A 110,877-nucleotide genomic window follows, 5' to 3' on the forward strand; every position below is an offset into this window, starting at 1 on the left:
GCGCAGTTGCTCTACCTGCCGCCCTACAGCCCCGATCTGAACCCGATCGAACTCGCCTTCAGCAAGCTCAAGCGCCTGCTCCGATCCGCCGCCGCCAGGACCGTCGCCGCTCTTTGGGACACCATCGGCAGCCTCCTCGACCGCTTCAGCACCGCCGAGTGCACCGCCTACTTCCGCCACTGCGGCTATGCACAGTCAGAGCAATAGCGGGCTAGACCGCGGAAACTGGTGGAGCCAATGGGAGTCGAACCCCTGACCTCGTGAATGCGGTTCAGACGCGCTCACGCTTCGCGGTGAGAAACCCGCGCATTATCTGAGTCGGGTTTCGCGTTCTCTGCGTTACGGACCATCTCTCCAACAACGGCCGCGTCACACGTCGAGGTTTGCCACCTTCAGTGCGTTCTCCACGATGAAGTCGCGGCGCGGCTCCACCACGTCGCCCATCAGCGTGGAGAACACCTGCTCGGCATCCTCGATGTCCTCCACGCGCACGCGCAGCAGCGTGCGGGCCGCTGGGTCGAGCGTGGTCTTCCAGAGCTGGTCGGGATTCATCTCGCCCAGCCCCTTGAAGCGCTGGATGGTGAGGCCCTTGCGGCCCTGCGCGATGATGCGGTCCCACACCGCCAGCGGGCCGTGCATCGCCGCCTCGTTCGCGTCGAAGGCCAGCATCGCCGGCCCGGCGCCGTAATCGGCAGCCAGCACCTCGCGCCGCTCGTCCAGCCAGCGCGCCTCGGCGCTCTTCAGCGCGGCGGGGTCGAGCGCGTGGCGCTCCGTCACGCCGCGCACCACGCGATACAGCGAAAGCCCGTTGCCATCCGCCGTCGCCTTCCAGCCGCGCTCGCTGACCGGCGCCAGCACGTCGAGCCGCTGCGCCAGCACCGCCGCGCCGGTCAGCGCGCGGTCGGCATCGAGCGTCAGCGCGCCGGCCACCGCCGCCTGCTCCACGATCGTCGCCGGCACCTGGGTGGCGAGGCGGCGGATGCGCGACTGCACCTGGCGCAGCTTCTCCACCTGCTCGCGCAGCTCATCGCCGCGCAGCTCGTCGCCGCTGGCGTAGCGCAGCCGCGCGCCGGACAGCGCCTTCTCCAGCAGGAAATCCTCGAGCGCGCGGTCGTCCTTCAGGTAGCGCTCGTCATTGCCGCGCTTGGCGCGGTAGAGCGGCGGCTGCGCGATGAAGAGATGCCCGCGGCTGATCAGCTCGTGCATCTGGCGGAAGAAGAAGGTGAGCAGCAGCGTGCGGATGTGGCTGCCGTCCACGTCGGCGTCGGTCATGATGACGATGCGGTGGTAGCGCAGCTTGCCGGCGTCGAAGCCGCCCTTCTCCGATGGCCCGGGGCCGATGCCGGTGCCGAGTGCCGTGATCAGCGTGCCGACCTCCGCACTCGACAGCATCTTGTCCATCCGTGCGCGCTCGACGTTCAGGATCTTGCCCTTGAGCGGCAGGATCGCCTGGAAGCGCCGGTCGCGGCCCTGCTTGGCGGAACCGCCGGCGCTGTCACCCTCGACGAGGAAGATCTCGCTCTTCGCCGGGTCCTTCTCCTGGCAATCGGCCAGCTTGCCGGGCAGGGTGGAGATGTCGAGCGCGTTCTTGCGCCCCACCTTCTCGCGCGCCAGCTGTGCCGCCTTGCGCGCGGCCGCCGCGAGCACGACCTGCTCGATGACCTGCTTGGCTTCCTTGGGATGCGTCTCGAACCAGTGGGAGAGCGCGTCGGCGACGGCCATCTGCACCACCGGCTGCACCTCGGAGGAGACCAGCTTGTCCTTGGTCTGCGAGCTGAACTTGGGGTCCGGCACCTTCACCGAGAGCACGGCGGTCAGGCCTTCGCGCATGTCGTCGCCGACGAGCTCGACCTTCTCCTTCTTCGCCAGGTCCTCGGCGTATTTCGCCACCACGCGGGTCAGCGCCTGGCGGAAGCCGGCCTGGTGGGTGCCGCCGTCGCGCTGCGGGATGTTGTTGGTGAAGCACAGCGCCAGCTCATGCGGGCTGTCGTTCCACCACATCGCCAGCTCCACGCGGATGCCGTCATTCTCCTTGCTGACGGCGGAGATCGGCGGCTTGAAAATCGGCTGCTTGGACCGGTCGAGCCATTCCACGAAGGCGACCAGGCCGCCCTTGAAGCAGAATGCCGTCTCCACCGCCGGCACGTGCCGGTCGTCCTTCAGCGTGATCGCCAGGCCGCTGTTGAGGAAGGCCAGCTCCCGCAGCCGGCGTTCCAGCACGGTGTAGTCGTATTCGACCTTCGTGAAGGTGCCGCTGGACGGCTTATAGGTCACCTCGGTGCCGTTGCGGTGCTCCGACGGGCCGACCACCTTCAGCGGCTGCACCGTCTCGCCATGCTCGAAGCGGATGAAGTGCTCGCGCCCGTCGCGCCAGATGCGGACCTCCATCCACTCCGACAGCGCGTTCACCACCGCGGCGCCGACGCCGTGCAGGCCGCCCGAGACCTTGTAGGAGTTCTGGTTGAACTTGCCGCCGGCATGCAGGCGGGTCAGCACCACCTCGGCGGCGGAGACGCCTTCCTCGTGGTGGATGTCCACCGGGATGCCGCGCCCGTCATCGGTGACGGTGACGGAGCCGTCGCCGTTCAGCACCACGTCGCAGCGCGTGGCGTAGCCGGCCTGGGCCTCGTCCACGGCGTTGTCGATGATCTCGAAGGCCATGTGGTGCAGGCCGGAGCCGTCATCGGTGTCGCCGATATACATGCCCGGCCGCTTGCGCACGGCTTCGAGACCCCGCAGCACGGTGATGGAGGCGCTATCATACGCCTCGGGCCCTTCGGAATTCGGCGTCGGGGGTGTGGCGCGCGCGGCGGCGTCGGACATGCCGGCGGAGGCTCCTTCGGTGATGCATCTGAACCCTTGCAATATAGGGATTCAGCCGGGGTTCGGCACGAGAAAATCCGGCAACGGAACAAGTCCGCCGGGCGTCGCCCGGAACCCTTCGGCCGACCCTTGCAGGGGCGCGAAGATATCGGGGTCGGTGCCGGTCAGGAAGACCTGCGCGGGCAGGGCCGCCAGCGCTGCATAGAGCGCCTCCCGCCGGGCGCGGTCCAGATGCGCGGCCACCTCGTCCAGCAGCAGCAGGGGCGCGAAGCCCCGGGCGGCGCCGATCAGCGTGGCATGCGCCAGCACCACCGAGACCAGCAGCGCCTTCTGCTCCCCGGTGGAGCACAGCTCGGCCGGCAGCTGCTTCGGCAGGTGGGCCATGCCGAGATCGGCCCGGTGCGCCCCCACTGCCGCGCCACCGGCGGCGGCATCGCGGCCGCGCTGGGCGGCCAGCTCCTCCCGCAGGCGGTCCTCCACGGCCAGTGCCGGCGCTTCCTCCAGCGCGGCGGCGATGGGGTCGAGCAGGTCCAGCCTGGCGGCGGGGAAGGCGCCGGTGGCGGTGCCGGCCTCCAGCAGGCGATTGAGCCGCACCACCAGCGCCCGGCGGGCGGCGGCGGCGGCGACCGAATGGCGCGCCATCGCATCCTCGAGCGCCGCCAGCCAGCCGGCATCGCGGCGGCCCTCGGCCAGCAGGCGGTTGCGGCCGGACATGGCGGTTTCATGGGCCGCGACCTCCCGCGCATGGCCGGGTTCCAGCGCCCAGACCAGGCGGTCAAGGAAGCGGCGGCGGCCGGAGGCCCCCTCCTGGAACAGCCGGTCCATCTGCGGGGTCAGCCAGACCGCGGCGGCACGGTCGGCGAGCTCGGCCGAGGATTTCAGCGGCTCGTCATCCAGCCGCCACTTGCGGCGCGCGTCGCTGCCTTCCTCGCCGACGGTGCCGGTGGCGATGTCGGCGCTGCCATGCGGCCCCTCGAAGCGGCCCCAGGCGGCCCAGGGGCGGCTGTCCGCGGCGGTCCGCCGGCCGATCTCGCCGGCCTTCGCCCCGCGCAGGCCGCGGCCGGGGCCGAGCAGGCTGATCGCCTCCAGCAGGTTGGTCTTGCCGACGCCGTTCTCGCCGCCGATCGCGACGATGCGGCCGGCGAAGCGCGCATCGAAGGCCGGGTAGGAGCGGAAATCGGTGAGCCGCAGGCGGGTGAGCCGCAGCGGGGGCGGGGCGGGTCCGGTCAGGTGAGGTCGTCCAGGCCGATCACCTGGACCCCCGGCGAGGCGAGCAGCCGCAGCCGCCGGTCGGCGGTGACGAGCGGCAGGCCGAGCGTCGCGGCCAGTTCGAGGTAGAGGCAGTCATAGGCCGGATGATCGAGCGTTACGGCACGCTGCAGCGCGGCCGGCAGGAGCCCGGCGGAGGGCACGACCTCGAAGGGCAGGCGCAGCAGCGTCGCGCAGGCCAGCTCCGCCTGCGGCGCCTCCAGGATGCCGCGCCGCACCGCCTTCCACAGGATATTGCCGCATTCGGCCCAGATCAGGTCCGGCGCCAGCAGGCGCAGCCCGCGCAGGCGGCGGGCGGCGTCGGACCCCGGCTCGGCCACCACCATCTTGATGGCGACCGAGGCATCGAGGACAAAACCGTGCGTCGTCACCGCTCCTCGCGCGATTCGCGTTGCAGTTCCTCGGCCGTTGCCGCGCCCGGCGGTCGGTTTGCCGTCATCGCGAGAGAGATGTCGGCGAGGCGCCCGAACTCTGCCCAGCGATCCGCCTGGTGCGTGGCGCTGAGGCCGGCACGAATCAGCTCGCGCAGCTCTGCCTCCATGGACCGACCATTGGCCGCTGCCCGGGCCTTCAGCCGCGCGATGACATCCTCGTCCACGTTGCGCACCAGAAGCTGCGCCATGGCGGCGTATCCCACTCTGCTATCAATGATAGCATTGTGGGCGAACAGATGACGAACGTCAAGCCGCGCGGTCGTGCTCCAGCGCCCGCTGCAGGCGATGCGCCGCATTCGCCGGCTGCACCCGCCCGCTGGCGATCATCCCGACCAGCGCGGCCCCGGCCGCCAGCGCGCCGAGGGTGGCAGCGGGGTGCATCCGCGCGGCGGTGTAGAGGCTGCTGCCGAACTGGTGACCCTGGTCGCCATGGCGGCTGCCGTCCTCGCCCGGCTGGTGCAGGTTCTTCGGCGTGTCGCGCGGCGGACGTCCGGCTTGGCGCGCGGTCTTGAAGAAGGACCAGGCGAAGAGCCGGTCCGCCAGCGAGGGCACCACCCGCGAGGCGGCGATCATCGCCCGCCCGACGCCGCCGACGACGAGGTTGCGCGTCGGGTGCTCGGCCGCGTGCAGGATGGCGTCAGCCACCACCTCCGGCGCATAGACCGGCGGCGGCACCTGGCTCGCCTCGTCCATGTAGTTCCGCGCATGCTCGCCGAAGGGCGTGTCGATGCCGGAGGGCTGGATCAGCGTCACCGAGACCGGCGCCCCCTCGTGCAGCAGTTCGAGCCGCAGGCTGTCGGTGAAGCCCTTCACCGCGTGCTTGGTCGCGGTATAGGCGCCGAGCATCGGCGAGGGCATCTCGGAAGCGATGGAGCCCATGTTGATCAGCGCGCCGCCATGCCGCTTCAGCGCCTGCAGGGCAACGCGGGAGCCGTACACCACGCCCCAGTAGTTGGTGCGGAACAGCCGCTCATGGTCCTCGTCGCTGAGCTCCTCGAGCTTCGCATAGACGCCGATGCCGGCATTGTTCACCCAGGTGTCGAAGCGGCCGAAATGCCGCTCGGCCTCGGCACCGACCCGGATCATGTCCTCCTTGTCGCCGACATCGGCGACGACGTAGTCCGCGCGCCCGCCGCGGGCGAGGATGCCGTCGCGGATCTCCCGCAGCGCATCCTCGTTGCGCGCCACCAGCACCACCTTCGCGCCGCGCGCGGCGGCGCGGCAGGCGGTGGTGAGGCCGATGCCGGAGGTGGCGCCGGTGATGACGATGGTCTGCTCGGCGAGCGGCTTGAGCTTCACGGACATGGCTGGGTCTCCCGGTCAGGCGCGATGGCGCCTTGTTGGCAAGGCAACCGCACCCGCCGCCCGGGGTTCCGCCAGGCGCGCGGCGCCCGCGGGGCCGCTGCGCTCGACACGTCACCGACCCCGAACCTAGACTGGATCCAGTCTGAAGAGGGGGAACGGTGCCATGGCGGATGGATCGATGTCGCGGCGGGGACTCGGCCGGTTGGCCGCGACGGCGCTGGCCGGCATGGCGTTGCCGGCCATTGCGCAGGAGGCTTGGCCCGCGCGGCCGGTGCGGGTGGTGGTTCCCTTCGCGGCGGGCGGCGGCGCGGACCTCGTCGCGCGCGCGGTCTCGCAACGGCTGACCGCGCAGGTCGGGCAGCAATTCGTGGTGGACAACCGCGGCGGCGGGGCGGGGAACATCGGCACCGATGTCGTGGCGAAGTCGCCGCCGGATGGCTACACGCTGCTGATCACCGGGCCGAGCCACGTCATCAACGCGCATCTGTTCAGCCGGCTTTCCTTCGATCCGCGACGGGATTTCACGCCGGTCTCGCTGCTGACCTCGGCGCCCTATGTGCTGGTCGCCAACCCGGAGCTGCCGGCCCGCAACCTGCAGGAGTTGCTGGCGCTGGCGCGCGCCCGGCCCGGTGCGCTGTCCTACGGCTCGGCCGGGAATGGCACGGCGGGGCACCTAGCGATGGAGCTGATCAAGGCGGCGGCGGGCATCGACATGGTGCATGTGCCCTATCGCGGCAGCCCGCCCCTGCTGACCGACCTGATGGCCGGGCGCGTCGCGGTCGGCTTCGACAACGTGCTGTCCTCCGCCCCCGGCATCGAGGCCGGAAGGCTGCGCGCGCTGGCGGTGAGCGGCGATCGCCGCGCCCCGGCGCTGCCGCAGGTGCCGACCGTCGCGGAATCGGGGCTGCCCGGCTTCGACGTGAAGGTCTGGCAGGGCGCGCTGTTCCCCGCCGGGGTGGACGCGGCGATCGTCAACCGGCTGGCGGGCGAGATGCGGACGGCGATGCAGGCGCCCGAGCTGCAGGCACGGCTGCGCGAGCTCGGCGTGGAGGCGATCGGCAGCGACGCGGCGGCGTTCGCGGCCTTCCTGGAAGCCGATGACCGCCGCTGGGGCGAGGGCGTCAGGCGCTCGGGGGCAAGGGTGGATTGACGCCGGGGCCGGCGCGTCAGCCGCGGCCTGTCTTCACCGCCACGTCCTCGAAGGTGACCTCGACCGGGCGGGTGAAGCGGTTGCCGTTGATCCGGTCATGCCGTGCGTAGGGCGGCGGCTCGATCCGGACCTTGAGCGTGTAGTTGCCGTCGCCGGGCACCTGCCAGTTGCGGCCGTAATGGTGCAGCCAGGGATGCCAGAGGAAGGGCTGGCGGTGGGTGCCGACCTGCTGCCCGTCCGGGGCGAGCAGCGTGGCGATGACCTCGAGGCCCGGCAGGAAGCGGCCATCGGCCGCATCGCAAACCGCGACCTCGAGATGCAGGTTCTCCGCCTCGGGCTCCTGCCAGTGCAGCTCCCCGTCGCGCGGGACCCACAGGCCCTCGGCCTTCTCGACGGCGTAGGAGACGAGGTAGTCGTCGGCCGGGCGGACCGCGCCGTCATCGGCGATGTCGCGGATCATGCGGTGCAATGCGCTCTGCATCGCCTCGCCCTGGCGGCGGCCGTATTCGAGGGAGGCCGGCTTCGCCTCGTCGCTCGGGCGCAGCCCCGTTGCGTTCTTGTCCATGCTCGTCTCCCGCCGGCGTTGCGCTGATTGCGCCCGGAACGAGAGGCGCAACGATCAGAACGAGGCGGCGGGAGCGCGGGTTGCGCGGCGGGCGGTCACACCCGCATCGGCATCAGCACGTAGAGCGCCTCCGGCTTGGCGCTGTCCGTCACGATGGTCGGCGCCGAGCCGTCCGAAAAACGGAACTCCACCTGGTCGGCGATCTGGTCGGTGATGTCGTTCAGGTAGCGGGCCTGAAAGCCGATCTCGAGCGGGCTCGATTCGTAGCTCACCGCCTCGCCGTCCAGCTCCTCCTGCGCCTGGCCCAGCTCGGGGCTGGCGGCGGAGAGCAGCAGGTGGTTGCGGTCCACGCTGAGCTTCACCGGCCGCGACCGCTCGCTGCTGATGCCGGCGACGCGCGCCACCGCCTCGGCGAAGTCCTTCTTCGAGACCTTCAGCACCTTGTCGTTGCCGCGCGGGATCACCCGCTCGTATTCCGGGAAGGTGCCGTCGATCAGCTTGGAGGTCAGCTGCACCGAGCCCAGCGTGAAGCGGATCTTGGTGTCGGAGAGCGCCACCGCGATCTCGTCCTGCACCTCCTCGGCCAGCTTGCGCAGCTCGTTCACCGTCTTGCGGGGGATGATCACGCCCGGCATGCCATCGGCGCCGGGCGGCAGCTGCTCCTCGACGCGGGCGAGGCGGTGGCCGTCGGTGGCGACGGCGCGCAGCACCTTCGCACCGGAAGCCTCGGTGGCGTGCAGGTAGATGCCGTTGAGATAGTAGCGCGTCTCCTCGGTGCTGATCGCGAATCGGGTGCGGTCGATCAGCTCGCGCAGCTGCCCCGCCGGCAGGGCGAATTTGTGCGGCAGCTTGCCCTCCGTCATGGAGGGGAAGTCGTCCACCGGCAGCACGGCGAGCTTGGCGTCGAAGCGGCCGGCGCGGAGCGTCAACTGCGCGTCGCCGCCGGGATGGTCGAGCTCCAGCTTCGCCGTCTCCGGCAGCTTGCGGACGATCTCGTAGAGCGTCGCGGCCGGCGCGGTGGTGCGGCCCTGGCGCTGGACGGTGACGCCCGGCACCTCCTCCACCACCGCGATCTCCATGTCGGTGGCGGTGAGCTTGAGGCCGCCTTCGCGCGCTTCCAGCAGCACATTGGCCAGGATGGGGATGGTGTTGCGCCGTTCCACCACGCTTTGCACGTGGGCGAGCGCCTTGAGCAGAACTGCCCTGTCCACAGAGAACTTCATGGCACTCGAATCCCGACGTCTTGCGGCGGCCCTGCCGCGGCGGGGTGCCGCGTTCCGGGCCGCCAAGGCCCCGTGCCGCCCGGAGGCGGGGGCGGCACCTTACCAGCCGCGAGTCGCGAGTTGAAGGCGGTGGGTAAGGGGTTTCGGAGGGGGGCGTCGGTCGCGCCCCCACCCCGGCCAGCCTTCGGTCGTCACCGCGCCGCCGTGGCCCCCCCCTTTGCGGGGGCGGGTTGGTGCAACGGCGCGACCGTCCGCCCGATCAGAGCGCCCGCATGGGCTCCGCCGTCTCCATCCGCATCCCGAAGCGCGCGATGGTGCCCCAGGCGCGGTCGTATTGCGGCGGGCCCTTGATCGCATCCACCCGGCCGAGCGCCGCCGCCGCGCGCATCGGCCAATAGGGGTCCCGCAGCACGGCGCGGGCCAGCAGCACCATGTCCGCCTTGCCCTCCGACACGATCGCCTGGGCCTGCTCCGGCTCGGTGATCAGGCCGACGGCGGCCACCGCCACACCTGCGCCCTCGCGCACCGCCACCGCGCCCGGCACCTGGTAGCCCGGGCCGAGCGGGATCTTCTGGCGCGCGGGATCGATGCCGCCGGAGGAGACATCCAGCAGGTCGATCCCCAGCGCTTTCACCCGGCGGGCGAGCTCCACCGTCTCCTCCGTGGTCCAGCCGCCCTCCGCCCAGTCGGTGTGGGAGACGCGCAGCGCCAGCGGCATCTCCTCCGGCACCACCTCGCGGACGGCGCGCACCACCTCCAGCGTCAGGCGGGTGCGGCCGTCGAAATCGCCGCCCCAGCAGTCGTTGCGGCGGTTGGACAGCGGCGAGAGGAATTGGTGCAGCAGGTAGCCATGCGCGCCATGCAGCTCGATCAGCCGGTAGCCGGCGGCGACCGCCCGGCGGGCGGAGGCGGCGAACTGCCCGGGCAGCGCGGCGATCTCCTCATCGGTCATCGGGCGCGGGGCGGCGAAATCGCCCATCGGGACGTCCGAGGCCGAGACGGTCTGCCAGCCCGGCTCGGCCGCGCGTTCCGCCCATTGCGCGGTGCGGCTGCCCTTGCGGCCGGCATGGCCGAGCTGGATCGCCGGCACCGCGCCGGCATGGGCGATCGCCGCCGCCAGCCGCTTGTGGCCGGGAAGCTGCGCATCCTCCCACAGGCCGAGGTCGCCCGGGGTGATGCGGCCGTCGCGCGTCACCGCGGTCGCTTCCGTCATCACCAGCGCGGCGCCGCCGATGGCGCGGCTCAGCAGATGCGCCAGGTGCCAGTCGGTCGGCTTGCCGTCGTCACCGCAGCAATACATGCACATCGGCGAGATGCCGATGCGGTTGGCGAGCGTCACGCCGCGCAGCGTCAGCGGGGAGAAAAGATCGGTCATCGCAGGTTCCAGGACACAGGTTGCAAGGCAGGGGGACTCCAGGGGGGCAGCCGGCCGAGCCGGCTTTCCATGACGAGGACGATCGGCGCCTGGCCCGGCGGCGCCGGTTGCAGGCGGCCATCGGGCAGGGCGGGGAAGCGGGTCAGCGTGACGGCATCGCCGACATTGCCGCCGACCGCCTCCACCGCGCCAGCCGGCGCCGCCACCACGATGTCGCAATGCATCGGCCGGATCGAGCCCCCCTCCGCCAGCCTTTCGCGCCAGTGGCGAAGGGGGGCGGCGCTGCGGTCGCGGCAGATGAGGTCGCCGGGGCGGGGCGGGTGCTCCTCCGGCGCGCGCGGCAGGAAGGGGGCGGTGGCGGGAAAGCGGCGCGCGGCGGCGATCAGCCCGTCGAGATACAGCGCATGGGTGGCGCTCGGCGGGAACTCGGCGGCGTCCACCCCGGCGCTGCGGAACACCCAGGAGATGAAGGCGGCCGACCAGGCCGGTTCCGCCCAGAGCGCCGGTCCGGCGGCGGCCTGGCCGGCCAGCGCCGTGGCGTAGCGGCGGCGGTTCGCGCGAATCGCGGCCTCCTCCTGCGGCACAGCCTGCCAATAGGCCAGAACGCGCGGGAAATTGGCGGGCTCGGTCTCGGGGCTGCCGGAGGGCGCGGGGGCGAAGGCCTCCTGCACCACGCCGCCCCAGTCGCGCCATTCCGCCAGCGCGAGGCGGATCACCCGCTCCGCCGCGGCCGGCGGATAGGGCAGCGGCGGCTCGGGCGGTGCGGCGCAGGCAGCCAGCCACGCCAGCAGCAGCAGCGGCAGCCGCTTCATACCATCGGCCAACTTCGTTGGCCGATGGTATGAGCTTCCTTGTGCCCTCAGGCGCCGGGCGCCGGCTCCGCCGGCTTGGCTTCGCGGCACTTGCCGCGGGCCGCATTCGCGGCCTCGGCATCGGTCGACGACCGCCGCCGCCAGCATCATGCGTCCACGCGTTCCGGCGCCCGGATGGCCAGGGCAAGCCGGTCGGGGGCGAGCAGGGCGAGCGTGACCAGCACCTGCGGCGCCGTTGCCGGGCCGCGCTGCGGCGCCACCACCAGCTGCCCGTCGCGCGAACGGACCATCGGGCGCAGCAGGTTCACCGCGCGGCGGTGCAGCGCCTGGGCCTGGGCGAGCGTCGCCTCGGGCAGGACGACGCCCTGCCCGCCGGCCAGCACCACCGCGCCCGACGCGCGCGCGACCAGCGCGAGCGCTTCCACGCTCGCCGTTGGCAGCCCGTCTTCCGCCGCGAGGGGCGCGAGCCGGCCGGGCAGGGCGGCGGCGGCGCGGCCGCCATCGGGCCAGGTCGCCGCGCGGGCACTGGCCAGCAGCGCCACCGCCTGCGCGGCCGCCGGGCCGGTACCGGCCGGCAGCCGCGCAGCCAGTCGTTCGAGCAGCCGCGCCATCAGCGCCGGCGCCTCGGCATCGCCGGCCCGGCGCAGCGTATCGGCGCCGAGCAGGCCCCAGGCGAGTTCCTCCGGGTCCTCGGCCGCCGCCACGCGCACGGCCTGGCGGGCGGCGAAGGCGGTCAGCGCGGCGCGGCGCGGCGCCGGCAAGGCATCCGGCGAACCATCGAACAGCAGCGCGGTTGCCACCGCGTGGAGCGCCGCGCCGGAGGGCGGCGCCGGGTCGAGGTCGAGCCCCGCCGGCTCGGCCGCCATCATCGCGGCGACCCGCGCCACCTCGCCGCCGGCCGTGAGCAGGCGGTCCTCCCGCACCACCATCGCCCCGCCCGCTTCGAGGTCCACGGGGCCGTGGCGCAGCAGCAGCCAATGCACCGCGCCGGGGCGCCGCGCCTCGGCGGTGACCGAGGCCACGCCCCCCGGCGCCAGCGGGCGCAGGTGCAGCACCGGCCCGCCAGCCGGCCAGCCGGCGCGGCCGAGCGCCAGGTGCGAGACCGGAATGCCCTCCGCCCAGCGCGCCGTGCCGGGGGCGGCGGGCGGCGCGGGCTCCCGCCAGGCGGCGCCCTTGCGCAGCCGCGCGGCGTTGGCGCCGAGCCCACTTTCGTCCAGTGCGTCGAGCGCGGTGGTCAGGCGCAACCCGCGCAGCCGGCGGGCGGCGGTGAAGCGGACGGTGACGCGCAGCACCGGGCTGTCCGGGCGGAGCTCGTAGGCCACCTCCAGCCGGCCTGCCGCCACCTGGCGCGGCGCGAGCAGCCCGGCGGCGCCGCGGATGGTGCCGGCATGGCGTAGCACGACGCGGTTGCCCTGCCGCTCAACGGCGCAGTCGGTGATCGCCTCCTCCACATCGGCGCAGCTGCGGCGGCGGCCGATGCGGAACTCCACCAGGTTGCCGCTGTGCAGCAGCACCGGCCCGCCCGGCGCGCGCGGCGCCTGGTGCAGCTCGCCGCGCGAGAGGTCGCCGGTGAGGCGGAAGAAGGGGGTGAGGATGTCGAAGTCGCGCGGATCGTCGCGCCGGACCTCGATCCGCCCGCCCACCGCCCGGCGGCAGGCGGGCTCTGCGTCGGCCATCGCCATGACGAAGTCGAGCAGCGTATCGGAGAGCTGGCCATGCGCCTCCCGCAGGCCCGGCAGCAGCAGCAATTCGGCGGCGGCGGCATTGGCGGCCAGCGGGAACAGCGCGCTGCCCTTCGCCTCGCCCAGCGCGCGGAAGCGCTGCCCCCCGAGCGACACCTCGCCCACCAGCGCGTCGGCGAGCGGCGCGACCAGCCGGTCGCGGTCGGCGTCCTGCAGGAGGTTGCGCATGGCCGGCACCATAGGTGCGGACGCCAGGGCCGGGAAGGCGGTTGGGTATGGGGCGCTGCCGCGGCTATAGAGGCGGCATGGGCACGAACCCCGAGGGCGCGGATGGCGGCCGCCTGTTCTTCCGCTCCGAGGTCTTCTCCGGCCGCGACCCGGCCCGCCGCCGCGCCCCGACCGGGCGAAGCGTGCGGGAAGCGGCGCGCGAGATCCCGGTACATGCGATCTGCGACGTGCTGGTGGTGGGCGGCGGCCCGGCCGGGTGGGCGGCGGCGGTGGCCGCGGCGCGGCTCGGCGCGCGGACCCTCCTGCTGGAGCGGCACAATCATCTGGGCGGGCTGTCCACCGGCGGCCTGGTGGTCTGGATCGACCGCATGACGGGCTGGGACGGCGCGCTGCTGATCCGCGGCCTGGCCGAGGAGCTGCTCGACCGCCTGCCGAAGGACGCGCTCGCCGGCCCGCCGCGCGAAGCCTGGGGCTCCCGCGAGGCCGCGACCGCCGCCTGGTGGGCGCTGCGGACCGCGGCCTTCCACGGCATCGTCACCCACTCGCCCTCCGCCTGCCCCGAGCACCTGAAGGCCGCCAGCCTGGAGATGGCGGCCGAGGCCGGCGTTGACCTGGTCTTCCACGCCTGGGGCGCCGAGCCGGTGATCGAGGCGGGCGCCGTGACCGGCGCGATCTTCGAGAGCAAGCAGGGCCGCCGCGCCGTGCTGGCGAAGGTCACGGTGGACGCCACCGGCGATGGCGACCTCTACGCCCGCGCCGGCGCGGCCTTCGCGGACGACATCGATGCCCGCGACATCCACCACTGCATGAACACCTCCTGGGTGTTCGGCGGCGTGGACATGCCGCGCTACCTCGCCTGGCGGGCCGAGAAGCCCGAGGAGTTCAGCGAGTTCATGCGCCGCGGCAAGGAGGCGGTCGGCTTCTTCGACAAGGCTTTTGCGAGTTGGCGAGACGACGTGGCGCTGTTCATGGGGCCGCGGCTGGCGGGCTATTCGGCGGTGATGGTGGACGACCTCAGCGAGGTGGAGGTGACCAGCCACCGACTGATGTTCCGCCACCTGGAGCGCTACCGCGCCGAATGCCCGGGCTTCGCCGGCGCCTTCCCGATGCTCTCCGCGCCGCAACTCGGCGTGCGGCATACGCGGCGGCTGGGAGGCGTGGAGCCGGTGACCCGCGACTGGTGGGACGGCCGGGTCTCGCCGAACGAGATCGGCGTCTCGCCGAGCCTGGCGCCGAAATTCGCGCCGGTCTCGGTGCCCTATGGCGCGATCGTGCCGGTGGCGCTGGAGGGGCTGCTGGCGCCGGGCCGGCACCTGGCCTGCGACACCACCAGCCACTCCTTCCTGCGCGAGATCCCGCAGTGCTGGCTGACCGGGCAGGCCGCCGGCGTGGCGGCGGCGTTGGCGGCTGATCGCGGCGTCATGCCGCGCGCGGTGCCGGTGGGCGAGATCCAGGCGGCGCTGTGCCGGCAGGGTGCGCTGCTCCGCGACGCGGCCGCAGCCGGGGCGAGCGCGGCCGCCGAATAGGCCCTGTGGTACGCGCGCAACAGCGCGGCGGACCGACCATAGGTTGCAGAGCCTTCACTTTAGGGTCACGGCGTCGTGAGGTACGACCTGTCAGATTGTATTCCGTCAAGGCGGTGCCTCGACGTTTTCTCCCGGCGGTTCCGCGCATCCTGCGCGGGCCAGACTTGCCCCGGTACCGCGAGGTACCGGGGCCTTTTTTGCCGGAGCCCCGCTTCACAGGATGAAGTCGGACGCGCTCAGCGTGTGCGTGCCGGCCAGACGGATCTCCATGTCCGTGCCCTGCCAGCCATCCGTCTCCACCATGATCAGCGTCTCGCCGGTCTGGTGCTTGTAGGTCACCGTGCCGTAGTCGCCCCGGTAGTCGCTCTCGCCGAGGAAGGTGAACGCGTTGTTCCCGCTGCGCCCTGAGATGGCGTCGATCCGGCTCAGGTCGATCTTGTCCACGCCCGGCGTGAAGTCGGTGATCAGGTCGGCGGTGCTGTGCTGGTACGAGCCCGGGCTGTCCTCCACCGAGACGTAGCGGAAGATGTCGGCGCTGTAGCCGCCGGTCAGCGTGTCGCGGAGGTCGCCGCCCTGCAGCGTGTCCTGGCCCGCGCCGCCATTCAGCGAGTCGAAGCCCTGGTGGCCCATCAGCAGGTCGTGGCCGCTGCCGCCGACCAGCGTGTCATAGCCCCAGCCGCCATAGAGGTCGTCGTCGCCGGCGTTGCCGTAGATCTCGTCGCCGCCGAGATTGCCGAAGATCGTGTCGTTGCCGTCCTCGCCCTTCACGATGTCGGTCCAGTCGCCGCCATAGATCAGGTCGTCGCCGTCCCCGGCGAGGAGGTGCCAGTTCGCGCCGTCGGGCAGCCGGATGTTGTCGCTCCAGGGTGTGCCGAAGACGGTCCAGGCGACGAAAGAGAGGGACATGGCGGGCTCCTGCCGATCCGGGGGCCGCAGCGGTGCGGCGATGCCCGGATGATGGCGGAGGCCAGGCGGCGATCCCTGTTCCCGGCGTGACAGGCCGTGCGCCGGTGCGGGCAGTCAGCAACCCGAGGCACCGGAAACTCCGCCGCGGGCGGGCGGAGGCTCAGGCGCGCCCGGCTGCGTCGCGCGCAGGCGCGCCCGGCTGCGTCGCGCGTAGGCGCGCCTCGCCGCGTCGCGCGTCAGACCCGCCCCGCGGCCTTGTCCGCCTCGTAGCGCGCCTTGGTCTCGGTATTGGCGGGATAGAGGCCGGGCAGCGCCAGGCCCTTGCCGACCTCCTGCATGATCCAGCCTTCCAGCCGCTCCTGCTCCACCGCCGCCTCGGTCACCGCCTCCAGCAGCGCGGCCGGGATGACCACCGCGCCGTCGCCATCGGCCACCACGATGTCGCCCGGCACCACCGTCACGCCGCCGCAGCCGATCGTCTCCTGCCAGCCGACGAAGTTCAGCGCGGCGACCGAGGCCGGCGCCACATAGCCCTGGCAGAACACCGGCAGGCCGGTGCCGATCACGCCCTGGCCGTCGCGCACCATGCCGTCCGTCACCAGCCCGGCGACGCCCTTCACCTTCATCCGCGCGCAGAGGATGTCGCCGAAGATGCCGGAGGAGGTGCTGGCCATCGCATCGGCCACTGCGACGCAGCCCTCGGGCATGTCCTCGATCGCGGCGCGGGTGGAACGCGGCGAGGACCAGCTCTCGACCGTCGCCAGGTCCTCGCGCGTCGGCGTGAAGCGGAGCGTGAAGGCCGGGCCGACGATGCGGGTGAAGTTGCCCGGCACGATCGGCCGCGCCCCGGCGATGTAGCAGAAGCGCACGCCCTTCTTGAGCAGCACCGTCGTCAGCGTGGCCGTGGTGACGCCCATCAGGGCGTCCTTGATCGCAGGGGTCATGGCGTGCGCTCCCTCGCGCCGGGGTCAGGAAGAGGTCGCTTGAAAGGCCGCCGGACCGCTGACGTCAACCCGTGCGCGCGACAGGGCGCGGCCAAACCCCTGCCTCCCGCGGGCGTTTCCACCTTATCAAGGAGGACCAGCGCCATGCAGGATGAGAACCGGAAGGACGCACCGGGCGGCGCGGAGGACGCACTGCGGCCGCAGCGCCCGGGCGGCGAGCCGAAGACCGCCGGGGAGACCGACCAGCGCCCCGATCCCACAAATGCCATCCCGCAGGGGGGAGGGCCGCAGGGCGGCGGCCGCGAGACCAATCCGGGCGGCGTCGCCGCCAGCGAGGCCTCGCGCAGCCGCGACGACCGGGCGGCGGGGACGGTGGACGACCCGATCGCCAGCGGCGATGGCTTCGGCAGCAACGACTTCCAGACCGGCGACCGCAACGAGCTGGCCAGCCAGCGCGGCGGGCCGGTGGATGTCTCGCGCGACCGCCCCAAGCGGCGATAGAGCCGGCACGCCAGCTCGTCCGCGGTGCCGGGCGTGAGGGCAGGCGCGAGTAGCGTCACCGGCCAGCGGGCGAAGCCCGCAGAACTGCGGCGGCGGCATGGCGATGGCGTCGCAGGCCGCTACGGCAGCCCGTCGACCGACGAAGCCCGTCGTGCGGTCGCATGCCAATGAGCCGGCGCGCGGCTGCCGGGCGCTGTCCAGGGAGCATTCGGGCAAAGGAGGAGCGAAGCAATGGCGATCCGGACCCTCTTCATGGCTGCTGCCATCGCCGCTGGCGGAGCGTTGCTCGCAGCCGGCCCGGCGACTGCGCAGACAGGCGACCGTTCTGCGGACCGGGGCCAGTTCGGCTGGTACGAGGATCGCGATTGGACGACGCGAGCGCCGTTCATGCGCGGCTACGAGCAGGGCCGCATGGACGAGCGACGCAGGCGGCTTGAGGGCCTCGGCCACCGCCAGTTCGGCTGGTACGAGGATCGTGACTGGACGACGCGGGCGCCGTTCCGGCGCGGCCGTGAGCAGGATCGCAATGTCGGGGGACGTGACGGCGGCGGTGGGCCGGATCTCGGGTACTACCCCGGCGACCTCGGGTATTTCGACCGCGGCGATGGCCCCGGCTTTCGCCATCCTCGTCTGTGGGACGGGCGCAATCTTCGCTGAACGAGCGGGCTGCAGCGACCCTGTCGGGAAAAGAATTGGGGCCGGCGCTTGCGCGACGGCCCCAAACCCAGGCGCATCAGTGACTCAATGCGCCGAAACTGGTGGAGCCAAGGGGAGTCGAACCCCTGACCTCTTGAATGCCATTCAAGCGCTCTCCCAACTGAGCTATGGCCCCGCAGTGCTTGGGAGGCGCGCCGTATAGCCCTCGGCCCGGCGCGGCGCAAGGGTCCCTCCCTGCCCCTTCCATGCGGCGCGACGCCTCAATAGGGTGCGCCCCGACACGAACCAGGCGGAGACGCGAGGCGCCATGCGCAAGGTCCACAAGGACGCCACCGAAGCCCTCGCCGGGCTGCTGAAGAACGGCATGAGCATCATGTCCGGCGGCTTCGGCATCTGCGGGATCCCCAGCCTGCTGATCGAGGCGATCCGCGAAAGCGGGGTGAAGGACCTGACCGTGATCTCCAACAACGCCGGCATCGACGGCGTCGGCCTCGGCATCCTGCTGGAGACAAGGCAGATCCGGAAGATGATCAGCTCCTACGTCGGGGAGAACGCGACCTTCGCGAAGCAGTACCTGGCCGGCGAGCTGGAGATCGAGTTCAACCCGCAGGGCACGCTGGCCGAGCGCATCCGCTCCGGCGGCGCCGGCATCCCGGCCTTCTACACCAAGACCGGCGTCGGCACGCAGATCGCCGAAGGCAAGCCGACCGCGGAGTTCGACGGCGAGACCTATGTGATGGAGCGCACGCTGTTCGCCGACCTCGCCATCGTCCACGCCTACATGGGCGACCACGAGGGCAATCTCGTCTATCGGAAGACGGCGCGGAACTTCAACCCGATCATGGCCAGCGCCGCGCGCGTGACGGTGGCGCAGGTGGAACACCTGGTGCGCCCCGGCGAGCTCGACGCCGACCACATCCACACGCCCGGCATCTTCGTGAAGCGCCTGATCGCCTGCCCGCCCGGCTACGAGAAGCGCATCGAGAACCGCACCGTCACGAAGCACCCCGCCGCCGCCGCGGGCCCCGCGACGAAGCCCATCTGAGGAGGCGCAGACCATGCCCTGGACCCGCGACGAAATGGCCGCCCGCGCCGCCCGCGAATTGCAGGACGGCTTCTACGTCAACCTCGGCATCGGCATCCCGACGCTGGTGGCCAACCACGTGCCGCCCGGCATGACGGTGCAGCTGCAATCCGAGAACGGCATGCTCGGCCTCGGCCCCTTCCCGTACGAGGGCGAGGAGGACCCGGACCTGATCAATGCCGGCAAGCAGACCATCACCCAGCTGCCCACCAGCAGCTTCTTCGACAGCGCGCAGAGCTTCGGGATGATCCGCGGCGGGCATATCGACCTGTCCATCCTCGGCGCGCTGCAGGTGGCGCAGAATGGCGACCTGGCGAACTGGATGATCCCCGGGAAGATGGTGAAGGGGATGGGCGGCGCGATGGACTTGGTCGCCGGCGTGAAGAAGGTGATCGTGCTCATGGAGCATTGCGCACCGGGCGACAAGCCGAAGCTGCTGAAGGCGTGCAACCTGCCGCTGACCGGCCGCGGCGTGGTGGATGTGGTGATCACCGACCTCGGCGTCTTCGCCATCGACAAGAAGGGCGATGGCGGGATGCGGCTGGTGGAGCTTGCCCGCGGCGTGACCGAGGCCGAGATCCGCGCCAAGACCGAGGCCGAGTACAAGGTCGCCGTGCCGGCCTGACGGCTGGGCCGGCGGCGTCCGCCACCGCCGGCCGGCCACGCAGAAGTTTCGACCTCGTCGCCGGACGCGTAGTAGCATTCCGCCCGCGCGCGTTGCGGCGAGGTGGCTGATGCGGCCGAGAGTTGAACGATCCGGCTCTGCCTGCGGCGGATTGCGGCGTTGCCGGCTTCACGGCCGCCACGGCCGCCACGGCCGCCACGGCCGCCACGGACGATGCGGCGGCAGGCCGGCGGCCTGACCGCGCCGATGACGCCCGACGCCGGGATCAGGGCCGAGCGGGTGGCCGCAACGATCCGGCAGATCCCGCTGGCGGTCGCGGTGACGCTCGTCAATGCCGGGCTGATGGCGGGCCTCCTGCACGCCGTCGCGCCCGATCCCCGGATCTTCGCCTGGGTCGCGGCGACGCTGGCGGTTGCGGCACTGCGGCTGGGCGTCTGGCGGGCCTGGCGCCGGGCATCGCCACCGCCGGCACAGGCGGGGCGCTGGGGTGCAGCCGTCGCCTGGACGGCCGGCGCAGCAGGACTCGTCTGGGGCGGCGGCGCCGCCTGGCTCTGGCCGGACTCCGAGGCGCTGCAGCTGTTCTGGGTGTTCGTGATCGGCGGCATGAGCGCGGGCGCCGTGGCGCTGAACCATGCCTGGCTGCCGGCCGCGCTCGGCTTCATCCTGCCGGCCGGCCTTCCCATCGTGGCGTGGATGGCGATGGAAGGCCACGCGCGGGGTCTGGTCGGCGCGGCGATGATCCTCGTCTTCCTCGCCGCGCTCGGGTTGAGTGCCCGCCGTTCCAGCCGCCACTTCGCCGAGACCGTGGGCCTGCGCATCGACCTGGCGCGCCAGACGCGGGAGCTGGAGGCGGCAAGGGCGCGGCTCGCCGCCGAGATCGCCGAGCACCGCGCCACCGAGGAGAGCCTCCGCCACGCGCAGAAGCTGGAGGCGGTGGGCCAGCTGGCCGGCGGCATCGCGCATGATTTCAACAACATCCTGCAGGCCGTCTCGGGCGGCGCGGCGCTGATCCACCGGCGCGCCGGCGATGCCACGGCGGTCACGCGGCTGGCCGGGATGGTGGCGGATGCGGCGCGCCGGGGGGAATCGGTCACACGGCGGTTGCTGGCCTTCGCGCATCGCGGCGAGCTGCGGGCCGAGCCGCTGGACCCCGGCGAGCTGCTCCGCGGGCTGCGGGAGGTGCTGGCCGCCACCCTGCCGCCCGCCCTGCGGATCGAGGTGATGGCGCCGCCCGGCCTGCCGCCCGTGCTGGCCGATCGCGGCCAGCTGGAGACGACGCTGGTCAACCTCGCCGTGAACGCCCGCGACGCCATGCCGGGGGGCGGCATCCTGACGCTGTCGGCCACGGTCGAGGAGGTGCCGCCCGGCGGCGGGCCGGCCGGCCTGGCGGCTGGCGCCTATGTGCGGCTGCTGGTGGCGGATACCGGCACCGGCATGGACGCGCAGACGCTGGCCCGCGCGACCGAGCCGTTCTTCACCACCAAGCCGCAGGGCCGGGGCACCGGCCTCGGCCTCGCGATGGCGCGCAGCCTGGCCGAGGGCTCCGGCGGCGCGCTGGCGATCGAGAGCGCGCCGGGGGAGGGCACCCGGGTCACGATGCGGCTGCCGGTCGCCGGCGACGGCATGGCCCGCGGTCCGCCGGCGCCGGCGCGGGCGGCGGCGCCCGACCCCGCGGGCGGCGCGCCACGCGCAATCCTGCTGCTGGTGGATGACGAGCCGGCGGTGCGCGAGGTGCTGGCGCAGGAGCTGGAGGAGGAAGGCTACGAGGTGGCGAAGGCCGCCGACGGTGCGGCGGCGCTGGCGCTGCTGGACCGCGGCGCATGCTGCGAGGTGATCGTCACCGACCTCGCGATGCCGGGCATGGACGGCGTGGCGGTGATCCGCGAGGCACGGCGGCGGCTGCCGGGCCTGCCGGCCATTCTGCTGACCGGCTATGCCGGGGAGGCCGCGGAGCAGGCGATGGCCAGCAGCCTGGCCGGCAGCGGCGCCTTCGTCCTGCTGCGCAAGCCGGTGAGCGGCAGCCGGCTGGCCGAGCAGGCGGCCGCGCTGCTGGCCGCGCGACCTGCCATCGGCCAACTTCGTTGACCGATGGCGTGAGTGCTTGTTGGCCCTCAGACGCCGGGCGGAAACCTCCGGTTTCCTTGGCTTCGCCGCACTTGCGGCGGGCCGCATTCGCGGCCTCGGCATCGGTCTGAGACCGACGCCGCCAATATCAGGCCGCCGCGGGGCCGTTCAGCGGAGCGCCAGCACCACCAGCATGACGCTGCCCAGCGCGATGCGGTACCAGCCGAAGGGGGTGAAGCCGATGCGCGCGATCACCGACATCAGCCACCGCACCACCACCAGCGCGACGATGAAGGACACCACGAAGCCGACGCCGATCTGCGTCAGGCTGGAGAGATCGAGGTCGCGGCGCGCCTTCCACAGCGCATAGACCGTGGCGGCGAACATCGTCGGGATGGCGAGGATGAAGGAGAACTCGGCCGCCGTGCGCCGCTCCACGCCCACCAGCAGCGCGGTGATGATGGTGGCGCCGGAGCGCGAGGTGCCCGGGACCATCGCCAGCACCTGGCCGAAGCCGATCAGCAGCGCGGCGAGCGGGCCGATCTCCGGCACCGAGCGGATCGTCGGGCGCGGCCGCCAGCGCTCGATCGCGATGATCGCGACGCCGCCGGCGATCAGTGCGAAGCAGACCACATAGGGGTTCATCAGCATGGCCTGCACGGCGCCGTAGAAGGTGGCGCCGATCACCATCGCCGGCAGGAAGGCGAGCAGGATGTTCACCGCGTAGAAGCGCTCCGGCCCCGGGCGCCAGGCCTTCAGCGCGAGCTCGAGCAGCGTGCGCCAGAACACCACCACCACGGCGAGCACCGCGCCGAGCTGGATGGCGATCTTGAAGGTGACGCTGGCCGGTCCCTCGAAGCCGATCAGCACGCCGAGCAGGACCAGATGGCCCGTCGAGGAGATCGGCAGGAATTCCGTTGCGCCCTCCACGATGCCCATGAGCACGGCGGAGAGCAGGGCGTGGGCATCCATGGTCGGGCGTCGCTCCGGAAGGCGCCGCTGCTTACCCGGCTCCGGCGCGGATGACCACGCGGGTTGGCATGAAGAGCGGGAAAGGCGGCAGCCGCCGGGGGCGGTTCCCCCTCCTTCCGAACGTGCGGAGGAGGGGGAGGAGAGGTCAGCGCACCGTCTGGGCGGCGGTAAAGGCGAAGTTGTCGAAGCTGTTCTCCGACACGCGGAACCACTGGTAGGCGTCGGTGCGGAACCGCAGGTAGCTCTCCATGATCTTCCGGAACTTGGGGTTCTGGCCCATCAGCTCGGCGTTCAGCTCCTCGTTCGCCTTCCAGGCGGCCTCCAGCACCGGGCGCGGCCAGAAGCGCAGCTGCGCGCCGGCGGCGACCAGGCGGCGCAGCGCGGCCGGGTTCGCGGCATCGTAACGCGCCACCATCTCGGCATCGGCCTCGCCGCACGCGACCTCGAGGGCGGCCTTGTAGCTGTCGGGCAGGGCGGCGTGGGCGCGCTGGTTGGACATGAAGTGCAGTCGCGCGCCCGGCTCCCAGAAGCCCGGCGCGTAGTAGTAGCGGGCGACGCGCACGTAGTTGGCACGCAGATCGTCATGCGGGCCGACGAACTCGGCCGCGTCGATCACGCCGCGCTCCAGCGAGGGATAGATGTCGGCCGGCGCGATCAGCGTCGGCGACGCGCCGAGGCGGGTGAAGAGCTGGCCGGCGAGGCCGGTGATGCGGAACTTGAGGCCGCGCAACTGGTCCACCGAGGTGATCTCGTTGCGGAACCAGCCGCCCATCTGCGCGCCGGTGTCGCCGGCGGTGTGGGCGACGATGTTGTATTCGCGGAAGAACTCGTCGGCCAGCTCGTTGCCGCCGCCGAACTTGAACCAGGAGGTGAGCTGGCGGGTGGTCAGGCCGAAGGTCATCGCGGTGAAGGGCGCGAAGCCGACATCCTTGCCGATGAAGTAGTAGGAGGCGGTGTGGCCGGCCTCGATGGTGCCGGCCTGCACCGCGTCCAGCACCTGCAGGCCGCCGACGATCTCGCCGGCCGGGAAGGCCTGGATGCGGAACTTGCCGTCGGTCAGCTGCGCGACGCGCGCCGAGATGCGCTCCAGCGTGCCGAACAGGATGTCGAACACCCGGGGGAAGGAGGATTGCACGCGCCAGCGCACCTCCGGCAGGGCCTGGGCGAGGGCGGGGGTGGCGAGGGCGACCGGCGCGGTGGCGGCGGCGCCCATCAGGGCACGGCGGTTCATGTTGCGGAGTCCTCCCGGAACGACGTGGCTGCCACATCTACGGCAAGCGCCGGCAGGCGAAAAGACGGCTGTCAACCCTCCAGCGGCACCAGCGCGTCGGTCTGCGCCAGCAGGTGATGCAGGAAGGCCTGGTTCATCGCATGACTCGGGCGCCACGCCGTCACCTTCGCCAGCAGCGGCGCACCGAGCAGGGCGAGGTCGCCGAGCAGGTCGAGGGCGCGGTGGCGCACCGGCTCGGCCGGCAGCCGCGCGCCCCCCAGGATGCGCCCGCCGATCAGCGGCGCGGTGTTGGCGAACCCGGCGCCGCGCAGCGCCGGCCTTCGCGTCAGCCGCGCCAGCAGCGCGGCCGGCAGCGCCCAGCGCAAGCGGCCGAAGCTGCGCGCGGCGGCGAGTTCCGCGAGGAAGACCTCGCCGGCCGGCGCACCTGCCCAGTGCAGCCTGCCCCAGCCGGCAAGGTCGAGCGACACGTCGAAGTGCGGCGTTTCCGCCGGCTCGGCGCGGATAAGGCGGCCGTCGCGCGACAACTCCACCGGCCGGCGCAGCGCCAGGCGGCGGCGCGGCGCGTCGCCTTCGGCAACGCCGGCGGCGAGGATCAGCCGGCACCAGGGCAGCGCGCTGCCATCGAGGATCGGCACCTCCTCGCCTTCGAGCTCGGCGATCGCATCGTCCACGCCGAGGGCGGCGAGGGCGGCGAGCAGGTGTTCGGGCGTGCGCAGCAGGGCGCCGCCCGGCAGTTGCAGCGCGCTGCAGAAGGGGGCGATGCGCGCGGCGCGATGATCGGCCGCCACTTCGGCGCCGCCTGGCGTGCGGAATAGGATGCCGGTGCCGGGCGGTGCCGGGCGCAGCACCAGCCGCGCCGGCGTGCCGGTGACCAGCCCGATGCCGGCGGCGGGCGCGGTCGGGGTGGCGAGGGTGGCGCGGCGGGCCGGGTCGCGGGGCGGCACCGGCGGCAGCGCCCCCATCAGGGCTTCACGAAGCGCGCGGCGAAGAAGCCGTCCAGCCCGCCGCGTTCGGCCCACATGTCGGGCCGCGTGCGCAGCGTGCCGCGCGGGGTGAGCGCCGCGTCCAGGCCGGGCAGCTCCTCGGCGCGGATCGGGTCGGGACGCAGGCCGAGCGCGGCGGCGCGGGCGAGATGCGCCTCGCCCTCCTCCGGCTGCAGCGAGCAGGTGGCGAGCACCAGCCGCCCGCCGGGGCGCAGCAGCGTCGCCGCCTGCGACAGCAGCCGGGCCTGCGCCTCGGCCATCTGCGGCACGTCGGCGGCGCGCTTGAGGTGGGGGATGTCGGGATGGCGGCGGATGATGCCGGTCGCGGTGCAGGGCGCATCGAGCAGCACGGCATCGAAGCTCTCGCCGGGCGCCCAGGCGGCGGCATCGGCCTGCACCGTTTCGGCCTCGAGCTTCAGCCGGGCCAGGTTCTCCCGCAGGCGGCCGAGGCGGCGCGGATCGCGCTCCACCGCCACCACCTGCGCGCCGGCGGCGGCGAGCTGCGCGGTCTTGCCGCCCGGCGCGGCGCAGAGATCGGCGATGCGCTCGCCTTGCCGGGCGCCGAGCAGCCGCGCGGGCAGGGCGGCGGCGGCGTCCTGCACCCAGAAGGCGCCCTCGGCGAAGCCGGGCAGGTCGGCCACGCGGGTGCCTTCGGGCAGGCGGGCGGTGCCGGTGGGCAGGATCTCCGCGCCCTCCGGCGGCGCGGCGCCGGGGGCGAGGGTGAGGTCGAGCGGCACCGGGCGCTGGTGCGCACGGGCGATGTCGCGCACGGCCTCGCCATAGGCCGCGTGCCAGGCACTCCAGAGCCAGGGCGGCGTGTCCAGCCGCTCGGAATCCAGCGCCGCCAGCGCGGCCTGGCCTTCGGTGGCCACCTTGCGCAGCACGGCGTTGACCAGGCCGGCGAAGGGGCGCGGCACCACGGCGACGGTGGCGGCGACGGCGGCATGGGCGGGGGTGCCGAGCAGCAGCAGCTCCGCCGCGCCCGCACGCAGCGCGGCGCGCACCACCGGCGGCGGCTCCCGGTGCAGGAAGGGCTCCAGCACGGCGTCCAGGCTGCCGGCGCGGCGCAGCACGGCGGCGGCGATGCGGTGCGCCGCGGCGCGGTCGCGCGGGGCGAGCTGGGCGGGGAGGGCGTCCAGCGCCTCCTCCAGCGGCCGTCGGCGCTGCATCACGGCTTCGAGCAGCGCCAGCGCCGCGCTGCGGGCGGGGGCGCCGGCGGCCGGCGCGGCGGCGGGCCGGGCTTGTCGTCTCGGCTGTTCGGGCATGTAGCGGGGTTTATGGTCCCCCCGGCGGGGGCGTGCTAGGGGCGCCGCGATGCAGCGCGCCCGCGAGTTCCTGGACAGGCTGCCGGAGACGCGGCGCCCGCATCTCTGGCTCGTCCTGCTGTGCCTGGCGCTCTGGCTGCCGGGATTCCGCAGCATCCCCGCCGGCGACCGCGACGAAAGCCGCTTCGCCCAGGCCAGCCGGCAGATGGTCGAGAGCGGCAACTATGTCCGCATCCAGCTCGGCGAGGTGGAGCGCAACAAGAAGCCGGCCGGCATCCACTGGGCGCAGGCCGCCTCGGTCCATGCGCTGGAGACGCTCGGCATCCATTCGGAGGCGCGCGACCGCATCTGGGCCTATCGGCTGCCGTCGCTGGCGGGCGCGATCCTGGCGGTGCTGGCGACCTTCCAGTTCGGCCGTGCATTGGTGGGCCGGCGCGCGGCCTTCCTCGGCGCGGCGCTGCTCGCCTCCTGCTTCGTGCTGGCGATGGAGACGCATATCGCCAAGACCGATGCCGCGCTGCTCGGCACGGTGACGATCGCGATGGGGCTCATGGGGCGGGCCTATCTCAACCCGGCGGCCTTCGGCGCGGGCCAGGCGGCCGGGTTCTGGCTGGTGCTCGGCGCCTCGGTGCTGCTGAAGGGGCCGGTGGGGCCGGCGGTGCCGCTGCTGGCGGGGATCACGCTGGCGGTCGCGGACAAGGCCTGGCGCAACCGCGCCGGCTGGCTGCGCGCGCTGCGGCCGGGCTGGGGCATTCCGCTGATGGCGCTGGCCGCCGCACCCTGGTTCGTCGCGGTGACCATCGCCACCGAGGGGCGCTTCCTGGCCGAGGCGGTCGGCGGCGACATGCTGAGCAAGGTCGGCGGCGCCGACGAGAACCATTGGGGGCCGCCGGGCTACTACGTCGCGACCTTCGGCGTCGCTGCCTTCCCCGCCGCCTTACTGGTGCTGCGCGCACTGCCGCAGGCCTGGGCGGAGCGGCTGCAGCCCTCCACCCGCTTCCTGCTGGCCTGGGCGGTGCCGATCTGGCTGCTGTTCGAGGCGGTGACGACCAAGCTGCCGCACTACACCCTGCCGGCCTTCCCGGCGCTGATGCTGCTGGCGGCGCATTGGGCGATGGACCCGCTGCGGCAGGAGCCGCCGCGCTGGCTGCGCTGGCTTTCGGTGTTCGGGCTGGTCGCCGCGGCGGCGGGGCTGGCGGCGGCGGCGGCGCTGCTGCCCTTCCTGGCCGATGGGCGGATCTCGCCGGTGGCGACGCTCGGCGTGCCGGTGGCGGCGGCGCTGGTGGTGTTCGTGCTGCGGGCGCTGCGCGAGGGGGCGCCGGCGCGCGCGGGGCTGCTGGCGGTGGCGCTGGCGGTGCCGCTGAACTGGGTGGTGCTGGAGGGTGTGCTGCCGCGCCTGGTCTCGCCCTGGATCTCGCCGCGGCTGGCGGAGCTGGTGCGGCAGACGCAGCCGGGCCTGCCGGATGAGCGGTTCGGCGTGGTGGGCTATCACGAGCCGTCGCTGCAGTTCGCGATGGGCGGCGGCATAAGGCTGCTGACCGATGGCCCCGCCGCGGCGGCCTTCCTGGCCGCGGCGCCGGGGCGGCTGGCGGCGGTGGACGACCGGCAGGAAGCGGCGTTCCGGGCGGCGGCGGCGGAGCGCGGGCTGGTGCTCCGCGAGCATGGCACGGTCACCGGCTTCAACTATTCCCGCGGCCGCCGTGTCGCGATCAGCCTTTACGGAGTGGACGGATGAACGCTTCGGCGCCGAAGACCAGCAGGCGGCCTGCGCCTTTGCGCAGGCCGAGCGGCCGAATGGCCGCGGCGCCAGGTGGCGCGCAGCCAAGGCCGCGGAGCGGGCGCGTCACGCCGCAGGCGTGCCTTCGGCACGACGCGCTTGAGGGCACCGAAACATGATCGAGTGGGTGACGGACATCGTCGCCGCGGGCGGCTGGCCCGGCGTGATGGCGCTGATGTTCCTGGAGAACCTGTTCCCGCCGATCCCCTCGGAGGTGATCATGCCGCTGGCCGGCTTCGCCGCCGCGCGCGGGCAGATGAACTTCACGCTGGCGATCCTGGCGGGCGTGGCGGGCACGCTGCTCGGCAACGCCTTCTGGTACGAGCTTGCGCGCGCCATCGGCTCGGCGCGCATCCGGCCGCTCTTCGCGCGCTACGGGCGCTGGTTCGCGGTGGACGCGGATGATTTCGACAAGGCCGAGCGGACGCTGCGCAAATACGGCCCGGTGGCGCTGTTCTTCGGCCGGCTGCTGCCGGCGATCCGCACGCTGATCTCGATCCCGGCGGGGCTCGCGCATATCCCGCGCCCTGTCTTCTATCTCTGGACCGGGCTCGGCAGCGCGGTGTGGATCCTGTCCCTCGCCAGCGCCGGCTACTGGATGGAGGACCATTACGACCAGGTCGAGGGCTGGCTGGAGCCGCTCTCCTACGTCGTGGTCGGCGGCATCCTCGCCACCTATTTCTGGCACATCTGGTCGACGCGGGTGCGCAGGCGGGGCTGAGATGCGGCGCTTCTACGGCTGGGCCACGCCCAATTCGCACCGCGTCGCGATCATGCTGGAGGAGCTCGGCCTGCCCTACGAGGTGCGGCCGGTGAACATCCGTGCGCGCGAGCAGTTCGCGCCGGAGGTCCTCGCGCTCAACCCCTATGGCAAGGTGCCGATCCTGGTGGAGGACGATGCGCCGCCTCTGTTCGAGAGCGGCGCGATCCTGCTGCACCTGGCCGAGACGCATCGCCGCTTCCTGCCGGACGCCGGCCCGGCGCGCGCCGAGACGCTGGCCTGGCTGATGCTGGCGCTGACCTCGCTCGGCCCCTTCACCGGCCAGGCGCATCACTGGACGGAGCTCGCGCCCGAGAAGCCGGAGGCGGCGCGGCGGCACAGCATCGGGCTGGTGGAGCGCGTGTACCGCCTGCTCGATGCGCGGTTGGAAGGGCGGGATGTCCTCGCCGGCGATGCCTATTCGGTTGCCGACATCGCCGCCTATCCCTGGGTCGCGAAGCATGGCTGGGCGGAGATGCGGCTGGAGGAGTTCCCCAACCTCGCCCGCTGGTTCGCCGCCATTGGCGCGCGGCCGGCGGTGATGCGCGGCATGCGCGTGCCGGAAGGCGCGAGGCTGGAATAGGCCGCGTCGCGATCGCGCGAACGCGACCGGAGGACGCCACCAGGGCGTTGCGGCGCCCTGCCCGAGAGGCGCACAGTCCCGGCAACCCATCATGTCCAGCAGTCCCTTTGGAACGGAGGACGGCATGAGTGACGATGCGGTTGCGACCCTGAGGACGATGCTGCGTGGAGAGGTCATCGGCCGGCGCGACCCCGGCTATGACGAGGCGCGCGCGCTCTACAACGGCATGTTCGACAAGCGCCCGCTGGCCGTGGCGCGATGCGCCGACGTCGCCGACGTCATCGCCGCGGTGAACCACGCCCGCGAGGCCGGGCTCGACATCGCGGTGCGCGGCGGCGGCCACAACGGGGCGGGCCTCGGCAGCGTGGACGACGGGCTGGTGATCGACCTGTCCCGCATGCGCGGGCTGCGCGTGGACCCGCAGGCGCGCACCGCGCGCGTGGAGGCCGGCTGCACGCAGGGCGACGTGGACCACGCCACCCACGCCTTCGGCCTCGCCGTGCCGGCCGGCATCATCTCCACCACCGGGATCGCCGGGCTGACGCTGAGCGGCGGGCATGGCTATCTCTCGCGCAAATACGGGCTGACCATCGACAACCTGCTCGAGGCCGATGTCGTGCTCGCCGATGGCCGGATGGTCGTCGCCAGCCCGGAGCGGAACGAGGACCTGTTCTGGGCGCTGCGCGGCGGCGGCGGCAATTTCGGCGTCGTCACCAGCTTCCTCTTCCGCCTGCATCCGGTGAGCACCGTCTTTGCCGGCCCGATCGCCTGGGACCAGGCGCATGCGCGCGAGGTGATGCGCGCCTACCGCGACGCCCTGCCGAAGATGCCGGAGGAGCTCGGCGTCTTCCTCGGGCTGAAGACGGTGCCCTCCACGGCGCCCTTCCCGGAGCCGCTCTGGGGCAAGCGCATCTGCCTGCTGATGTGCTGCTACGCCGGCGAGGAGAGCGAGGGCCGCAAGGCGATGCAGCCGCTGCTGGAGCAACTGCCGGAGCCCTGGTTCAACTGGATGGGCGCCATGCCCTATCCCGCGCTGCAGGCCATGTTCGACCCGCTGATGCCGAAAGGAATGCAGTGGTACTGGCGCGGCGATTTCGTGCGCTCGCTCTCCGACGAGGCGATCGAGGCGCATCTCGACAGTGCGGCGCGCACGCCGAGCGAGCTGTCGCTGATGCATCTCTATCCGATCGACGGCGCGGTGCAGCGCGTAGCGAACGACGCGACGGCCTGGAACTGCCGCGACGCGACCTGGTCCATGGTGATCGCGGGGATCGACCCGAACCCGCAGATGGCGGGGCAGGTCACGCGCTGGGCGAAGTCCTACTGGGATGCCGTGCACCCCTTCGACCTCGACGGCGCCTATACCAACTTCATGATGGAGGACGAAGGCGAGGCACGCGTCAGGGCCGCCTTCGGGGAGAACTACGGGCGGCTCGCCGAGGTGAAGAAGCGCTACGACCCGGCGAACCTTTTCCACGTGAACCACAACATCCGCCCCGCGGCCTGAGACGCCGCCGAGCAGGGCGCGCCCGTCAACAGCGACGACGGGCGCGCGGCGGGCGCCGCCGGCAGCAGCCCCGGGACGGCGCCGCGGCGGGCGAGGGCAATGGCTGCCATCCTCGTGGCTCCTTGCAGGCTGCGTGGCCCCTTGCCGCTTCGCCGGCACGGCGCGGGCGGTTACGGCACCCGCCACGGACGGGCCGGCCCCGCCTCATTTGCTGCTCCCGAAATGGTTTCTTGAGATACGGCGCAGAATTGCTCACATTGTCTGGAGCGCACCGAACAAGGTGCGGTTTGGCTAGTGACGGAGCTGTGCAGAATGCCGGTGAAATCTCGCAAATCGACCCTGCTGGTGCAGGGCGCCGCCAGCGAGGAGGTGAACGGGGCGCCAGTGGCCCTCCCCGATTTCTACTGCGTGCCGGCGGGGGACATCCTGGTGGGCCTCGGCTACGGCGTGCTGGCCAACGACACCGACCCGGACGGCGACCTGCTGCGGCCGCTGCTCGTCTCCGGCACGTCGAACGGGGCGCTCGACCTCGATCTGCTCGGCGGCTTCTCCTACGCGCCCGACAGGGGCTTCGCGGGAGTGGACAGCTTCGTCTACCAGGCCTTCGACGGCGAGCTGGCCTCTGCGCCGGTGACCGTGGAAATCGAGGTGCAGCGGCTCGAGGTGGTCGGCACGCAGGGCTACGACAGGCTCATCGGCACGGCGCATGCCGAGCTGTTCCGCCCGCTCGGCGGGGTGGTCGACACGCTGCGGCTCGGCGGCGGGATGGACATCATCGCCTTGGGCGACGAAACCGCGAACGGGCGGCGCGAGATCACGCGCATCCTCGATTTCGGGGCGGACGACATGCTGGACCTCGGCGGCGCCTCGATCGTCGCCTGGCGCGACACCGGCTCCTGGCTGGTGCTGCGGCTGGATGGCGATGGCGACATCGTCAGGCTGAAGGGCTTGGACTACGCCGACCTGATCCTGGCCTGACGGCGCCGCGCCTCCAGGCGGCGAACCTTCCTGCGCCGCCTGGCGGCGACCCTCCCGCGCCGTCAGGCGGCGACCTTGTAGCCTTCCTCCTCGACCGCCGCGGCGACCTCGGCGCGCGGCAGGGTGGTGTCGGCGCGCACCAGGCCCTCGGCCAGCACGACCTCGACCTTCGCGGCGGGGTCCTTGGCGCGGATCGCCTCGGTCACCGCCTTCACGCAATGGCCGCAGGTCATGCCCGCAACCTTCAGTTCCATCGTCATGCCGTCTTCCCTTCAAGCTCGGTGAGGATCGGGCAGTCTGGCCGATCGTCACCCGCGCAATGCTGCGCCAGATGCCGCAGGCTGCTCGCCATGGCGTTGAGCGACGCGGCCTTCGCCTCCAGCGCCTCGACATGGCCGAGGGCGAGGTGCTTCACCTCGGCGCTCGCCCGCGTGCGGTCGCGCCAGAGCGCGAGCAGCCTGCGGATGTCCTCGAGCGGGAAGGCCAGGTCGCGAGCATGGCGGATGAAGCGCAGCACGGCCACGTCCTGCGCGCCATAGCTGCGATAGCCGTTGGCACGGCGTTCCGCCTCGATCAGCCCGATCGCTTCGTAGTGCCGGATCATCTTCGCCGAGACGCCGGAACGCGCGGCCGCTTCGCCGATGGTCATGCCGCGTCCCGTCGGATGCGATCCTGGCCTGCGGTGCTCGCCCGCTACCGTGGGCTCCGCGCTCCGCCCATCGCATGCTTCGGCCGCCACCGCGCCAGCAGCAGCGCGTTCCCCACCACGCAGACCGACGACATCGCCATGGCCGCCCCCGCCAGCATCGGCGAGAGAAAGCCGAGCGCCGCCAGGGGCAGCCCCAGCAGGTTGTAAGCGAATGCCCATGCCAGATTTCCCTTCACCTTGCCGTAGGTCCGCCGGGTGACGTCGAGCGCCGCCGGCACCAGGCCCGGATCGCCGCGCATCAGCGTCACGCCCGAAGCGGCGATCGCCACATCCGTGCCGGTGCCCATGGCGATGCCGAGATCGGCCGCCGCCAGCGCCGGCGCGTCGTTCACCCCGTCGCCCACCATGGCGACGCGGGCCCCTTCCTGCTTCCACGCCGCGACCTGCGCAGCCTTGTCCGCCGGCAGGATCTCGGCGGCGACCCGCGTGATGCCGAGCCGCGCCGCGGCGGCCTTCGCCGCGGGAGCGATGTCGCCGGAGAGCATCGCGACCTCGACACCCATCGCGCGCAGCGCCGCCACGGCTTCCGCCGCGCGCGGCTTCTCCGAATCCTCGAAGGCGAGACCGGCGAGGACGCGATGCGCCGTCACGTCCACCAGCCAGGCGAGCGTGCGGCCCTGCCCCGCCTCGGCCTCCGCCAGCGCGGCGAGCGGGCCGGGCTCGGCGCCGGATTCCGCCAGCAGGCGCGGGCTGCCGAGGGCCAGGCGACGACCGCCGACGCTGCCCTCGACGCCGCGGCCGGGCAGGGCGCGGAAATTCTCCACCGCGGCCGGCGCGGCGCCATGGGCCGAGAGCACCGCCCTGGCCAGCGGATGCTCGCTGCCGGCCTGCAGCGCGGCGGCGAGCGCCAGCGCCTCGGCGGCGTCCATGCCCTCGGCCGGGTGCAGCGCGGCCAGCCGCGGGCGGCCTTCGGTCAGCGTGCCGGTCTTGTCGAAGGCGACCAGGTCCACCGACTTGGCGCGCTCGATCGCCTCGGCGTCGCGGATCAGGATGCCGGCGCGCGCGGCCGCACCGGTGCCGGCCATGATGGCGGCGGGCGTGGCGAGGCCGAGCGCGCAGGGGCAGGCGATGACCAGCACGGCGACGGCATGCAGGACAGCCTCCTCGACGCCCACGCCGGCGAGCAGCCAGCCGAACAGCGTGAGCGCGGCGAGCCCGACCACCACGGGGACGAAGACGGCGCTGACGCGGTCCACCAGCTTCTGCACCGGCGCGCGGCTGGCCTGCGCGGCGGAGACCAGCGCGGCCACGCGGGCCAGCGTGGTGTCGCCGCCGACCGCGGTGGCGCGCAGCACGAGCCGCCCGTCCAGCACCACCGTGCCGGTCGAGACCTTGGCGCCGGGTGCCTTCTCGACCGGGCGGGATTCGCCGGTCAGCGCGCTTTCGTCCACGCCGGCCTCGCCGGTCTCGACCTCGCCATCCACCGGGATGCGCTCGCCGGGGCGGATGGCGACGCGGTCGCCGACCACCAGCGCGGCGGCGGGAATCTCATGCTCGGTGCCGTCGGCATCCAGGCGATGCGCGTTGCGCGGGCGCAGCGCCAGCAGCGCACGGATGGCGGCACCCGTGCCGCGCTTGGCGCGCGCCTCGAGCCATTTGCCGAGCAGCACGAAGAACAGCACGACAACGGCCGCTTCGAAGTAGAGGCCGTGCGGGTGGTGCGTGCCTTGCCGCCACATCACCCAGAGCGAGAGCAGGAAGGCGGACCCGGTGCCCATCGAGACCAGCAGGTCCATGTTGCCGGTGCCGTCGCGCAGCGCCGCCCAGCCGGCGCGGGCGAAGCGCGGGTAGAACCAGGCGAACATCGCCGCGGCCAGCGCCAGCTGCACCCAGGCGCCGGGCATCCAGTCCAGCCCGAAGGGCATGCCGAGCATGCCGACGAGGAAGGGCGCGGTCAGCGCGCCGGCCAGCGCCAGCTCCCGCCCCTGGCGGGCGAGGCGGCGGTTGGCGGCCTCCTCCTCGGCTTCCGCGTCGTCGGGGATGGCGGCGAGGCGGTAGCCCGCCTTGGCCAGCGCCGCGGCCAGCGCGGCATCCTCCACGCCGGCGAGCATGCGCAGCGTGGCGCGCTCGGCGGCCAGGTTGACGTTCACCGAGAGCACGCCGGGCACCTTGGCCAGCGCGCGCTCCACCCGCCCAGCGCAGGAGGCGCAGGTCATGCCCTCGATGCCGATGCTGCGTTCCGTCTCCGGCACGGCGTAGCCGGCGGCGCGGATGGCGGCGGCGAGCTCGGCCGGCGTCGCGGTGCCGGTGACGTCGGCGCGCTCGGAGGCGAGGTTCACATGCGCCTCCGCCACGCCGGGCAGCTTGCGCAGCGCACGCTCGACGCGGCCGACGCAGGAGGCGCAGGTCATCCCCTCCACGGGCAGGGAGAGGTGGGGCGCGGTGGCGAGCGGTGCCTCGGGCATCGCGGTGGGGTTCGGTTCCATGTCCGGCAATATCGGGTTTCCCACAATGGGAAGGTCAACGCCCGATCCTGCGGCCTGATGCAACCCTGCCCTGCCCGGAAGGCGTGCACCTTGATCTGGCGCAGGTTCGCGAACGGAAGGTGGCCCCGTTGACGCGGCGAAGCGGGCCCGCGACATCACGGCCATGCGAGCCACCCTGCTGCCCTCCCTGGCCCTGCTCCTCGGCCTGGCCCTGCCGCTGGCCGCCCAGACGCCGGCGCCGCCGGACGGGCCGGTGCGGATCGTCAACCGCACGGGGGCGCCGGCGACGGCGCTGCATGCGGTGCGCAGCGGGCGGACGGATTGGGGCTCGAACCTGCTGAACCGCGGGCCGCTGCCCTCCGGCTCGGCGTTCAACATGCGGGTGAACCCCGAAGCGGGTTGCCGCTTCGACATCCGTCTTGTGCTGGGCGACGGGCGGGAGAGCATCGCACGCGATCGCGACATCTGCGCCGAGCCGCGGGTGGAACTCGCCACCGCCGCCGCCCCGGCGCCGGCCGCGCCGGCGGTGGCGCAGGCACGGCCAAACCCGAATGCACGGCGGGTCTCCTCCGGGACCGGCTTCGTGGTGGCGCCGGACCGGGTGCTGACCAACCAGCATGTGGTGGCCGGCTGCGACCGGATCATCGCCCGCACGCCGGATGGCCGCTGGCTGGCGGCGGTGCCGCCGGCGCGGGTGGATGCGGCGCTGGACCTCGCGGTGCTGAGCATCCCGGGCAATCCGGGCCCCGTGCTGCCGTTCCGCACCGCGCCGGCGGTGCGGCGCGGCGAGAGCGTGGTGGCCTATGGCTTCCCGCTGGCCGGGCTGCTCTCGGCCGATCCGAAGCTGACGCGGGGCGAGATCAACGCCCTCGGCGGCATCCGCAACGACCAAGCCAACTTCCAGATCAGCGCGGAGGTGCAGCCCGGCAATTCCGGCGGCCCGCTGCTCGACATGCAGGGGAACGTGGTCGGGGTGGTGGTGGCGAAGCTCGACAGCAGCCGCGTGCAGAACGTGGACAACGTGAACTTCGCGGTGAAGGGCGAGGCCGCGCAGGCCTTCCTCGGCCGCGCCGGCGTGGCGTTCCGCGGCGCCGAGAGCCGTGGGCCGGACCGCAGCGCGGCAGATGTGGGCGAGGTCGCGCATCGCAGCACACTGATGATCCGCTGCGAGCGGTAGGGCGGGCGCCTCAGGCCGCGGCCGGCCCGATGGCGGCGCGCAGGGCCGCCGCGAGCTCGACCGGCGCCACGGGCTTGCGCAGCACTGCCGCCCCGGCCCCGCCGCTGCCCTCCGGCAATTCGCTGTAGCCGGTGGCGAAGACCACCGGCACGCCACGGCCGGCGAGCAGCGTCGCCAACGGGAAGCTCGGCTGGCCGCCGAGGTTGACGTCCAGCACCGCCGCGTCCAGGTGCCCGCCGCCCTCGGCCAGCGCCAGGGCCTGCGGCAGGGTACTGGCCGGGCCCACCACCTCGCAGCCGAGCGCGCGCAGCGTCTCGGCGGCATCGGTGGCGATCAGCGGCTCGTCCTCCGCCACCAGGATGCGGAGGCCACGCAGGAACGCCGTGTCGGCCGGCGACAAGGCGGCTTTCCGCGGCGCCGCATCCGGCGGCTTCTCCGTCGCGGCCAGTCGGCTGGCGGGGATCGTCAGCTCGCAGCGCAGGCCGCTGCGCTCCCAGCCGAGCGCGACACTGCCGCCCAACTGCCCACGCACCGTCGCCTCGACCAGGCGCGAGCCGAAGCCCGGGCGTGATGGCGGACCCTGGATCTCCGGCCCCTGCCGCTCGGTCCAGCACAGGTGCAGCATGCCGCTCGCCGCATCCAGCCGCCAGACCAGCGTCACCGTGCCGCCGGGCCGGGAGAGCGAGCCGTGCTTCGCCGCATTGGTGGCCAGCTCGTGCAGCACCATGGAGAGCGGCTGCACCGCCTCCGCCCGCAGCCGCAGCGACGGCCCTTCGAGCCGCACCTGGCCAGCCTCGACATGGGCCGCCAGCTCCTCGGCGGCGATGTCGCGCAGCGAGGCGCCCTCCCAGCGGTCCGCGGCGAGCAGTTCATGCGCGCGCGCCAGCGCCCGCACCCGCCCCTCGACGGCGGCGGCGAAGCTGATCGCATCCGGCGCCCGGGTCAGCCGCACCACGGACTGCACGACGGCGAGCGCATTCTTGGCGCGGTGGTCCACTTCGCGCATCAGCAGCCGCTGCCGCTCCTCATCCGCCTTGCGCTCGGTGATGTCGAACATCACGCCGACGAAGCGGCCCGGCTCGCCGGCGGCCGGCCGGATGAAGCGGCCATAGGATTCCATCCAGCGAAGGCTGCCGTCATCGGCACGGCGGATGCGGTAGGTCACGTGGAACAGCGCGCCCTGCCGCTCCGCTTCGGCCCAGGCGGCATCCAGATGCGGCAGGTCGTCGGGATGCACCCGCGCGCGCCACATCTCGATCGTGGCCTCCTCGGGGGCGTCGGGATCGTGGCCGAGCATGAGGAAATGGTGGCGCGACCAGACCAGGCGGCCAGTGGCGGCATCGAGGTCCCAGGTGGCCATGCCGGTGCCCTCCACGGCCAGGCGCAGCCGTTCCTCGCCGGCGCGCGCCGCCGCGGCGCGCTCGCGCAGTGCCGCGTCGGCGGCGACGAAGCCGCGCCGCAGCGCCTCGAACTCGACGACGGAGGAGGGCGCGGCGGAGGGCGCGGGCGGTGCCTGGCCGGGGGCGGCGGCGGCCACCGCTTCGGCATCGGCGGCCAGGGCGGAGAGGGGGCGCAGCAGCCTGTGCCCGAGCCACATCGCCATGGCCATGCCGAGCGCCAGGACCAGCGCGCCGCCGAGCGCCAGCGCAAGCAGCGGCCGCTGCCAGCTCGCATCGTAGGCGGCGCGCGATTCCGCGACCGCCACGGTCCAGCCGGGCGCCGACGGCACGCGCGCGAAGCCGAGCACGGCCTGCTCGCCTTCGAGGGTGGGGCCGTGCAGGAAGCCGCTGCCGCGCCCCGCCATCGCCGGGCCGTACCACGCCGGCGCCGGCGTTCCGACGAAGCGCTGGTGGTCGCGCGAGCGGGCGGCGACGTTGCCGCGGCTGTCGGTCACCGCGGCGAGGGCGCCTTCGGGCAGGTGCTGCGGGCGCAGCACATCGGCCAGCCGTGCCGGGTCCAGCGCCATGCCGAGCGCGCGGATCACCCGGCCGTCCCGGATCACCGGCACGAAGAGGAACGCAACGTCCCTGTCCAGCGCGGCGCCGCGGGCCACCCCGCCGAGCGCCGGCCGCCCGGTCGCGAAGACCCGCGGCAGCGGCGCCTCCTGCGGCGGCAGGCGCAGCCCGGAGGGGAGTGGCACGCCGGGCGGCAGGGCCGTGTGCAGCAGGCTGCGGTACTCGGGCGGAGGGCCGATCAGCCTGATGGAACTGCCGAGCGCCTCGGCGATGGCGCGGGCGCGCTCCGCAAACACGTCGAGGTCCGCCTCCGTCGCTTCGGCGTCCAGCAGGCGGGCGGTGGCGAGGCCGGTCAGCGTGGCCTCGTAGATCGCGATCTCCCGGTCCACCGCCTGCGCCAGGGCGCGCGCGGTGTCCTCCAGCCGGCGCTCGAAGGCGGCACGGTAGGCCAGCACGGCCTGCCCAGTGCTCGCCGCGCCCAGGCCGAGCGCGGGCAGCACCAGCGCAAGGGCCAGCAGCAGGAGGAAGCCACGCAGTCGTCGCATGCGCCTGGCGGGCGGCGGAGAAGCCGGGGCGTCGGCACGAGGCGCGGAAGTGTCTGACATGCCCCTGACACAGTGTGAAGGTGCGGTGGTAGAACCCACCTTGGCCCAGCACAACCTGACCGCCAGGGTTGATGCGACGCCGACGCGAGCCGGGCGGGCAACGGCCGCGCTGGCGGCCATGCCCGCGCGGCTCGCGCAGCCGTCAGTAGCGGTACTGGTCTGCCTTGAACGGCCCCTGTTCGCTCACGCCGATATACCCGGCCTGCTGCTCCGTCAGCTTCGTCAGCGTCGCGCCGACCTTGGCCAGGTGCAGCGCCGCGACCTTCTCGTCGAGGTGCTTGGGCAGGGTGTAGACCTTCTTCTCGTACTTCCCCGGGTTGGTCCAAAGCTCGATCTGGGCCAGCGTCTGGTTGGTGAAGGACGCCGACATCACGAAGCTCGGATGGCCGGTGGCGTTGCCGAGGTTCACCAGGCGGCCTTCGGACAGCAGGATGATCCGCTTGCCGTTCGGGAACTCGATCTCGTCCACCTGCGGCTTGACGTTGTCCCACTTGAAGTTGCGCAGGCCGGCGACCTGGATCTCGCTGTCGAAGTGGCCGATGTTGCACACGATCGCGCGGTGTTTCATCGCGCGCATGTGGTCCACGGTGATCACGTCCACATTGCCCGTGGCGGTGACGAAGATGTCGGCGCGCGGGGCGGCCTGCTCCATCGTCACCACCTCGTAGCCTTCCATCGCCGCCTGCAGCGCGCAGATCGGGTCGATCTCGCTGATCATCACGCGGCAGCCGGCGTTGCGCAGGCTGGCGGCGCTGCCCTTGCCGACGTCGCCGAAGCCGCAGACCATCGCGATCTTGCCGGCCATCATCACGTCGGTGCCGCGGCGGATCGCGTCCACCAGCGATTCACGGCAGCCATAGAGGTTGTCGAACTTCGACTTGGTGACGCTGTCGTTGACGTTGATCGCCGGGAACAGCAGGCGGCCTTCCTTCGCCATCACGTAGAGGCGATGCACGCCCGTCGTCGTCTCCTCGGAGACGCCGACGATGTTCTTCGCCAACTGCGCGAACCAGCCCGGCTTGGTCTTCACGCAATCCTTGATGAGGGCGAAGAAGACCTCTTCCTCCTCGTTGGTGGGCTTGTCGAGGAAGGCCACGTCGCCCTGCTCGGCGCGCAGGCCGTAATGGACCAGCAGCGTCATGTCGCCGCCATCGTCGAGCAGCACGTTCGGCGTGCCGCCATCGCCCCATTCCAGGGTGCGCTTCACGTACTGCCAGTATTCCGGCAGCGTCTCGCCCTTCACGGCGAAGACCGGCGTGCCGGTGGCGGCGATCGCCGCGGCGGCGTGGTCCTGCGTGCTGAAGATGTTGCAGGACGACCAGCGGACATCGGCGCCGAGCGACTTCAGCGTCTCGATCAGCACGGCGGTCTGGATGGTCATGTGCAGGCAGCCGGCGACGCGCGCGCCCTTCAGCGGCTGCGCGTTGCCGTATTCGGCGCGCACCGCCATCAGGCCGGGCATCTCGTCCTCGGCCATCGAGATCTCCTTGCGGCCCCAACCGGCCAGGGAGAGGTCCTTCACGACGTAGTCGGCGGCCATGGCACTTTCACCCGTTTGCTGAACGGAGGGCGCGTAGCACGGGGGAGGGGGCCGGCCAAGGGCGTAGCCCCTAGGCATAATGATATCTTTATGTCTCAGGCGCAGGCTTGCGGACTTGGCAGCCCGTTCCGGAGGCCCCATCATTTGATCAGCTTGTCCAGACGCCCCGCCCCGCCCCTCGACCGGACGACCTCCCCGACCGCCGCCCCGAAGCGGCGGCTGCGCGCGCCCGAGACGCTGCGGGTCGCCGAGCATCTGCGCGCCACCGGCGCAACGGTGCGGCAGCTGCTGGCGGAATTCCGCGAGGCACGGCGCCGCAGCCCGGCGCCGCCGCGCACGCCGGCCGAGGGCGAGCTGCGCATCGCCTCCTGGAACCTGCACAAATGCGTCGGCACCGACGGGCGCTTCGACCCGCATCGCTCGGTGTCGGTGATCGCCGAGCTGGGCGCCGACCTGGTGGCGCTGCAGGAGGCGGATCGCCGCTTCGGCCGGCGGATCGGGCTGCTCGATACGAAGCTGCTGGAGAGGCAGGCCGGGCTGGTGCCGCTGCCGGTCTCGGACCTGCCGGACGGCCATGGCTGGCACGGCAACGCCATCCTGGTCCGCCCCGGCACCCGCGCCCGGCTGCGCCGCCTGGCGCTGCCCGGCGCCGAGCCGCGCGGCGCGGTGGTGGCCGACATCGAGTTGCGCGACGGGCCGCTGCGGGTGGTCGCGGCGCATTTCGGCCTGCTGCCGCGCTGCCGCAAGCGGCAATCCGCCGCCGTCCTCGCCGCGCTGCAGGAAGCGGAGCCGATGCCCACCGTGCTCTGCGGCGACCTCAATGAATGGAACCCGGGCGAGCGTTCCTCGCTGCGCGGGCTGGCGCCGCTGTTCGGGCAGGTGAATGGCGGCCCGGCCAGCTTCCCGACCCGCATGCCGGTGCTGCCGCTCGACCGCATCCTGGCCTGGCCGCAGCCCCTGGTCTCCGATGTGGAGGTGCATGACAGCCCGCTGGCGCGCGTCGCCTCCGACCACCTGCCGCTGACCGCGCGGTTGCACCTGGCTGCGATCGCCGACACCTTCGCGGGCATCCGCGCGGCGGCCTGATACCAACGGCCGACTTCGTTGACCGCTGGTATCAGCTTTCTTGTGCCCTCAGGCCCTGGGCGCCGGCTCCGCCGGCTTGGTTGCGTCATGCCGCAGGCATCCGTTCCGCATGACGCAGTTGCGGCGGGCCGCATTCGCGGCCTCGGCATCGGTCAAGGACCGACGCCGCCAGCATAGGCCGCGAAGCGGCGGGCAGGCCGGGCCAGGCTGCCAGAACTGCGCCGGCCGGTGGCCGTTCGGGTTGCGAAGAGCGGGGATCGGCATGTCCCAGACCATGATCCGTCCGCCGGACAGCGAGGGGGAGCGCCAGGGTCCCACGCGGCTGGAACGCGCGGTGCAGGCGGCGCTGGCCTGTCTCGGGCTGCGCAGCGTCCCGGCGCGGCGGCAGGGGGGCGTGGCGGTGCTGTGCCAGGCGCCGGACGCCTTCGCCATCCGCGCCGCCTCCGCCCGCGCGGCGGGGCGTACGCTGGACCTGCAATACTATGTCTGGCGCGGCGACCTGACCGGGCAGTTGCTGGCGCATGAGGTGGTGGCGGCCGCCGATCGCGGCGTCGTGGTGCGCATGCTGCTCGACGATGCCTATGCGATCGGGCACGAGCGCACCATCGCCGCGCTCGACGCCCACCCCAACATCGAGATCCGGCTGTTCAACGGCGCGCGCTGGCGGCGCTTCGGGCGGCTGGGCTACGTGCTGGAATTCGCCTTCGGCGGCTGGCATCTCAACCGCCGCATGCACAACAAGAACTGGATTGCCGACAGGCAGCTCGCGGTGGTCGGCGGGCGCAACATCGGCAACGAGTATTTCGGGCTGGACATCGACGGCTCGGTCAGCTTCCGCGACCTCGACCTGGTGCTGGCCGGGCCGCCCGCCGCCGGCGCCTGCGCGGTGTTCGACCGCTATTGGCAGAGCCCGCTCGCCCGCCCCGCCTCGCAGGTCAGCACCGCAACGGAAGCGCGCGGCGGCCTGGCGCGGCTGCGGCCGGAGCTGGAGGCGGCAACCCGGGCAGAGGCCGCCGCCGGGCTGCTGGCGCCGCTGGCCGAGCATCCGGCCCGGCACATCCGCCGCGGGCTGACGCTGGTGGGCAGCGACGCGGTGCAGGTGGTGGCGGACCCGCCGGAGAAGGCGAAGCGCGGGCTCGGCGCGCGCAAGCGGGCGCGCGCGGCCGGCGGCATCGCCGCCGAGATCGCCGATGCGCTGCGCGAGGCGAAGCGGGATGTGCGGCTGATCTCGCCCTATTTCGTGCCCGGCCGGCAGGGGCTCGCGCTGCTGCGGGAGTTGCGCGCGCGCGGGGTCGCGATCAGCGTGGTGACCAATTCGCTGGCCGCGACCGACGTGGTCGCGGTGCATGGCGGGATGATGCGCTACCGCCGCGGGCTGCTGCACGCCGGGGTGGAGATGTACGAGTTGAAGCCCGGCCCCTTCGAGGAGAAGGCCAGCCTGTTCGGCTCGCGCGGCGGCGCGGCGCTGCACACCAAGGCGCTGGTGGTGGATGGGCTGCGCACCTTCGTCGGCTCCTTCAACCTCGATCCGCGCTCGGCGGCGCTGAACACCGAGATGGGCGCCTTCATCCACAACCCCGCGGTGGCGCGGGAGGTGGCGGAGGAACAGCAGCGCCTGATGGACCCGGCGGTGAGCTGGAAGGTGGAGCTGCGCGGCGGCCGTGTGGCCTGGCGCGACCTGCTGCACGGCCGGGAGCGCGTGCTGCACACCGAGCCGGGGGCGTCGTGGCGGCGGAAATTCGTCGCCTGGCTGGCCTTCGTGCTGCCGGTCGAGGAGCAGCTGTAGCCGCGGGGGAAAGCCTGCCGGCGGAAAGGCCGGGCCGCAGGCTGGCCATCGGGACCCTTGTGTGGGAATGTGCTCCCACGACGCTGCGCCCTGGGCAGTGACGGCAGGGCGGGGTTCCGGGAGGCGTGGGTGGAAGGCGGCACCGACTACGAACTGACGGTCCTCATGCCCTGCCTGAACGAGGCCGAGACCCTGCAGCAGTGCATAGCCGCGGCAGCGGGTTTCCTGCTCCGGAACCAGGTCCGCGGTGAAATCCTGATCGCCGACAACGGTTCCACCGACGGCTCCCGCGAGATCGCGCTGGCGGCCGGGGCGCGGGTGGTGGAGGTGCCGGAGCGCGGCTATGGGGCGGCGCTGCGCGCGGGCATTGGGGCGGCGCGCGGCCGCTACATCGTCATGGGCGATGCCGATTGTTCCTACGATTTCTCGGCCCTGGAACCCTTCCTGGAGGAGCTGCGCCGCGGGTCGGACCTCGTGATGGGCAACCGCTTCAAGGGCGGCATCGCCCCCGGCGCCATGCCGTTCCTCCATCGCTGGCTGGGCAACCCGGTGCTGAGCTTCGTCGGGCGGCTGTTCTTCGGTGCGTCCATCGGCGACTTCCACTGCGGCCTGCGCGGATTCCGCGCCGATGCGATCCGCGCGCTCCGGCTGCGGACGGCCGGCATGGAATTCGCGAGCGAGATGGTGGTCTGCGCCGCGCTTGCCGGACTGCGCATCACCGAAGTGCCGACGACGCTGGCGAAGGATGGCCGCTCGCGCCCGCCACACCTGCGCACCTGGCGCGACGGGTGGCGGCACCTGAAGTTCCTGCTGATCTACAGCCCGCGCTGGCTCTACATCCTCCCAGGGCTGGTCCTGACGGTGATGGGCGCGCTTGGGGCGGCGATCCTGCTGTTCGGCCCGGTCCGGCTGGACAGCATCGCCTTCGACCTGAACACCTTCGTGTTCTGCTGCTTCGCCTGCCTGCTCGGGACGCAGATCCTCACCTTCGGGGCGGTGTCGCGGCACTTCGCCGCGATGTCCGGCCTGCTGCCATGGTCGGATCGCGCGCTGATGCTGCATCGCTGGCTGACGACCGAGCGGCTGGCGATGCTGGGCGGCGTCGTGCTGCTGCTCGGCTGCGGCGTGTTCCTCTATGCCTTTCTGCTCTGGGCCTCCGTCTCCTTCGGGCCGCTGGTGGACCCGATGGCGCCGCGCGCGGTCATCGCAGGCCTGACCGGGGCGGTGATCGGGCTGCAGCTGCTGTTCGCATCCTTCCTGATCGGCATGCTGAGACTGCCGTTCGACGGTACCCGCGGCCGCGCCGCGGGTGCGGGGAACGTGCTCGATGGCTGACGTCAACGCCCAGTACAACGTCGCGGCGCCGGAGAGCCTGCCGGTCAGGATCGCTGCCTACCAGCGCAGGCGGATGTTCGACCGCTTCCTGCAGGCATGCGGCCTGCCCGATCCGGAGGCGACGATCCTCGACGTCGGCGTCACCAGCGACCGCACCTACGAGGCGTCGAACTACCTGGAGGCCTGGTATCCGCACAAGCACCGCGTCACCGCCTGCGGCGTGGACGATGCCTCCTTCCTGGCCGAGCTGTACGAGGGCATGCGCTTCATCAAGGCCGATGCGCTGGACCTGCCCTTCGCCGAACGCAGCTACGACGTCGTGCATGCCTCGGCGGTGATCGAGCATGTGGGGTCCGCGGCCAACCAGGCGAAGATGATCGCGGAGGCGGCCAGGGTCTGCCGCCGGGCCTTCTTCATCACCACGCCGAACCGCTGGTTCCCGGTCGAGTTCCACACCGTGCTGCCGCTCGTCCACTGGCTGCCGCCGCGGATCTTCCGGGACATCATGCGCAGGACGGGAAGGGGCTTCTTCGCCGCGGAGGAGAACCTCAACCTGATGACGCGCACGGACCTGCTGCGCGCCTGTTCGGCCGCCGGCCTGCGGGACTTCGACGCCCGGGTGGAGACCGCGAGCCTCGGCTTCTGGCCAAGCAACCTGCTGCTGATCGGGCTGAGGCGCGGTGGCGGCGCCGCGTGATCCGGCCTCGTCCGACGCGCCGCGGCGCCGGGGCCGGCGCGATGCGGCCCGGCACCATCCTGCTGGCGGCCGGCGTGCTTCTCGCTGCCGCGCTCAGCCTCTGGGCGCGGGCATCGCTGCCGATCGTCACCGTCGCCGATGCCGGCCACGATGACGGGCTGTTCGTCTCCCTCGCGCTGAACATCGCCAGCGGCCACTGGCTGGGTCGCTACGACAGCCTCACCCTGATCAAGGGCCCCGGCTACCCGCTGTTCCTTGCCATCGCCGGCGGGCTCGGCCTGCCGGTGAAGCTGGTGGAGCATGCGCTCTACCTGCTGGCGGCGGCACTGCTCGCATGGACCTTCGCGCGCGTGGCGAGGTCGCGGGCCGGGGGCTGCCTGCTCTTCGTGGCGCTGGCAGCGAACCCCGCCCTGTGGACGCTGGACGCCCAGCGCATCAATCGCGAGAGCTTCTACACCGGCCTCAGCCTGGGGCTGTTCGCGCTGGTGGCATGGCTCGCGCTGACGCCTGCCGGGCGGACAAGGGGCGCGTGGCTTGCCAATCGGCGGAAGCTGGCGGGCTTCGCCGCGGGCCTTCTCTTCGCGCATTTCTGGCTGACCCGGGAGGAGGGGATCTGGCTGCTGCCCGCCCTGCTGACGCTGCTCCTCGCCGCGGTGCTTCGCCGGGAGCCGGGCAGGGCGCGGCTCGGCTTCTCGCTGCGGCGGCCCGCCATCCGCGTTCCGCTCGCGGCGGGGCTTGGCGTCGCCCTCGGGCTCGGCGTGCCGCTGGCGCTCAACCTGCACCGCTATGGCGTGGCATCGACCAACGACCTCAAATCGGGCGGCTTCGCGCAGGCGTACGGCGCCATCATGCGGATCGAGACGGGCGACTGGCGACCGGACATCCCCTTCACGCCGGCCACCGCCGAGGCCATCGCCACGCACAGCCCGACGGGCCGGCCGCTGCTCGCGCATCTGCGGCTCGACGAGGTGACCGGCTGGCGGCGCGTCACCTGCGAGCAGCTGGAACTCGATCCCTGCCCGCAGGGCATCGGTGCGGGATGGTTCCTGTGGGCGCTGCGCGAGGCGGCCATGCGGGAGGGGTGGTTCCGCACCGCCGCCCTGGCGCAGCAGCGCTTCGGCGCGATGGCCGAGGAGCTCAACGCCGCCTGCGACTCCGGCGCCCTGCGCTGCTCGGCGCGCCGCGCCGGCATCGCCCCGCCCTTCCGGCTTTCCTATGTCGGGCCGACGTTGCGGGGGATGCTGGCGGGCGGCGCGGAGCTGCTGGACTTCCGCGCGCCGCATCTCGCCTGGCGTCCGGTCAGCGGCGCGCCGGAGGATCTGGCCCGCTTCGCCGCGATCGCCGGACCGATCCCGACCACGGCGCCCGTCTTCGAGCGGCCGCTGATGATCTCGGGCTGGGTCGCCGGTGCGGAAGCGATCTCGATCGAGGTCGGTGCGCCCGGCGTGGCCTCGGCGACGACCATCACCGAAGGGGCCGTCGAGGATGTGGTGCAGCATTTCGCGCGCCAGGGGCGGCCGGGGCTGCAGGCGCTCCGCTTCTCGATCGCGACCGACTGCCTGCAGGCGGGGTGCGCGCTGACCCTGCGCATGGCGGAGGCGTCGGCGCAACGGGTGCCGCTGCGGCAGCTGGGCCGCGGCGGTCGCGACGTGGGGGATTTCACGCTCCACATCGGCGGCATCAGCGACGCCTCGGCGATCCATGTCCCGCTGGACGAGCGCCGGCTCGCCGCCACCTTCGAGCGGCTGCGCCGCTTCGCGCACATCTATGGCGTGGTGCTGCTGGCGCTCTCTCCGCTGGTCGTGCCGGCCTTGATCCTGCAGCTTCTCCGGCTACGGACGGAGCCCGAGGCGGTGGCGCTGTTGGCCCTGATGGGCGGGTGCCTCGCGGCGGTGCTCGCCAGGCTGGCGGTGCTTGCCTACATCGACGCGACGTCGTTCCGCGCGCTGACGGCGCATTACGCCATGCCGGCGACGCCCTTCCTGATCGCCCTGGTCGTCATCTCCGCGCTGGTGGTGCTGCGCGCCGTCACCGGGCGATGGCGCCACAGGCGCTGAGGCCGCCGGGGGGCCAGCTGCGCCAGGCGCCTCCAGGCGCGTGATCAATCATCGTCGTCGTCGTCGTCGCGATCCCGGTCGCGGCGCAGGCGGGGCGACCAGTAGGGGCCGCCCCGCTCCTCCCGCCGCCAGCGCTGCCCTTCGCGCCAGTGTTCCACCCGCGTCCAGCCGCGGCGGCCGTTTCGATCCTCGATCAGCCGCGTCTCCACCCGCGTGCAATCGCCGTTCGAGCAGTTGGTGGAGGAATTCGAGGACTGGCTCTCGGCCATCGCGCCGAGCGGCGCGAGCCAGAGCGCGAACAGGCCGGTGACGGCGGCGCGGCGTATCGGGCGCATCGGCAACTCCCTCCGTGTCAGGAGGGAAGGCTGACGGGGCGGAAAGGCACGCAGGCGGCCCGATCGCGGCAGGATCGGGGCGCGCCGGATCCGACCGCGGCGGGGCGTGAACGCCCCGCCGGGGGCTCAACGCAGCGTGAAGCCGAGCGCGCGCAGCGCCTCCTTCATCCGGTGGCGGCCGCTCAGCGAGGCGGCGGTGCCGACGCGCGAGATCATGCGCTGCGTCCAGTCCTGGCGGCCCATGCCCACCCGCTCGGAGAAGTCGCCGAGCCGCTGGTCGTAGCCGGCGATCTCGGCCGGCTCGTCGGCCACCGTGTAGCGCTCGCGGTGCAGCACCAGCGATTGCGGCAGGCGCGGCTTCACGGCGGACGGGACGGCCGGATCGGGATGGCCGACGCTCAGCCCGAAGGCGGCGAAGGCGTTGGGCGGCAGGGCGAGTTCCTCCGCGACCTTCTCCGGGTGGTGGCGCAGCGCGCCGACATAGACGGTGCCGAGCCCGAGCGCTTCCGCGGCCACCACCGCGTTCTGCGCGGCGAGCGCGGCATCCACCAGCGCGACCATGAAGGATTCCAGGTAGTCCAGCCCCTCCAGGTGGCGGCCATGCGCCTTGCCGAGGCGCGAGAGCCGCGAGAGGTCGGCGACCCAGCACAGGAACAGCGGCGCCTGGGTGATGAATTTCTGGCCGTTCGCCAGCGCCGCGAGCCGCGCCTTGCGCGCCGGGTCCTGCACGGCGACGACGCTCCAGGCCTGCTGGTTGGAGGAGGTCGGCGCCGATTGCGCGGCGGCGACCAGCGTCTCCAGCACGCCATCGGCCAGCGGCGTCGGCAGGAAGGCGCGGATCGAGCGGTGGCCGAGGAGGGTGTCCAGCACCTGGTTGGCGGGGGCGGCGACATCGGGTGCGGCCCCGCCGTAGCGGGCGGCAAGCTGCGCCGCAGAGGTGTTCACGATGCCGTCCATTCGGACACTCCCGGTGGTCATGTTGCGCAGGGAAAGGGCAGGGCGGGAGGCTTCAGCCGCGCTCCGTCACGCCGGTCGCGAAGCCGTCCACCAGCTCGCGGATGCGAACGGGGTCGCTCTGCTCCATCACGCGCCGGGCGAAGCGGGCGCAGTCGCCGATGTCGAGCGCGCGCACCGCCTGCTTCACCCGCGGCACCGCGCTCGCATTCATCGACAGCGAGCGGATGCCAAGCCCGAGCAGCAGCGGCACCAGCTGCGGATTGCCCGCCATCTCGCCGCAGATGGAGACCGGCATGCGCAGGCGCAGCGCCGCCTCGGTGCTGAACTGCACGAGGCGCAGCACCGCCGGATGCAGCGGGTCGTAGAGATGCGCGACCTCGGCGTCGCCGCGATCCACCGCCAGCGTGTACATCGCGAGATCATTGGTGCCGATGGCGAAGAAATCGGCCTCCAGCGCGATGGCATCGGCGGCCAGCGCGGCGCCCGGCGTCTCGATCATCGCGCCGAGCTCGGGCAGCTTCTCCGGCAGCTTCTCGCCGCGGCGGCGGAGCCGGCGGGCGACGCGTTCGTAGATCTCGCGCGCCGACTTCACCTCCTCCGGCACGGTGACCATCGGCAGCAGCACGCGCACCACGCCATCGGGCGCGGCGGCGGCGACGCGCAGGATGGCGGCGAACTGCGCCTCCAGCAGCTCGGGCCGCTTCAGCAGCATGCGGATGCCGCGCAGTCCGAGCGCTGGGTTGGGGCTGACATGATGCGGCTCGACGCCGGCGGCCAGCGCCTGCATGTCCTTCTCGCCACCCCAGTCGAGCACGCGGATGGTCACCGGGTCGCCGTTCATCGCCTCGACGATCGGGCCATAGGCGGCGAACTGGTCGTCCTCGCCGGGCAGGTCCTCGCGGTTCATGAACAGGAATTCGGAGCGCAGCAGGCCGATGCCCTGGGCGCCGGCCTGGGCGATCAGCGGCAGCTCGGCCGGGATCTCCATGTTGGCCTGCAGCTCGACCAGCTCGCCATCGGTGGTGACCGCCGGCAGGCGGCGCAGCTTGCCGAGGCGCTGGCGTTCGCGCGCATAGGCCGCGAGCTGCTCCCTGGCATGGGTGAGCGTCGCCGCGGTGGGGTGCAGCGCCAGGCTGCCGGCGGCGCCATCCAGCACCGCCCCATCGCCGCGCCGCGCCGCTTCCGTCAGTCCGGGCGCGCCGAGCAGGGCGGGAATGCCGAGCGCACGCAGCATGATCGCGGTATGCCCGTCGGCGCCGCCTTCCTCCGTCGCCACGCCGGCGATGCGGGAGGGGTCGAGCAGCGCGGCATCGGCCGGGGTGAGTTCCTCGGCCACCAGGATGGCGCCTTCCGGCACGTCCTTGAAGCTGCGGAAGGGATTCTTGGTGAGGTTGCGGGTCAGGCGGCGGGCGATCTCGCGCACCTCGCCGGCGCGCCGGCGCAGCCCCGCCTTGTCGTCATCGCGGGCGGCGAGGATCGCCTCGGCGATGGCGTCCGCCTCGTCGGCGACCGCGGTCTCGGCGGCCAGCAGGCCCTGCTCGATGCGCTTGCGGGCGCCGCGGATCAGGCGGCTGTCGCCCAGCATCATCGCATAGGCGTCGAGCAGCGGCTCCAGCTCCTCCTGCGCCTCCTCGGGCAGCACGGAGAGGCGCATCTTCAGCTTGCCGACCTGCTTGCGGGAGGTGGCGACGGCGGCGGCCAGGCGCTGCTTCTCGGCGTCCACCGCGTCCGGCTCGATGCTGCGGCGGGGCGCCTCGGCGGGCGGCTCGCTGGTGTCGAAGACGGCGCCGATGGCGACGCCGGGCGAGACCGGGATGCCGCGAATCAGGATCTCCCTGGTGCGGCGGCCGTGACGGCGGCCGGCTTCGGCGGCAGGCTTCGGCTCCGGGCGTTCGCCGCGCTCGGGCTTGTCAATCTTCATGGAAGCCGGCCTCGATCAGGCCGGCCACCGCCTCGAGTGCTTCCTTGGCGTCCCAGCCCTCTGCTTCGAGGGTGATCTCGCTGCCCTGGCCGGCGCCGAGCATCATCAGCCCCATGATGGAGCAGGCCGGCACCGTCTGGCCGTGCCGCGAGACATTGATGCAGGCGGAGAAGCGCTCCGCCACGCCGACCAGCTTGGCGGCGGCGCGTGCATGCAGGCCGCGGCTGTTGGTGATCTTCAGCGTCCGCCGCATCACCATGCCTCCCGACGGGTCGCAGCCGCATGGCCCGGGATCGGCCGCGGGCGCAAGGCCCGAGAGAGACACCGGGGCCGGGGTGCTGGCCTTGGCTTCGCCACCTTCATCGGGCCATTCGTTCATGCGTCTCTCCCGTTGCCGCCTTTGGCGGCGGGCCCATTGCCGCCGGCGGCGGCAGGCCCATTCCCCGTCGCGGCGGCGGGTGCGGTGGCGGGCACATCGGCCTTGCCCGCATCCTGCACCTCGGCCGCGCAGGCGATGTATTTGCGCCCTGCCGCGGTGGCATGCGCCACCGCCTCGGACAAGGGCTCCGTGCCGCGGATCTTGGCCAGCTTCACCAGCAGCGGCAGGTTCACCCCGGCGATGACTTCCACGGTGCGGTGGTCGCAGAGCTGGAAGGCCAGGTTGGAGGGCGTGCCGCCGAGGATGTCGGTCAGCACCACCACGCCGTCGCCCTGGTCCACCTCGCCGATCGAGCTGCGGATGTCCTCGCGCCGGGAATCCAGCTTGTCCTCGGGGAAGATGCAGACGGTTGCCACGCTGTCCTGCGGGCCGACCACATGCTCCATCGCCGACCGGAGTTCCTCCGCGAGCCGCCCATGGGTGACGAGGACGAGGCCGATCATCGGCTGGCGTCCCGCCTGAACGCGGAACGCTGCAGGGCGTGTTTCTCGCCCTTCGTAAGCCTGTGTCGATGAGCCGTCATGATGAGTGTGCCAGGGCCTCCCGCCCCGCCTGGGAAGCACCGCCCCCGGCATTCGGTGCCGGGGCGGGCGCGAGTTCGCGGTGGACCACGTCCACCTGCCGTCCGCGCGCTTCCAGATGGGCCGCCAGGCGCTCCGCCACAAGCACGGAGCGATGGCGCCCCCCGGTGCAGCCGACCGCGATGGCGAGGTACTTCTTCCCCTCTGCGGCGTAGCGGGGCAACAGAAGCTCAAGCAGGCCAGTCATGCGGGCCCAGAAGGGCGCGAAATCCGCATCCGCCTCCACGAAGGCCGCGACGGGCGCATCCCTGCCCGTCATCGGACGCAGGACCGGATCGTAGTGCGGGTTGCGCAGGAAGCGCATGTCGAAGACCAGATCCGCCTCCCGCGGGAGACCCTTCGGATAGGCGAAGGAGATGATCGCGATGTCGAGGCCGGCCGCGCCTTCGGGGCGGAAGCGGCGCTCGATCAGCCGGCGCAGCTCCGGTAGCGGCAGGTCGGAGGTGTCCACCAGCAGGTCGGCCGCCTCCGGCAGCCCGGCGAGCAGCGCCGCCTCCCGCGCGATGCCCTCCGCCACGCGGGAGCCGAGGGAGCCACCGGGGGCCAGCGGGTGGCGCCGCCGCGTCTCGGAGAAGCGGCGCAGCAGCACCGCGTCGTCCGCGGTGGCGAAGACCAGGCTGGTGGCGATGTCGTGCCGCGCGCGCAGCTTGCCGAGCGCGTTCAGCACCTCCGCCGCCTGGAACCCGCGGGAGCGGGCATCCACGCCGATGGCGATCGGGGTGGCGCCGTCGGCGACCAGCTCGTCCAGGATGGTGAGCGGCGGATTGTCCACCGTCTCGAAGCCGAGATCCTCCAGCGTGCGCAGGATGGAGGCCTTGCCGGCGCCGGACAGGCCGGTGACCAGCACGACGGGGCGCGGGCCCTTGGCTGTCGGCCCGGTCACGCGGCGAAGGCCCCGGCCACCTGGCGGGCCTGGCCGCAGGCGGCGTCGAGGGCGAGCGCGATCTTGTCCGGGCAGGCGGCCTCGTGCCCGGCCAGCGCGACGCGGGGCAGGGAGCGGCCATGTGCCTCGAAGGCGCGGGGTGCGGGCAGGCGGGGCGGCTGCTCGCCGGCCGGCAGCAGGTCCACCACCAGGCGCAGCCTAGTGGGCGCGGCGACCGGCAGGTCGCGGAAGATGCCCAAGCCGCGGACCTCCAGCATGCCATGCAGCGCGGGCGGGGGGGTGGCGATCAGGGCGTCCACGGGGTCGGGGGCGAGGTCCACCTGGTCATCGGCCACGAGCGCCCAGCCACGCCCGATCAGCCGGAGCACGAGCTCCGACTTCCCAGCCCCCGGCGGGCCGAGGAACAACACGCCATCGCCGCCACGCGCGGCGCAGGAGGCGTGGAGAGGCATCCCGGTCGGCACCCCATGCAGCCGGGGCGGACCATGGCAGAAAGGTGGCGGCGGGTGAAGGGACCCCCCTCTCCAGGGGGTAGGGGGTCATCCGGAATGCCGGCGCAACCACCGGAAGGCGGCGGTGCCAGCCGCGTGGCAGAGGGGGCGACACCACAAGGAGGATCCCGCCATGCCCGGCTTCCGCTGCATCGCCATGCCGACCGAGGTCGCGCGCCGCTTCCGCGAGACCGGCCGCGACGACCGCGGCGGCCGGCTGCATCGAAGGATGGTGGACGGGCCGGGCTTCCCCTGCCGGCACTGCCTCAGGCTCGGCGAGGCGGGCGAGGCGATGCTGCTTGGCAGCTGGGACCTGCCGCGGCCGGGCGGGGTGTACTGGACGCCGAGCCCGGTCTTCCTGCACGCCAGGGACTGCCCGCGTTTCGAAGCGGAGAACGAGATCGCGCCGACGGTGCTGGCGAACGGCATCGTTTCGGTGCGGGCCTATGACGCGGCGGAGATGTGCCTCTACGACCTCGGCCAGGTCTGCGCCGGCGCGGAGGTGGAGGGGCCGCTGCTGCGGGCGCTGGGCGATGCGCGCACGCGCTTCGTGAACATCCACACCGCGCGGCCGGGCTGCTGGCTGGCCGCCGCGGAGCGGCTGGACTGACGCGCCGCGGAGCGGCTGAACTGACGAGGCGCCGAATTGATCTGGCGGGGCGAGGCTGGCAGCCTCTGGCCCCATGACACACCCGACGCGCCCCGAGATCGAAGCCGCCGCCGCGCGCATCGCGCCGCATGTCCGCCGGACGCCGGTGATGCGGATGGCGGGTGCCGATCTCGGCCTCGACATCCCGCTGATCCTGAAACTCGAACTGCTGCAGGCGACCGGCAGCTTCAAGCCGCGCGGCGCCTTCAACCGGATGCTCTCGGCGGATCTGCCGGCGGCCGGCGTGGCGACCGCCTCGGGCGGCAACCACGGCGCGGCGGTGGCCTATGCGGCGCGTGCGCTCGGCGTGCGGGCGGAGGTGTTCTGCCCGACCGGCACGCCGGCGGCGAAGACCTCGCGCATCGAGGGCTATGGCGCCGTGCTGCACAGGATCGGTGCGGCGTACGACGAGGCGCGCGTGGCGAGCGAGGCGCGCGCGGCGGAAACCGGCGCGCTGGTGGTGCATGCCTACGACCAGCCCGAGGTGCTGGCCGGCCAGGGCACGGTCGGGCTGGAGCTGGAGGCAGATGCGCCCGAGGCGACGCATGTGCTGGTGGCGACCGGCGGCGGCGGGCTGATCGGCGGCATCGCCGGCTGGTACGCCGGCACGCCGACGCAGGTGACCAGCGTGGAGCCGGAAAGCTGCCCGACACTGGCGACCGCGTTGAAGGAGGGCCGCCCGGTGCCCTGCCCGGTGGGCGGCGTGGCGGCGGACAGCCTGGGCGCGCGGCAGGTGGGCGCTCTGATGTTCGCGGTGGCGAAGGACCACGTGGGGCAGGCGGTGCTGGTGACGGATGCGGCGATCCGCGATGCGCAGCGCCTTCTCTGGCAGGCGCTGCGGCTGGTGGCGGAGCCCGGCGGCGCGACGGCGCTGGCCGCGCTGACCTCCGGTGCCTGGGTGCCGCCACCCGGCGCGCGGGTGGCGGTGGTGGTGTGCGGGTCGAACACCGACCCGGCGAATGTGACGGGATAGCTGGGCCTTTCAAGCCGGCGATTCACGCCCTGGCGTGCCCGCCTTTGGCTGCACACCCCGGGCGATCGCGGGCTACGCCTTCCCGCGCCCGCTGTCGTCCACCGCCACCACCTGCCGCCGCGTGGTGCCGTCGATGCCGCCGGCGATGGCCCATTCGGCGAAGAGCTCCGGCTTGCGGGTGAACTCGCCGGGCACCCAGGCCTCGGTGCAGTAGTCGTCATCGGCGTAGTATTCGAGCGGCGGGCCGAGCGGGTTGTGGAAATACCAGAAATAGGCCGACGAGATCGGATGCCGCCCGGGCCCGATCTCGGTCTTCCAGCCCTTCTTCGCCATGGCGATGCCGCCGCCGATCACCTCGTGCACGTCGGTCAGCGTGAAGGCGACGTGATTGATCCCCGGCTTGCCCGGGCGGTTCAGCAGAAACAGGTTGTGGTGCTCGCCACGCCTGCGGCAGCGCAGGAAGACGCCGTGGCCGGGATACTCGTCGCTGACGATGAAGCCCATCGCCTCGGTGTAGAAGGCGCGCATCGCGGCGAAGTCCGCGGCGAACAGCACGATGTGGCCGAGCTTGATCGGCGAGGCCTGCTCATGCACCGGCGAACGGCGATCCACCCGCGCAGGGTTGCCCGGCGCGTTCACCGGCGTCGGCGTCACCGTCACGGCGCGGCGGCGGGTGACGCGGAAGGCGTTGCGCAACCCGTTCGGGTCGGTTGCGCGCGGCAAGCCGTCCGGGCCGGGCTCCAGCACGCCCTTGGCGTTCAGCCGCTCCAGCCCGGCCTTCAGCGCGCCGGCGTCGGCGGCAGCCCAGACCACCTCGCGCAGCGTGTTGCCCGGCTCGATCGCCGGCGGCAGGTCGGGCGCATCGGCGGGGCGCACGATGACCTCGCCGCCATCCTGCGTTTCGTAGACCAGGCGATCGCCGGCGGCGAAGACCTGACGCAGGCCCCAATCCTCCAGGAAGCGTTGCGCCTCCCCCATATCGGCGACGCCGAAGGTCACGGCATCCACGCCCGAGAACCCCATCGCCTCCGCTCTCCTCTCTCGTTCAGTCCAGTGTCATGTCCCCATCCGGGAACGCGGCCCGGCGCGAGAGATGATAGCGTTCTCCTGCGCCGCAAGCATGTGCGGGCTTGCCGGCGCGCGGCACCGGTGCGCTCACGCCGGCTGGGCCGCGGGCGCGCCGAGCGGCACCGTCCAGGAATCGTAGCCATAGACCCAGTCGGCGTTGCCGCCCTCGCGCAGCCAGGTGTTGGCGCGCGAGCCGAGCTGGATGCGCGCGGTGCGCTCCAGCCGCGCCTCCTCGAACAGCCGGAACGCCGCGGCGAGGTCGGGTGCGGCCTGCACGCAGCGCGCCAGCACCACGGCATCCTCGGTCGCCTGGCACGCGCCCTGCGCCATGAACGGCAGCATCGGATGCGCGGCATCGCCCATCAGCGTGATCCGCCCGCGCGACCAGAAGGGCAGCGGGTCGCGTTCCCACAGCGCGGTCTTGAGCACCGCGTCGCAGGCATCGAGCAGCTGCCGTGCCTCCGGGTGGAAATCGGCGTAGAGCTCGCGCAGCTCGTCCACGCTGCCGGGCTGGGTCCAGCTTTCGTGGCGCCAGCTCTCCTGGGCGATGGTGGCGAAGATGAAGATGTCGCGGCCGCGATTCAGCGGGAAGGTGACGATCTGGCTCTGCGGGTTGGGGCCCCACCATTTGGTGAAGCTGTCGAGGTTCGGCAGGCCACGCAGCCGGCGCTTCGGCACCACCGCGCGGAACGCCACCACGCCGGTGAAGCGCGGATGCTCCACGCCATGCAACGCGGTGCGCACGACGGAGTGGATGCCGTCGGCGCCGACCAGCGCATCCACCCGCGCCTCCCGTCCATCGGCGAAGGCGATGGCCGCACCTTCGCCATCCTGCGCGACCGTCACCGCGCGGCGGCCGAGTTCCACCGCATCCTCCGGCAGCGCGGATTCCAGCGCGGCGAGCAGGTCGGCGCGGTGCAGGGTGAGCTGCGGGGCGCCGTATTTGCGCTCCGCCTCCTTGGCCATGGGCAGGCGCGAGGTCTCCTCGCCGGTGTCCCACATGCGGCTGATGCGGAATTTCGGCCGCGCGGCACGGCGGCGCAGCGCCTTGCCGATGCCGAGCCCGTCCAGCGCCCGCACGGCGTTGGGCGTGAGGTTGATGTCGGCGCCGATGCGGGCATAGCGCGAGGCCTGCTCGTACACCTTCACTTGGCAGCCCACCTGGCGCAGCGCGATCGCCGCGGCCAGGCCGCCGATGCCGCCGCCAAGAATGGCGATGGAGGTGGTCTGGCGCGGCCGATTCACGCCTCCGGTGCTCGGCGGCTCCGCCGCCTCCGCGCTCCGGCGATCGGGCGCGGTCATGCCTTGCCGGCCTCGCGCAGCGCCATGAGCTGGTTGCGCGCTTCCCGCGCCAGGTGGCGGCGCAGGCGCATCAGCCCGGCATCGTGCTGGTAGAGGTTCTCGTGCCGCTCGAGCCCGAGGCCGCAGCCATCCAGCATCTCGCGGTCCTGTTCCAGCACGTGCCAGTGCCGCGGCTCCAGCGTGGTGCGGTAGAGGAAGCGCCAGACATCGCGCTGCCAGCCCTGCACGCGGCGGCAGCGGAAGAAGAAGCAGGCGGAGTTCGTCTCGTCGATCGGCGTGATGACCGAGACGATGGCGAAGTTGCCGCCCGGGCCGCCGGTCCTCGGATAGGGAATCTCCAGCCGCACGAACAGCGCGCCGTCGTCGAGGAACTCCGACCAGTCGAAGTTCACGTCGCGCTGGCCTTCCTTCTCGAAGACGAAGCCCTTCCCGGTGTCGCGGGTGACGAAGCGGGCTTCGGTGTCGCCCTGGTACATCGTATGGGAGTTGGCGTGCAGATAGGCCCCGTGCATCGGGTCCATCAGGTTGTCGTAGATGTAGCGCCAGGAGGCATTCCAGTCCGCGTAGCAGCAGAAGCGCGACCAATCCTCGCCCGCCAGCTGCTCGGGCGGCGTGAAGGGCGCGGCTTCGGGGTGCAGCGCGTCGCCGAACCAGAGCCAGATCGCCTCGGCGCATTCCGCGGCCGGGTAGGTCCTGACGATGCGCTTGCCTTCCAGCGCGCAGCCCGGCTGGCCGGGCACGGCGAGCACCGTGCCGTCCGGCCCCACCTCCACGCCGTGATAGGCGCAGCGCAGCCGGTCGCCCTCGTTGCGCCCGCGTGAGAGCGGCACGGCGCGATGCGGGCAGCGATCCGCCTGCGCATGCACCACGCCGCCTGCGTCGCGCCACAGCACGATGGGCTCGCCGAGGCGGGTGAGGCCGACCGGCTTGCCGCCCGTCTCCACGAAGCGGGAGGGCAGCACCGGATACCAGCGGTTGCGCAGCCCGGTGGCCAGCGCGGCGCGTACCTCCACGTCGCTTGGCGCAGCTGGCTTGTCGAGAACGGCGCTCATCGCCTCATTCCCCGAGTTCGCGCATCAGCGCGGTGAAGTTGGCTTCGGTCCAGCTGCCGCCCTCGCGCGGCCGCACGCGGGAGGCGTTGAGCGCTGCGACCAGCGCGGGCAGGTCGTGATGGCCCTGGCCGAAGGCCTGCTCGATCGCGCCGGCGAGCGAGACTTCCCAATCGGTCGGCGCGCGCCGACGCGCCTGGTGCGGATCGAGATGCGGGAAGCGATAGGTGGGCATGCGTCTCTCCTCTCAGCGCACGCTGCCGGCGGCACCGGCGGGCGGGCCGGCGAAGCTCTCCGCGAAGGGGCCGATGGCGATCATGTCCAGTTCGATCATATGCGGGCCCGGTGCGGCGAGGGCCGCATCCAGCGCGGCGGGAAAATCCTCGGCGCGGGCGATGCGGAGATGCGGCAGCGTCATCGCCTGGCAGACCAGCGAGAAATCCGGCGTGAGGATGGAAGCGTAGTGCTGGCGGCCGCCATACTGCGCATCCTGGATGTTGCGGATCACGCCATAGCCGCGGTCGTTCATCAGGACGAAGACGGTCTCCGCCTGCGCCTCCACCGCGGTCGCCAGCTCGCCGAGCGAGAGCTGCGCCGCACCGTCGCCGACCAGCGTCACCGCCTTCCCGCAGCCGGCGAGCCCGGCGCCGATTCCCATGCCGATGCCCTGGCCGATGCCGCCGCCGAGCGCATGCACGCCGAGATGCGGCGCGGCAAGGCGCACGTAGCGATTGCCGAAGGTGGAGTTGGCGATGGTGACGTCGCGCACCCAGGGCAGGCGTTGCGCCTGCACGCGCGCCGAGATCGCATCCGCCACCGCCGCATAGGGGCCGAGCGCCGTCTTCAGTGCCGCCTCGCTGCGCTCACGCGCGGGGGCGATGGCGTCGAGGAAGGCGGCATCCGTCGCCAGCTTCGCCGGAAGCCGTGCGAGCAGCCCTTCCAGCACCAGCCGCGCATCCCCGGCGAGGAAGAACTCCACCGGATAGTTGCGGCCGGCCTGGCTGGCGTCCGCATCGGCCTGCGCCAGGCGCGGCAGCCGCATGGCATTGTTGCGCGTCTCGTTGCCGCGCAGGCGCGAGCCGATGACGAGCATCAGGTCCGACCGCTCGTAGATCGCCTGCGCATCGGGCGTCATGTTGAAGGCGCCGAGACTCCAGCGATGGCCTTCCGGCACCACGGCGCGGCCATTGGTGCTGGTCACCGCCGCGACGCCCCGCTCGACCAGGGCGGTCGCCGCCTCGGCCGCGCCGCGCGTGCCGCCGCCTAGCCAGAGCATCGGGCGCGCGGCGAGCAGCAGCATCCGCGCGAGTTCGTCGAGCAGCGCGGGATCGGGCACCACCAGCTGCGGCGCGATTCGCGCGGGCGTCGCGCGCGGTCGCGCCTTCAGCCGCTGCACGTCGACCGGGATCTCCAGCGAGACGGGGCCGGCGGGCGCCGAGAGCGCGGCCTGTGCGGCGGCCAGCAGCGCATCCACCGCGTTGGCGGGTTCCCAGGCGCGCACCACCTGCTTGCTGATCGCCCGCAACATGTCCGGCTGGCGCGGCACGTCGTGGATGGCGGCGCGGTCGCGATCCATGAAGGGGCGGTCGATCTGGCTGGTGATGTGCAGCACGGGGCTGCCTGCGGTCAGCGCCTCCACCTGCGCGCCCGCCGCATTGCCCGCGGCGGTGCCGGTGGAGGTGATGCAGACGCCCAGGCGACGCGTGACCCGCGCATGTGCATCGGCCATGTTCATCGCACCCGCCTCGCCGCGCGCAGGGACGAAGCGGATGCGGCCCTGGCGCGCGATGGCGTCCAGGATCGGCATGTTGTGGATGGAGATCACGCCGAAGGCATGCGTCACGCCGAGATCGGCGAGCGCCGCGGCGATCAGGTCGCCGACCGGTTGCTCCAGCGTCGCTGCGCTGCCGTCCATGGCGTTCCCTGTCAGATGTGCCGCGAGACGCCGCCCGAGACCTCGAGGCTGGCGCCGGTGATGTAGCTCGCCGCCGGCGAGCCGAGGAACAGGATGGCCCGTGCGGGCTCCTCCGGCTGGCCGAGGCGCTCGAGCGGGATGCCCTTCTCGCGCGCCAGCCGGGCGAACCAGGCCTCGCGCGTCTCCGCCTTGTCCGCGCGCGCTTCGAAGCGGCGCTGCCACTGGCCGGACTCGACCAGCCCGAGCAGGACGGAGTTCACCCGGATGCGCGGCGCGAATTCGCCGGCGAGCGATTTCAGCAGGCTCTGCACGCCGGCCCGTGCCGCGGAGGTGCAGACCATGTGGCGCTCCGGCTGCACCGCCAGTAGGGAATTCACGCCGACGATGGCGGGCGCGTCGCTCTTGTCCAGCAGCGGGCGGAAGGCGCGGATCGGCAGGACCTGGCTGAAGAACTTCAGCTCCAGCTCCTGCCGCCAATCCTCGTCCGAGGTGGTGGCGAAGGTGGAGACGCGGCCCTGGCCGGCATTGTTCACCAGCAGGTCCAGCACGCCGCCGCCCCATCCGGCGACGGACTCCGCAAAGGCGGCGACCTCAGCCTTCTCCAGCACGTCGCAGCGCATCGCCAGCAGCCGGTCGCCGCCGCCGAGTGCCGCGCGCGCGGCATCGAGGCGTGCCGCATCGCGCCCGCAGATCGCCACGCGTGCGCCCTCCGTCAGCAGCAGCCGCGCGGCGGCGAGCCCGATGCCGGAACTGCCACCAGTGACGACCGCCACGCGGCCTTCATAGCCGAGATTCACGCCACCGCCTCCAATGCCTTGCGCGCCGCCGCGCCGGTGAAGCCGAGCCGGGTGCTGATCTCGGCGGCCGCTTCGGCCAGTGCCGCCCCGATGCGCACGCGCTGCTCGGCGCTGGCGAAGCTCGCCACCTGGCCGCTGACATTGATGGCCGCGACGGGCCGCGCTGCGGCATCGCGCACCACGGCGGCGACCGAGGCGATGCCGGGCTCGTAATGCCCCTCGCTCCAGGCGAGGCCGGCGGCGCGATCCTCGGCGAGGCGGGCGAGCAGGCCGTCGAGCGTCGTCGCGGTATGCGCGGTGGCGGGCGGCATCGGCGCGCCGGCATAGAGGCGCCGCACCTCCTCCGCCGGCAGGTGCGCCAGGATGATGCGGCCCATGTTCGCCGCATGGGCCGGCAGGCGGGAGCCGACGCGGATGTTGCTGGCGAAGGAGAGGTTCGGCGTGCGGCGGACGAGGTACACCACCTCCCGCCCGTCCAGCACGCCGAGATGGGCGGAGAGGCCGAGCGTCTCCGCGAGCCGCGTCAGCACCGGCAGCGCGGCCTCCGTCACATCCTCGGAGGCGCGGGCGGCGAGGCCGATCAGCGCCGCGCCGATGCGCCAGCCGCCTTCCGCGCCACGCGGCTCGATGAAGCGTTCGGCCTGCAGCGTGTGCAGCAGGCGCAGCAGGGTGGTGCGGCTGATGTCGAGCGCGCGCGCGGTGCGCGACATGTTGGCGACGGTATCGCCCTCCGCGATGCGGCGCAGCAGGCGCGTGGCACGCTGCACCGGCGGCGACAGATAGGCGTCCGCCTCCGCCGCGCTCATGTGAAGACGAAGCCCGCATTGACCGGCAGCAGCTGGCCGGTGAGCGCCAGCGCGCCGGGGGTGAGCAGGAACACGATGGTCGGCGCGATGTCCTCCGGCGTCATCGGGCCGGGCGCGGCGCGGCCGGTCTCGTAGAGGCGATGCCGCTCGGCGGGGACGTAGTCGGTGGCCTCGTTGCGCAGGATGCCGGGTGCCACGGCGGTGACGCCGACGCCGCGCGGACCCATCTCGCGCGCCAGGCTTCGCGTCATCGAGATCACCGCGCCCTTGCTCGCGACATAGGCGAGCAGCCGCGGCGCGCCCCACAGCGCGGTGTCGGAGGCCAGGTTCACCACGCGGCCGCTGCCGGAGGCGCACAGCATCGGGCCGCAGGCGCGGGTGACCAGCCAGGTGCCGCGGACATTCACCTGCATCACGCGGTCCCAGGAGCCGATCTCGATGGCGTCGTACTCCGGGCCGCCGATTCCGGTGGCGATGGCGGCGTTGTTGACCAGCCCGTGCAGGTCGCCTTCGTGGCGGGCGATGTCGTCGGCCATGACCGCGATGCTGTCGGGGTCGGCGAGGTCAACCCGCACGAAGCGGGCCAGCAGCCCGGCCGCGGTGGCGCGGCCCTGCTCCTCCAGCACATCGGCCAGCACCAGGCGCGCGCCGGCCTCGGCGCAGGCTTCGGCGATGGCGCGGCCGACGCCGCGGGCGGCGCCGGTGACCAGCACGGTGCGGCCTTCCAGCGCGCCCATCATTGCACCGCGCGCGGGATGTAGTGCAGCACGCGCGATTCGATGGCGGCGACCGCCCAGTACATCGCGATGCCGATCGCGGTCAGCAGGATGATGGCGTTGAACACCATCGCCGTGTTGGCGGAGCCGGTGCCGAAGGTGATGAGGTAGCCGAGGCCGACCTGGCTGCCGACCACCTCGCCCACCGTGATGCCGATCACCGCCAGCGTCGCGCCAATGCGCAGGCCGGCCATCAGCGCCGGCATGGAGGAGGGGAACAGCACCTTCCAGAACACCTGCGCCCTGGACATGGAATAGGCGCGCGCCAGGTTCACCAGGTCGCGGTCTGCGACGCGCATGGATTGCAGCACGTTGACCAGGATCGGGAAGAACACGATCAGCACGGTCACCAGCAGCTTCGGCGTGGCGTTGTAGCCGAACCACATGATGAACAGCGGCGCGAAGGCCACCTTCGGCGCGATCTGCAGGCCGAGCAGATAGGGCGAGAGCACCTTCTCCCACAAGGGCGAGAGGCCGAGCAGGTAGCCGAACGCCGCGCCGAACAGCGCGCCGGCGAGGAAGCCCACCACCGCCCAGAGCGCGGTCGAGGCGGTGTGCATCAGCAGGTCCTCCGCCACCCACATGCGGCCCATCTCGCCCGCCATGTCGCTGACCGTGGGGATGACGTATTTCTGCACGCCGAGCGCGGGCGGCAGGAACTCCCACGCCAGCAGCACCACCGCCGCGACGGCGAGCGTCGCGGCCGGCAGCGCCAGGCCGTCGAGCCGGATGCGGCGCGGGGCGCCGAAGGCGCGGCTCGGCTTCGGCGCCGCGCGGGGTTCCGCCGCGACGCCCATCAGCCGACGAACGCGTTGGTGAAGAGCTGGTCCACCGGCACCGCGGTGCGGACGATCTCGTTGTCGAGATAGAAGCGCTGCACCGTCTGCATGCGCGCCGGATCGAAGCGGCCGAGTGGCACACCCTGCTGGCTCGGGTACACTTCGGTCGCGTAGCGGCGGATGATGCGCTCGATCGCGGCTTCCTTGCCCTGGTGCTGCGGCACCTGCGCGACATAGTCGCGCGTCGCGGCGGCGGGGTCGTCCATGCAGTCCTGCACCGCGCGCAGCACGCCGCGGACGAAGGCGCGCACCACCGCGGGGCGGCGCTGGATGGTGGTGTCGGAGCTCATCACCACCTGCGCCATCGCCGGGAAGAATTCGTTCATGTCGAAGCTGTCCACCTCGACATTCGCGGACTGGATGGCGTCGGTCCATTCGGGGACGGAGACGATGGCATCCAGGCTGCCGGCGATCATCAGCTGCATCACGCCGGCCGGGCCCACCGCCTGCACCTGCAGGTCGGTTCGCCGCATGCCATGCGCCGCCAGCACGCCGAGCAGCGCGTAGAAGCCGCTGTCCTGGAAGCCGATGACGCCGACGCGCTTGCCGCGCAGCGCCGGGATGCCGCCAATGCCCGCCGCCTTGCGGGCCGCGATGTGGAACAGCGAGCGGCCGCCGAGCAGCGCCACCGCGCGCACCGGCACGCCGTTGGCGCGCACGATCATGGTGGTGTCGCCCACCGCGCCGCCGAGCGGCACGTTGCCGGTGCCGACCTGGGTGGCGACATTGGCGCCGCCCTGGCCCATCTGGAAGGTGACGTTCAGCCCTTCGTAGTAGCCGCGCTTCAGTGCGATCTGGTGCGGCGCGAAGGCGGGCAGGAAGGGCGGCGCGGGCAGCAGGTAGGTCACGGCTTCCTGGGCGCCGGCCGGCCTGAGCGCGGGCAGCGCGAGCGTGGCGCCGAGAAGCGTGCGGCGGCTGATCTTCATGTCCCTGTCTCCCGTTGTTTGCGGCATAGGGGCTCCCCACCCCGACCCTCACCCATCTGCGGGGGAGGAAGATTCGTCATGCGTCCACGCGGTCGTCCAGGTGCAGCGCGTGCAGCAGGTGGCGCATCAGCTCCAGCGCGCGCGGCATGGACTGGCGCGCCACCGGGTTGTCGCGGTCGGGCAGGCCGACCGTGATCTCCTCGACGACGCGGCCCGGCCGCTCGCTCATCACCAGGATGCGGTCGGACATCGCAACCGCCTCGTTCAGGTCGTGAGTGATCAGCAGGGTGGTCACGCCGGAGGCGGCGATGGTCTGGGCGAAGCTGCGCTGCAGCAGGATCTTCGTCTGCGCGTCCAGCGCGCTGAACGGCTCGTCCAGCAGCACCAGAGCAGGGTCTATGGCGAGCGTGCGGGCGAGGGCGGCGCGCTGGCGCTGGCCTCCGGAGAGCTGGTGCGGGTAGCGGTCGGCGAATTCGGTCAGGCGGCAGCGGCGCAGCTCGCGGGCGATGCGCGCGGCGCGCTCCTCCCGCGTCAGGCCGCGCGCCTCCAGCCCGAACTCGACGTTGCGGCGGATGCTGCGCCAGGGCAGCAGCAGGTCCTTCTGCAGCATGAAGCCGACATGGCTGTTCGGCCCGGTCACCTGCTCGGCGCCGAGGAACACCTCGCCCTCGCTCGGCCGGTCGAGGCCGGCGACCAGGTTCAGCACCGTGGACTTGCCGCAGCCCGAGGGGCCGACCAGCGCCACGAACTCACCCTCGCCGACCTGGAAGCTGAGGCGCTCGATCGCGGTGAAGGGCGGTGCGGCACGATCCCGCGCCGGGAAGCGGCGGGTGACGGCCTTCAGCTCGAGCGCAGGTGATGCCACGATGCGCGTCCTGCCCTTGCGCGACGACGGGCGAGCCCCGCCGGCCTGCTCCTGCCCGACCTCTCCGTTCCGCACGCCCCTGCCGGGCGTTCGCATTTGAACGGATGATCCAGATACGAACAGAGGCTAGGCATGCGCGAGCCGCGTCGTCAAACGCTTTGTGCGCTGGCGGACGGAAGTGGGCGCGCCAACGCGACGGTCACCTCCTGGTGACCGTCGCGCCGGGCCGCAAAGGAAGGGGCGCGCGATGCGCCCCCGGGACAAGGCCGGGAGGCTAGAGCCTGGCAGCGTCCAGCGACGCGCCCTTCAGGCCGCGGGCCTCGAACACCTGCTCCAGCCGGGCGGCCCAGGCGGTGTGCGGGGCCTGGCGGTGGGTGCCGACCTCGCACATGCGGTCCAGCAGCCCGACCGCGAGATCCCACAGCCGCTCCGCCTCGCGAGGGTCTGGCGCTTCCCGCGCCGCACGGGCCAGCAGGCGCCCGACCGCGCCGGCGGCGGCGACCGCGCGCGCCATGTCGGCGCCATCGGCCAACGCCACGGCGCGATCCATCATCCACTCCGCCTCGCGCTCCAGCCGGCGCATGCCGAGCATGGACCACAGCCGCCAGAGCGGCGCGGCGAAGCGGCGCGGCGTCGCCGGCTGCTTGCCGCCCAGCCGCGGCAGGATCTCCTCCGCCAGCGCGCGGCGCAGCAGCTCGGCGCGGATCGCATCGTGCCCGTCCTGCGTGCCCAGGATGCGCGGCGCGAAGGCCTTCAGCCGCTGCCGCACGGCATGCGGCATGTTGTCGTTGAGCGGGATCGCATAGGCGCGAATCAGTGGCGAGGCGCAGGCGGGGCTGTCGGTGTGCTCCTCGCCGGCCAGGCAGGCGACAAGCGACATGACACACATTCGTCCGGCATCGCGCGTGCCGACGCCGGTAACCAGTTCGACGCGCTCCAGTGCGCGCTCCAGCCGAAGATCGAGGTGCATGCGGACCTTCCTCCATGCAGCCGTGGCGGGTTGCCGAGCACCGGGGGCGGCATTGCCGCCACCGGCTGCGCATAGCCTCCGCCACGGGAGCCCGATGCCACAATGCACGAGCACGGCATCGCGTTCCCCGACCTCGTGCGAACACTGAGCACCGCCCCCGCAGGGCAGATGCCCTTGCGGGTCACACCCTGGCGAGGCGGCGGACTCGCCCGCGCCGGGTGGGCATGCTCTATCCATGCTCCGTCACGGCGGGCCGTGCCCGCGCAGGAGATCACGCGATGGACCTCGCCCCCTGGCTCGCCTTCGTCGCCGCGGCGACGGCGATGCTGCTGATCCCCGGCCCGACCATCCTGCTGTTGATCGGGCAGTCGCTCGGCGGTGGCGCGCGCAACGCGCTGCCGCTGGTCGCCGGCGTGGCGCTCGGCGACCTCACCGCGATGACGCTCTCGCTGGCCGGGTTGGGCGCGGTGCTGGCGACCTCGGCGGCGGCCTTCACCTTGCTGAAATGGGCAGGTGCCGCGTACCTGGTCTGGCTCGGCGTGCGGATGTGGCGCGCGCCGGTGGATCCCGCGGCCGCGCCGCCGCTGACCGGCCGGCGGGCGATGCGCGAGGCCTATGTGGTGACCGCGCTCAATCCGAAGGGGATCGTGTTCTTCGTCGCCTTCGTGCCGCAGTTCCTGGATCCGGCGCGGCCCTTCGCGACGCAGGCGGCGATCCTGGTTGCCACCTTCGTCACCCTGGCGGCGGCCAACGCCGCCGCCTATGCGCTGCTCGCCGCGCGGCTTTCGGGCGCGGTGCGCCGGCCGGGCCTGCGCCGGGCGCTGAACCGTGCCGGGGGCGCGGTGCTGGTCGGCGCCGGGCTTGCCGTCGCGCTGCGGCGGGCTTGAGTTTGCCCGGCCAGCGCCCGAGATTGGGTACGGGGAGCAACCCGCCATGCGCGACGATTTCAGCCAGACGACCCGAGCGATCCGCGTCTCCGTGCGCGCCTTCTACCTGGCCGACCAGTCGGAGCCGGAGCGCGGCCACCATGTCTGGGCCTACCGCGTCGCCATCAGCAACCAGGGGCGGGAGACGGTGCAACTGCTCAAGCGCACCTGGCTGATCACCGACGCGCTCGGCCGCACCCAGCAGGTGCATGGCGAGGGCGTGGTCGGCGAGCAGCCGATGCTCGAGCCCGGGCAGAGCTTCGAATACACCTCCGGCACGCCGCTGGCGACGCCATCGGGTTTCATGCGCGGCGCCTACCACATGGTGGTCTCCGCCACCGGCGAGACCTTCGACGTGGAGATCCCCGCCTTCAGCCTGGACAGCCCGCACGAGCCAACCAGCCGGGTGCATTGAGCGGTGCCCTCCGGCGCCGGGCGTCGTGCCACAGGCACGGCCGGGCGCGGGCGATCCGTCAGTGTCCCGTTGCAGGATCGGGCGGTGCCACCATCTGCCGCCGCGAGGAAGGCGCCACGATGCGGCGGCGCCAGGCTGCCGCCCCGACGCGCAAGGACCAGTGCCCATGAACATCCGGACCCCGCCCCGCCCGCTCGCCGCCGACCAGGCCAGCGCCGAGCCCCGCCCGACCCGCGAGGAGGCCGAGGCCGCCGTGCGCACGCTGCTGCGCTGGACCGGCGACGATCCGGATCGCGAGGGGCTGGTGGACACCCCCGCCCGCGTCGTCCGCGCCTATGAGGAATTCTTCGCCGGCTACGAGACCGACCCGGTCGAGCTGCTCGCCCGCTCCTTCGAGGAGACCGACGGCTACGACGAGATGGTGCTGCTGCGCGACATCCGGCTGGAAAGCCATTGCGAGCACCACATGGTGCCGATCATCGGCCGTGCGCACATCGCCTACATCCCGGATGGCCGCGTGGTCGGCATCTCCAAGCTCGCGCGCGTGCTGGAGGCCTATGCCAAGCGGCTGCAGATCCAGGAGAAGCTGACGGCGCAGGTGGCGAACTGCATCAACGACGTGCTGAAGCCGAAGGGTGTCGCCGTGGTGATCGAGGCGGCACACCAGTGCATGACCACCCGCGGCATCCACAAGCCCGGCGTGAGCATGGTCACCAGCCGCATGCTCGGCGCCTTCCGCGACGACCCGACGACGCGGCGGGAGTTCCTGGCGATGATCGGCTCCCCGCGCCTCGGCGCGGAGGGCTGAAGGCGCCCCCCGTCGCGGCGGCGCCGCAAGGGGGGCGAACGGTCCGCGTGTCACCGATCGGGGCGGTACGGTCGGACAAAGGCACGCTTCGGGGGTCAAGTCAGAAGATCAGGGCGAACAGGCCCACCACCACGAGCAGCCCGATCAGGAAGATCAGGCCGACCGCACCGCCGACAAGTTTCAGCAGGCCGCCCATTCAAGCCTCCCCTTCGCTTGTGCCGGGGCGGCCCTCAGGCAGCCCCGGCCCCGTGCCATCCCTGCCGCTGGTCAATTGCTGGCCTGCAACTGCGTCACCGTCGCGGAGTCGGCGTTGATGCGCACATTGACCTGGCGGTCGCCCTGCTTCGCCTTGGCGGTGATCGTGTCGCCATCGCGGCTGAGTTCGCTGATATCGGTGTAGCCGCGATCGCGCAGCAGGTTGCGCGCCTGCGCCTCGCTCAGCTGCTTCTCGTTCAGCAGCATGCCGCTGCTGGCGTCGATCCGCAGGTCGGAGACATCCTCGCCGTAGCGCTTGGCCTCACGAACCCTGAAGTGGTCGCCTTCGCGCTGGAGGCCTTGGATGTCGCTGTAGCCGCGGGCCTGCAGGGAGGCGCGGATCGCTTCTTCGCTGAGCCCTGCGGCCCGCTGGCCGCTGGCGGCGCCACCGCCCGCTGCGCCGGCCTGGCCGGTGGTCGTGCCGGTGGTCGCGCCGCGGTTCGGCGGCGATCCGGGCTGGGTGTTGGCGGTGCCGGGCTGGGTTGCCTGCGCCAGGATGCCGCCGCGCGCGCTGTCGGGCTCGGTCGGGTCCACCGCCTGCGCATGGGCAAGGCCGGACATCCCGAGGGCGAGCGCAGCGGCGAGCGCCGTCGTCGAAGCAAGCTTCGTCATGATCACACCTGTATGCTGTTGCCGAGATCCCGGGCCGAACGGCCGTTTCGCCCCCCTTGCCCGCGAGGGCAGGCGCCGCGGTGACGCGGGGAGCTGTCGGCTTCGCCGCAGCCCGGTCCGAAGGTCGCCGCCCGGTCGGGGCGGCATGGCGAATCAACGGCAGGCGGCGCCGCTGGTTCGTCGGCGCCGACGCGGTGCCTTCAACAAAATCAGCAGAGTAGTAGCTCGCGAGCCGGAGCGGCCTGATGCCCGACCGGCAGAACCGCGAAGCTGTCCCACGCCGTCGGGGTTGCTTCAGCCCCGGCGGCGGAACCGTTCCACGGCCGAGACCAGCGCCGTGCGCACGCCGGGCTCCAGCGCCGAATGCCCGGCATCGGGCACCATGGTCAGCCGCGCCTGTGGCCAGGCGGCGGCCAGGTCGAAGGCGGTGTCGCAGGGGCAGACCATGTCGTAGCGGCCCTGCACGATCTCCGCCGGGATGGTCCCGAGACGCTCCATCCCGGCCAGCAGCCCCTCGGGGGGCAGGAACAGCTGGTTGGCGAAGTAGTGCGCCTCGATCCGCGCGAGCCCGAGCGCGCTGCGATCCTGTGCGAAGCTCGCCACCGTCTCCGGGCTGGGCAGCAGGGTGGAGCAGGAGCCCTCGTAGAGGCTCCAGGCGCGCGCCGCGGGGCCGTGCACCAGCGGGTCGGGATCGCAGAGCCGGCGCAGATAGGCGGTGAGCAGGTCGCCGCGCTCATTGGCCGGGATGTGCTCGGCGAAGGCGTTCCAGGCATCGGGGAAGACGCGGCGCAGGCCGTAGAGGAACCACTCCACCTCGCTCGGCCGGCCGAGGAAGACGCCGCGCAGCACGCAGCCGGCGACGCGCTGCGGATGCGCCTGGGCATAGGCCAGCGCGAGGGTCGAGCCCCAGGAGCCGCCGAACAGCAGCCAGCGCTCGATGCCGAGGAAGCGGCGCAGCACCTCGATGTCGGAAACCAGGTGGGGCGTGGTGTTGTCCCGCAGCTCGCCGAGCGGGCGGGAGCGGCCGGCCCCGCGCTGGTCGAAGATCACCACGCGCCAGTGGCCGGGGTCGAAGAAGCGGCGGTGGATCGCGCCGGCCCCGGCGCCGGGCCCGCCATGCAGGAACAGCACCGGCTGGCCGCGCGGATTGCCCACCTGCTCCCAGTACATGACGTGCCCCCCCGAGAGGGGAAGAAGGCCCGTCTCATAGGGAGCGATGTCGGGGAACAGGTCGCCGCGCGGCATGGACGCAGGTTTAGCGACCGTGCCCGCGGATGGGCAATGGTGGTGTTCTTCCGCGCCGTCGCGTCGAAGGCTCGTCTGCGCCCCCGGTCGGGCGCTCGCCCGGCCGCAGCTTGCGCCCGTTCGCCGGCCGTGCCGTGCCGGGCGCGGGACCGTTGCGCCATCAGCTCATCCGCGCGCGACGAGTTTCCTTCTCTCCCCCCTTCGCCCCGGGCCCGAAGCTGCCTAGTTTGTAGGGGATGGCCGAGATCCCCTCGCCCGGGTCCCGGTCCGCGGCCGCCGGCACGATTCGCTGTGGCGTCTGTGGCACCGAGAGCCGGCAGCCCGCTTTCCGACCGAGTCCGCCCCAGCAGCCGCCGGATCTCGACCTGCGCCCGGGCGAGCCCGTGCGCTCCACCATGGCGCGCTGGCTCCAGCAATGCCCGGGCTGCGGCTATTGCGCGCCGGACATCACCCGCGCCCACCCCGCCGCCGCCGAGGCGGTGCGCGCCGCGCCCTTCCGCGCGCTGATGGCCGACACCTCCATCCCGCCGCTCGGCCGCCGCTTCCTGGCCTGGGCGCTGGTGCTGGAGGAGACCGGCGCGCTGCACGCCTCGGCCGAAGCGACGCTGCAGGCCGCCTGGGTGGCCGATGACCTCGGCCGGTCCGAGTTCTCGCGCAGCTGGCGGCTGGATGCGGTGGCGCTGTGGCGCGGTGGCCCGCCGCTCGATGCCGAGCAGACGGTGCGGGTGGTGGATGCGCTGCGCCGTGCCGAGGCCTGGGACGATGCCGCCGCCACCGCCGACGGCCTGGCCCGCAGCGACCCGCCGGAGCCGGTGGCGCAGGTGGTGATGCTGGAACAGCGGCTGATCGAGACGGGCGATTCCGGGCGGCACACGGTGGCGAGCGCGCTGCCGCCGCCCTCGCGCCGGCCGCATGTGAGCCACCAGAAGATCGCCGCCCGCGGCGAGGGGCTGTGGGCGAAGCTCAGGCGACTGTTCGGCGGGAAGGGCTGATCGCGGCCGGCGGGCGCTCCTTGGCGGCGCCCCTATTGCAGGAAGCCGATCCAGCGCCCGGCGATCACCACGCCCGTCCAGACCAGCAGCGACACCAGCGCCGCGGCCCGCACCGAAGGATGCGCCGCGCCACCCTCCACCGCCCGCCGCCAGTGCCGGTTGCGGTGGAGCAGGACGACGTTGAGCAGCCCGAGGCCGATCAGCCCGAGCTTCACCAGGAAGGCCGGGTTCTCGACATAGGCGACCGGCCGGGTGCTGAACAGCAGCAGGCCCGTCAGCGCCGCCAGGCCGAGGCCCACGCCGGCCATGCGCCGCAGCGGCGGGCCGAGATGCGCCAGCGGATGGCGCCGGAACAGGCCCAGCAGGCGCAGGTCGAGCGTCACGATGGCGCCGACCAGCAGCCCGAAGCACAGGATGTGCGCCGCATTCACCAGCGGATAGAGAATGGCCGACCGCCGCAGCAGGGCCGCGACCTGCCAGTCCGAAAGCGCCTGCAGAAGCTCCAAGCCGGCGGCGCTCAGCTTCCCCGGATGCGGTTCGGGTAGATGTCGTAGGTGCGGCCGCGCACGGTGAGGCGCACCGCCTTCATCCGCCGCTCCCCGCGGGTGGCGGAGCGGTTGCCGATCGCGACCACCTCGTCGCCGGCGCTGGCGGACTCGGCCGAGAAGCCGGAGCGCGCGGTCTGGCGGGGATTGCTCAGCTCGACGAGCCAGAGCCCGTCATCCGGCGTCTCGACGCGCAGCGTCGGGTGCGGCTGGCCGACATAGACCTCGCGGATGGTGCCGCGCAGGGTGGTCTGCTCGCCCTCCGCCCAGGAGAAGCCGTGATGGGCAAGGGCGCCGGAGCTGCCGAGGGTCAGGCCCAGCAGACCCGCCGCCACCCCCCGCCTGGTGCAATGCGATCCCATGCTCGCCTCCTTCCTTCGGGTAGGCAGCGGAGATTGGCGCAGGATCGCCGCCTGTCCACCGCTACCGGTCCTGTGGCGGCAGGGAGCGCAGATAGGCAAGGATGTCCGCAAGGTCACGCGCCTCCATCCGTGCCCAGGTCGGCGCGCGCCCGCTCATCGGCGGCGCCAGCCGGCGCCCGTCGGCGGAGACGCCCCGGGTGATCGCGGCCAGGATCTGCGCATCCGTCCAGCGGCCGATGCCCTGTTCGGGATGGCTGCTGATGTTGGCGGCCTGGACCGCGCCCCAGGGCCCTTCCAGCACCAGGCCGCGCGCGCCGCGACCCTCAGGGTCCGTCCGCCCCTCGGAGAGCTGGGCGGAGTGGCAATCCATGCAGTGCGCCAGGTTCACCGCGATGTAGCGCCCGCGCGCCACCGGGTCCTCGGCCGGCGGGTCGGGGACCGATGCCACGGCCGGCCCGTGCGGCGTCAACGCGAACGGATAGCGGGAACGCTCCGTCGCGTGCCGTACCGGCGGAATGGTGCGCAGCCAGGCGACCAGTGCGGCGAGGTCGCGGTCGGAGATGCCCCGGTAGGATTCCACCGGCATTGGCGGTCCGATCAGCGACCCGTCGGGCCGATGGCCGTCACGGATCGCCGCGGCGATCTGCGCGTCCGTCCAGCCGCCGATCCCGGTCTCGCGGTCCTGGGTGATGTTCGGTGCGACGGCCCGGAAGCCGCGTTCGGCGAAGACGCGGCCGCCGGCCAGGGCCATGCCGGGGACGGGCCGCATGCCCTCGCCGAAGGTGTTGTGGCAGGCGCCGCAGGCGGCGACGACCTCGCCGAGGTAGCGGCCACGGGCCAACAGCTCGGGATCCGGCTGCGCCAGCCCCGCCTTCGCCAGGAGGAGGCAGATCGCGACCGCGACCGGACGCATCGGGAGCCAGCATCCCATGATCGTTCTCCCGCCGCGATCGCGGCGCCAATTGGCCCGGCGCGGCGAGGCTATGCTGCCGGCCCGGCATGCGTCCATATCGAAGCCGTTCGGTCCCCAAGTTGTCAGTGTCCGACGCACGCATCCGGTGCGCGCCGCTGCGTCAGCGCCGGAGTACCGCAACTGCCCGGGGCATTCGGCGTTCGATCGGATTCATGGCCATGAACGGGAGGTCCGCCATGAAGACCGCATTCCAGGCACTGACGATCGGCACCGCGGTTCTCGCCGGAACCGCCTTCGCCGCTTCTGCCCAGACCCAGACGACCCAAGGCCAGCCGTCGCACACCATCACCACGGCCGAGGAGATCACCTGGCGCGCCGGCCCGCCCTCCATCCCCGAGGGCGCGCAATCCGCCGTGCTGTACGGCAATCCGGGCGCGGAGGGACTCTTCGCGCTGCGGCTCAAGCTGCCGGCGGACTACACCATCCGGCCGCACACGCATCCGAAGCCCGAAATCGTCACGGTGATCTCCGGCACCCTGCATTTCGGCATGGGCGAGACGATGAACCGCGAGCAGGCCCGGGAACTGCCGGCCGGCAGCTTCTTCGCGATGCCGCCGGGCATGGCGCACTACGTCTTCGCCAGCGAGGACACGGTGATCCAGCTGAACAGCACGGGCCCGTGGACCCTGACCTACGTGAACCCGGCCGACGATCCGCGGCGGCAGTCGCCGCAGGCGAGCGGCGGCAGCGGCGATGCAAGCCGCACCGGTGCAGGCTCGGGCGCGGCCACGCCTTCCGGCGGCGGCGGCCGCTAATCAGCCTCCGACGGCGGGGGAGCTAACCCTCCTCCGCCGGCGGGTCCTTCAGGTAGGGCTCCACCTTGCCCTGAAGCTTGAGCGTCAGCGGGTTGCCCTTGCGGTCCAGCGTCTTGCCGACGGCAACGCGGATCCAGCCCTCGCTGACGCAATATTCCTCGACATTGGTCTTCTCGGCGCCGTTGAAGCGGATGCCGACGCCGCGCTGGAGCAGCTCCGCATGGTGATGCGGGCTGCGCGGGTCCACGGAGAGGCGGTCGGGCAGCGCGCCCTGGGATGTGTCGGTCATGGCGGCGCGCTGGATAGCCCCTCGGGGCGCCGGCTCCAAGTCGCAGGACGGTTGGGTGACGACCATATGGGGGTCAGAGGGACCCGCCATGGACGCACTGCCGCCGACTTCCCCCTTCCGCGCCCCCTTCTGCCCGCCCGAGGAGGCGGCGCGCGCCGCGCTGCTCGCCGCCGCCCCGGCGCCCCGGCCGGAGGCCGTGCCGCTGGCACTGGACCTTGCCGCCGCCGCCCGGGAGGGCGGCGGGCCGCTGGCGGTGGAGGAGGTGCTGCGCGGCTGGCCGCTCTCCACCAGGGAGGGGCTGGCGCTGATGGCGCTGGCCGAGGCGCTGCTGCGCGTGCCGGACGACGCCACCGCCGATGCGCTGATCGCCGAGAAGCTGGCCGAGGGCGACTGGTCGAGACACGCCGAGGGCTGGGCCTCCACCGCCTCCGCCTGGGCGCTGGCCACGGGCGCGCGGCTGGTCGGGCCCGGGGAGACGCCGGGCGGGGTGCTGGCGCCGATGGCCCGCCGGCTCGGCGTGCCGGCGGTGCGCGCGGCGGCGCGGCGGGCGGTGCGGCTGATGGGCGGGCAGTTCGTGCTCGGCGAGACCATCGGGGACGCGCTGGCCCGCGCGGCGAAGGCGCCGGAGGGCGTGCGGCATTCCTTCGACATGCTCGGCGAGGGCGCGCGCACCGCCGAGGATGCGCGGCGCTACCTCGCTGCCTACCACGCCGCCTGTGAGGCGATCGGGCGCGATACGCGCGGCAGCCTGCCCGCGCGGCCCGGCCTGTCGGTGAAGCTCTCCGCCATCCATCCCCGCTACGAGGCCATCTCGCGCGAGCGCGTGATGCGGGAGCTGGTGCCGGACGTGATCGAGCTGGCCCGCGCGGCGAAGGCGCGCGAGCTGAACCTGACGCTGGATGCGGAGGAGGCCGACCGGCTGGAGCTCTCGCTCGATGTCTTCGACGCGCTGCTGCGGGAGGAGAGCCTGGCGGGGTGGGAGGGGCTGGGCCTCGCCGTGCAAGCCTATCAGAAGCGCGCCGGCGCGGTGGTGGCCTGGCTTGCGGAACGCAGCGCGGCGCGGCGGCGGAAGCTGATGGTGCGGCTGGTCAAGGGCGCCTACTGGGACGCCGAGATCAAGCGCGCGCAGGAACGCGGGCTGGACGACTTCCCGGTCTGGACCCGCAAGGCGGCGACCGATCTCGCCTGGATCAGCCAGGCGGCGGCGCTGCTGGACGTGGCGCGGCAGGGGCGGATCTTCCCGCAGCTCGCCACCCACAATGCGCGATCCGTGGCGGAGGCGCTGGCGCTGGCCGCCGCGCGCGGCGTGGGCGCGGAGCGCTTCGAATTCCAGCGCCTGCACGGCATGGGCGGGGCGCTCTACGCGAAGCTGCGCGATACGCGGCCGGAGGTGGCGCTGCGCGTCTATGCGCCGGTCGGCGTGCATGAGGACCTGCTGGCCTATCTGGTGCGCCGCCTGCTGGAGAACGGCGCCAATGGCGGCTTCGTCGCGGCGGTGGCGGACCACGCGATCCCGCTGGAGCGGCTGGTGCGCCATCCCGCCGAGGCGATGGCCGAAGGCCCGCCGCGCCACCCGCGCGTGAAGCCGCCGCCCTCGCTGTTCGGTCCGCGCCGCAACAGCCGCGGCGTGGAGTTCGGCGAGGCCGCGGCGCTGGCCGCGCTGCTGGCCGAGCGCGATGCCGCGCCGCCGCTGCCGCCGCCGCCGCGCGATGCCGACGAGACACAGGCCGCGCGCGCGGTGGAGGCGGCGCAGGCGGCCTTTCCGCGCTGGAACGCGGTGCCCGTCGCGCAGCGTGCCGCGGCGCTGCGCCGCTGCGCCGATCTGCTGGAGGAACGCCGCGGCGCCTTCATCGCGGCGATCCAGGAGGAAGGCTTCCGGACGCTCGACGATGCTCTCGCGGAATTGCGCGAGGCCGCCGATTTCTGCCGCTTCTACGCCGACGAGGCGGAGCGGGTGATGGCGCCGGCAGCACTTCCCGGGCCGGTCGGCGAGAGCAACCGGCTGACGCTGCACGGCCGCGGCGTGTTCCTCTGCATCTCCCCCTGGAACTTCCCGCTCGCGATCTTCCTCGGGCAGGTCAGCGCCGCGCTGGTCGCCGGCAACGCGGTGGTCGCCAAGCCGGCGCCGCAGACGCCGCGCATCGGCGCGCTCGCCGTGCAGGCGCTGCACGATGCGGGCGTGCCGGCGGATGTGGTGCGCCTGGTGCCGGGCGGGCCTGCGACCGGCGCGGCGCTGGTCGCGCATCCCGCCATTGCGGGCGTCGCCTTCACCGGCAGCACCGCGACGGCGCGCGCCATCCATCGCGCGCTGGCAGCGAAGGACGGCCCGATCGTGCCGCTGATCGCCGAGACCGGCGGTATCAACCCGATGGTGGTGGATGCCACCGCGCTGCCCGAGCAGGTGACCGACGACGTGCTCGCCAGCGCCTTCCGTTCCGCCGGCCAGCGCTGTTCCGCGCTGCGGCTGCTCTGCGTGCAGGAGGAAGCGGCGGACCGGATGCTGGCGATGATCGCGGGCGCCTGCGCGGAGCTGCGGGTCGGCGATCCGCGCGATCCGGCGACGCATGTCGGGCCGCTGATCGATGCCGAGGCGAAGGCGCGCATCCTGCGCTGGCTGTCCGCGCTGCCGCCCGGCGCGCGCGAGGTGTTCCGCCACCCCGCGCCGGAGCCGGGCAACTTCCTCGCGCCGCGCATCGTGGAGATCGCACGGCCGGAGGACCTGACGCAGGAGGTGTTCGGGCCGGTGCTGCACGTCGTGCGATGGCGCGCGGACAATGACTCGCGCTGGCGCGGCGAGGGGCTTGACGCGCTGCTGCGCGGCATCGCGGCGAGCGGCTACGGGCTGACGCTCGGCGTGCAGAGCCGGCGCGCGGGCTTCGCGGTGCGGGTGGCGGCGGCGCTGCCGGCGGGGAATGTCTATGTGAACCGCAACATGGTCGGCGCCGTGGTGGGCAGCCAGCCCTTCGGCGGCGAGGGGCTTTCGGGCACCGGCCCGAAGGCCGGCGGGCCGCACTACCTGCCGCGCTTCTGCGCCGAGCGCGTGGTCAGCGTGAACACGGCGGCGGCGGGCGGCGACGCGGCGCTGCTGGCCCAAGGCGAGTGACGGCAGGGACCGGACCGCGCGCACCACGCGCCGCCGTGGTCATCCTCGGCGCCGCGGTGGGTCCGGGCGGCGTGCCGAGCCGTGCGCTGGCCGAACGGGTCGCGGTTGCGCTGGCCTGGGGCGAGGCACAGGTGCCGCCGCCGCTCTATGTGCCGACCGGCGCGGTCGGCCGGCACGGGCCGGCGGAGAGCGCGGTGATGGCGCAGCTGCTGCGGGAGGGCGGCGTGCCGCCGGCGCGCATCCTGCAGGAGCCGACGGGGACGGATACGCTCTCCTCGGTGCTGGCCTGCCTGGCGCTGCTGCGCGGCCATGCCGGGGAGGTGCGGGTGGCGACGCATCGCTACCACCTGCCGCGGGCGCTGCTGCTGTTCCGCCTCGCCGGCCGCGCGGCCCGCCCGGTGCCGCCGCCGCCCGGCCCGGCGGCGCGCGCCGGCCTCTCGCGCTGGCGCTGGCGCCTGCGGGAGGTGCCGGCGATCCCCTATGACGCGGCGCTGATGGCCTGGGCGCGGCTGCGCGGAGGGGTCTGATTCCATCGGCAGAATGGACTGCCCTGCGGCCCGCGCAGCGGGCCGGGCGGCTCAGGCGTTGAAGCGGGCGTCGCGCGTGGCCTGGATGGCGAGATAGGCGGCCTGTACCGGCTCCGGGCCGTAGACGCGCTCGAGCCGGCGGACGGTGAAGTGGCCCTCGCCGATGGTGCGGAAATGCTCGAGGAAGGCGAGATTGATGCCCGCCCCCGCTGCCGCGCCGAGCAGCGGCGCCGCCTGTGCCGAGAGCTTGAGCGCCACCGGCCCACCGAAGCGCCCGGCGACGGCGCCGAGGAAGCCGGGCAGCATCACGCCCGCCAGCCCCTTGCCCACCGCGCCCTTCAGCGCCTCGGCGAGCGCCAGGCGCACGGCGAAATAGCCGCTCTCCGCCGCGTCGTCGCGCGGGTCGCGGCCGCCGAGGGCGAAGACCTTGAGGCATTCGGCGGCGGCTTCGGGCCGCGCGAGGTCCTCGCCGTTCTCGGCCGCGATGGCGGCGATCTGGCGCAGCAGCAGCGTGGTGGAGACCGGCAGCTCGACCAGCGTGCCGGGCAGGCCGAAGGCGCCGCCGGCAGCGCCGGTCGCCGCCGCCATGCCGCGGTGGAACCAGGCGGATGGGACGCCGCCCGGATGGCGGGATGGATCGGATTTCAGCGCGGCCTGCATCGCCGTGGCCAGCGCACGACGCACGGTGCTGTCGAGCGCGCCCTGCACGGGGCGCGGCAGGCGGCTCTTCAGCGCCTCGACCGGCTGGCCGACGAGCGAGGCGAGGCGGGCGGCGAAGGAGATGTCCTCCAGCCGGGCGACGGCGCGGGCGAGCTCGTCGCAGGCGGCTTCGGGCAGGTCGGCGGGGTCGGGCAGGGTGGTGGCGAGGGACATGTCGGCAAATATGGGGTGGCGCGGCAGGGATTGCGCGAGGGCCGTCAGGTGCTTGCGGCTGTCTGGGTGCGCAGCCAGTCGGCGAACTCCTCCTCCGACATCTCGCCGGCGGCAAGATCGAGCATGGCGACGACGCTCTCGGCATCGGAGGCCAGCAGCGCAACGCCGTTCAGGAGGAGAAACGTCTCCATCGCGACATAAGCCGTCCGCTTGTTGCCATCCACGAAGGGGTGATTGCGGGCGATGCCATGGCCGAGCGCGGCTGCCAGCGCGCAGATGTCCTGAACGCCGTATCCCCAGGCGCTCCGGGGGCGCGCCAGCGCGCTGTCCAGCAGCCCATGATCGCGAACGCCGTCGGCGCCGCCATGCTCGCCGATTTGCTCCTCATGGATGGCGAGCGCTGTGTCAGTTGTGATCCACTCCGGCTCGATCACGGAAAAGCATGCCCGCCGGCTACTTTGCGAGTTCGCGCAGCACGGCGCGGCGGCGGCGCATGACGTCGCGCGCGACCTCCATCTGCCGCTCGAAATCGGGGTCGGCGCGCATCAGGCGGAAGCCGTCCGAGCTTTCCACCAGGTGCAACGAGTCGCCCTCGCGGAGGTTGAGGCGTGCCAGCAGGTCCTTCGGCAGGACGACGCCCACGGAATTCCCGACTGCGCGTAACTTGACCGTCGCCATGCATCGTTTCGGCCTAGCGGGCCGACTCCCGTCGTGTCAACAAGAGTTATAACGTCGCGCTTGCCGCGATATCAAGCGGGAATCGCCGTGTCCTGCATGACGCCCTACAAGATGAACCGGCTCAGATCCGCGCTCGCCGCCAGCGGCGCCACGCGGTCGCGGACCAGCTTGCCATCCACCGTGATCGCCTCGCCCGAGCGGTCCGAGGCACTGAAGGAAATCTCGTCGAGCAGGCGTTCCATCACCGTCGCCAAGCGACGCGCGCCGATGTTCTCGACGCTGGCGTTGATCTCGGCGGCAAGCTCGGCCATCGCATCCACGGCGTCGGCGGTGATGTCGAGCGCCACGCCCTCGGTGCCGAGCAGCGCGACATACTGCTTCACCAGCGAATGCTCCGGCTCGGTCAGGATGCGGCGGAAATCCTCCTGCGTCAGCGCCTTCAGCTCCACCCGGATCGGCAGGCGGCCCTGCAATTCCGGCAGCAGGTCCGAGGGCTTGGCCATGTGGAAGGCGCCCGAGGCGATGAACAGGATGTGGTCGGTCTTCACCGGACCGTGCTTGGTGCTGACGGTGGTGCCCTCGATCAGCGGCAGCAGGTCGCGCTGCACGCCCTCGCGCGAGACGTCGCCGCCGCGGAAGCCGCCCGAGCCATCCGCGCCGGAGCCGCGCGCCGCGACCTTGTCGATCTCGTCAACGAAGACGATGCCGTTGTTCTCGGCATTGGCGACCGCCTCGCGGGTCAGCGCCTCCTGGTCGAGCAGCTTGTCGGCCTCGTCCTTCACCAGCGCGATGCGCGCCTCGCCCACGCTCATCTTGCGCGGCTTGGTGCGGCCGCCGAACATCTTGCCGAGCATCTCCTGCATGTTCTGCATCTGGATGCCCTGCGCGCCGGGCAGGTCGATCATGCCGATCGGCATGCCGCCGCCGGCATCCGCAAGCTGCACCTCCACCTCGCGCGATTCGAGCTGGCCTTCGCGCAGCATGCGGCGGAACTTCATCTTCGTCTCGCCGGAGGCACCCTCGCCGACCAGGGCGGTGACCAGGCGCTCCTCGGCCGCCAGCTCGGCCTTGGCCTGCACGTTGCGGCGTGCAACGTCGCGGGTCTGGGTGATCGAGACCTCGATCAGGTCGCGGACGATGCTTTCCACGTCGCGGCCGACATAGCCGACCTCGGTGAACTTGGTCGCCTCCACCTTCAGGAAGGGCGCATTGGCCAGCCTGGCGAGGCGGCGGGCGATCTCGGTCTTGCCGCAGCCGGTCGGGCCGATCATCAGGATGTTCTTCGGCACCACCTCCTCCCGCAGCCCGGGGGGAAGCTGCTGCCGCCGCCAGCGGTTGCGCAGCGCGATGGCGACGGCGCGCTTCGCCTCGCCCTGGCCGACGATGTGGCGGTCGAGCTCGGAGACGATCTCGCGCGGGCTGAGGTTGACGGCTTCGCTCACGATTCCAGGACTTCCAGCACGATGTTGCCGTTGGTGTAGACGCAGATATCGCCGGCGATCCTCATCGCGCGGCGGCAGATCTCCTCGGCGGAGAGGCCTTCCACCGTGACCAGCGCGCGCGCCGCGGCCAGCGCGTAGTTGCCGCCGGAGCCGATGCCGATCACCGGATCCTCCGGCTCCAGCACGTCGCCCTGGCCGGTGAGCAGCAGACTGCGCTTGCCATCCGCCACCGCCAGCAGCGCCTCCAGCCGACGCAGGTAGCGGTCGGTGCGCCAATCCTTGGCGAGCTCGACGCAGGCGCGTTCGAGCTGGTCGGGGAAGCGTTCCAGCTTGGCTTCGAGACGCTCGAGCAGGGTGAAGGCGTCGGCGGTGGCGCCGGCGAAGCCGGCCAGCACGCGGCCCTGCGCGATACGGCGCACCTTGCGCGCATTGCCCTTCACCACGGTCTGGCCGAGCGAAACCTGGCCGTCGCCGGCCATGGCGACGCGCCCGTCCTTCCGGACGCAGAGGATGGTGGTGCCGTGCCAGCCGGCGGGATCGTTGGGGGAGGCGCTCATGCGCCCCCATGTGGCGCGCCTTGCGGCCGGAGACAACGCCCCGCCCCGCGCGCAGCAATCGCAACGGCCATGATGCCGCTCGCGCCACGATGGAAACACGGCGCGGCATGGCGCGAAGCACGCCTGCAAGGAGGCGCCGCTACACCTTGTTTCGCACCGGGCGGACAGGCCGGCCGGGCTCAACCGAAGCGACAGGAGAGACCACCATGACCAAGACCAGCGAGACCCCGGCTATCCGCGAACTCACCGCCGAGGAGATGACCCAGGCCGGCGGCGGCGGCGGCGTGATCCTCGAGCGCAGCGCGCAGCGCGGCATCATCGTCCAGCGTGGCGGCACCGAGGCCGGCATCATCGTGCAGCGCGGTATCATCGTGCAGTGAACGCGGTGGTTGCGCCGGCGCCGTCCCGGCGCCGGCGCAACGAACCCGATGCGCAGGCGAAATGCGCGAAGCGGTGTACCGGGCCGGCGAAGCGATGCCGAAACGCCCCGCGCCTACAAGCTTCGTCACGCCGGACGGCAAGGCCGTGCCGCGCGGAACCGAAGCGACAAGGAGACGCAGAGATGCCCGTGACGACCTTCACCCTGCCCAGCCACGCCGATGCGCAGCCGCCCGCCACCTTCACGGTGCGCCCGCTGACGGCGACGGAGCTGGCACGCGCGGCCGGTGGCGCCGCCTACCTCAAGCTCGGCGACATCAAGGGCGAGTCGACCTCGCAGGCGCGCATCGGCCTGCTGCTGCCGGCCGTGCAGAAGATCGCCTAGTGTCCTGACCGCGGCGTCTGCTGCGCTTCGCCGGCGGCGCCGCGCCCCGCATCCCGCCGCTTGCCGCCAGCGCCGATCCGTGTGGACATCGGCGCAGCGGAAGACGGGAGAGCGAGGTTGGCTGGACATCCTTCCGCCGCCCGGCGCCTGGCGGTGCTCGGTGGCGCGGGCGGCATCGGGCGGGCGCTGGTCGCCCGCGCGGCGGCGGAGGGCTGGCGCGTCAGCGTGCTGGACCTGCCGACGTCGCTGGCGCGCCATCCGGTGCCGCAGGGCGTGCAGGCAATCCCGCTGAATGGCACCAGCGAAGACTCGGTCGGCGTGGCCTTCTCGGCGCTCGGCGCGGAGGCGGAGCTGGAGGGCTTCGTCAACCTGGCCGGCTTCACCCCGGCGCGGCAGCCGCTCGCCGAGGTTGCGCCGGCGCTGTGGGACGAGGTGGTCGCCGGCAACCTGCGCACCGCCTTCCTCGCCGCGCGCGCCGCGCTGCCGCTGCTGGCGAAGGGAACGCAGCCGGCGATGGTGCTGATGGTCTCGGGCTTGGCGGCCCATGCGCGGCCGGGCTACGGGCCCTATGCGGCGTGCAAGGCGGCGATGGTCTCGATGACCAGGACCCTGGCGCTGGAGGCGGCGCCGGCGATCCGCGTGAACGCGGTGGGACCCGGCGCGGTGGACACCGTCTTCCTGCGCGGCGGCACCGGACGCTCCGACGAGAACCAGCCGCCGCGCCTCGACATCGCGGCCCATGCGGCGGCGATTCCGCTCGGACGCATCGCCGGGCCGGCGGACGTGGTCGGGCCGACGCTGTTCCTGCTCGGGCCGGACAGCGCCTACATGACGGGCCAGGTGCTCTGGGTGAACGGCGGCACCTACATGCCCTGAGCGATGGGCTTCCGCACCATCCGCCACGCCGCATGTGCGACCAGCGCCAGGAAGAAGCCGGCGAGCCCCGCCGAGATCCAGGATTCGCCGAATCCCATCAGGAACTCCACCGGATCATCCGCCGCCGAGATCATCGCGCGCCGATAGGAGGCATCCATCAGCGGTCCGAGGATCATGCCGAGCACCACCGGCCCGACCTCATATCCATAGGTCTTGAGGAAATAGCCGAAGATCCCGAAGCCCAGCATCCACAGCACGTCGGTCGCGCTGTTCTGGATCGCGTAGGTGCCGACGACGGAGAGCACCAGGATCAGCGGCGCGAGCATCGCCCGCGGTGCCTCCGCCAGCTTCGCGAAGATGCGGATTCCCGAAAGCCCGAACACCAGCAGGAAGATGTTGGCCAGCGTCAGGTTGCCGACGGTGAACCAGAACAGATGCGGCGTCTCGATCATCAGCATCGGGCCGGGCTTCAGGCCGTGGATGAACAAGGCGCCGATGATCACCGCGGTGACCGCATCGCCCGGGATGCCGAGCGTCAGCATCGGGATGTAGGCGCCGCCGACCGCGGCGTTGTTGGCGCTCTCCGGCGCCACCAGGCCTTCCTCGGCGCCCTGGCCGAAGGGATGCGTCGGCTGCTTCACGGTACGCCGCGCGGCGTCGTAGGCGAGCAGCGCGGCGATGTCGCCGCCGGTGCCGGGCAGCGCGCCCACCACCACGCCGATCGCCGAGGAGCGCAGCGTCAGCCCGCCATGCCGGCGCACCGCGCGCCAGGGCGGGATGATGCGGTCCACCTTCTGGCGGATCGGCGGCAGGTCGGGGCGGCGCAGCTGGAACAGCGCCTCCGCCACACCGAAGAAGCCGATCATCGCGGCGACATAGGGGATGCCGCCCATCAGTGCCGTGGTGCCGAAGGTGAAGCGCGGCTCGGCGGTCATCTGGTCGAGCCCGACCAGGCCGAGCGCCACGCCGAGCGCGCCGCAGAAGATGCCCTTCGCCAGGCTCTCGCCCGAGAGGCTGCCCACCAGCAGCAGGCCGAGCAGCGCCAGCATCAGGTAGTCGCGCGGCGCCACCGCCAGCGCGATGTCGGCGATCGCCGGCGCTGCCACCGCCAGCGCGATGATGCCGACGAAGCCGCCGAGCACGCTCGTCACCGTGGCCAGCCCGATGGCACGCCCGGCTTCGCCGCGCTGCGCCATCGGGTAGCCGTCGAGCGCGGTGGCGATGGCGGCCGGCGCGCCGGGGATGTTGAGCAGCACGGCGCTGCGGCTGCCGCCGTACACGCCGCCGGTATAGATGCCGGCGATCAGCGCGAGCGCCGGGTTCACGCTCCAGGTGAAGGTGAAGGAGATCAGGATCGCCACGGCCATGGTGACGGAGAGGCCGGGGATGGCGCCGATGTAGATGCCCGCGAAGGTGCCCGCCGCGGTCAGCGCGAGCAGCGACGGATCGGTCCAGGAGAGCAGGAAGAAGCCGAGAGCGTCGGTCACGTCAGGCGAGGATCCAGCCAGCCGGCAGGATGACGCGGAACACCAGCCGGAACACCACCCAGACGATGCCGACCGCGACCGCTGCGGTCAGCGCCGCGCGCAGCCAGAAGCCGCGCTGCAGCCAGGTGATCGCGAGGAACAGGAACGCCAGCGAGGCGAGGATGAAGCCCGCCGCCTCCAGCGTCGCCATGTAGCCGAGCACCAATGCGCCGATCACCGCTACGTCCCGCGGCAGCACGGCACCGGCCACCGGGGCCGCGCGGCGCGTCGCCGCCATCGCGGCGGCCAGCGCGGCGAGTGTCATCGCCACGCCCGCCGCCAGCGGGAAGACGCCGGCGGCGGAGGGGGTGTCGAAATACCCGATGCCGCTCGCCTGCCAGGCCACGAAGGCGCCGAGCAGCACCATCGCCCAGGCGAAGACCGCTTCGCCGGGCGGGCGGACGGCGGCGTGGCGCGTCACGGGCGCGGGATGCCGAACTCCTCGGGGCTGCGCCGCGCCGCGCCGGCTTCCTGCAGCGTCCAGGAGGTGATGGATTGCCAGCGCCGCAGGAAGGCGTCGGCCTCGTCGCCGCTGATGTTCATCATGATGTTGCCGGCGTTGCGCATCAGCGTGGTGAAGCCCTCGCTGCCTGCCGCCTCCTTGAAGGCGGAAACCAGCTTGGTGCGCGCGGCGTCCGGCGCGTCGCGCCGCACCCAGACGCCGTAGAAGGGGCCCCAGGGCAGGTATTTCGCCATGCCCGGCAGGTCGGCGGTGATCGGCGCGACGCCGGGCAGCGTCGCCACGCCTTCGGTGTTGACGATCGCCAGCGGCTTCACGCGGCCGGCGCGGATGTGCTCGGCGGCGGCGCCGAGGCCGACCGGCATGAAGTCCACATGGCCGCCCTGCAGCGCGGTGAGGCCGGGGCCCTCGCCGTCGAAGGGCACGGCGATGACGCGCATCTGCGTGACGGTGTTGATCATCGCGCCGACGACATGCGGCAGCCCGCCGGGGCCGGTGGCGCCCATCTTCAGCCGGCCCGGATTGCGCTGCGCCTCCGCCACCACGTCCTTCATCGAGGACCAGGGCTTGTCGTTGTTCGCCACCACCACGGCGACGCCGCGCGCGGTGACGTTGACCGGGAAGAAATCGGCATAGTCGCGGGTGCCGAGGCCGAGCACCTTGTGCAGCTGCGGGTTCTCCGCCCCGTAGAGAAGCGTGTGGCCATCCGCCGGCGCGGTCGCCACCGCCTGCACCGAGATGGCGCCGGCGCCACCCGGCCGGTTCTGCAGCACGATGGACTGGCCGAGAGCACGCTCCGCCGGCGGGGTCAGCGCGCGGGCCACCACGTCGGTCGCGCCGCCCGCGCCCCACATGATGATGCCGGTCAGCTCGCGGGCGGGGAAGGCCTGCGCGCGCGCGGCGGCGGGCAGCAGCGGCAGGGCGGCAAGGGCGGCAAGCGATCGGCGCGTGAACATGGGGCTCTCCCTGGAACGGCACCCTGCGGGCGCCTTGAGGCGTTTGTCTCCGCAGGCGCGGCGCCGGTCAACCGGGTGGCGGGGGCGGCGGGGAGGGTCGGGCCGGGCTTGCGCCGCCGGACGGTCGCGGTTCTGATCCCGCCCGCCGCGCCCTGGGCGTGGGGCGGGCCGGGAGGATGCAGGCGGCGATGAGCGGACAGGATGACGAGGCCGGCGACGGGATCGAGGCGCGCCTCGCGGCGGTGATCGCCAAGCGCGGCTACCTGCTGCCGCATCACGGCCTGATGGCGGTGGCGATGCCGGACCTGCTCGCCGGCTACGATGCCGCCTACACCGCGCTGACGCTGACGCCGCGCCACCTCGACGACCGCACCAAGGAATTCGTCTGGCTCGCGATCCTCACCGCGGTCGAGGAGGTGGTGACAACGCACCACGTGACGAAGTTCCAGCAGGCCGGCGGCACCGATGCCGAGATCGAGCTGGCGGTCAGGCTCGGCGGCTTCCGCGAGGTCGGGCGGCGCATCGCCTTCGCGGCGGAGCACTGGGCCAGGCACATGCCCGGCTACGAGCGAGCGGGCGCCTATCGGCGGGCGCTGGCGGCGCTCACCTCGGACCTGCCGGTGGCGGCGGGCTGGATCGAGATGGCGATGGCCGCGGCCTCGGCCTGCCGCCAGGAATGGTGGGCGCTGGGCGAGCACATAAGCGGCGCCTATGCGGCGGGCGTGCCGGAGGACCACCTGGCGGAGGCGCTCTCGCTGACGATGTTCCCGGGCAGCGTGCCCAACTTCGTGGATGCCTGTCGCGTGTGGCGCGAGATGGTGCGCGACGGCGCGGTGCCGGCCTCCGCGCGCTACCGGCGCTGGGCGGAGCTCTCCGGACCTCGGGAATGACCCCGAGTTGTCGCGGGCGGCATGGCTGCCTAGGATGACGCCGCGGTAAACACGAACAGGCAGCAGGGAGACAGAAATGACCGCCTTCAACAGGATCCGCCTGGCGCGGCGTGAGATGCTGGAAGCCGCGGCCTCGCTCGGCGGCATCGCCGCGCTGCAGGGCATGGGCACGGTGTTCGGCATGATGGCGAAGCCGGCACAGGCGCAAGGGTTGGGCAGCGTGACCTCGCTGCGCTCCACCTCCAAGAGCTGGCTCTGGGCGGCGGAGGATTACGGCGTCGCGCGGAAGCACTTCGAGGGCAGCGGACTGACGGTCGAGCAGGCCTCGACGCAGCGCGGCGTGAACCACGATGCGCTGATCGGCGGCGCGGCGGACATCCTGCTCGGCTCGCCGATCCAGAACATGCGCGTGCAGTTCCGCAACCAGCCTGTCGTGCTGATCCTCAGCATGGTGAACAAGTTCGCCTCCAACATCGTCATCCGGAAGGAGATCGCCGACCGGCTGGGCGTGACGGAGCAGTCGCCGCTGGAAGCCAAGGGCGCGGCGCTGAAGGGGCTGAAGATCGGCACCACCGGCTCGGGCGGCGGGCCGGACCAGCTGGTGCGCTGGGCGATGCGGCGCGCCGGGTTGAACCCCACCACCGATGCGCAGCTCACCCCGGTGCGCGGCGGCGCGGCGATGATCGCGGCGATGGAGCGCCAGCAGATCGACGGCTTCTGCCTCTCCTCGCCGACCTCCGACATCGCGATCCAGCGGGCGGGCGCGACCTACCTGTTCAACATGGCGACCAACCCGCCGGCGCAGCTCGCCGACTTCCCCTATATCGGCGCCGCGGTGACGCAGGAGACGCTGCGCAACAAGGGCCCGCAGCTGACCGCCTATTGCCGCGGCATCGCGCTGGCGCTGCGGCAGATCCACCAGGACCCCGCTGACTTCAAGGCCTGGTCGAAGGGCTGGTTCGAGGGCATGACGGACGCGCTGTTCAACGTCTCCTTCGACAACAACGTGCCGATCTACCAGCGCGACCCGGTGCCGACGCAGGCCGGCTTCCAGGCCAATGTCGAGTTCCTCGACGAGGATCTGAAGTCCATCGGCCAGCCCGGCGTGCCGGATGGCTACACGCTCCAGAAGGCCTACGATCTGCGCTTCGTCGAGCAGGCGATGCGGCAGCTGGGCTGAGGCGCGGCGCTTGGCCATCGAGGTCCGCGGAGTCTCGAAGCATTTCGTCCGCAACCAGCGTGAGGTGGTTGCGATCGAGGATCTGAGCCTGACGATCGAACGGGGCGAGTTCGTCGCCCTGGTCGGTCCGTCGGGCTGCGGCAAGTCCACGCTGCTCAACATGATCGCCGGCATCCTGGACTGCACCGGCGGCACCATCGTGCATGACGGGCAGCAGGTGAAGGGCGTGAACCGCCAGGTCGGCTACATGACGCAGGCGGAAAGCCTGCTGCCCTGGCGCACGGCGGAGCAGAATGTGTGGCTGCCGCTCGAGATCCGCGGCGCGCCGCGCGCGCAGCGTGCGGACCGCGCGGCGGCACTGCTGGAGATGGTGAACCTCAAGGGCTTCGGCGGGCATTTCCCGAACGAGCTCTCCGGCGGCATGCGCAAGCGCGTGGCACTGGCGCAGGTGCTGGCCTACGAGCCCGAGACGCTGCTGATGGACGAGCCCTTCGGCGCGCTGGATGCGCAGCTCAAGATGGTGATGCAGGAAGAGCTGCTGAAGATCTGGGAGCGCACTCGCAAGACGGTGGTCTTCGTCACCCATGACCTGGCAGAGGCGATCGCGCTGGCGGATCGCGTGGTGGTGTTCACCGGCCGGCCGGGCCGCATCAAGCTGATCGAGCAGATCGACCTGCCGCGTCCGCGCGACGTGTTCCGCGTGCGCTTCCATCCGCGCTTCCAGGACATCTACGAGCGGCTCTGGCAATCGCTGGAGGCCGAGATCAGGCTGGGGGAATCGCTATGAGCTTCAGCGCTGCCGAAGGGGCCGATTCCGGCGGGCTGCGCGGCTCCCGCGCGGTGGTCGAGGAGGAGCTGCGCACCGCGCGCCGCCGGCGCTTCCTCAAGGCGATCCAGATCGGCGTCGGCGTGGCGTTCCTGCTGTTCTGGCAGCTCGCCTCCGGCCCGCTGATCGACCCGTTCTTCGCCTCCTCCCCGCTCGAGGTCGCGGCGAAGCTGGTCACCTGGGTGGAGCGGGGAATCCTGCTGCGCAACCTGGGCATCACGCTCTACGCGATGCTGGCGGGCTTCGTCATCGGCTCCCTGATGGGCTTCGTCGTGGGCTTCCTGTTCGGCCGCTACGAATCGCTCTCGGCGATCTTCGATCCCTACATCACCGCCTTCTACAGCCTGCCGAAGATCGCCCTCGCCCCGCTGTTCATCATGTGGTTCGGCATCGGGATCGAGAGCAAGATCGCGATGTCGGCGATCATCGTGTTCTTCCTGGTGTTCCTGAACACCTATTCGGGCGTGCGCGACGTCTCTGCGGTGCACATCAACGCCGCGCGCATCATGGGCGCGTCGGAGCTGCAATTGCTGCGCATCGTCATCGCGCCCTCCGCCGCGGCCTGGGTGCTGGCGGGGCTGAAGGTCTCGGTGCCCTACGCGCTGATCGGCGCGGTGGTCGGCGAGTTCATGTCGGCCAACCGCGGCATCGGCTTCCTGATTGCCGAGGCCAGCGCGCAGTTCGACACCGGCGGCGTCTTCGCCGGGCTGATGGTGCTTGCGGTGGTCGGCATCATCCTCTCCGAGATCATCAAGCGCATCGAGCGCCGCATCCTGCGCTGGAGGCTCTGACCATGCCGGACGGTGCGCTGTCGAGGCGTGCGGAGCTGCACGACGTGCCGGCGCGCGTGGTGCGGGAGGCGATCCGCTCGGGGCGCTGGCGCGGCACCACGCATGACATGGCGCGCGGCCATGTGCAGGCGAACCTGGCCATCCTGCCCGAGAGATACGCGCTGGACTTCATGCGCTTCTGCCTGCGCAACCCGAAGCCCTGTCCGCTGCTGGACGTGACCGACACCGGCAACCCGGAACCCGCGCGCGTCGCACCCGGCGCCGATCTGCGCAGCGACCTCTCGCGCTACGTCATCTATCGCGACGGGAAGAAGGTGGAGGAGGTGGGCGACATCCGCGCGCTGTGGCGGCCGGACCATGTCGGCTTCGTCATGGGGTGCAGCCTCTCCTTCGATGCGGCGCTGACCGATGCGGGCATCGACCCGGCGCAGCTCAGGCGCGGCGAGCCGGGCGTGCAGGCGCGCATCCCGGTCTACACCTCCGCACTGCAATGCGTTCCCGCCGGCCCGTTCCAGGGACCGCTGGTGGTGAGCCTGAAGCCGGTGCCGCGGCACCTGGCGGCGGAGGTGGAGGCGGTGACCTCGCGCTACCCGCTGGCGCATGGCGGGCCGGCGCATGTCGGCGACCCGGCGGCGATCGGCGTGGATCCGTCGCGCGCCGAATGGACCGGGCCGTGCACGATCGGGCCTGACGAGGTGCCGATGTTCTGGGCCTGCGGCGTCACGCCCCAGGCGGTCGCGCTCGCCGCCGGCATTCCGGAGATGATCACCCATGCGACCGGGCACATGTTCCTCACCGATCTGACGCTCGCGGATATCCGGCGATGAGCGGGGCCTATCCGCGCAACGCCGTGATGGAGGGGATCGCTTCCGGTCGGCGCTCGCTCGGCCTTTCCATCCGCATGGGCCGCGGGATGGAGGCGGTGGCGGCGGCGAAGGCGGCCGGCTTCGACTGGCTGTTCCTCGACCTCGAGCACGGGCCGCAGAGCTACGACCAGTTCTCGCAGATGGCGCTCGGCGCGCTGGCCAGCGGCATCGCGCCCTTCGTGCGCGTCGGCGGGCACGAGCCGTTCCATGCCAACCGCGCGCTGACCAACGGCGCGCTCGGCGTGTTCTTCCCGCATGTGGACACCGCCGAGCAGGCCGCCGCCTGCGCCGCCGCGGCACGCTTCGGGCCGGAGGGCATCCGCGGCGTGCCGGCGATCTTCCCGCATCTCGGCTTCGAGAAGCCGCCGCTGTCCGAGGCGGCGCCGCGGATGAACGCACTGACCACGGTGATCGCGATGATCGAGAGCGGCGAGGCGATCGCCAATGCCGATGCCATCGCCGCGACGCCGGGCGTGGATATCCTGTTCATCGGCGCGTCGGACCTGACGGTCGAGCGCGGCAAGCCCGGCGCCTATGCCGATCCGGAGATCCGCGCGGCCTTTGCCGCAGTGGCGAGCGCCTGTGCCAAGCATGGCAAGGTCGCGGGGTTCGGTGGCGTCGGCGATCCGGCGATCACGGCGGAGCTGTTCGCCGCGGGCTATCGCTTCATGCTGGCCGGCAACGACCTTGACCTGTTCATGCTCGGCGCGAAGGCGCGGGTGGGCGCGCTGCGCGCATAGGCCGGGGTCGGACCGGCCTGGCGGCGCCTCATCGCGGACGGATCGTGGTGGCGAAGGTGTACTGGTCCCCGCGCGGCGTCAGCGTCAGCCCGCGCCGCACGCCGTAGGATGCGCGCAGCGAGAAGATCGGCAGGATCGCCTTGTCCTCGATGGCGATGCGCGCCGCCTCGCCCATCGCGCGCTCGGCCTCGGCCGGGTCGAAGATGGTGTCCACGCGCCGCAGGGCCGCATCGAAGGCCGGGTTGGAGTAGCGGCCGCGATTCAGCGAGCCGAAGCCGCTCTGCCTGTCGCGGGTGTGCAGGATCGTCGCCATCGTCTCGCTGGCTACGCCGGTGGAGGAGGCGAAGATGGCCTGGAAGGCGGTGAATTCCGGCTCGGTCGTCGCGTTGCCGTTGGCGCGGCGGAAGAACACCGCCGCGGGCAGCGCGTCCACCGTGGTGCGGATGCCCACGGCGGTCAGCATCTGACCCACCGCCTGGCAGGTCCGCGCATCGCCGGGGAAGCGATCATTGGTGCAGTGGATGGTCAGGCCGAAGCCGTTGGGATGGCCGGCCTCGGCGAGCAGGGCGCGCGCCCGCGCCGGATCGAAGGGCAGCACCGGCAGGCCGGGATCATGGCCGATGAAGCCGGGACCGGCGAACTGCCCGATGGGGTCGGCGGACCCTTCCATCGCTCGCTCGGCCAGCGCCTCCCGGTTGAGGGCGAGGCTCATCGCCTCCCGCACGCGCCGGTCGCGGATCGGGCTCTGCGGCAGCGGCTGGCCGTCCGGGCCGGTGGCGTACTGCACCTGCTGCCGGTGGTGGTCGAGATACATGTAGAGCGTGAACAGCCCCGGCGTGGTGACCAGCTCCGCACGGTCGCTCTCCCGCACGCGGCCGTAGAGCGAGGCGGGAACGTTGTCGATCACGTCGGCGTCGCCGGCCAGGAGTGCCGCGACGCGCGCGCTGTCGTTGGTCATGAAGCGGAAGGTCACGCGCTGCCAGGGCTCGGCCGGCGTGCGCCAATGGCTGCCGGCGCGCTCCAGCACCACGGACTGCCCGGGCGTGTAGTTGACCCAGCGGTAGGGACCGGTGCCGAGCGCGGCGCGGCCGCCGTTGAACTCGGCCTCGCCGGCGCCTTCGGCGGCGCGGGCGGAGACGATGGCGATCACCGCCATCTGCGAAGGCAGCAGCGGCGCGGGGCCATTGGTGCGGATGACGATGGTGCGCGCATCCTTCGCCTCGGCCGAGGCGACGCTGCGGGTCTGCGCGACGAAGGTGCGGAGCCCGGTGGCGGCGCGCGCGCGGCGAATGGAGAACACCACGTCATCGGCCGTGACCGGCGTGCCGTCGTGGAACTTCAGCCCCTCGCGCAGCGTGAACTCCCAGGTGGTCGGGTCCACGTTCCGCCAGGCGGAGGCCGCGCCCGGCCTGATGCGCATGAACTCGTCCTGCAGCACCAGCGGTTCATAGACATGCAGCTGCACGTTGCGGTTGGGCGTGTAGTTCTGGTGCGGGTCGGACCCCGTGACCGCCGCCTTGAAGCCGATCGTCAGCTCCTGCGCCGCGAGCGGTGCGGCGAGGGCAAGAGGCGCGATGAGGGTCGTGGCGAGGGCCAGCGATCTGCGACGTATCGTCATGTCGTTCGTCTCCGCCATGTCGTTGAGGATCAATCGGCTGCCTGCGCGGCGGCGCGGACCAGCGCCGCGCGCCGATGGGTGGGCCAGGGCACGCCGAGGTTCTCGCGCAGGGTGCGCCCTTCGTATTCTGTTCGGAACAGTCCGCGCCGCTGCAGCTCCGGCACCACCATGTCCACCACATCGGCAAGCCCGCCGGGCAGCCAGGGCGGCAGGATGTTGTAGCCATCGGCCGCCTCGCGCTCGAACCAGTCCTGCATGGCGTCGGCGATGTCGGCGGGCGTGCCGACCACGGTTCGGTGGCCGTTGCCGGCGGCGACCAGCGTGTAGAGCTGGCGGATGGTCAGGTTGTCGCGCTTCGCCAGGTCCAGGAAGATCTGGGCGCGGCTGCGCATGCGCGGGTCGATCGCGTCCGGCACCGGCCCGTCCACGTCATACGCCGAAAGGTCGCCCATGACGCGGGAGAGCTGGTTGAGCCCGAGCAGCGGGTCCAACAGGTTCTGCAACTGCTCGTGCTTGTCCTGCGCTTCCTGTCGCGTGCGGCCGGGCACCGCGAGGATGCCGGGCAGGATCTTCAGGTGGTCCGGATCGCGCCCGTACCGCGCCATGCGGCCCTTCACGTCGCGGTAATAGGCCTGCGCCGCGTCGAGCTCCTGCGAGGCGGCATAGAGCGCATCCGCGGTCGCCGCCGCCAGCTCCCGCCCCTGGTCGGAGGCGCCGGCCTGGAAGATGACCGGATGGCCCTGCGGCGTGCGCGCGACGTTCAGCGGGCCGGCGACGGTGAAATGCGCGCCCTTGTGGTTGAGCACATGCAGCTTGCTCTCGTCGTAGTTCACGCCGGAGGCCTTGTCGCGGATGAAGGCGTCGTCCTCCCAGCTCTCCCACAACCCGCGCACCACCTCGACGAACTCGGCGGCGCGGTCGTAGCGCTTGTCGTAGTCGGGTGCCTTGGCGAAGCCGAAATTGCGCGCCTCGGTGTCGGTGAAGGAGGAGACGACGTTCCACCCTGCGCGCCCGCCGCTGATATGGTCCAGCGAGGCGAATTTGCGCGCGACGTGATAGGGCTCGTTGTAGGTGGTGGAGGCGGTGGCGACCAGGCCGACGCGCTCGCTGGTCATCGCGAGCGCCGAGAGCAGCGTCAGCGGCTCGAACACCACGTTCTTCGAGGAACGCGCCAGCGCGCCCTTCGGCTCGTCCTGCGCGCGGATGCCGACGCCATCGGCGAGGAAGACGAGGTCGAACTTGCCGCGCTCCGCGATGCGCGTCACGTCCACGTAGTGGGAGAGCTTCATGTTGCCGGCCGGGTCCACATCGGGGTGCCGCCAGGCAGCCATGTGGTAGCCCAGCCCGATCATGGAGACGCCAAGCTTCATCTGCCGTCGCGTCACGCTCATCGCCTCATCCCTGCACCGATCGCAGACACGAAGCGTGCCGCCTCGTGCCTCCTGCCGCAAGCCGCCTTACTCGCCGGTCACTCCGCCAGCGACATGCCGAGCGCCGGCTTCGCATCGGCCGGCAGCGGGCTCTCGTACGGCTTGCCGCCGGTGCGGGCCTGGTGGTCGGCCTTCGCCTTGGCGATCAGGTCCGGGTTGCGCAGCGCATCCACCGCGGTGCCGGCCATCACCTTCGCCACATGCACCATGCCGGTATGCGCCGCCGGCGCCTTGCCCTGCGCCACCACCTGCCAGGAATGGCCCGGCGTGCCGATGGCATAGGTCGCGCCGCGCGCCTGCACCGTCGGCACCTTCCAGGAAACGTCGCCGACATCGGTGGAGCCGACCATGCCCGCGCCCTTCGTGCCGAGCGGCACGATCAGGTCGCACAGCGACTTGCCCTTCTCCGGCGTCAACCCCTGCCGGCGATAGGCCGAGACGATATCCTCCTCGCGCAGCGTCTTCTGGATCTCGGCGGCATAGGCGCGATCCGCCTCGCTGAACTGCGGCGGGCCCAGGCGCTGGTAGTTGTCGTGCATCGCCTGCTCCAGCGGCGTGTTGCCGAGCAGGTTGGAAACGGCGCTGATCACCTGCGTGGAGACAGTGGTCTCCGTCATCAGCGCGGCGCCATCGGCGATCTTGCGCACGCGCGTCACCAGGCCGCGCAGTTCCTCCAGGTTCCGCGCACGGATGAGGTAGCGCACCTTGGTCTTCGCCTGCACCACGTTCGGTGCGATGCCGCCGGCGTCGAGATAGGCATAGTGGATGCGCGCATCGGAAGGCATGTGCTCGCGCATGTAGTTCACGCCGACATTCATCAGCTCGATCGCGTCCAGCGCCGAGCGCCCGAGATGCGGCGAGGAGGCCGCATGCGCCGCGCGGCCGGTGAAGGAGAAGTCGATGCGGGTGTTGGCGAGCGAGGAGGGCTCGTTCACGCCGGAGAAGCAGGCCGGGTGCCAGGAGATGGCGAGGTCCACATCGTCGAAGGCACCGTCGCGGACCATGAACCCCTTGGCGGCGCCGCCTTCCTCGGCGGGGCAGCCGTAGTAGCGGATGCGGCCGGGCAGGTTGTTCGCGCGCAGCCAGTCCTTCACCGCCGAAGCCGCCATCAGGCTCGCCGCGCCCAGCACGTTGTGGCCGCAGCCATGCCCGTAGGTGGAACCCTCCATGGGCCGCTTCTCAGCGATGCCGGCTTCCTGGCTGAGGCCCGGCAGCGCATCGTATTCGCCGAGGATGGCGATCACCGGGCCATCCTCGCCCCACTCGCCCATCAGCGCGGTGGGAATGCCGGCCACGTCGGTGGTGACGCGGAAGCCCTCGGCCTCCAGCATCTCGCGATGCGCGGCGGCGGAGCGGTGCTCGTCGTAGCAGAGCTCGGGCGTTCCCCAGACACGGTCGCTGAGTGCCGCGTAGGGCTCCTTGCGGTCGTCCACCAGGCGCCAGACCTGCTCGTCGTTGCGCATCGCGCGATCCTCCGGTGTATCAGCTCAGTGCGGCCAGCGCGTCGTCGAGCGCCTGCTTCGCCTCGCGCAGCGCGAAGGCGACGCGATTGCGCGCGCGCAGCGCATCCACCGCCGCGAATTTCTCGGCATCCGATCCGGCGGACGTGGCAGCGAGGTCGCGGATCGGCTGCAGCGTCGCCCAGGCCGGCATCGGCAGCGCATGCGGATGCAGGAAGCGGTCGCCATTGGTGTAGTCCGCCGGCACCAGCGCGCGGGAGGCGCGCATCAGCGCCGCGCTCGCCGCCGCCGCCGCCGCGGTGTCGCGCGGGCTGCGCTTCGCGACGCTTGCCGCCGCGTCGCGCACTGCGGTGGCGCCGGTGACCAGCGGCGAGACATCGAGGCGGCCGTCCAGCGCCTTGGCCAGCGGTGCGAGCTCGACCAGCAGCGCCTCCGCCGTCGCAGCGTGGTCGAGCGGCACGACGGGCGAGGCGAGCAGGCGCCAGACCACCTGCGTCAGCACGCGCGCATCGCGCACCAGGTTGGCCTCGTCCACCTTGTCGATCAGGTCGTGCGGCGTGTGCCACCACCAGCCGAGCGCGTTGCGTGCCTGCTCATGCTTCTGCGCCTGCTCGCTGATCGAGCCGAGCATGGACGGAATGCCGATGCCGACGAAGCTCTCGTCGCTGCTGCGCGCCTTGCGCTTGCCCTTGTAGCTCTGGTTGGTGTGCGCCTCCACCGCCTGTGCGGCCAGGTGCTTCAGCTCCGTCATCGCCGCGGTGTTGGACAGCACCGTCGCGCCGACGCCGCCGAGGCTGTCCACGTTGACATGCGCGACGCAGCGCCGGTCGAGCTCGTCCCAATGCGCATCGGCATACCAGGCTGAGCCGGAATAGCGGCCATGCGAATGGCCCGACCAGAAGCACACGCGCAAGCCCCGCTGCCACTCGTTGCGCTGCGCGAAGCAGAGCCGAGCGGCCTCCATCATGCCGGCATCGGCCGAGCCATTGTCCATCACGCCATAGTACCAGGTGTCGTGGTGCCCGGAGAGCAGGACGAAGGGCTCCTCCGCGCCGCCCTTCGGGCCATCGGCCTCCGCCACCAGGATCGGCGTCTTGCGCCAGCCGGTGTCCACCTCCGCGTGCAGCGTGACCACCGGCTTCCCCCCGGCGGCCAGCGCATCGCGGATGGCGCCGCCATCGGCATTGTTGACGCTGCACACCACGGTGTTCGGCATGCCGCCGCGCGTGCTGGCGGAAGGATTGCCCCACACCGGCGAGATGCACATCTCGTGGATGTGCTCATGGTGGCTGATGTGCAGCTGCCCGGCCGCGCCGGCCTCGGTCGCGCGCTGGGAAACGGCGGGCGTCGCCATGCCCTCCACCAGCACGATGCGGCCCTTCACCTCCTTGCCCGCGAAATCCGCCTCCGTGCCGTGGCCGACATAGACCGGCACGCCGGAAAGCCCGCCGGTTGGCGAAGGCTGCGAGAAGGATTGCGTGATGGCGGTGATCGCCTTGCCGTCCACCTCGACGCGCGCCTTGCCGGGCAGGCTGATGAAGGCGTCATGCATCAGGATCTTCGTGCGGAAGCCGTAATCCGCCATGCGCTTCTCGAGGAAGCGCAGCGCCTCCAGTTCCTCCGCCGTGCCGGACAGCTTCACCCAGCGCGCGATCTCGCGCAAATTCGCCATCATCTCGGGGCCGCTGACGGCCTCCGTGGGTGGCGTGGGCAGCGCATCGGTCATCGGGATCCTCCTGTCGTCCGTGGCTTCACCGCGATGTGCTATCGGCGGCGCGGGGCGAGACCTTCGCCGATGTCCCACCAGATGCCGGCCATCAGGCCGAGCCCCTCGCGCAGCAGCGGCGCCAGCGCGTGCTCGTCCGGGCCATGCTGGTTGCAACCGGCGTAGCTGTTCGGGATCCAGATCACCGGGATGCCCAGCTCCTCCTGGAACATGTCGGAGGGGTTGGAGCCCGAGGAGTTCGGGATGATGTTCGGCGCGCGGCCCGCCGTGCGCGTCATCGACTCCGCGACCATGCCGACCCAGGGGTCGTCGGGGTCGGTGCGCGACGCGCCGAACATGTCGCGCTCCAGCACCGGCTCCAGTTGCACGGCCTGGAAGCCATGCGCATCGAGGTGGCGCCGCAAGGCGGGCACGATATCGGCGCCGCGGACATCGGCGGTGTGCCGCACCTGCAGCCGCGCGCGCGCCTCGCCCTGCACGGCGTTGGTCGGCGCATCCGGGTGGCCGGTCAGCGCGGCCAGCACGATCACGCTGGTCCAGCCGAAGATCTTCTCGGCCTTGGTCAGGCCGGGCTCGCCCCAGCCGGCATCGGGTTCGGGCAGGCCGGGGATGTCCTCGAAGACGATGCCGGCGATGGCGCGCTTCACCGCGGCGGGAATCTCCCTGGGCGTCCATCCCTCGACCAGGATACGGCCCTGCCGCGTGACGATGGTGGAGAGCGCATGCGCCAGGACGAAGCCGGGGTCGGCGAGCACGCCGCCCCAATGGCCGGAATGATGCGCGTGGTCGCGCAGATGCACGATCAGATCGAAGGCGACGCCGCCGCGCGCGCCGAGCTTCATCTCCGGCATGAAGGTGGTCTGGCGCGGGCCGTCGAGGCCGATGAAGACGTCGCTGGCGAGTCTCTCCTTCTCGGCGCGCAGCAGCTCGCGCAGGCCAGGGGAGCCCTGCTCCTCGCCGGTCTCGACCAGCACTTTCGCATTGAAGCCGAGCCGGCCGCCGCGCTCGGCCATCACCGCGCGCAGCGCCTCGATGGCGATGAGGTGCTGGCCCTTGTTGTCCACCGTGCCGCGCCCGTACCACTTGTCGCCCTGCACGGTCACCTGCCAGGGATCGAGCCCGCCGGTCCACTTGTTCGCCAGGCCGCGCACCACGTCGCCATGGCCATAGACCAGCACCGTCGGCAGCGCGGGATCCTCGATGCGGGTGGCGACGAAGACCGGGCCACGGCCGTCGCGCGGATTGTCGAGCACCACGGGATCGAAGCCCATGCCCTGCATCAGCGCGGGCATCGTCTCAGCGCAATAGCGCGTGAGGGCGGGGAGGCTGTCCGGCATCTGGCTTTCGGTCGGCACCGCGACCAGGCGGCGCAGCTCGTCGAGGAACCGGCCGCCGTCGAAACACTGCGTCGCGCGCGCCATCGCGCCGTCCCGCGAAGCTGCCATGCCACCGCTCTCCATTTTCTCCTCGGAGGATGTTGGCACCGTTACCCGTCGGCCGGGAAGCCCGGCCCCGCAGGGTGCTTGCAGTGGCACGCAGGCCATCGGCAAGCTGTGCCCGGGTTGTCCAGGGAGGCGGGGCATGGCCGAGGCGGGCGCGACGCGGCGGATCGCAGAGTGGGTCGCGGAGGTGCCCCGCGCACGGACGGCACAGGTGGCAGGATTGGCGGCCGACGGCATGCGCGACGCCATCGGCTGCATCCTCGCCGGCGCGGGGGAGGAGACGCCGCGCCGCGTGGCGGCCGCCGTTGCGCGCTGGGGCGGTGGGCAGGCGCGGGTGGTCGGCAGCGGGCAAGGCCTGGCGGCGCCATGGGCGGCACTGGTGAACGGCGCGGCGGCGCATGTGCTTGACTACGACGATACCTTCGCGCCGCTCTCGGGCCATGCGACGGCGGTGCTGGTGCCGGCGATCCTGGCGCTGGGCGAGGAGACCGGCGCGAGCGGGCCGGAGCTGCTGGATGCGCTGGTGGTCGGGCTGGAAGTGATGGCCTGCGTCGGCCGCGGCGTGAATCCGCGCCACTATGCGCTCGGCTGGCATGCGACGGCGACGATCGGCGCGATCGGAGCGGCCGGCGCCTGCGCGCGGCTGCTGCGCCTGCCCGCGCGGGCGACCTGCGATGCGCTGAGCCTCGCCGTCAGCATGGCCGCCGGCACGCGGATGCAACTCGGCGCGATGGCGAAGTCGGTGCATGCGGGGCTGGCCGCGAAGGCCGGCGTGCTGGCGGCGGCGATGGCGGCCGAGGGCGTCGGCGGCGCGGCGGAGGCGCTGGAAGGCCAGTGGCGCTTCGCCGAGATGTTCGCCGGCCGCCCCGCGCCGGACGGCGCGTTCGATCCGCCTGGCGACAATGCGAAGCTGGCGATCGAGGCGGTGGGCATCAGCTACAAGGCGTATCCGACCTGCGCGGCGACGCACCTCTCGCTGGATGCGCTGCTCGCGCTGCGGGCGGCGACGAGCTTCGGCGCGGAGGATGTGGCGGCGATCGAGACGGAGCTGCCGATGGTGCTGCGGCGCAACCTGATGCATCCGCGGCCGACGACCGGGATGGAGGCGCGGTTCAGCATGGAATACTGCCTGGCAGCCGCCGCCACGCAGGGCCGGCTGGGGCTGGACGATTTCGAGGGCGATGCGATCCATCGCGCGCCGATCCGCGTGCTGATGCCGCGCATCGAGATGCGCGGGCTGCCGGAGGCGGACGGCGCACCGCCACCGGCGACCAGCGTGCGGGTAACGCTGCGCGACGGCCGCGTGCTGGACGAGACGCGCGAGATCCGCCGCGGCGCGCCGGAGAACCCGATGACGCAGGCGGATCACGCGGCGAAGTTCCGCGACTGCGCGGCCCGCATGCTGCCGGCAGAACGAGTGGATACGGCCGCCGCCGCCATCGCCGCGCTGGCGGCTGGTGGCGGTGCGCGAGGGCTGCTGGACGCGCTGGTGCGCTGATACCGGCGGCAGGATGGGCTGACCTGCGGCCGCCGAAGGCGGCCGAGGCCGCGAATGCGGCCCGCGGCGTGTGCCGCGAAGCCAAGCGGCCGGAGGCCGCGCCCGGCGACTGAGGGCAAAAGAAGGCTCATGCCAACGGCCAACGGAGTTGGCCGTTGGCATGAGCGTCAGCGCGCCAGGCGCGTCGCGGCCCGCATCGCAGCGACGTAGCGGTTCTGGCCGCGCATCAGCTGCGTCTTCGCGAAGCCGAGCATCTGGCCGCTGTGGTTGCGCAGCTCCGTCGCCACGGCGAGGCAGGGCAGGGGCGGCACGGTGACGGCGGGGTCATGCGTGAAGCGCGGGCCATTGGTGAAGTTCACCGGCACCAGGATGCGCGCCAGTCCCTTGAGCACCGCATTCGCGCGTGCCGCCGGAACGGTGCCGGACGCCGCATCGGCGTGCAGCTTCGCCACCGCGGCGCGGAACTCCGCCGTTGCTTCCACCGCGGGCGTCAGATCGGCATGGTCGCCGGCTTCCTTGGCGTAGCGCGCCACGGTCGCGGCGAACTCGTCGGCGGTGGCGACGAAATCGAAGGGCAGGATCTCCGGCTGCGTCACCCGCAGCACGGAGAGCAGGTAGATGCGGATGTCGCGGAGAAGGTTGTCGCGGTCTGCGATCTCCAGCGTGTCGTTCTCGGTGTGCCAGGCGATGTTGCCGCCGCAGCCGGAGACCTCGTAGTAGCCCTTCTCCCGGCGCAGATCGTCCGGCATGGTCGAGCTCAGCATGTAGAAGCTGGTGATGCCGATGTTGCTGAAGCTGTAGTCGCCCGCCTGCTTCGGCCGCTTGGTGCCGAAGGGCGCATCCGGCACGACATCGTGGATCGCCTGGCGCACCAGGGCCAGCGTCTCCGACATGGTGGTGGTGTCGTGGAAGCAGCTGGCCCAGCGGCAGCCGGGGCTGTCGCAATTGACCTGCGCCACGCAGTGCTCGTCGAGCTCGATGCCGAAGGCGTCCGCATACCAGGTGCTGCCGGCATAGCGGCCCGTGGAGTGGCCGGGCCACCAGCAGATGCGCACGCCGCGCTTCAGCTCGCCGCGATTGGCCCAGAGGATGCGTGCGATCTCTAGCAGCGTGGCATTGCCCGTGGCGTTGTCGCCGACGCCGACATCCCAGCTGTCATAATGGCCGTGCAGCAGCACGAAGTCCTTGCTGCCATCGGCGGCGGGGATGTCCACCATCGGGATCTTCTGCGGGAAGAGGCCTTCCAGCAGCTCGCTGCGGATGGTGGCGCTGCCGCCCTGGAGTGCGAGCGCGTTCAGCGCCTCGCCCGATTCCTTGTTCACCGTCGCCATCGGGATCTTCGGCTTGCGCGGCAGGTCGTCCAGGTCCGGCGTGCCCCAGATGGTCGTGCAGGTGCCCCAGTGCACGTCCACCCCCGGATTGGCCGCGATCACGCCGACGCCGCCCCATTCCTCGACCAGCGAGGCCAGGGCGGGATTGCCGAAGCCCTCGGTGATCAGGATCTTCCCGGCCACCTTCGCTCGCGCCTCCGCCTCATCCGCGATGGCGCCGCCGAACAGCTCCTTGATGTCGCGCGAGTAGGAACGCAGCGCCTTCGGGTTGGCCGGCAGATAGACCAGCGGCGCAGTGCGCCCTTCCGGCACCGGCAGCGAGGAGGTCGGCGGCTTGGCGCGGTGGATGACGCCGCCCGCCTCCACCGAGGCGGAGAGCGGCACGGCCAGGTAGATCTCCGGCATGTGCAGCGTGACCGGCACGCCGAGCCGCTCCAGTCGCTGCGCGATCATGTCGGCGCCGCGGTTCACATCCTCCGGCATCCAGCGCGGCGTGCGGGAGAAGGCTTCCACCAGCTCCCACGGCGCCTCCAGCGAGACCTGGTCGAGAAGGCGGCGTTCCAGCGCGTTCATGGCATCCTCGGCTTGCATCCTGCGGTGCCGCGCAGGCTGGCACCCCGCGCGCCACGCGTGAAGATGGCCGTGCTGCCGGTCAGGCCATCACCGCATCCGCCGGCAGGTCGGTGATGAAGCTGTGCGCCGGCGCGTGGGTGATCATCAGCTCCGGCCGCGCGGCCTCGGCCGCGGCCTGGGGCGTGACGCCGCAGGCCCAGAACACCGGCACGAATCCCGCAGGCAGCGGCGGCACGGGGCCGCCGAACAGCGGGTTGGCAAGGTCGGCGCCGATCGCCGCCGGGTCGCCGATATGGATCGGCGGGCCGTGGTTGTGCGGGAAGCGCGACGTGACCTCCACGGCGCGGATCGCCTGCGCGGGGGTGAGCCAGCGCATCGTCGCGACGAGCGGGCCGCGGAACGGCCCGGCGGGCTCGGTGGGCAGCGTGGTGTTCACCACCCAGCGATGCCGGTCGGTCGGCACGCCCGCGCGTTCCAGCGCGCCGTCGAAGGTGATGCCGGAGCCGATCAGCACCATCACCAGGTCGTCGCGCCAGAGGTCGCCGATCTCCGTGCGGTCGGGCTGCCGCTCGCCATGCAGCCAGATGGCGTAGCGCGCCAGGTCGGTGCGGATGTCGGCGCCCGGCGCCAGCCGGCGCGGCACCGGATCGCCGGGATCGCCGATCTCCATCACCGGGCAGGCGCGCTGGTTGCGCTGGCAATAGACCAGGAAGTCATAGGCCCTGGCCCGCGGCAGGATCACCAGGTTGCATTGCACATAGCCGAGCGCCAGGCCACGGCTGCTGCCGGTGAGCTCGCCGCGGCGGATCAGCGCGCGGATGCGCTGCGGCTCGATCATGTGGCGTGCCGCGGCGCCAGCAGTGCGCCGAGCGTGCCGTGCATCACCTGCGCGCGTGTCGCGTCATCCAGCGCGAGCGCATCCAGGCCGGCCAGCGTCTCCCGCACCAGATAGGCGCCGCCCTCGGCGTCGAAGGGGAAGTCGCTGGCGAACATGACGCGCTGCGCGCCGAAGAAATCGAGACCGCAGCGCATCGCGCCCACCTCGCCGGAGAGGGCGGTGTCGGCGAAGAACTCGCGGAAATACGCGATCGGCTCGCGCACCAGGCGTGGTCCGAGCAGCGACGCATCCGCCGACGGCGTGCGGCTGCCCATGTCGCGGCCCCAGCCCTGCCGGATGCGGCCGGCAAAGTAGGGGATCATCGCGCCCATGTGGTGAGTCACCACGCGCAGCCCCGGATGCCGGTCGAACAGGCCGGAGAAGACCAGCCGCGCCATCGCGGCGCTGCTGTCATAGGGCCAGCCGAAGCACCACCAGATCTCGTGCCGCGACGCCGTCTCGCTGCGGTAGTCCGGGACATCCGGGCCGCGCACGGGATGCAGCCAGATCGCCCAGCCGAGCGTGGCGATGGCATCGAACAGCGGGACGAAGGCGGGATCATCCAGCGGCCGGCCCAGGATATGCGTGGGTATCTGCACGCCGCGCGCACCCATCGAGGCCGCGCGCTGCGCTTCCGCGATCGCCGCCTCGGGATCGAGCAGGGAGAGGCTGGCGATCCAGCCGACGAAGCGGTCCGGGTGGCGCGCCGCGAGCTCCGCCAGCCCGTTATTGGCGATGCGCGCGACCTCCGCGGCTTCCTCCGCCGGCACCAGCTCCTCGATCGGCGGCATGGAGAGGGTGAGAAGCTGCCGGTAGGGCGCGAAGCGGTCCATCAGGCGGAAGCGCGCATCCAGGTCGAACAGCGTCGTCATCGTCAGCCAGCGCTTCAGCCGGCCGGTCTCCGAATGGTGCCGGCGCAGCCGGGCGAGATAGGCGGGCGGCAGGATATGCGTCCAGCCGTCGATGCGTTCGCTCATCCGCCCTCGTCCGGCAGAACCTCGTAGAGCTGCGCATGCCCGGTGCGGTCGGAGGTGAAGACGACGCGCGATCCATCCGGCGAGAAGCGCGGATGCGGATGGGTGTGCTGCGCCGCCTCCACGGCTACCGGGCCGTCATTGTAGGGGAAGGGACCGCCCCAATGCGCGCCCTGCGAGGAGGCTTCCGATGCGCAGAGGAAACTCGCCTCGCCATCGCCCTCGACCGGCAGCAGGTGCAGGCCGCGATCGGGGAAGGTGGTGTCGCAGACGATGCGCGAACCGGCGGCGTCGGAGACCGCGTGCCAGGCGGGAAACCTGGTGATCCAGCGCGTCGCGCCGCTGTCGGCGTGCACCGCCTGCATGCCGCGCGGCCAGTCCACGAAGGCGATCTCGCGCCGGCCGGGTATCCAGGTTTCGTGGGTGATCCACTGCATCCGGTCCTCGCGTGCATAGGCCCGGCGGTTCTTCGCGCCGCTGCGGTCCGTCAGCCAGACGCGATCGGTCATCGGGCCGGCATAGAGGATCAGGTCCTCGTCATCGGGGCAGAATTGCGGATGGCCGATGGTGTCGCGCTCCAGGAAGATGCCGACGGCGCCTGCCTCGGTGTCGATCAGCACGAAGCGCGTCACCGGCCCGGTGCGCACCGGCACCGCCCACCAGCGGCCGCTGGCGGAGAGCGCTGTGGTGCCCATGGCGGCGCCGACCATGCCCTTCTCGCGCATCTCCACCGCGCCGAAGGAGGCGAGCTCCTCCTCCTCGAAGGTTTCGAGGTCGGTGCGGAAGGCGGCGGTGCCGGCGGTGTAGTAGACGAAGCGGCCGCAGGGCGAGGGATGCACCGACCATTCGGCGAGCCCGGCGCGGTCGGTCGCCTGCACCAGCCGGCCCGTCGCGCGCTCCTCGAAGAAGACCTGCGGCGTGCCGCTGCGATGGGAGACGAAGACGAGCTTCGTCATCGCCCGGTCCCAGGCCGGCACGAAGAAGAAGGGATGATGGTGGATCGAGGGATGGTCGGTGACCTGCCGGACCAGCCGGCCGCTCCGCGCATCGCGCGCCGTGCGCGCCTCGGCCGGCCAGGTGCGGCCACGATCGCTCATGGCGTGCGGCTCGCGCGGCGTGCGGCAGGCAGCGCCAGGCCGAAGCCCGGCAACCGCCAGGCGAGCAGGAGGAACATCGCCGCCAGGCCGTTCGCCATCCACCATGGCGTGGAGCCGGTCGGGTAGAGGATGGCGACCAGCCCGCAGGCGAGCAGCAGCGCGCGCTCCGGCCAGGCGAGCGGGCGCGTCGCCTGGCCCACCACGCCGGCGGCCCAGACGCTGGTGGAGAGCAGCAGGCCGGCGCTCGCCAGCAGCACCTGCCACAGGCCGCCCTGCGCCAGCAGCGCCGGATCGGCGATGAAGCCGAGCGGGATGAGGAAGCAGACGAAGCTCATCTGGAAGGCGCGCAGGCTGGTCGCCATCACCGGCGATTGCGCCAGCCCCGCCGCGGCGTAGGAGGCGAGCGCGACGGGCGGCGTCACCATGGACAGCACGCAGTAGTAGAGCACGAAGAAATGCGCGGCCAGCGGCGGCACGCCGAAATGCTGCACCGCCGGCACGAACAGGATCGCGCCGATGATGTAGGCGGCCACCGTCGGCAGCCCCATGCCCATGATGATGCAGCCGAGGATCACCAGCAGCAGCGCGCCGCCGAGCGAATCGCCGCCGGCCGACATCAGCCCTGCGGCGAATTTCAGCGCCAGGTTCGACTGGATGGCGACCGCGATGACGATGCCGACGGCGCCGATCGGCACCGCGATCTCCGCCGCCTGCCGACCGACATCGGCGATGATCTTGGGCGTGTCGAGCAGCACGCGCCAGCCCGCCGGGCCGAAGGGCGCGATGGCGAGGCAGCCGAGGGTGGCGTACATCGCCGCACTCGGCGCCGACCAGCCGAGCGCCAGCGCGCCGATCAGCACCACCAGCGGCGCCAGCAGCACCAGGCGCGGCAGCACCGGCGGAATCGCCTCGATCGCCGAGCGCTCGATGGTGCCGAGGCCGGTGCGCCGGGCGTAGAGATCCGCGCTGATGAACAGCGCGGCGTAGAAGGCGAGCGCCGGGATCAGCCCCGCCAGCGCGATCTGCGCATAGGGGATCACCAGCAGCTCCGCCATGACGAAGGCCGCGACGCCCATGATCGGCGGCATCAGCTGCCCGCCGGTGGAGGCGATGGCCTCGGTGGCGGCGGCGCGTTCGGCGGGGATGCCGGAGCGGCGCATCAGCGGGATGGTGAAGACGCCGGTGGCGGTGACGTTCGCCACCGCGCTGCCGGAGATGGTGCCCATCAGCGAGGAGCCGATGATCGCGACCTTCGCCGATCCGCCGCGCGCCGTGCCGACCATCCGCGCGGCGAGATCCACGAACAGCGAGCCGCCGCCGATCGCCGAATACACCACGCCGAAGGCGACGAAGTAGAAGACGAAGCCGACCGAGGTCTCGGTGGTGACGCCGAGGATCCCGCTGGTGGACATCGTCAGGATCTCGATCGCCTCCGGCAGCGCGAAGCCGCGGAAGCCCGCCGCCCCCGGCAGCACGAAGCCCGCCATGCCGTAGAGCAGGAAGGCGAGCAGCACCGCCACCAGGATGCCGCCGACGGCACGCCGCACGCCCTCGATCAGCAGGGCGATGAACAGCACGCCCATGCCGACGTCGAGCGGCAGGACCGGGTCCACCATGTCGATGCGGTTCGCCAGGCGCTCCGTGCTGTCCCAGTAGTACCAGGCCACCGCGGCGACGCCGGCGAGGCACAGCGCATCCAGCCCGCGTCGCAGCACCACCGGCAGCGCGGGCGTGCGCAGCGGCTGCCAGAGGAACAGCAGGAACAGCGCGGTAATCAGATGCGCCGGCCGCTCCACCAGCGGCGCCTGCGGCGCGGCGAGGATCCAGTACTGGAAGGCGCAGAAGCCCGCGCCCACCCAGAGCCTTGGATCCAGCGCCGCCCGCAGCATCAGCCCTGCCTCAGCTCATCCAGCCGCGTTCGCGGTAGTAGCGCGCGGCCCCCGGATGCAGCGGCACGCCGGTGTTCTCCGGCTTCCACGCATCCTCCGGCTTGAAGGCGTTGAAGGCAGGGTATTCCGAGACCAGCCTGTCGCGGTTCTCGATGATCGCCTTCACCACGCGATAGGCGACGTCATCGGCGACGGAGGCGTGCGCGATCAGCACGGTGCCGAAATCGCCGCTGCGCGTCGGGCCGCTCTGCCCGGTGAACCATTGCGGCAGCATCGCGCGCCGCAGCCCGACGCGGGCGAGCGCCTCCAGCGAGCGCTCCGACAGGTCGAGGAAGCTGATATCGGCGGTGAGCGACAGCTCGGTGATCATCGGGTGACCGCGCAGTACCGTGTCGAACAGGATATCCGCGCGGCCGTCGCGCAGGATGGCGGGGATCTGCGCCACATCGACCTGGATGATGGAACCGCCATTGGCGCGCACCTTGTCGCGGCTCAGCCCATGTGCGGCGAGGATGGTGTCCACTGCCGGCGGCACGTTGGAGCCCTGCGGCTTCATCACGATGCGTAGCGGCTTGCCGGAATCCAGGATCTGGTCGAGCGTGGTGAAGTTGTTCTGCCGCAGGAACTCGTTGCGCACCATCGCGCCGATGAAGACCGGGTTCAGCCCGCCGACGAGCGCGCGGATGTTCTGCGCCTTCTGCCCGTTGTAGAGCGGATCGCCATTCGCCGCGAGCACGGCGGTCTGCACGTTGGACAGCGCGATCTGCGCCGTGCCGCGCTCCACCACCATCGGGTTCGCCACCCCGCCGCCGCGCGGGATGATCTCGACGGTGTGGCCTTCCAGCACCGGCGCGACCACGCGCTGGATCGCCGCCGCGGCGACGTACCAGCCGGAGCCCACCGGCATCGCGCCGATGCGCAGCGTCTCGTTGGCGGCGGCCGGCCTGGCGATCGCCAGGCCTGCGGCGGCGGCCATCAGGCCGCGGCGTGTCGTGTGCATCATCTCTCCTCCCTTGGTTGGCATGGTCGTCAAGCTGCTGCCTTGCGGCGGCCGGGGCGTGGCTGCGGCGCCGGCCCGAGGGCCGCCACCGTGGTGCCGCCGGCAGCCAGCGCGCGCCCGATCTCGGCCGCCGCCGCCATCACCGGGCGCAGCAGGCGGCTGCGGAACTCCGCCTCCGAGGCGCGCGAGGAGGGCGCGGCGATGCTCACCACCGCGACCGGCAACCGGTCGGCATCCAGCACCGGCACGGCGAGCAGCCGCAGGCCGGGCGTGAAGGGGCTCTCGTTCAGCACGAAGCCGTCCCGCCGCGCGGCGGCCAGGCGCGTGGCGAGCAGCGTGGGATCCACCGCCACCTCCGGCAGCGAGCCCGGGCGCGGCGGCAGCGCCAGCACGCGGGCGAGCTGGTCCTCGTGCAGGAAGGCGAGCAGCGCATTGCCGATGGCGCTGCTGGCCGCCGGGATGGTGGTGCCGACGCGGATGTCCACGCCGAGCCGCGTCAGCCCGGCGCGCACGCGCTCGACATAGAGGATGTCGGCGCCGTCCAGCACGCCGAGGCTCGCCGCCTCCGAGATCTCGCCGACCAGCGAGCGCAGGATCGGCCGTGCGGTGTCGCGCAGGTCGCGGCGCGCGATGGCGGAGAAGCCGAGCTCGAGCACCTTCAGCGTCAGGCGGAAGCGCCGCGTCGCCGGATCGCGCGCGAGGTAGCCGGCATCGGCGAGCGTGGTGAGCATGCGATAGGCGGTGCCGGGATCGAGCTGCGCGAGGGCTGCGGCTTCGGAGACGGAGAGCTCGGCGCGCTCGGGCGTGAAGGCCTCGAGCACCGAGAGGCCCTTGAGAAGCGATCCGACATGGTTCCGGGCGGCGGTCGCTGCGGACGTGCCGCTGCCCTCTGCCTCTCGTGCCAAGGTTTCCTCACCTGCGCGCTCGCCACGGCGAGACTTTCGGAATGCGAAGGATTTTTCGTTGCCAGCGATGCTGAGCCGCTTGGCGCGCCCGGTCAAGCGGCGCCTTCGGGCGAGCGGGAGCGGTTCGCGCGATTGACACCTTCGTCGGGCGAAAGCCATACATCGCCCGCCGGGCGTGCGAAGAAATTTTCGCATTCCGAAATCCGGCAGAGCGCGGCCGCGGCCGCGCCGCAAGGGAGGGCGCCGGAATGCGCGCATGTCATTGACCCCTGCTGGGACCCCTGCTGGCCGTCTGCGCATCGCCGTGGATATCGGCGGCACCTTCACCGACCTCGCCGCCTTCGACGAGGAGGCCGGCGAGCTGCGCTTCGGCAAGGCGCTCTCCACCCATCACGCCCTGGTCGAGGGCATCGAGCATACGGTGGATGCGGCCGGCGTCGCGCTGCGCGATGCGCAGCTGTTCCTGCACGGCTCGACCATCGCCATCAACACGCTGCTGGAGCGCAGCGGCGCCCGCACCGCGCTGCTGGTCACCGAAGGCTTCCGCGACATCTACGAGATCGGCCGCGTCAACCGGCCCGACGCCTACAACCTCTACTTCCGCAAGCACGTGCCGCTGGTGCCGCGGTCCTGGCGGCACGAGGTGCAGGAACGCCTGCTGGCCAGCGGCGCCGTGCATAAGAGGCTGGAGGAGGAGGCGCTGCGCAGCCTGGTCCGCTCGCTGCGGCCGCAGGGCGTGGAGGCGGTGGCGATCCTGCTGCTGCACGCCTACCGCAACCCCGCCCATGAGATGCGGGTGCGGCAGATCGTGGAGGAGGAGCTGCCCGGCGTATTCGTCACCGCCTCGCACGAGCTGTCGCAGGAATACCGGGAGTTCGAGCGCGTCTCGACCGTCGCGGCCAACGCCTATATCGGGCCGCGCGTCGCGAACTACCTCGGCGAGCTGTCGGAGCATCTCGACCGCCGCGGCTTCGGCGGCGCCTTCTATGTCGTGCAGTCCACCGGCGGCCTCTACCCCGTGCAGCATGCGCGGCGCGATTGCGTGCGCATGCTGGAATCCGGCCCGGCCGCCGGCGTCATCGGCACCCAGGCGATCTGCGAGCAGCTCGGCCTGAAGGACGCCATCGCCTTCGACATGGGCGGCACCACCGCCAAGGCGGGCGTCATCCATGATGGCCGGCCGCTCACCACGGGCAGCGCGCTGATCGGCGGCTACGACCAGGCGCTGCCGATCCAGATCCCGATGACCGACATCTTCGAGGTCGGCACCGGCGGCGGCAGCATCGCCCGCCTCGGCCAGGGCAACAGCCTGCGCGTCGGCCCGCAGAGCGCGGGTTCCGATCCCGGCCCCGCCTGCTATGGCCGCGGCGGCACGGAGCCGACGGTGACGGATGCGAACCTGCTGCTCGGCCGGCTGGATGCCGGGCACTTCCTCGGCGGCGAGATGCGGCTCGACATCGCGGCCGCGGAGCGCGCGCTGCGCGAGAAGGTGGCCGGGCCGCTGGGCATGGAGCTGATGCAGGCCGCCGAGGGCATCCTGCGCATCGCCGTCACTTCCATGTCCTACGCCGTGAAGGCGGTGACCACCGAGCGCGGGCTGGATGTCGGCAGCTTCGTCATGGTGGTCTATGGCGGCGCCGGGCCGCTGCATGCGTCGGCCATCGCGCGGGAGATCGGCATCCGCCAGGTGCTGGTGCCCTATTCGCCCGGCTACTTCTCGGCCTACGGCATGTTGTTCAGCGATCTGCGCTACGACTACGTCCGCTCCTGCTTCCGCCGCCTGGCCACCGCCGACTTCGCCGAGATCGAAGGGCTCTACGCCGCGATGGAGGGGGAGGGCATGGCTGCCATTGAGGGCTCCGCGGTGCGGCCGGAGGGCGTGACGCTCGAGCGCGCGGCCGACATGCGCTATGTCGGGCAGGAGCACGCCGTCACGGTGGAGCTGCCGCGCGAGTTGTTCGCGGCGCAGGACCGCGAGGCGATCAAGCGCCACTTCGACGCGCAGCACGCGGTGCGCTACGGCACCAGCGCGCCGGGCGAGCCGGCGGAACTCGTCAGCCTGCGTGCGACCGTGACGGGGCTGATGCGCAAGCCGCCGCGCCACAGCGTGCCGGAGGGCGGCGCGGCCCCGCCGACGGATGCGCTCGGCCGGCGCAAGCCCGTCTATTTCCACGACGCCGGCGGCCTGGTGGAGACGCCGGTGTGGCGGCGCGCGGCGCTGCGCGCGGGCAACCGCATCGAAGGCCCCGCGCTGATCGAGGAGCACGCCTCCACCACGCTGCTCCAGCCCGGCGACCGGCTGGAGGTGGATGCCGCCGGCAACCTGCGGATCGCGATCGGGAGTGCCACGCGATGAACGACGCCACACGCGGCGCGGTGGATGCGGTGACGGTGGAGATCGTCCGCAAGGGCCTGCTCTCCGTCACCGAGGAGATGAAGACCAACCTGATGAGGACCGCCTACAACCTCATCATCTACGAGGCGCTGGACTTCACCGTCGGCCTGTTCACGAAGGAAGGCGAGACGGTCTCCATCGGCCTCGGCCTGCCGATGTTCATCCGCGGCATGGCGGAGACGGTGAAGGCGAAGATCCGCCATTTCGGCTATGACAACATCCACGAGGGCGACATCCTCGTCACCAACGACGCCTACACCACCGGCAGCCACCTCAACCACTTCACC

General features: G+C 72.3%; 105 protein-coding genes, 1 tRNA gene and 1 pseudogene (1 of these 107 only partly in view). 40 read left to right on the forward strand and 67 right to left on the reverse strand.

The window, feature by feature from the left end:
• The coding region (locus tag ACESM1_RS15740; RefSeq protein WP_372621592.1) for a transposase at positions 1-207 on the forward strand (207 nt) is incomplete at its 5' end.
• Between the two features lie 162 nt (positions 208-369).
• On the opposite strand, the gene gyrB is transcribed toward ACESM1_RS15740, so the two are convergent.
• From gyrB to ACESM1_RS15765, 5 genes are read right to left on the reverse strand one after another with little or no spacing between them, the layout of a single operon-like run.
• A complete protein-coding gene (gene gyrB, locus ACESM1_RS15745) occupies positions 370-2,823 on the reverse strand; it encodes a DNA topoisomerase (ATP-hydrolyzing) subunit B (RefSeq protein WP_372621593.1) in 2,454 nt (817 codons plus the stop codon).
• Between the two features lie 51 nt (positions 2,824-2,874).
• Positions 2,875-4,167: a DNA replication/repair protein RecF gene (recF, locus tag ACESM1_RS15750; RefSeq protein ID WP_372621795.1), complete on the reverse strand. Its 1,293-nt coding sequence runs from the start codon at positions 4,165-4,167 to the stop codon at positions 2,875-2,877.
• Positions 4,050-4,463 carry a type II toxin-antitoxin system VapC family toxin gene (locus ACESM1_RS15755; RefSeq protein WP_372621594.1) on the reverse strand — a complete coding sequence of 138 codons (414 nt, stop codon included), beginning with the start codon at positions 4,461-4,463 and terminating at the stop codon, positions 4,050-4,052. The genes recF and ACESM1_RS15755 overlap by 118 nt, the downstream gene beginning before the upstream one ends.
• Complete coding sequence (locus ACESM1_RS15760) at positions 4,460-4,714, reverse strand: FitA-like ribbon-helix-helix domain-containing protein (protein ID WP_372621596.1); 255 nt, start codon at positions 4,712-4,714, stop codon at positions 4,460-4,462. Before ACESM1_RS15760 ends, ACESM1_RS15755 begins: the two co-directional genes overlap by 4 nt.
• Before the next feature lie 58 nt (positions 4,715-4,772).
• Positions 4,773-5,831 (reverse strand): SDR family oxidoreductase, encoded by a 1,059-nt coding sequence (locus tag ACESM1_RS15765; protein ID WP_372621597.1) that lies wholly within the window; start codon positions 5,829-5,831, stop codon positions 4,773-4,775.
• Between the two features lie 163 nt (positions 5,832-5,994).
• Between ACESM1_RS15765 and ACESM1_RS15770 the strand changes: the two genes are divergently transcribed.
• Positions 5,995-6,981, forward strand: coding sequence for a Bug family tripartite tricarboxylate transporter substrate binding protein (locus ACESM1_RS15770; RefSeq protein ID WP_372621599.1), 987 nt, complete (start codon positions 5,995-5,997; stop codon positions 6,979-6,981).
• 16 nt (positions 6,982-6,997) lie between these two features.
• On the opposite strand, the gene ACESM1_RS15775 is transcribed toward ACESM1_RS15770, so the two are convergent.
• The 5 genes from ACESM1_RS15775 to ACESM1_RS15795 all read right to left on the reverse strand — a co-directional run bounded on the left by ACESM1_RS15775 (position 6,998) and on the right by ACESM1_RS15795 (position 12,866).
• The gene (locus ACESM1_RS15775) at positions 6,998-7,546 is read right to left on the reverse strand and encodes an iron transporter (protein ID WP_372621601.1); all 549 of its coding nucleotides are present in this window, start codon (positions 7,544-7,546) and stop codon (positions 6,998-7,000) included.
• A gap of 95 nt (positions 7,547-7,641) precedes the next feature.
• Positions 7,642-8,769: a DNA polymerase III subunit beta gene (gene dnaN, locus ACESM1_RS15780; RefSeq protein ID WP_372621603.1), complete on the reverse strand. Its 1,128-nt coding sequence runs from the start codon at positions 8,767-8,769 to the stop codon at positions 7,642-7,644.
• Positions 8,770-9,028: 259 nt separating this feature from the next.
• Positions 9,029-10,144 (reverse strand): NADH:flavin oxidoreductase/NADH oxidase, encoded by a 1,116-nt coding sequence (locus ACESM1_RS15785; protein ID WP_372621605.1) that lies wholly within the window; start codon positions 10,142-10,144, stop codon positions 9,029-9,031.
• The gene (locus tag ACESM1_RS15790) at positions 10,141-10,968 is read right to left on the reverse strand and encodes a DUF2272 domain-containing protein (RefSeq protein ID WP_372621607.1); all 828 of its coding nucleotides are present in this window, start codon (positions 10,966-10,968) and stop codon (positions 10,141-10,143) included. Before ACESM1_RS15790 ends, ACESM1_RS15785 begins: the two co-directional genes overlap by 4 nt.
• A gap of 134 nt (positions 10,969-11,102) precedes the next feature.
• A complete protein-coding gene (locus tag ACESM1_RS15795) occupies positions 11,103-12,866 on the reverse strand; it encodes a hypothetical protein (protein WP_372621609.1) in 1,764 nt (587 codons plus the stop codon).
• Positions 12,867-12,943: 77 nt separating this feature from the next.
• Between ACESM1_RS15795 and ACESM1_RS15800 the strand changes: the two genes are divergently transcribed.
• Complete coding sequence (locus ACESM1_RS15800; RefSeq protein ID WP_372621611.1) at positions 12,944-14,392, forward strand: FAD-dependent oxidoreductase; 1,449 nt, start codon at positions 12,944-12,946, stop codon at positions 14,390-14,392.
• Between the two features lie 213 nt (positions 14,393-14,605).
• Here the strand turns inward: ACESM1_RS15800 and ACESM1_RS15805 are convergent, their stop codons facing one another.
• Together ACESM1_RS15805 and ACESM1_RS15810 are read right to left on the reverse strand one after the other, a co-directional pair.
• On the reverse strand, positions 14,606-15,298 hold the full coding sequence (locus tag ACESM1_RS15805; protein WP_372621612.1) for a calcium-binding protein: 693 nt from the start codon (positions 15,296-15,298) through the stop codon (positions 14,606-14,608).
• A 236-nt stretch (positions 15,299-15,534) separates the two neighbouring features.
• Complete coding sequence (locus ACESM1_RS15810) at positions 15,535-16,242, reverse strand: ribonuclease activity regulator RraA (protein ID WP_372621614.1); 708 nt, start codon at positions 16,240-16,242, stop codon at positions 15,535-15,537.
• A gap of 144 nt (positions 16,243-16,386) precedes the next feature.
• On the opposite strand from ACESM1_RS15810, the gene ACESM1_RS15815 reads away from it, so the two are divergent.
• The gene (locus tag ACESM1_RS15815; protein WP_372621616.1) at positions 16,387-16,743 is read left to right on the forward strand and encodes a hypothetical protein; all 357 of its coding nucleotides are present in this window, start codon (positions 16,387-16,389) and stop codon (positions 16,741-16,743) included.
• Positions 16,744-16,974: 231 nt separating this feature from the next.
• A complete protein-coding gene (locus ACESM1_RS15820; protein WP_372621618.1) occupies positions 16,975-17,400 on the forward strand; it encodes a hypothetical protein in 426 nt (141 codons plus the stop codon).
• Between the two features lie 99 nt (positions 17,401-17,499).
• Here ACESM1_RS15820 and ACESM1_RS15825 read toward each other — a convergent pair.
• Positions 17,500-17,575: transfer RNA gene (locus ACESM1_RS15825), tRNA-Ala, on the reverse strand.
• Positions 17,576-17,707: 132 nt separating this feature from the next.
• Between ACESM1_RS15825 and ACESM1_RS15830 the strand changes: the two genes are divergently transcribed.
• The 3 genes from ACESM1_RS15830 to ACESM1_RS15840 all read left to right on the forward strand — a co-directional run bounded on the left by ACESM1_RS15830 (position 17,708) and on the right by ACESM1_RS15840 (position 21,194).
• The gene (locus ACESM1_RS15830; protein WP_372621619.1) at positions 17,708-18,445 is read left to right on the forward strand and encodes a CoA transferase subunit A; all 738 of its coding nucleotides are present in this window, start codon (positions 17,708-17,710) and stop codon (positions 18,443-18,445) included.
• A gap of 13 nt (positions 18,446-18,458) precedes the next feature.
• Complete coding sequence (locus ACESM1_RS15835; protein ID WP_372621621.1) at positions 18,459-19,109, forward strand: CoA transferase subunit B; 651 nt, start codon at positions 18,459-18,461, stop codon at positions 19,107-19,109.
• 246 nt (positions 19,110-19,355) lie between these two features.
• On the forward strand, positions 19,356-21,194 hold the full coding sequence (locus ACESM1_RS15840; RefSeq protein WP_372621623.1) for a response regulator: 1,839 nt from the start codon (positions 19,356-19,358) through the stop codon (positions 21,192-21,194).
• A 147-nt stretch (positions 21,195-21,341) separates the two neighbouring features.
• Here ACESM1_RS15840 and ACESM1_RS15845 read toward each other — a convergent pair whose 3' ends face one another.
• The 4 genes from ACESM1_RS15845 to ACESM1_RS15860 form a co-directional block, all read right to left on the reverse strand.
• The gene (locus tag ACESM1_RS15845; protein WP_372621625.1) at positions 21,342-22,145 is read right to left on the reverse strand and encodes an undecaprenyl-diphosphate phosphatase; all 804 of its coding nucleotides are present in this window, start codon (positions 22,143-22,145) and stop codon (positions 21,342-21,344) included.
• A 145-nt stretch (positions 22,146-22,290) separates the two neighbouring features.
• Entirely contained in the window at positions 22,291-23,376 is a 1,086-nt protein-coding gene (locus ACESM1_RS15850; RefSeq protein ID WP_372621627.1) for a TRAP transporter substrate-binding protein, read from the reverse strand.
• Between the two features lie 71 nt (positions 23,377-23,447).
• Positions 23,448-24,338, reverse strand: coding sequence for a UDP-3-O-acyl-N-acetylglucosamine deacetylase (locus tag ACESM1_RS15855; RefSeq protein WP_372621629.1), 891 nt, complete (start codon positions 24,336-24,338; stop codon positions 23,448-23,450).
• On the reverse strand, positions 24,338-25,624 hold the full coding sequence (locus tag ACESM1_RS15860; RefSeq protein ID WP_372621630.1) for an RsmB/NOP family class I SAM-dependent RNA methyltransferase: 1,287 nt from the start codon (positions 25,622-25,624) through the stop codon (positions 24,338-24,340). Before ACESM1_RS15860 ends, ACESM1_RS15855 begins: the two co-directional genes overlap by 1 nt.
• Positions 25,625-25,673: 49 nt before the next feature.
• Here ACESM1_RS15860 and ACESM1_RS15865 point away from each other — a divergent pair, with 49 nt between their 5' ends.
• The 5 genes from ACESM1_RS15865 (at position 25,674) to ACESM1_RS15885 (ending at position 31,229) form a co-directional block, all read left to right on the forward strand.
• Positions 25,674-27,359: an ArnT family glycosyltransferase gene (locus tag ACESM1_RS15865; protein ID WP_372621632.1), complete on the forward strand. Its 1,686-nt coding sequence runs from the start codon at positions 25,674-25,676 to the stop codon at positions 27,357-27,359.
• 157 nt (positions 27,360-27,516) lie between these two features.
• Positions 27,517-28,122 (forward strand): DedA family protein, encoded by a 606-nt coding sequence (locus ACESM1_RS15870; RefSeq protein WP_372621634.1) that lies wholly within the window; start codon positions 27,517-27,519, stop codon positions 28,120-28,122.
• A 1-nt stretch (position 28,123) separates the two neighbouring features.
• Positions 28,124-28,744, forward strand: coding sequence for a glutathione S-transferase family protein (locus ACESM1_RS15875; RefSeq protein WP_372621636.1), 621 nt, complete (start codon positions 28,124-28,126; stop codon positions 28,742-28,744).
• Between the two features lie 124 nt (positions 28,745-28,868).
• Positions 28,869-30,251, forward strand: a complete 1,383-nt coding sequence (locus ACESM1_RS15880; RefSeq protein WP_372621638.1) for an FAD-binding oxidoreductase — start codon at positions 28,869-28,871, stop codon at positions 30,249-30,251.
• A gap of 312 nt (positions 30,252-30,563) precedes the next feature.
• On the forward strand, positions 30,564-31,229 hold the full coding sequence (locus ACESM1_RS15885; RefSeq protein ID WP_372621640.1) for an Ig-like domain-containing protein: 666 nt from the start codon (positions 30,564-30,566) through the stop codon (positions 31,227-31,229).
• A 62-nt stretch (positions 31,230-31,291) separates the two neighbouring features.
• Here the strand turns inward: ACESM1_RS15885 and ACESM1_RS15890 are convergent, their stop codons facing one another.
• From ACESM1_RS15890 to ACESM1_RS15900, 3 genes are read right to left on the reverse strand one after another with little or no spacing between them, the layout of a single operon-like run.
• Complete coding sequence (locus tag ACESM1_RS15890) at positions 31,292-31,489, reverse strand: cation transporter (RefSeq protein WP_372621641.1); 198 nt, start codon at positions 31,487-31,489, stop codon at positions 31,292-31,294.
• Positions 31,486-31,878 carry a Cu(I)-responsive transcriptional regulator gene (locus ACESM1_RS15895; protein ID WP_372621643.1) on the reverse strand — a complete coding sequence of 131 codons (393 nt, stop codon included), beginning with the start codon at positions 31,876-31,878 and terminating at the stop codon, positions 31,486-31,488. Before ACESM1_RS15895 ends, ACESM1_RS15890 begins: the two co-directional genes overlap by 4 nt.
• A 44-nt stretch (positions 31,879-31,922) precedes the next feature.
• A complete protein-coding gene (locus tag ACESM1_RS15900; protein WP_372621645.1) occupies positions 31,923-34,364 on the reverse strand; it encodes a heavy metal translocating P-type ATPase in 2,442 nt (813 codons plus the stop codon).
• A 163-nt stretch (positions 34,365-34,527) separates the two neighbouring features.
• On the opposite strand from ACESM1_RS15900, the gene ACESM1_RS15905 reads away from it, so the two are divergent.
• On the forward strand, positions 34,528-35,541 hold the full coding sequence (locus tag ACESM1_RS15905) for a trypsin-like peptidase domain-containing protein (RefSeq protein WP_372621647.1): 1,014 nt from the start codon (positions 34,528-34,530) through the stop codon (positions 35,539-35,541).
• A gap of 10 nt (positions 35,542-35,551) precedes the next feature.
• Here the strand turns inward: ACESM1_RS15905 and ACESM1_RS15910 are convergent, their stop codons facing one another.
• On the reverse strand, positions 35,552-38,041 hold the full coding sequence (locus ACESM1_RS15910; RefSeq protein ID WP_372621649.1) for an HWE histidine kinase domain-containing protein: 2,490 nt from the start codon (positions 38,039-38,041) through the stop codon (positions 35,552-35,554).
• A 202-nt stretch (positions 38,042-38,243) separates the two neighbouring features.
• Positions 38,244-39,641: an adenosylhomocysteinase gene (ahcY, locus tag ACESM1_RS15915; RefSeq protein ID WP_372621651.1), complete on the reverse strand. Its 1,398-nt coding sequence runs from the start codon at positions 39,639-39,641 to the stop codon at positions 38,244-38,246.
• Positions 39,642-39,794: 153 nt separating this feature from the next.
• On the opposite strand from ahcY, the gene ACESM1_RS15920 reads away from it, so the two are divergent.
• From ACESM1_RS15920 to ACESM1_RS15940, 5 genes are all read left to right on the forward strand, one after another.
• Entirely contained in the window at positions 39,795-40,727 is a 933-nt protein-coding gene (locus ACESM1_RS15920; protein WP_372621652.1) for an endonuclease/exonuclease/phosphatase family protein, read from the forward strand.
• A 262-nt stretch (positions 40,728-40,989) separates the two neighbouring features.
• Complete coding sequence (locus tag ACESM1_RS15925; RefSeq protein ID WP_372621654.1) at positions 40,990-42,513, forward strand: phospholipase D family protein; 1,524 nt, start codon at positions 40,990-40,992, stop codon at positions 42,511-42,513.
• A gap of 129 nt (positions 42,514-42,642) precedes the next feature.
• A complete protein-coding gene (locus tag ACESM1_RS15930) occupies positions 42,643-43,848 on the forward strand; it encodes a glycosyltransferase family 2 protein (protein ID WP_372621656.1) in 1,206 nt (401 codons plus the stop codon).
• A complete protein-coding gene (locus ACESM1_RS15935; protein ID WP_372621657.1) occupies positions 43,841-44,545 on the forward strand; it encodes a class I SAM-dependent methyltransferase in 705 nt (234 codons plus the stop codon). The genes ACESM1_RS15930 and ACESM1_RS15935 overlap by 8 nt, the downstream gene beginning before the upstream one ends.
• Entirely contained in the window at positions 44,542-46,602 is a 2,061-nt protein-coding gene (locus tag ACESM1_RS15940; RefSeq protein WP_372621659.1) for a hypothetical protein, read from the forward strand. The genes ACESM1_RS15935 and ACESM1_RS15940 overlap by 4 nt, the downstream gene beginning before the upstream one ends.
• Before the next feature lie 44 nt (positions 46,603-46,646).
• Here the strand turns inward: ACESM1_RS15940 and ACESM1_RS15945 are convergent, their stop codons facing one another.
• From ACESM1_RS15945 to ACESM1_RS15975, 7 genes and pseudogenes are all read right to left on the reverse strand, one after another.
• Positions 46,647-46,937, reverse strand: a complete 291-nt coding sequence (locus ACESM1_RS15945; RefSeq protein WP_372621660.1) for a hypothetical protein — start codon at positions 46,935-46,937, stop codon at positions 46,647-46,649.
• Between the two features lie 126 nt (positions 46,938-47,063).
• Positions 47,064-47,894 carry an NADPH-dependent oxidoreductase gene (locus ACESM1_RS15950; protein ID WP_372621662.1) on the reverse strand — a complete coding sequence of 277 codons (831 nt, stop codon included), beginning with the start codon at positions 47,892-47,894 and terminating at the stop codon, positions 47,064-47,066.
• Between the two features lie 52 nt (positions 47,895-47,946).
• The gene (gene ptsP, locus ACESM1_RS15955; RefSeq protein WP_372621663.1) at positions 47,947-49,815 is read right to left on the reverse strand and encodes a phosphoenolpyruvate--protein phosphotransferase; all 1,869 of its coding nucleotides are present in this window, start codon (positions 49,813-49,815) and stop codon (positions 47,947-47,949) included.
• On the reverse strand, positions 49,805-50,068 hold the full coding sequence (locus ACESM1_RS15960) for an HPr family phosphocarrier protein (RefSeq protein ID WP_372621665.1): 264 nt from the start codon (positions 50,066-50,068) through the stop codon (positions 49,805-49,807). Before ACESM1_RS15960 ends, ptsP begins: the two co-directional genes overlap by 11 nt.
• A gap of 242 nt (positions 50,069-50,310) precedes the next feature.
• Positions 50,311-50,697: pseudogene (locus ACESM1_RS15965) on the reverse strand (PTS sugar transporter subunit IIA); the annotation flags it as partial.
• 76 nt (positions 50,698-50,773) lie between these two features.
• Complete coding sequence (gene rapZ, locus ACESM1_RS15970) at positions 50,774-51,718, reverse strand: RNase adapter RapZ (protein WP_372621669.1); 945 nt, start codon at positions 51,716-51,718, stop codon at positions 50,774-50,776.
• Positions 51,715-52,170, reverse strand: coding sequence for an HPr kinase/phosphorylase (locus ACESM1_RS15975; protein WP_372621670.1), 456 nt, complete (start codon positions 52,168-52,170; stop codon positions 51,715-51,717). The genes rapZ and ACESM1_RS15975 overlap by 4 nt, the downstream gene beginning before the upstream one ends.
• 172 nt (positions 52,171-52,342) lie before the next feature.
• On the opposite strand from ACESM1_RS15975, the gene ACESM1_RS15980 reads away from it, so the two are divergent.
• Positions 52,343-52,819, forward strand: coding sequence for a DUF1203 domain-containing protein (locus ACESM1_RS15980; protein ID WP_372621671.1), 477 nt, complete (start codon positions 52,343-52,345; stop codon positions 52,817-52,819).
• A gap of 73 nt (positions 52,820-52,892) precedes the next feature.
• Positions 52,893-53,831, forward strand: coding sequence for a threonine/serine dehydratase (locus ACESM1_RS15985; RefSeq protein WP_372621672.1), 939 nt, complete (start codon positions 52,893-52,895; stop codon positions 53,829-53,831).
• Positions 53,832-53,903: 72 nt separating this feature from the next.
• Here ACESM1_RS15985 and ACESM1_RS15990 read toward each other — a convergent pair whose 3' ends face one another.
• From ACESM1_RS15990 to ACESM1_RS16045, 12 genes are all read right to left on the reverse strand, one after another.
• Positions 53,904-54,854: a VOC family protein gene (locus ACESM1_RS15990; RefSeq protein WP_372621673.1), complete on the reverse strand. Its 951-nt coding sequence runs from the start codon at positions 54,852-54,854 to the stop codon at positions 53,904-53,906.
• Positions 54,855-54,986: 132 nt separating this feature from the next.
• On the reverse strand, positions 54,987-56,201 hold the full coding sequence (locus ACESM1_RS15995) for an FAD-dependent monooxygenase (protein ID WP_372621675.1): 1,215 nt from the start codon (positions 56,199-56,201) through the stop codon (positions 54,987-54,989).
• Positions 56,198-57,253 carry a Rieske 2Fe-2S domain-containing protein gene (locus ACESM1_RS16000; protein WP_372621677.1) on the reverse strand — a complete coding sequence of 352 codons (1,056 nt, stop codon included), beginning with the start codon at positions 57,251-57,253 and terminating at the stop codon, positions 56,198-56,200. The genes ACESM1_RS15995 and ACESM1_RS16000 overlap by 4 nt, the downstream gene beginning before the upstream one ends.
• Positions 57,254-57,257: 4 nt before the next feature.
• The gene (locus ACESM1_RS16005; protein ID WP_372621679.1) at positions 57,258-57,485 is read right to left on the reverse strand and encodes a recombinase-like helix-turn-helix domain-containing protein; all 228 of its coding nucleotides are present in this window, start codon (positions 57,483-57,485) and stop codon (positions 57,258-57,260) included.
• Positions 57,486-57,497: 12 nt separating this feature from the next.
• Positions 57,498-59,165 carry a thiamine pyrophosphate-binding protein gene (locus ACESM1_RS16010; protein WP_372621680.1) on the reverse strand — a complete coding sequence of 556 codons (1,668 nt, stop codon included), beginning with the start codon at positions 59,163-59,165 and terminating at the stop codon, positions 57,498-57,500.
• Positions 59,166-59,176: 11 nt separating this feature from the next.
• Positions 59,177-59,962, reverse strand: a complete 786-nt coding sequence (locus ACESM1_RS16015) for an SDR family oxidoreductase (RefSeq protein WP_372621682.1) — start codon at positions 59,960-59,962, stop codon at positions 59,177-59,179.
• Positions 59,959-60,768 (reverse strand): IclR family transcriptional regulator, encoded by an 810-nt coding sequence (locus tag ACESM1_RS16020; protein WP_372621684.1) that lies wholly within the window; start codon positions 60,766-60,768, stop codon positions 59,959-59,961. The genes ACESM1_RS16015 and ACESM1_RS16020 overlap by 4 nt, the downstream gene beginning before the upstream one ends.
• Positions 60,765-61,508, reverse strand: coding sequence for an SDR family oxidoreductase (locus ACESM1_RS16025; protein WP_372621686.1), 744 nt, complete (start codon positions 61,506-61,508; stop codon positions 60,765-60,767). Before ACESM1_RS16025 ends, ACESM1_RS16020 begins: the two co-directional genes overlap by 4 nt.
• Complete coding sequence (locus ACESM1_RS16030; protein WP_372621688.1) at positions 61,505-62,341, reverse strand: ABC transporter permease; 837 nt, start codon at positions 62,339-62,341, stop codon at positions 61,505-61,507. Before ACESM1_RS16030 ends, ACESM1_RS16025 begins: the two co-directional genes overlap by 4 nt.
• Complete coding sequence (locus tag ACESM1_RS16035) at positions 62,341-63,309, reverse strand: ABC transporter substrate-binding protein (RefSeq protein WP_372621690.1); 969 nt, start codon at positions 63,307-63,309, stop codon at positions 62,341-62,343. Before ACESM1_RS16035 ends, ACESM1_RS16030 begins: the two co-directional genes overlap by 1 nt.
• A 76-nt stretch (positions 63,310-63,385) precedes the next feature.
• Positions 63,386-64,174 (reverse strand): ABC transporter ATP-binding protein, encoded by a 789-nt coding sequence (locus tag ACESM1_RS16040; protein WP_372621692.1) that lies wholly within the window; start codon positions 64,172-64,174, stop codon positions 63,386-63,388.
• Between the two features lie 274 nt (positions 64,175-64,448).
• Complete coding sequence (locus ACESM1_RS16045; RefSeq protein ID WP_372621694.1) at positions 64,449-65,144, reverse strand: hypothetical protein; 696 nt, start codon at positions 65,142-65,144, stop codon at positions 64,449-64,451.
• 278 nt (positions 65,145-65,422) lie between these two features.
• On the opposite strand from ACESM1_RS16045, the gene ACESM1_RS16050 reads away from it, so the two are divergent.
• The 3 genes from ACESM1_RS16050 (at position 65,423) to folE (ending at position 67,293) form a co-directional block, all read left to right on the forward strand.
• Entirely contained in the window at positions 65,423-66,031 is a 609-nt protein-coding gene (locus ACESM1_RS16050) for a LysE family translocator (RefSeq protein ID WP_372621695.1), read from the forward strand.
• 46 nt (positions 66,032-66,077) lie between these two features.
• Positions 66,078-66,485, forward strand: coding sequence for a Co2+/Mg2+ efflux protein ApaG (apaG, locus tag ACESM1_RS16055; protein WP_372621697.1), 408 nt, complete (start codon positions 66,078-66,080; stop codon positions 66,483-66,485).
• Positions 66,486-66,651: 166 nt separating this feature from the next.
• Positions 66,652-67,293: a GTP cyclohydrolase I FolE gene (gene folE, locus ACESM1_RS16060; RefSeq protein WP_372621699.1), complete on the forward strand. Its 642-nt coding sequence runs from the start codon at positions 66,652-66,654 to the stop codon at positions 67,291-67,293.
• A 267-nt stretch (positions 67,294-67,560) separates the two neighbouring features.
• Here the strand turns inward: folE and ACESM1_RS16065 are convergent, their stop codons facing one another.
• Together ACESM1_RS16065 and pip are read right to left on the reverse strand one after the other, a co-directional pair.
• Entirely contained in the window at positions 67,561-68,082 is a 522-nt protein-coding gene (locus ACESM1_RS16065; RefSeq protein WP_372621701.1) for a hypothetical protein, read from the reverse strand.
• A 372-nt stretch (positions 68,083-68,454) separates the two neighbouring features.
• Positions 68,455-69,405: a prolyl aminopeptidase gene (pip, locus tag ACESM1_RS16070; protein WP_372621703.1), complete on the reverse strand. Its 951-nt coding sequence runs from the start codon at positions 69,403-69,405 to the stop codon at positions 68,455-68,457.
• 395 nt (positions 69,406-69,800) lie between these two features.
• Here pip and ACESM1_RS16075 point away from each other — a divergent pair, with 395 nt between their 5' ends.
• The gene (locus ACESM1_RS16075; RefSeq protein WP_372621705.1) at positions 69,801-70,397 is read left to right on the forward strand and encodes a hypothetical protein; all 597 of its coding nucleotides are present in this window, start codon (positions 69,801-69,803) and stop codon (positions 70,395-70,397) included.
• Positions 70,398-70,429: 32 nt separating this feature from the next.
• Here the strand turns inward: ACESM1_RS16075 and ACESM1_RS16080 are convergent, their stop codons facing one another.
• From ACESM1_RS16080 to ACESM1_RS16090, 3 genes are all read right to left on the reverse strand, one after another.
• Entirely contained in the window at positions 70,430-70,903 is a 474-nt protein-coding gene (locus tag ACESM1_RS16080) for a DUF6644 family protein (RefSeq protein ID WP_372621707.1), read from the reverse strand.
• A gap of 11 nt (positions 70,904-70,914) precedes the next feature.
• Positions 70,915-71,304: a DUF6152 family protein gene (locus tag ACESM1_RS16085; protein WP_372621709.1), complete on the reverse strand. Its 390-nt coding sequence runs from the start codon at positions 71,302-71,304 to the stop codon at positions 70,915-70,917.
• 61 nt (positions 71,305-71,365) lie between these two features.
• Positions 71,366-72,217: a c-type cytochrome gene (locus tag ACESM1_RS16090; RefSeq protein WP_372621711.1), complete on the reverse strand. Its 852-nt coding sequence runs from the start codon at positions 72,215-72,217 to the stop codon at positions 71,366-71,368.
• Between the two features lie 236 nt (positions 72,218-72,453).
• Here ACESM1_RS16090 and ACESM1_RS16095 point away from each other — a divergent pair, with 236 nt between their 5' ends.
• Positions 72,454-73,032: a cupin domain-containing protein gene (locus tag ACESM1_RS16095; RefSeq protein ID WP_372621713.1), complete on the forward strand. Its 579-nt coding sequence runs from the start codon at positions 72,454-72,456 to the stop codon at positions 73,030-73,032.
• A 22-nt stretch (positions 73,033-73,054) separates the two neighbouring features.
• On the opposite strand, the gene ACESM1_RS16100 is transcribed toward ACESM1_RS16095, so the two are convergent.
• A complete protein-coding gene (locus ACESM1_RS16100; protein ID WP_372621714.1) occupies positions 73,055-73,321 on the reverse strand; it encodes a DUF3297 family protein in 267 nt (88 codons plus the stop codon).
• Positions 73,322-73,409: 88 nt separating this feature from the next.
• Here ACESM1_RS16100 and ACESM1_RS16105 point away from each other — a divergent pair, with 88 nt between their 5' ends.
• Together ACESM1_RS16105 and ACESM1_RS16110 are read left to right on the forward strand one after the other, a co-directional pair.
• Positions 73,410-76,424 carry an L-glutamate gamma-semialdehyde dehydrogenase gene (locus ACESM1_RS16105; RefSeq protein WP_372621716.1) on the forward strand — a complete coding sequence of 1,005 codons (3,015 nt, stop codon included), beginning with the start codon at positions 73,410-73,412 and terminating at the stop codon, positions 76,422-76,424.
• The gene (locus ACESM1_RS16110) at positions 76,421-76,951 is read left to right on the forward strand and encodes a YdcF family protein (protein WP_372621718.1); all 531 of its coding nucleotides are present in this window, start codon (positions 76,421-76,423) and stop codon (positions 76,949-76,951) included. The genes ACESM1_RS16105 and ACESM1_RS16110 overlap by 4 nt, the downstream gene beginning before the upstream one ends.
• 51 nt (positions 76,952-77,002) lie before the next feature.
• On the opposite strand, the gene ACESM1_RS16115 is transcribed toward ACESM1_RS16110, so the two are convergent.
• From ACESM1_RS16115 to hslV, 5 genes are all read right to left on the reverse strand, one after another.
• Entirely contained in the window at positions 77,003-77,824 is an 822-nt protein-coding gene (locus ACESM1_RS16115; RefSeq protein ID WP_372621720.1) for an EcsC family protein, read from the reverse strand.
• A 44-nt stretch (positions 77,825-77,868) separates the two neighbouring features.
• Entirely contained in the window at positions 77,869-78,258 is a 390-nt protein-coding gene (locus ACESM1_RS16120) for a type II toxin-antitoxin system death-on-curing family toxin (RefSeq protein WP_372621721.1), read from the reverse strand.
• 19 nt (positions 78,259-78,277) lie between these two features.
• Positions 78,278-78,502 carry an AbrB/MazE/SpoVT family DNA-binding domain-containing protein gene (locus tag ACESM1_RS16125; protein ID WP_372621723.1) on the reverse strand — a complete coding sequence of 75 codons (225 nt, stop codon included), beginning with the start codon at positions 78,500-78,502 and terminating at the stop codon, positions 78,278-78,280.
• Positions 78,503-78,606: 104 nt separating this feature from the next.
• Complete coding sequence (hslU, locus tag ACESM1_RS16130) at positions 78,607-79,944, reverse strand: ATP-dependent protease ATPase subunit HslU (protein ID WP_372621725.1); 1,338 nt, start codon at positions 79,942-79,944, stop codon at positions 78,607-78,609.
• A complete protein-coding gene (gene hslV, locus ACESM1_RS16135; protein WP_372621726.1) occupies positions 79,941-80,501 on the reverse strand; it encodes an ATP-dependent protease subunit HslV in 561 nt (186 codons plus the stop codon). The genes hslU and hslV overlap by 4 nt, the downstream gene beginning before the upstream one ends.
• Before the next feature lie 206 nt (positions 80,502-80,707).
• On the opposite strand from hslV, the gene ACESM1_RS16140 reads away from it, so the two are divergent.
• The 3 genes from ACESM1_RS16140 (at position 80,708) to ACESM1_RS16150 (ending at position 82,140) form a co-directional block, all read left to right on the forward strand.
• On the forward strand, positions 80,708-80,881 hold the full coding sequence (locus ACESM1_RS16140; protein ID WP_372621728.1) for a hypothetical protein: 174 nt from the start codon (positions 80,708-80,710) through the stop codon (positions 80,879-80,881).
• 182 nt (positions 80,882-81,063) lie between these two features.
• Positions 81,064-81,264 (forward strand): hypothetical protein, encoded by a 201-nt coding sequence (locus tag ACESM1_RS16145; protein WP_372621729.1) that lies wholly within the window; start codon positions 81,064-81,066, stop codon positions 81,262-81,264.
• A 117-nt stretch (positions 81,265-81,381) separates the two neighbouring features.
• The gene (locus ACESM1_RS16150; RefSeq protein WP_372621731.1) at positions 81,382-82,140 is read left to right on the forward strand and encodes an SDR family NAD(P)-dependent oxidoreductase; all 759 of its coding nucleotides are present in this window, start codon (positions 81,382-81,384) and stop codon (positions 82,138-82,140) included.
• Here the strand turns inward: ACESM1_RS16150 and ACESM1_RS16155 are convergent.
• Genes ACESM1_RS16155 through ACESM1_RS16165 form a run of 3 tightly spaced genes read right to left on the reverse strand, consistent with a single transcriptional unit; the run spans position 82,128 to position 85,082 of the window.
• Positions 82,128-83,627 (reverse strand): tripartite tricarboxylate transporter permease, encoded by a 1,500-nt coding sequence (locus ACESM1_RS16155; protein ID WP_372621732.1) that lies wholly within the window; start codon positions 83,625-83,627, stop codon positions 82,128-82,130. The genes ACESM1_RS16150 and ACESM1_RS16155 overlap by 13 nt on opposite strands.
• 1 nt (position 83,628) lies before the next feature.
• The gene (locus tag ACESM1_RS16160; protein WP_372621734.1) at positions 83,629-84,087 is read right to left on the reverse strand and encodes a tripartite tricarboxylate transporter TctB family protein; all 459 of its coding nucleotides are present in this window, start codon (positions 84,085-84,087) and stop codon (positions 83,629-83,631) included.
• Complete coding sequence (locus ACESM1_RS16165; RefSeq protein ID WP_372621736.1) at positions 84,084-85,082, reverse strand: tripartite tricarboxylate transporter substrate binding protein; 999 nt, start codon at positions 85,080-85,082, stop codon at positions 84,084-84,086. Before ACESM1_RS16165 ends, ACESM1_RS16160 begins: the two co-directional genes overlap by 4 nt.
• A gap of 188 nt (positions 85,083-85,270) precedes the next feature.
• Here ACESM1_RS16165 and ACESM1_RS16170 point away from each other — a divergent pair, with 188 nt between their 5' ends.
• The 6 genes from ACESM1_RS16170 to ACESM1_RS16195 all read left to right on the forward strand — a co-directional run bounded on the left by ACESM1_RS16170 (position 85,271) and on the right by ACESM1_RS16195 (position 90,375).
• Positions 85,271-85,972 (forward strand): carboxymuconolactone decarboxylase family protein, encoded by a 702-nt coding sequence (locus ACESM1_RS16170; protein ID WP_372621738.1) that lies wholly within the window; start codon positions 85,271-85,273, stop codon positions 85,970-85,972.
• 76 nt (positions 85,973-86,048) lie between these two features.
• The gene (locus ACESM1_RS16175) at positions 86,049-87,152 is read left to right on the forward strand and encodes an ABC transporter substrate-binding protein (protein WP_372621740.1); all 1,104 of its coding nucleotides are present in this window, start codon (positions 86,049-86,051) and stop codon (positions 87,150-87,152) included.
• 10 nt (positions 87,153-87,162) lie between these two features.
• Complete coding sequence (locus tag ACESM1_RS16180; RefSeq protein ID WP_372621742.1) at positions 87,163-87,939, forward strand: ABC transporter ATP-binding protein; 777 nt, start codon at positions 87,163-87,165, stop codon at positions 87,937-87,939.
• Positions 87,936-88,769, forward strand: coding sequence for an ABC transporter permease (locus tag ACESM1_RS16185; RefSeq protein WP_372621743.1), 834 nt, complete (start codon positions 87,936-87,938; stop codon positions 88,767-88,769). The genes ACESM1_RS16180 and ACESM1_RS16185 overlap by 4 nt, the downstream gene beginning before the upstream one ends.
• A gap of 2 nt (positions 88,770-88,771) precedes the next feature.
• Positions 88,772-89,596: a D-glutamate cyclase family protein gene (locus ACESM1_RS16190; protein ID WP_372621745.1), complete on the forward strand. Its 825-nt coding sequence runs from the start codon at positions 88,772-88,774 to the stop codon at positions 89,594-89,596.
• Positions 89,593-90,375 (forward strand): aldolase/citrate lyase family protein, encoded by a 783-nt coding sequence (locus ACESM1_RS16195; RefSeq protein WP_372621747.1) that lies wholly within the window; start codon positions 89,593-89,595, stop codon positions 90,373-90,375. The genes ACESM1_RS16190 and ACESM1_RS16195 overlap by 4 nt, the downstream gene beginning before the upstream one ends.
• Before the next feature lie 28 nt (positions 90,376-90,403).
• On the opposite strand, the gene ACESM1_RS16200 is transcribed toward ACESM1_RS16195, so the two are convergent.
• The 5 genes from ACESM1_RS16200 to ACESM1_RS16220 all read right to left on the reverse strand — a co-directional run bounded on the left by ACESM1_RS16200 (position 90,404) and on the right by ACESM1_RS16220 (position 98,054).
• Positions 90,404-91,993 carry an ABC transporter substrate-binding protein gene (locus tag ACESM1_RS16200; RefSeq protein WP_372621749.1) on the reverse strand — a complete coding sequence of 530 codons (1,590 nt, stop codon included), beginning with the start codon at positions 91,991-91,993 and terminating at the stop codon, positions 90,404-90,406.
• 29 nt (positions 91,994-92,022) lie between these two features.
• Positions 92,023-93,384: an LLM class flavin-dependent oxidoreductase gene (locus tag ACESM1_RS16205; protein ID WP_372621751.1), complete on the reverse strand. Its 1,362-nt coding sequence runs from the start codon at positions 93,382-93,384 to the stop codon at positions 92,023-92,025.
• 77 nt (positions 93,385-93,461) lie between these two features.
• Entirely contained in the window at positions 93,462-94,886 is a 1,425-nt protein-coding gene (locus tag ACESM1_RS16210; RefSeq protein WP_372621753.1) for a M20 family metallopeptidase, read from the reverse strand.
• Between the two features lie 19 nt (positions 94,887-94,905).
• On the reverse strand, positions 94,906-96,609 hold the full coding sequence (locus tag ACESM1_RS16215; protein WP_372621755.1) for a M28 family peptidase: 1,704 nt from the start codon (positions 96,607-96,609) through the stop codon (positions 94,906-94,908).
• Between the two features lie 38 nt (positions 96,610-96,647).
• A complete protein-coding gene (locus tag ACESM1_RS16220) occupies positions 96,648-98,054 on the reverse strand; it encodes a M20/M25/M40 family metallo-hydrolase (RefSeq protein WP_372621757.1) in 1,407 nt (468 codons plus the stop codon).
• Between the two features lie 136 nt (positions 98,055-98,190).
• On the opposite strand from ACESM1_RS16220, the gene ACESM1_RS16225 reads away from it, so the two are divergent.
• Positions 98,191-99,549 carry an MmgE/PrpD family protein gene (locus tag ACESM1_RS16225; RefSeq protein ID WP_372621758.1) on the forward strand — a complete coding sequence of 453 codons (1,359 nt, stop codon included), beginning with the start codon at positions 98,191-98,193 and terminating at the stop codon, positions 99,547-99,549.
• Between the two features lie 167 nt (positions 99,550-99,716).
• On the opposite strand, the gene ACESM1_RS16230 is transcribed toward ACESM1_RS16225, so the two are convergent.
• The 7 genes from ACESM1_RS16230 to ACESM1_RS16260 all read right to left on the reverse strand — a co-directional run bounded on the left by ACESM1_RS16230 (position 99,717) and on the right by ACESM1_RS16260 (position 108,195).
• Positions 99,717-101,453 (reverse strand): M28 family peptidase, encoded by a 1,737-nt coding sequence (locus ACESM1_RS16230; protein ID WP_372621760.1) that lies wholly within the window; start codon positions 101,451-101,453, stop codon positions 99,717-99,719.
• Positions 101,454-101,532: 79 nt separating this feature from the next.
• Positions 101,533-102,291 (reverse strand): D-glutamate cyclase family protein, encoded by a 759-nt coding sequence (locus ACESM1_RS16235; protein ID WP_372621762.1) that lies wholly within the window; start codon positions 102,289-102,291, stop codon positions 101,533-101,535.
• Positions 102,288-103,307, reverse strand: coding sequence for an amidohydrolase family protein (locus ACESM1_RS16240; RefSeq protein ID WP_372621764.1), 1,020 nt, complete (start codon positions 103,305-103,307; stop codon positions 102,288-102,290). The genes ACESM1_RS16235 and ACESM1_RS16240 overlap by 4 nt, the downstream gene beginning before the upstream one ends.
• Positions 103,304-104,401, reverse strand: coding sequence for an oligogalacturonate lyase family protein (locus ACESM1_RS16245; protein WP_372621765.1), 1,098 nt, complete (start codon positions 104,399-104,401; stop codon positions 103,304-103,306). Before ACESM1_RS16245 ends, ACESM1_RS16240 begins: the two co-directional genes overlap by 4 nt.
• Positions 104,398-106,290, reverse strand: coding sequence for a TRAP transporter permease (locus ACESM1_RS16250; RefSeq protein WP_372621767.1), 1,893 nt, complete (start codon positions 106,288-106,290; stop codon positions 104,398-104,400). Before ACESM1_RS16250 ends, ACESM1_RS16245 begins: the two co-directional genes overlap by 4 nt.
• A 10-nt stretch (positions 106,291-106,300) precedes the next feature.
• Positions 106,301-107,290: a TAXI family TRAP transporter solute-binding subunit gene (locus ACESM1_RS16255; protein WP_372621769.1), complete on the reverse strand. Its 990-nt coding sequence runs from the start codon at positions 107,288-107,290 to the stop codon at positions 106,301-106,303.
• 29 nt (positions 107,291-107,319) lie between these two features.
• A complete protein-coding gene (locus ACESM1_RS16260; protein WP_372621771.1) occupies positions 107,320-108,195 on the reverse strand; it encodes an IclR family transcriptional regulator in 876 nt (291 codons plus the stop codon).
• A 256-nt stretch (positions 108,196-108,451) separates the two neighbouring features.
• On the opposite strand from ACESM1_RS16260, the gene ACESM1_RS16265 reads away from it, so the two are divergent.
• Positions 108,452-110,551: a hydantoinase/oxoprolinase family protein gene (locus tag ACESM1_RS16265; protein ID WP_372621773.1), complete on the forward strand. Its 2,100-nt coding sequence runs from the start codon at positions 108,452-108,454 to the stop codon at positions 110,549-110,551.
• Positions 110,548-110,877: the beginning of a hydantoinase B/oxoprolinase family protein gene (locus ACESM1_RS16270; protein ID WP_372621775.1), read on the forward strand. 1,488 nt of this gene lie beyond the right edge of the window; 330 of the gene's 1,818 nt are visible here — the first part of the coding sequence; it begins with the start codon at positions 110,548-110,550; its stop codon lies off the right edge, out of view. Before ACESM1_RS16265 ends, ACESM1_RS16270 begins: the two co-directional genes overlap by 4 nt.

Source organism: Falsiroseomonas sp. (assembly GCF_041690465.1).
Lineage (GTDB): Bacteria > Pseudomonadota > Alphaproteobacteria > Acetobacterales > Acetobacteraceae > Falsiroseomonas.

Coding starts and splice junctions, on each gene's coding strand:
- gyrB (WP_372621593.1), bottom strand. CDS start 2,823: ATGTCCGACGCCGCCGCGCGCGCCACACCCCCGACGCCGAATTCCGAA.
- ACESM1_RS15760 (WP_372621596.1), bottom strand. CDS start 4,714: ATGGCGCAGCTTCTGGTGCGCAACGTGGACGAGGATGTCATCGCGCGG.
- ACESM1_RS15765 (WP_372621597.1), bottom strand. CDS start 5,831: ATGTCCGTGAAGCTCAAGCCGCTCGCCGAGCAGACCATCGTCATCACC.
- ACESM1_RS15770 (WP_372621599.1), top strand. CDS start 5,995: ATGGCGGATGGATCGATGTCGCGGCGGGGACTCGGCCGGTTGGCCGCG.
- ACESM1_RS15775 (WP_372621601.1), bottom strand. CDS start 7,546: ATGGACAAGAACGCAACGGGGCTGCGCCCGAGCGACGAGGCGAAGCCG.
- dnaN (WP_372621603.1), bottom strand. CDS start 8,769: ATGAAGTTCTCTGTGGACAGGGCAGTTCTGCTCAAGGCGCTCGCCCAC.
- ACESM1_RS15785 (WP_372621605.1), bottom strand. CDS start 10,144: ATGACCGATCTTTTCTCCCCGCTGACGCTGCGCGGCGTGACGCTCGCC.
- ACESM1_RS15795 (WP_372621609.1), bottom strand. CDS start 12,866: ATGCGCAACCTCCTGCAGGACGCCGACCGCGACCGGCTGGTCGCGCCG.
- ACESM1_RS15800 (WP_372621611.1), top strand. CDS start 12,944: ATGGGCACGAACCCCGAGGGCGCGGATGGCGGCCGCCTGTTCTTCCGC.
- ACESM1_RS15805 (WP_372621612.1), bottom strand. CDS start 15,298: ATGTCCCTCTCTTTCGTCGCCTGGACCGTCTTCGGCACACCCTGGAGC.
- ACESM1_RS15810 (WP_372621614.1), bottom strand. CDS start 16,242: ATGACCCCTGCGATCAAGGACGCCCTGATGGGCGTCACCACGGCCACG.
- ACESM1_RS15815 (WP_372621616.1), top strand. CDS start 16,387: ATGCAGGATGAGAACCGGAAGGACGCACCGGGCGGCGCGGAGGACGCA.
- ACESM1_RS15820 (WP_372621618.1), top strand. CDS start 16,975: ATGGCGATCCGGACCCTCTTCATGGCTGCTGCCATCGCCGCTGGCGGA.
- ACESM1_RS15830 (WP_372621619.1), top strand. CDS start 17,708: ATGCGCAAGGTCCACAAGGACGCCACCGAAGCCCTCGCCGGGCTGCTG.
- ACESM1_RS15835 (WP_372621621.1), top strand. CDS start 18,459: ATGCCCTGGACCCGCGACGAAATGGCCGCCCGCGCCGCCCGCGAATTG.
- ACESM1_RS15840 (WP_372621623.1), top strand. CDS start 19,356: ATGACGCCCGACGCCGGGATCAGGGCCGAGCGGGTGGCCGCAACGATC.
- ACESM1_RS15845 (WP_372621625.1), bottom strand. CDS start 22,145: ATGGATGCCCACGCCCTGCTCTCCGCCGTGCTCATGGGCATCGTGGAG.
- ACESM1_RS15850 (WP_372621627.1), bottom strand. CDS start 23,376: ATGAACCGCCGTGCCCTGATGGGCGCCGCCGCCACCGCGCCGGTCGCC.
- ACESM1_RS15855 (WP_372621629.1), bottom strand. CDS start 24,338: ATGGGGGCGCTGCCGCCGGTGCCGCCCCGCGACCCGGCCCGCCGCGCC.
- ACESM1_RS15860 (WP_372621630.1), bottom strand. CDS start 25,624: ATGCCCGAACAGCCGAGACGACAAGCCCGGCCCGCCGCCGCGCCGGCC.
- ACESM1_RS15865 (WP_372621632.1), top strand. CDS start 25,674: ATGCAGCGCGCCCGCGAGTTCCTGGACAGGCTGCCGGAGACGCGGCGC.
- ACESM1_RS15870 (WP_372621634.1), top strand. CDS start 27,517: ATGATCGAGTGGGTGACGGACATCGTCGCCGCGGGCGGCTGGCCCGGC.
- ACESM1_RS15875 (WP_372621636.1), top strand. CDS start 28,124: ATGCGGCGCTTCTACGGCTGGGCCACGCCCAATTCGCACCGCGTCGCG.
- ACESM1_RS15880 (WP_372621638.1), top strand. CDS start 28,869: ATGAGTGACGATGCGGTTGCGACCCTGAGGACGATGCTGCGTGGAGAG.
- ACESM1_RS15885 (WP_372621640.1), top strand. CDS start 30,564: ATGCCGGTGAAATCTCGCAAATCGACCCTGCTGGTGCAGGGCGCCGCC.
- ACESM1_RS15890 (WP_372621641.1), bottom strand. CDS start 31,489: ATGACGATGGAACTGAAGGTTGCGGGCATGACCTGCGGCCATTGCGTG.
- ACESM1_RS15895 (WP_372621643.1), bottom strand. CDS start 31,878: ATGACCATCGGCGAAGCGGCCGCGCGTTCCGGCGTCTCGGCGAAGATG.
- ACESM1_RS15900 (WP_372621645.1), bottom strand. CDS start 34,364: ATGGAACCGAACCCCACCGCGATGCCCGAGGCACCGCTCGCCACCGCG.
- ACESM1_RS15905 (WP_372621647.1), top strand. CDS start 34,528: ATGCGAGCCACCCTGCTGCCCTCCCTGGCCCTGCTCCTCGGCCTGGCC.
- ACESM1_RS15910 (WP_372621649.1), bottom strand. CDS start 38,041: ATGCGACGACTGCGTGGCTTCCTCCTGCTGCTGGCCCTTGCGCTGGTG.
- ahcY (WP_372621651.1), bottom strand. CDS start 39,641: ATGGCCGCCGACTACGTCGTGAAGGACCTCTCCCTGGCCGGTTGGGGC.
- ACESM1_RS15925 (WP_372621654.1), top strand. CDS start 40,990: ATGTCCCAGACCATGATCCGTCCGCCGGACAGCGAGGGGGAGCGCCAG.
- ACESM1_RS15935 (WP_372621657.1), top strand. CDS start 43,841: ATGGCTGACGTCAACGCCCAGTACAACGTCGCGGCGCCGGAGAGCCTG.
- ACESM1_RS15945 (WP_372621660.1), bottom strand. CDS start 46,937: ATGCGCCCGATACGCCGCGCCGCCGTCACCGGCCTGTTCGCGCTCTGG.
- ACESM1_RS15950 (WP_372621662.1), bottom strand. CDS start 47,894: ATGGACGGCATCGTGAACACCTCTGCGGCGCAGCTTGCCGCCCGCTAC.
- ptsP (WP_372621663.1), bottom strand. CDS start 49,815: ATGAAGATTGACAAGCCCGAGCGCGGCGAACGCCCGGAGCCGAAGCCT.
- ACESM1_RS15960 (WP_372621665.1), bottom strand. CDS start 50,068: ATGCGGCGGACGCTGAAGATCACCAACAGCCGCGGCCTGCATGCACGC.
- ACESM1_RS15975 (WP_372621670.1), bottom strand. CDS start 52,170: ATGCCTCTCCACGCCTCCTGCGCCGCGCGTGGCGGCGATGGCGTGTTG.
- ACESM1_RS15980 (WP_372621671.1), top strand. CDS start 52,343: ATGCCCGGCTTCCGCTGCATCGCCATGCCGACCGAGGTCGCGCGCCGC.
- ACESM1_RS15985 (WP_372621672.1), top strand. CDS start 52,893: ATGACACACCCGACGCGCCCCGAGATCGAAGCCGCCGCCGCGCGCATC.
- ACESM1_RS15990 (WP_372621673.1), bottom strand. CDS start 54,854: ATGGGGTTCTCGGGCGTGGATGCCGTGACCTTCGGCGTCGCCGATATG.
- ACESM1_RS15995 (WP_372621675.1), bottom strand. CDS start 56,201: ATGACCGCGCCCGATCGCCGGAGCGCGGAGGCGGCGGAGCCGCCGAGC.
- ACESM1_RS16000 (WP_372621677.1), bottom strand. CDS start 57,253: ATGAGCGCCGTTCTCGACAAGCCAGCTGCGCCAAGCGACGTGGAGGTA.
- ACESM1_RS16005 (WP_372621679.1), bottom strand. CDS start 57,485: ATGCCCACCTATCGCTTCCCGCATCTCGATCCGCACCAGGCGCGTCGG.
- ACESM1_RS16010 (WP_372621680.1), bottom strand. CDS start 59,165: ATGGACGGCAGCGCAGCGACGCTGGAGCAACCGGTCGGCGACCTGATC.
- ACESM1_RS16020 (WP_372621684.1), bottom strand. CDS start 60,768: ATGAGCGCGGCGGAGGCGGACGCCTATCTGTCGCCGCCGGTGCAGCGT.
- ACESM1_RS16025 (WP_372621686.1), bottom strand. CDS start 61,508: ATGATGGGCGCGCTGGAAGGCCGCACCGTGCTGGTCACCGGCGCCGCC.
- ACESM1_RS16030 (WP_372621688.1), bottom strand. CDS start 62,341: ATGGGCGTCGCGGCGGAACCCCGCGCGGCGCCGAAGCCGAGCCGCGCC.
- ACESM1_RS16035 (WP_372621690.1), bottom strand. CDS start 63,309: ATGAAGATCAGCCGCCGCACGCTTCTCGGCGCCACGCTCGCGCTGCCC.
- ACESM1_RS16045 (WP_372621694.1), bottom strand. CDS start 65,144: ATGCACCTCGATCTTCGGCTGGAGCGCGCACTGGAGCGCGTCGAACTG.
- ACESM1_RS16050 (WP_372621695.1), top strand. CDS start 65,423: ATGGACCTCGCCCCCTGGCTCGCCTTCGTCGCCGCGGCGACGGCGATG.
- apaG (WP_372621697.1), top strand. CDS start 66,078: ATGCGCGACGATTTCAGCCAGACGACCCGAGCGATCCGCGTCTCCGTG.
- folE (WP_372621699.1), top strand. CDS start 66,652: ATGAACATCCGGACCCCGCCCCGCCCGCTCGCCGCCGACCAGGCCAGC.
- pip (WP_372621703.1), bottom strand. CDS start 69,405: ATGCCGCGCGGCGACCTGTTCCCCGACATCGCTCCCTATGAGACGGGC.
- ACESM1_RS16075 (WP_372621705.1), top strand. CDS start 69,801: ATGGCGCGCTGGCTCCAGCAATGCCCGGGCTGCGGCTATTGCGCGCCG.
- ACESM1_RS16085 (WP_372621709.1), bottom strand. CDS start 71,304: ATGGGATCGCATTGCACCAGGCGGGGGGTGGCGGCGGGTCTGCTGGGC.
- ACESM1_RS16090 (WP_372621711.1), bottom strand. CDS start 72,217: ATGCGTCCGGTCGCGGTCGCGATCTGCCTCCTCCTGGCGAAGGCGGGG.
- ACESM1_RS16095 (WP_372621713.1), top strand. CDS start 72,454: ATGAAGACCGCATTCCAGGCACTGACGATCGGCACCGCGGTTCTCGCC.
- ACESM1_RS16100 (WP_372621714.1), bottom strand. CDS start 73,321: ATGACCGACACATCCCAGGGCGCGCTGCCCGACCGCCTCTCCGTGGAC.
- ACESM1_RS16105 (WP_372621716.1), top strand. CDS start 73,410: ATGGACGCACTGCCGCCGACTTCCCCCTTCCGCGCCCCCTTCTGCCCG.
- ACESM1_RS16115 (WP_372621720.1), bottom strand. CDS start 77,824: ATGTCCCTCGCCACCACCCTGCCCGACCCCGCCGACCTGCCCGAAGCC.
- ACESM1_RS16125 (WP_372621723.1), bottom strand. CDS start 78,502: ATGGCGACGGTCAAGTTACGCGCAGTCGGGAATTCCGTGGGCGTCGTC.
- hslV (WP_372621726.1), bottom strand. CDS start 80,501: ATGAGCGCCTCCCCCAACGATCCCGCCGGCTGGCACGGCACCACCATC.
- ACESM1_RS16140 (WP_372621728.1), top strand. CDS start 80,708: ATGACCAAGACCAGCGAGACCCCGGCTATCCGCGAACTCACCGCCGAG.
- ACESM1_RS16145 (WP_372621729.1), top strand. CDS start 81,064: ATGCCCGTGACGACCTTCACCCTGCCCAGCCACGCCGATGCGCAGCCG.
- ACESM1_RS16165 (WP_372621736.1), bottom strand. CDS start 85,082: ATGTTCACGCGCCGATCGCTTGCCGCCCTTGCCGCCCTGCCGCTGCTG.
- ACESM1_RS16170 (WP_372621738.1), top strand. CDS start 85,271: ATGAGCGGACAGGATGACGAGGCCGGCGACGGGATCGAGGCGCGCCTC.
- ACESM1_RS16175 (WP_372621740.1), top strand. CDS start 86,049: ATGACCGCCTTCAACAGGATCCGCCTGGCGCGGCGTGAGATGCTGGAA.
- ACESM1_RS16185 (WP_372621743.1), top strand. CDS start 87,936: ATGAGCTTCAGCGCTGCCGAAGGGGCCGATTCCGGCGGGCTGCGCGGC.
- ACESM1_RS16190 (WP_372621745.1), top strand. CDS start 88,772: ATGCCGGACGGTGCGCTGTCGAGGCGTGCGGAGCTGCACGACGTGCCG.
- ACESM1_RS16195 (WP_372621747.1), top strand. CDS start 89,593: ATGAGCGGGGCCTATCCGCGCAACGCCGTGATGGAGGGGATCGCTTCC.
- ACESM1_RS16200 (WP_372621749.1), bottom strand. CDS start 91,993: ATGACGATACGTCGCAGATCGCTGGCCCTCGCCACGACCCTCATCGCG.
- ACESM1_RS16205 (WP_372621751.1), bottom strand. CDS start 93,384: ATGAGCGTGACGCGACGGCAGATGAAGCTTGGCGTCTCCATGATCGGG.
- ACESM1_RS16210 (WP_372621753.1), bottom strand. CDS start 94,886: ATGCGCAACGACGAGCAGGTCTGGCGCCTGGTGGACGACCGCAAGGAG.
- ACESM1_RS16215 (WP_372621755.1), bottom strand. CDS start 96,609: ATGACCGATGCGCTGCCCACGCCACCCACGGAGGCCGTCAGCGGCCCC.
- ACESM1_RS16220 (WP_372621757.1), bottom strand. CDS start 98,054: ATGGCAGCTTCGCGGGACGGCGCGATGGCGCGCGCGACGCAGTGTTTC.
- ACESM1_RS16225 (WP_372621758.1), top strand. CDS start 98,191: ATGGCCGAGGCGGGCGCGACGCGGCGGATCGCAGAGTGGGTCGCGGAG.
- ACESM1_RS16230 (WP_372621760.1), bottom strand. CDS start 101,453: ATGAACGCGCTGGAACGCCGCCTTCTCGACCAGGTCTCGCTGGAGGCG.
- ACESM1_RS16235 (WP_372621762.1), bottom strand. CDS start 102,291: ATGATCGAGCCGCAGCGCATCCGCGCGCTGATCCGCCGCGGCGAGCTC.
- ACESM1_RS16240 (WP_372621764.1), bottom strand. CDS start 103,307: ATGAGCGAACGCATCGACGGCTGGACGCATATCCTGCCGCCCGCCTAT.
- ACESM1_RS16245 (WP_372621765.1), bottom strand. CDS start 104,401: ATGAGCGATCGTGGCCGCACCTGGCCGGCCGAGGCGCGCACGGCGCGC.
- ACESM1_RS16250 (WP_372621767.1), bottom strand. CDS start 106,290: ATGCTGCGGGCGGCGCTGGATCCAAGGCTCTGGGTGGGCGCGGGCTTC.
- ACESM1_RS16255 (WP_372621769.1), bottom strand. CDS start 107,290: ATGCACACGACACGCCGCGGCCTGATGGCCGCCGCCGCAGGCCTGGCG.
- ACESM1_RS16265 (WP_372621773.1), top strand. CDS start 108,452: ATGTCATTGACCCCTGCTGGGACCCCTGCTGGCCGTCTGCGCATCGCC.